The organism is Catenulispora sp. EB89 (assembly GCF_041261445.1).
Taxonomy (GTDB): domain Bacteria; phylum Actinomycetota; class Actinomycetes; order Streptomycetales; family Catenulisporaceae; genus Catenulispora.
The window spans coordinates 57672-173014 of record NZ_JBGCCU010000026.1 but is presented as its reverse complement, the minus strand read 5'-3'; the positions used below and the strand labels follow the sequence as shown (position 1 = coordinate 173014).

The following is a 115343-nucleotide window of genomic DNA, read 5'->3' as shown; positions in this document are numbered from 1 at the left end:
CGACGCGCGGTGGAGCCGGCGCCGCCACGCGGTCCGGATCCACGGCCGCCGACTCGGGCTCTGCCTCAGCCGGCCCGGGGTCGCCGGCCAGGATCTCCTGATGCAGCCGCCGCAGTTCGGGCCCGGGATCGATGCCCAACTGCTCGGCCAGCGCCGCTCTGGCCTTCCGGTACGTCTCCAACGCCTCGCCGGTGCGCCCGCTGCGGTACAGCGCCAGCATCAGCTGCGCCCACAGCCGCTCGCGCAACGGGTGCGCGGCGGTGAGGGCGACCAGCTCGGTGACCAGCTCGTGGTGGTGGCCCAGGCCCAGTTCCAGCTCCACCCGCCGTTCCTGCGCGGCCAGCCGTCGCTCGACCAGCCCGGGCAGCACCTCGCGCCGCAGCAGATCACTGGGCGCGTCCGTCAGCGCCTCCCCGTGCCACAGACCCGACGCCTCCTCCAGCAGCGAAGCCGCGAACCGCGGTTCCCCGGCCGATTCCGCGTCCCGGGCCCGGCGGAGCAGGGCGCCGAACCGGTGCACGTCGACCGCGTCGGCGTCCACGGCCAGCCGGTACCCGGCCGAGGAGGTCACCAGCGGGCTCGGCTCGTCGCCCGCGGTCAGGATGCGTCGCAGCCGTAACACATAGTTCTGCAACGTATTGCGGGCCGAGGCCGGAGGCTGTTCGTCCCAGAGCCCGGCGATCAGCCGGTCCACCGGCACGGGGTCGCCGGCCGCGAGCGCCAGCAGCGCGATCAGAACCCGCTGTTTGGGCGCGGCCACCGGCACCGCCCGGCCGTCGTGTCGAACCTCCAGCGGTCCCAGCAGGCGGAATCGCCATCCCTCAGCCACGAACGATCCCCTCGTGCGGTCAGGCCGTGATGAGCGCGGTGAATACGACCTCTGTCAACGGTCGCACGGGGTCCGAGCGACTGTCGAGCGACCGCGCGGCGACCACGGCGTCAGCGCCTGTCGGCACAGTGGGAGGCGGCCTGCCGTGTTCTGACAGTGCTGGCCACGCCGCTGGCCACCAGGCGGCACGTGGATGGAATGCGAGTTGAGGTTTGAGCATGTACACGGATGTCCGTCCCCATCCGACGAAGAGACGGCAGCACAGCGCGTCGCGGGTGCTGCTGACGGTGATGTCGTTGGTGTGTGCCCTGGTGACCGTCGCCGTGTCCAGAGCGGTGCCCGCCATCGCCAGCGGCAACCGGGACGCACCGCTGGCGTCGACCTTCATCGCCAGCAACAACATCCGGGGCGCCAGCACGCTTGTCAAAGGCACCTGGCAGTCCAACGGCACGACGGAAAGCAAGTGGAGTCATTCCGTCAGAGGGCTGATCCAGAGCAGCCACATCGTGTTCATTCAGGAGGCCGGAGCCTCGGGCCCGCCCTCGGCGCGGGCATTGGGGACCATCACCACCGATGACGGCGCCGTGATCCAGCACTTCGAGTGGAATGTCGGGACGGACAGGAACGGGGGGAGTGCCACCGGTACCGACGTCGCCCAGGTGTATTTTCTGCAGACCGACGACAACGGCGGCACCCAGGTCGGTGGCCGGGTCAACCTCGCGACTCTCACCCGCGACAGACCAGACGACTTCATGGTGGTGAGAAATCCCAACGCTCGCGGTCGGACGGCGTTGGGCGTTCGCTTCGGGCACAACTGGTACTTCAACGTCCACGGTCTGGCCTACGGCCCGAACCGTCCCAACGACTCGGCGGCTCTGCTGGGCGCGATCAACAGCGCGGTCGCCAACTACACCGCCCCCGGCATAACCGGCAGCTTCACCTACACCGTCGGCGGCGACTTCAACATGGATCCCGCAGACCTCGCCGCGCGGGGGATCCCCAACGGAGCTCGCATTCTCGATTCCGGGCAGGTCACCTACACGAACCTCGAAGACAGCGCCGAACTCGACTACTTCGTCACCAACGACCAATCCCGGCTCACGCCTCTGAGCAACGGGCGGTACGCCGAAGCGGAGGGCCTGGCTCTGTCGGACCACGCGCCGGTCAGGATCGGCCGGTTGGGGGCCGCCGCGGACCCGCCGGACCTGAAAGCCATGAACCAGACCGGGAAATGCGGGATCGGCTCTCCGTGCCTGTCAGACATCGGCGCCATGCAGATAGCCAAGGATTGGGCCTTGTCCTACCAGGCGTTGTCAATCTACAAACGGACGGTGCGACTCGTCGGCGACGACACCACCACCGCACCGGACGGCACACCGCAGGAGGGTTCGGTCGGGGAGTCGATCAGCGCTGACGCGTCGCTGGACGCGACGGCGATTCCGAAGTACATGCCGAATGTGGTGATGCTTCAGGCCGGTACCCATGAGTTGCTCAACGGTGGTGCGTCCAGCGCGCCCGGTCAGCTCTCGGCCCTGATCGACCAGATCCAGGCGGCCGACCCGATCGCGGTGGTGCTCGTCGCCCCCCTCGACCCGATGGCCGACCCGGCGAACGAGGCGCTGGTGACCGCGTTCAACACCGCGGTCCAGCAGTCGGTGGCGGCGAAAGCGGCGGCCGGACGGCGTGTGGTGTGGGCGAACCTGCTCAACATGACCACCGTCGATCTGAACGCCGACGGGGTGACACCGAACGCTTCGGGGCAGCAGAAGGTCGCCGACGCGTTCACCGGCGCGATGGTGCAGGCGGTGGAACTGGGGTGGATCTCGGAGCCGGTGGCGGCGTCGGCGCCGAGCGGGTCGGTGTGTGACATCTACGCGTACTACGGCACGCCGTGCGTGGGCGCCTACAGCATGACGCGCGCGATGTTCTCCGACTATGACGGTCCGCTGTACGAGGTCCAGCGGACCTCGGACGGCCAGTCGCAGGACATCGGCCTGCTGGCGCCGGGTGGTGACGTCGACGCCTCCCAGCAGGACTCGTTCTGTGCGAACACGACGTGCCAGATCACCGCGGTCTTCGACCAGTCGTACCAGCTCAACGACCTGCTCCTGGCGCCGGCCGGCGGCGGTGCGAACCCCAACCCGGGTCAGGCCGCCGACGCGGCCGCGCTGAAGATCACCGTCGGTGGCCACGAGGCGTACGGGTTGAAGGTCACTCCGGGTGTCGGCTACCGGGACAACTTCACGCGCGGCGTCGCGACGGACGACAAGTCCGCGGGGATCCACACGGCCGAGGGCATGTACATGGTGGCCAGCGGCATCAACGTCAACTCCGGGTGTTGTTTCGACTTCGGCAACGCCGAGACCAACAGCCAGGACAACGGCGAAGGCCACATGGACGCCGTCAACCTGAGCACGACGTGCTACTACCAATCCAGTCAGGGGCCGTGCACCGGGAACGGGCCTTGGGTAGAGGCGGACCTGGAGAACGGCCTGTTCCAGGGCAAGGACGGGACCAACACCGCCAACACCGGCAACAGCAGCGACTTCGTGACCGCCATGCTGAAGAACGACGGGGCCGACAAGTACGCGATCAAGGGCGGCGACGCGCAATCGGGGGGCTTGAGCACCTATTGGAGCGGTGGCCTGCCCAGTGTTCCCGGTCAGTACTCGTACACGCCGATGCAGAAGGAGGGCGCGATCATCCTCGGCACCGGCGGGGACAACAGCAACTCCGATGTCGGTTCGTTCTTCGAGGGCGTGATGACGGACGGCTATCCGTCCGACGCCGCTGATTCCGCGGTCCAGGCCGACATCACCGCTGCGAAGTACGCAGGAGATTCCGCGGGGAATCTCTCTGCGCCTTCTGCGGCCGGACCGGCTGTCCTGCACGACGGCTACTCCAGCATGTTCACGGTCGACTCGGCCAACGGGCACCTGGAGGAGTCCTACCTCGCGCAGATCGGCGGTGCGTGGGCGTCGCACGATCTGAACACGCTCGCCAAGACGCCGCCGGTGATGCCGGGCACGACGCCGGTCTCACTCGTCCACGGGGACACCAGCGTCTTCACGGTGGCGGCGGACAACGGCGATCTCTGGGAGACGTATCTGCCGAAACTCGGGGGTCCATGGTTCTCCCAGGACCTGTCAGCGAAATACCACACACCGAACACGAGTTGGACGCCGACAGCCGTGGTCCACGACGGATACACCAGCGTCTACACCGTGGACGCGGCGAACGGACACCTGCGGGAGACGTATCTGCCCAAGCTCGGGGACGACTGGGTCTCCCAGGACCTGTCGGACAAGTACCACACCCCGGCGGTGCAGGCCGGTACCTCGCCGGTGGCGATCGTGCACTCCGGATACACCAGCGTCTACACGATCGGCCCGGACCATCATCTGGAGGAGACCTATCTCATCCAGCTGGGCCAGGACTGGCACACGCAGGACCTGTCGGCGAAGTACCTCACGCCGCCCACCGCTGTGACTCCGACTGCGGTGGTGCACGGCGGCTACACGAGCGTTTACACGGTCGACGACGTGACCCGGGATCTGGAGGAGACCTACCTGCCGGCCATCGGCGACGACTGGAAGGCACAGGACCTGTCGGCGGAGTACCACACGCCGCCGGTGGCTCCGGGGACGCAGCCGGTGGCCCTGTTCCACACTGGTTTCACCAGCGTATACACGGTGGCCGAGGGCAGCCAGCACGTCTGGGAGTCCTACCTGCCCTACCTCGGTGACGGCTGGGGAGTCCAGGACTTCACCGCCAAGTACCAGACACCGGTCACCTCCGACACGCCGGCCGTGCTGCTGCACCCGGCCAGCGGCGGTGACCTGTGGTCCAGCGTGTTCACCGTCAACGAGTTCAACGACCACCTGAACGAGAGCTACCTGCCGAAGATCGGCGACGACTGGACCAGCCACGACCTGTCGGTCCTGGGCAACACTCCGGGCGTCGCGGTGACGGGTTCTTCCCAAGCCGATTCCTCGCTGGCCCACGACGGATACACCAGCGTGTTCACCCCTGACGGCAACGGTGGCTTGCGGGAGACCTACCTGAACGCGATGGGAGGACAGTGGGCCGTGCACGATCTGGCGTCGATGGCTCAGACCCCGAAGATAATGGCGGGCACGGGCCCGATCTCGCTGGAGCACCAGGGATACACCAGCGTGTTCACGATCGACGACGGCAGCGGCGATCTGGAGGAGACCTATCTGGCACAACTCGGCGGCTCCTGGGCCAGCCACGACCTGGCGTCGATCGCCCACACACCGCCGTCGGCCACCATTCCCACAGCCGTCTTCCACTCCGGGTACACCAGCGTGTACACGGTGGACCGCTCCAACGGCCACCTGGACGAGACGTACCTCCCGGCGCTCGGCGGCCCCTGGTACTTCCAGGACCTGACCGCGAAGTACAGCACCCCGCCGGTCGCGAAGAACTCCGAACCGGCCGCCATCCTGCATGACGGGTGGGTCAGCGTCTTCACCATCGACGGCAACGCCGGGGGGCAGTTCGGTGACGTCGAGGAGACCTACCTGAACGCCATCGGCGACGGCTGGGCCACCCACGACCTGACCCAGCTCTACAGCGTCCAGCAAGTCGCTCTGGGCAGTTCCCCCAGGGCGGTGTTCCACAACGGATTCACCAGTGTCTACACAGTCGGCCAGAACGGAGACATCCTGGAGAACTACCTCCCGGCCATCGGTGACAACTGGGTCCCCCAGGACCTGTCCTCGAAATACGGACTCCCGAAGATCGGCGCCGGCAACCGTCTCACGGCGCTGTATCACACCGGCTTCACCAGCCTTTACAGCATCCAGGCCAACGGCGACCTGAACGAGAGCTACCTGCCCGCGATCGGAGACGCCTGGGGCAGCCTGGATCTGACGACGAAGACCAACGCCCCGGCGCCGGATCCCGCCGTGGGCCTGACGGCGGTGCTGCACGCCGACACCAGCGGTGCTCTGACGTGGACCAGCGTCTTCACCGAGGACAAGGGCAGTGACCAGCTGCGGGAGACGTATCTGCCGGCGATCGGCGGCAACTGGGTCAGCCAGGTGATCTGACCGCGATGACTGGCGGTCGGCCTGTTTAGAGGGGGCTTTTCAGAAGGGAACTGATTCATCCGGGTACGGCCTCGTCCTCGCGCATTGTGGGGACGGGGCCGCACGGCCGGTGCGATCGATTCCTTCCGTTTGTCGACGACGAAAGGATCAATGATGACCCCAGTGCTTCCTCGAAGGCTGCGTAGACACGTCGCCCTCGTGCTGTTGCCGGCGCTGCTCGGCATGTTGTGTGCCGTGCTCGCCGCGCCCGCGGCTCCGGCGACCGCCGCCGCCACGACCGCCACCGCCACCGCCACCACCGCGACCGCCACCGCCACGACCACCATCGCCGTCAACGGTGCCGGCACCGGCCGCACCTTCGACGGGGTCGGCGCGATCAGCGGCGGCGGGGGCAACTCGCGGCTGCTCATCGACTACCCGGCGGCGCAGCGTCAGCAGATCCTCGACTACTTGTTCGAGCCCGGATACGGCGCGGATCTGCAGATCCTCAAGGTCGAGATCGGAGGCGACACCAACTCCACCGACGGGGCCGAGCCCTCGATCGAGCACACCGCCGGCAACGTCCAGTGCGGTACGGGCTATGAGTTCTGGCTCATGCAGCAGGCCAAGGCCCTGAATCCGAACATCAAGCTGTACGGCCTGGCCTGGGGCGCTCCCGGCTGGATCGGTGGCGGCAACTTCTGGTCCACCGACACGATCAACTACCTGGTGTCGTGGCTCGGCTGCGCCAAGGCGGACGGTCTGACGATCGACTACCTGGGCGGCTGGAACGAGCGCGGCTACAACATCCCCTGGTACGAGCAGCTGCGCTCGACCTTGAACGCGGACGGCTACTCCGGCGTGCAGATCGTCGGCGCCGACTCCGACTGGTCGGTCGCCAACGACATCGACACGAACTCCGCGTTCGCCAACGCGGTGCAGGTCATCGGATCGCACTATCCGTGCCAGGGCGACGGCGGGCCGGCCACCTCGTGCTCGACCACCAGCCAGGCGCTCTCCTCCGGCAAACCGCTGTGGGCCTCGGAGAACGGGTCGCAGGACATGAACACCGGCGCGCCGGCGCTGATCCGCTCCATCGTCCGCGGCTACACCGACGCCCGCATGACGGCGTACCTCAACTGGCCGCTGATCGCCGCGATCACCCCGAACCTGCCCTATCCGACCGACGGGATGATGACGGCGGGCCAGCCGTGGTCCGGCAACTACTCGATCGGCGAGAGCACCTGGGCCACCGCTCAGGTCACCCAGTTCACCGCGCCCGGCTGGCAGTTCCTGGACTCCGGCTCCGGGTACCTGGGCGGCGCCGAGTCCAACGGCTCGTACGTGTCGCTGAAATCCGGCAACGGCAGCGACTACTCCACCGTCATCGAGACCACCACGGCCACCGCCGCTCAAACGGTGAACCTCACCGTCTCCGGCGGCCTGTCGACCGGCACCGTGCACGTCTGGAGCACCGACGTGAACACGCCGAATCCGGCGACCGCGCTGATCCACAGCCAGGACATCACCCCGGTCAACGGCTCGTACTCGCTGACCGTCCAGCCGGGGTACATCTACACCCTGACCACCACCACGGGCCAGGGCAAGGGCACCGCGGTCAGCCCGGCCCCGGCGACGCTCGGCCTGCCGTACAACGACTCCTACGACCAGGACGCCACCGGTAGCGAGCCTCGGTATCTGCAGACGATGCAGGGCGCCTACCAGGTCGAGCCGTGCCTGGGCGGCCGTTCGGGGCAGTGCGTCCAGCAGACCGCGCCCACCAAGCCGATCGAATGGCAGAGCGACTCCGACGCGTACGGCCTGATCGGCGACACCACCTGGTCGAACTACACAGTCTCCTCTGACGTGTACCTGAACCAGGCCGGTACCGCCGAGCTGTACGGCCGCGCGAACAAGCAGGACCGGCCGCAGGCCGACCAGGCGGCCTACCTGTTTCGGGTCTCGGACTCCGGGGCCTGGTCGATCGACCGCAGCGACGCCGTCGGGACCGTCACCACCCTCGCCTCGGGCACGGTCAGCGCGCTGGGTACAGGCCGCTGGCACACCATCGCGCTGAGCATGTGGGGTACCGCGATCAGCGGTTCCGTCGACGGGACCACGGTCGGCAACGCCTCGGACGGCACCTACCAGACCGGCCAGGCAGGCCTCGGCGTCGTGGGATACCAGACCGACCAGTTCGACAACCTCGCCGTCACCCCGCTCCTCGGCGGCTACGGCACCTACAGCACGGGCCCGGTCTCCTCCGGCCTTGCCGGGCTGTGCCTGGACAACGCGAACGGCTCCATCACCAACGGGACCAAGGTCGACATCGCCACGTGCGACAACTCCGTCGGTCAGCAGTGGGAGCCCTCGAACGGCATCATGCGGAACAACGGCGACATGTGCCTGGAAGTCCACGGTTCCGGTTCCACCGCCAACGGAAGCCTCGTCGAAGTGTGGTTCTGCAACGGCGGCCCGAACCAGACCTGGATCCCCCAGGCGAACGGGGAACTGCTCAACCCGCAATCCGGCAGGTGTCTGGACGACCCGGCGCTGAGCACGACACCGGGCACCCAACTCGACATCTGGGACTGCAACGACGGCGCGAACCAGCGGTGGACGCTGCCTCCGATCGTCGGACCGGTAGTCTCCGCCGTCAACGCACTCTGCCTCGACGACGCCGGCGACGTCACCACCGACGGCAACAAGGTCGACGTCTACGGTTGCAACGACACCAACGCCCAACGCTGGCAGCGAATCGGGAACGCCCTGGTGAACAACGGCAAGTGCCTGGACATCACCGGCTCCGGCGGCACCGCCGACGGCACCGCCGTCGAGCTGTACACCTGCAACAACGGCGCCAACCAGGTCTGGATACCGCAGGCGAACGGCGAACTGCTCAACCCGCAATCCGGCAGATGCCTGGACGACCCGGGATTCAGCACGACGCCGGGCACCCAACTCGACATCTGGGACTGCAACGACGGCACCAATCAGCAGTGGGCGCTGCCCGCCGCCTGAAGGTCCACGCCCTGACACCGGCCCGCTCTGCTCCCCGCCGTTCGGCTGCGGGAGCAGGGCCCCGATCGATCACCACCACCTCACCCGGAATCGCGCAGCCCGGCTGTCTCAGCTGCGAACCGGTGTTCGTGCTCGACACGGGAGGTGCCTGCTCGCGGCCGCCGGCGCGGTTGGGCAGGCCGGACGGCAGCTCCGGGTACCCGGGTCTGTCCACCTGCCCGGAAGCGTGGCGCCGGGAAGCGTGGCGCCCGGAAGCGTGCGGCCGGGAAACGTGGCGCCGGGAAACGTGCCGCCCGGAAGCGTCCCGCCGGGAAACGTGCCGCCGGGAAGCGTCCCGCCGGGAAACGTCCCGCCCGGCTCGGGCTCACCGTTGCGGTGGGCGGGAGTCTTCCGTCCGGACCGCTCGCAGGATCCGGTCGCTGATCTCGTGCAATTGGCGGACCTGGGGTGCGGTGAGTTGGTCGAAGACGAGCCGGTTGACGGCGTCGATGTGGCCGGGGGTGGCGTCGGCGGCCTTGTCCCGGCCGGCGTCGGTGAGCACGGCCAGGGTGCAGCGCCCGTCGGCGGGGTCCGGGAGGCGGGTCATCCACCCGCGGCGCTCCAGGCGGGCGGCCGCTCGGGACAGTTTGGACAGCGAGGCGTTGGTCGCCCGGGCCAACTCGCTCATCCGTAGTGTGCGCTCATCGGCTTCGGACAACGTCCACAGGATGCCGTATTCGAAAAGTGTCAGCGCGGCGTCGCGCTCCAACTGATCGTCGAGGGCCGCTGGCAGCCAGACCAGAACGCTGGTGAACGCCTCCCACATCTGACGGTCTTCTCGATCGGGCATCACGGCCACCGCGTCGTCTCAGCCATGGCGCGATCTTACGCTCGCGGGGCCTGATCGGCGCGCACCGCGATTACTTGACTGGGAAACTCAATCGGTCTAGGTTTCAGTTACCCAGTCAAGTGAATCGGTCGGTTCCGGTCCAGGCCTGGGCGCTTCCTGTCCAGGCCCGCACGCCGATGGCCGCCCAGCTTGAGAGGCACGCATGGAATTCACCAAGTACGCCCACTCGACCGTCGCTCTCACCAAGGACGGGTTCACCGTCGTGATCGATCCCGGGGCGTACACCCCGAACGCCGCGGAACTCGTCGCCGGTGCCACGGCAGTGCTGATCACGCACAGCCATCCCGACCACTTCGACGCCGGCATCCTGAAGGCCGCGCTTGAAGCCCAGCCGTCGCTGCGCGTGTGGGCGCCGCCGGACGCGGCGGCCGAACTCGGCCCGCACGACGGCCGCGTCCTCGCGGTCCGCGCCGACGACAGCTTCGAGGCCGCCGGATTCGAAGTGACAGCCGTCGGCGAGCATCACGCGCCGATCCACGCCGACCTCCCGCTCATGAGCAACGTCGGCTACCTGATCGACGGCGACGTCTACCACCCCGGCGACTCATACGTCGTGCCCGGGGCCGCGGTCCAGACGCTGCTCGTACCGGCGGCGGGACCCTGGACCAAGCTCAGCGAGGGAATCGACTTCGTGCGGTCGGTCAAGCCGTCGCGTTCCGTCCAGATCCACGACCTCACACTGAGCGACGCTGAGGGCGCTTCGTTCGCGCAGTTCATCAGCGACCTGACCGGTGTGCCGTTGCTGGCGCTCGAGGTGGGTCAGAGCATCGTGGTCTGAGGGTGCCCAGGCGCGGGGGACGGGCAGGGCGAGGATCGGGCGGCCCCGCGTTGAAGCAGACCGGCTCCGGCGCGGGCTCTGTTCCAGGTCAGTGATCGTGGAACTGAGCCCGGCCGAAGCACCCGCTGCCGCCTTCGCGCGAGCGCTCCGGTTCTGCTTACGCGGTGCCGAGCGGGTTGAGCATGGTGAACCGCCAATCGCCGCCGGCGTCCTGCCGGGCGATATTGGCGGTGGTGCCGGTGGCGGTGATCCGCTCGCCTTCGGGGCCGTCGATTTCCATGGTCCAGTCGGTGACCAGGAGGGCGGTGTCCGCGCCGAGCAGCGTGTGACGCTGGACGTTGGTCAGCTTGCCGCCGGCGGCGACGGTTCCGCCGATCTCAGCGCGCAACGCGTCCTCGCCGGAGATGAACTCGCCGACCACGGTGCGCATGCCCGCCCCGGGCGCGAACAGTGCCAGGACATCCTCCACGGCGCCGGCGTTCAGAGCGTCCTGGAACAGGATCGGGAGCTTGGCAGGGTCGGTGACGGAAGTGAACATGGTGTAAGAATCCTTACTTTCGAAGTGGTTCTGGTGCTGACTCCACGATGCCGCCGACCCTGCATGGGAGACGAGGTGGAGTTCGGTCGCGCGATGGTCGAAAATGGACAACGTGATCATCGACATCGCTTTCGACAACCCGGACAGCCCGCACGCCGGCGTCGAAGTTCTGACCTTCGACGAGCTGAAGACCCGGTTGAAGAGCGAAGTCGCGCGTCGCCCGAGCCGTCTGGACTTCCACCAGATCATTCTGGTGCGTGACGGCGAGGGCACCGCGATGGTCGATTTCGTCGACTACGAGTGCACGCGGGGTACCCTGCTGCATCTGCGGCCCGGCCAGGTCCAGAGGCTGCCCTACGGCGCGGCCGGCCAACCGGCGGACCTCGACGCGGTCTTGCTGCTGTTCACCGCCGGTTTTCCGCCACCGCTGCCGGCGGCGGGCCCGGTGCTCGACGGGTTCGGCCCGGTGGCGTGGTCGCTGCCGCCGGACACCTTCGGTGCGTTCGATCGTGCCGTGGAGGAGCTTGTCGCGGTGTACCGGAGTTGGCACGGCGCTCCGGCCGCGCGCGTGGCCGGCCTCGACCTCACCGGCGCGCTGCTCCGCCAGCTCCTCGGCGCACTCCTCCTGCGTATGGCGGGCCTGTCGGATCCGGACGGGGACGGCGACGTGCACGCCACCACTGCCGACGTGTACCTCGCCTTCCGCCGCGAACTTGAACGCTCTTTCGCCACCACGCGATCCGTCGAGACCTACGCCGCACGCCTGGGTTACGCACCACGAACCCTGACACGCGCCTGCCAGGCCGCCGCCGGGCGTACCGCCAAACAGCTCCTCGATGCGCGCGTGAGCCTTGAAGCGCAACGACTTCTCGCACACACCGATCAGCCGGTATCTGCGATTGCTCACGCCCTCGGCTTCACCGAGGCCACCAATTTCGGCAAGTTCTTCGCCCGACAGACCGGCCTGGCCCCGGGAGACTTCCGGCATGCGCAGCGGTGACCAGCTGATCGCTCAGTTCGCGAAGAGATCGGCGCTCCAGCCGGCGGGATCGGTGCCGAGCCCTTGGATGTGACCGAGCAGGCCACTGATACCGCCGGGCAGTTCGGCGGCTGCCCGGGCCTCGGCCACGACGCAGATGTTCCAGCCGTTGGAGTCCTTGCACACCGACGCGCCCCAGGTCCAGGGGCCTTGAACCGTTCCAGCTGGTTTGACGAAAACGTTCAGGCCGTCGGTCGCCGTGTTCAGGCCGATGTTCAGGTCCGATGGACCGGTGCGCCCGGCAGCCGGGTGATTGAACACGGCTTGGTTGAGGTCGAGCGCAGCCGGTGTCAGACCCTTGATCTGGATCGGCAGCGGTAGGGATACCTGGCCTACCGCGACCGTGCGGGCGACGTGCTCCATCGTTGCGGCTGAGGTGGAGGCGTCCAGGTAGTCGCCGCTCAGGGTGAGCCACTTGCCCGAGGGGTCCTGCCACACCAGATCTGACTTACCGGGAACGGGGTTTTGGCCATCGGCCGCCGTCCAATAGGCGGTTGTGCCGATTCCCTGGACGGGAATTTTGGAAGACGTGTCCGGTGGTGCGGCATCGCCGACGGTGAGGAACACCCTGGGTTGTCCCGCCGTGCCCGTGGATGTGCCGGCGGCGGCCGAATACGTGGAGGCACCGGCGGACGGGCCTTCGCTGATGTTCGTCATTCCCTGAGGGAGCCAGCCGAAGCGAGCCGGCACGCGCACCCCGGTTCGCGCCATACCGGGGCCCGGGGTAGAGGAACCGGTCGACGGGCTGTGCGGTGCGCTGTTCGTGGTCGCGGTCGCGGGAGCCGTCTGAGCGCCGGGTGCGGTCTGCTGCCCGGCGGCGTGCCCGGCGGTGGAGTGGGTGATCGTGAGCACGGTGGCTGCGACGCCGAGCACCCCGACCGCGGCGGTGCCGGTCAGGACCCTGGTGGTGCGGCGCTTGCGGAGCCGCAGGCGGTAGCCGTCGTTGCAGGCCTTGTACAGGTCGATGGTGGTGTCCGGGGCCGGCGATTCGGTCAGGGCCGCCAGCCGGGAGCCGGGATCTTCGGGCATGCCTGTCATGGTGGATTCCGTGTCTTCTCTGAGGCTTGTGCAGGTCACAGGGATGGCTGAGCCTGAAGGATGCGGCGCAGCGTGGCCAGACCACGTGCCGTCTGGCTCTTCACCGTGCCCGGGGAGCAGTTCAGCTCGACGGCGGTCTGCTCGACCGACAGGTCGCAGTAGTACCGCAGGACGACCGCCGCACGCTGCCGGGCCGGCAGCTCGGCCAGGGCCGCGCGCAGATCCAGCTCGGTATCGCTGTCGTGCACACGGTCGGGCAGGTCGTGCAAGATCCCGGTGTCGGCGGTGACAAGCCGCCTCCACAAGGGGCGCCGGGTCTCGTTGATGTACGTGTTGACGAGGATCGTGCGCAGGTAGGCGTCGAGGTTGTCCGCGGAACGGGCCTTGGGCCAGACCGCGTACAGCTTCGTCAGCGCGGTCTGCGCCAGATCGTCCGCGTGATGCCAGTCCTGGCACAGCAGGAACGCGATCCGGCGGAGCCACAGGACACGCCCGGAGACGAACTCGACGAAGTCCCGGTCGGGTTGGTGTTCAGCCATGGGGATTCCGTCTCGCGAGCGCAGCGGTGAAGGTCACGCCGCTACTGACAAGATCCAGCCGGGATTGGTTGCATGGGAACTGGAGCGGATTTCTCGCCGGCAGCCCGGCACGGCTACGCGACCGTGCAGGAAGGTTGTGCGCGGGAGCTGGCGGGGGCAAGTAGGGATGCCCCGCCCGTGGCGTGAGCCTGCTCCGGCGCGCTACTCGACGCCCCCGGCACGCCAGCGCGACAGCGAATCAGAGCTCGAATAAGGTCACCGACGCACGGCGCGCCGTCACCGGATGCTCCCGGCCGACCGCGTCGCGTAACGGTCCCATCTCGGGTACAGAAGGGGTGCAAATGTCAGCAACCTCAAACAGCCTGCGTCGGGCGCTGGCCTTCCTCGGAATGCTGGTGCTGACGCTCGCCGCGACGGCGGCCGGCCCGGTCGCCAAAGCGCACGCGGCGGCGAACGTCTCTGTCGAGCTCGGCTACGCGGACAACCTGCGGCCGGCCGCGGATCACTTCCCGACTCCGTGGTCGGGCGGCCCGGGTGTCGTGTTCAACGGCTGTTCCGGCTCCTGCAGCTTCGACGGCGGCGCGATCCGCTTCATCAACAACACCGGGATCCAGGTACACGTCGACTATGTGAAGGTGCACTTCGGCACCTGCACGTTCGATCTCTGGAACAAGAACGTCCCGCTGGACGCGGGTGATTCGCTGATCGACACCCAGACGATCAGCGGCCCGTCCGGCGGGTGCCCCGCCGACGGCAGCTTCGACACCTCCGACGTCGGGCCGAACGGCGCCAACTGGTCCGGGAACTGCACTGAGTCCGGGGTGTTCCCGGTCGTGGAGTTCTCGATCGACGGCCAGGTGTCGAACCTGCAGGACAGCGGACAGATCCTGAACACCAAGGGCGTCGACGGCGCTTCCTGCGGAATGGGCAACGAGTCGCAGCAGTGGGCCCCGATCGGCAGTATCCCGTGCCCGGGCACGACGCTGAGCCTGGCGCCGCCGACCCAGACCGACGCGGTCGGCTCCACGGCCACCGTCACCGCGACGTTCGCGAACAGCTGCGGCGACCCGCTGCAGGGCGCACAGATCGACTTCGCGGTCGCCAGCGGCCCGGACGCCGGCGCGACCGGCAGCGCCGTGACCGATGTCGCCGGGCACGCGAACTTCAGCTATCCCGGCGCGGCCACCGGCACTGACGTCGTCGGCTCCTCGGCGACCAACCCGGCCGGCACGATCGCCTCGAACACCGTCAACGTGGTCTGGATCAAGCGCGTGGCCACGCTCACCATCAACCCGTCCGCGACCACCAGCGACTTCAACGATCCGGTCACGGTGTCCGGCACACTGACCGACAGCGCCGGCCCGATCGTCGGCGTCCCGGTGACGTTCACCCTGAACGGCGCCGAGACCTGCACCGGCACCACAGCGGCCAACGGATCAGCGTCCTGCTCCATCACGCCGCTGGAAGCCGCCGGTTCGTACACGCTCACGGCGAGTTTCGCCGGGTCGGCCAGCGACCAGCCGGCGAGCGCCGGCGCGCCGTTCACCGTCACCCGTGAGGAGACGACGCTGGTCTACACCGGCAGCGCGCACGCCGCGAACGGCCAGCCGTACACCCTGTCCGGGACGCTGAAGGAGGACGGCGTCACGCCGATCGCCGGCCGCACCGTCGCGTTCACGCTCGGCAGCGGCGCCTCGGCGCAGAGCTGCTCGGGGACGACCGACGCCGCCGGCAACGCCTCCTGCACCATCGCTTCGGTGAACCAGCCGAACGCCGCCACCGTCCCGGCCGGCGGGGTGTTCGCCGGTGACGCGTACTACCTCCCGGCCTCGGCCTCGATCAGCGGCGGCGTCGCCTTCACGGTGATGACCGGCCACGCCTTCGGCCTGTCGTCCTCGGGCCTGGTCGGCATCACCCCGACCCCGGAAGCCGGTCCGGTGTCGACCTCGGTTCCCAGCAGCAGCAACCCGCCGTGCGTGGTGACCATCAGCGGCCTGATCAGCGCCGGCACACTGTGTGCGAACGTGTCGACCGCGATCAGCCCGAACTCCTCGACGGCGAACGCCTCGGTGCAGCACGTCGGCATCGGACTGCTCGGCCTGCCGGCGATCCAGATCGGCGCGGTGACCTCCACCTCGCACACGCTGTGCAGCGGCAGCACCGGTGACGCGACCGTGGCGTCGATCACCGTCGGCGGCATCGCGGTTCCGATCAGCGTGCACCCGGGTCCGAACACCACGGTGAACGTGCTCGGGATCAAGCTGATCCTGAACGAGCAGGTCGCCACCAACAGCGCGACCGACCACTCGCTGACCGTCAACGCCGTGCACGTGATCGTGCCGGGGCTGCTGGACACGGTGGTGGCTTCGTCGACGAGCGACATCCACGCCTGCTTCTAGCTTCGAGAGATTCGCCGCTCGGGAAGGAGTGAGAACGTCGGACGGCCCGGCCGGGATGATCGCCGGCCGGGCCGTCGGCGAGTGCGGTGGTGTTACCGACGGCCCGGCGGTCCGGCGGTCTGAGGTGCCGGAGGATGCGCGGGATCTGGGCGCGATGTGCTGCGTTCCGATGCTTTGGTACATCGGGTGATCCGGTGCGCCGGTCAGATGCCGTAGTGCCAGGTGGTCAGCATGAACGCGCCGAACCAGCAGCCGAACAGTGTCGCGGGGACCGCCGCCGTGACGAGCGTGCGGTTGTCGGCCCGGGCCAGTGCGCGGGCGGGCGGCAGCAGGAAAATCAGCGCCAGGATCAGCAGCCGCAGTTTGCACTGGAAGTAGTTGGACTGCCCGAGACTCAGAACGAGGATTCCAGCGCCGTAGGCGAGCAGCGGCGGCCAGGTCCCACGACGGAAGGCTGCCGCGCTGAGCACGAGCAACGCCAGGGTCGCGACAGCGGTGCACACCGCCATGAACTCGTTGCTGCCTTCGAGGGTGCCGACAAGGTCGGTGAGGTACTGGTGGCCGTAGTCCCAGGCGGTGCCCCAGCCGGCGTTCTGGATGACGAACCAGCCGTCCAGCCGGCCGGTGCGCAGCCCGACCCAGCCGATGAACAGCGGCACCCCGGTACAGCCCAGGGCAAGCCCGGCGACGGCGCGTCCCGGCAGGCGGCGGCGCTCCCGTGCGTGGAGCGCGACCGCGACGGCCAGGGCCAGGGCGACCGCGACGCCGGCCGGGCGGGTCAAGCCGGCCAGTGCCGTCAGGGCACCGGCGGTCAGCCAGGCCCGGCGGTGCGCAGCCAGGAGGGCGCCGGCGGTCAGGGCCAGGAACAACGACTCGCTGTACGCCATGAAGAAGACCAGCGACATCGGCTGGGCGCCGGCGAGCAGCATGGTCGCGATGGTGGCGGTGCGCCGGTCGTACAGCCGGGTCAGGAGCACATGTAACACGATGAGCGCGGCGGCCAGCGACAGTTGGGCGGCGACTATCCCGGACACCGCCCAGCTGAGTCCGGATGCCGCGTGGACGATGCGGATCAGTTCCGGGAACAGCGGGAAGAACGCCAGGTTGCTGCCGTCGGCCGCGCCGGCCATGCCGTGGGGGTAGCCGTACTGGGCGATCTGGACGAAGCGCCGGCCGTCCCAGGCGGTGAGCCGGTCGGTCAGGCTCGGCCCGTCGGGCCGGATCATCGCCGACAGCACCAGCAGGTGCAGGGTCGTCGTCGCGGCGTATATGACGGTCGCCGGTCCCGCCATCGTGCGGAGGCGCACGGTCCAGGCCCGGGTGCCGGCCGCCAGTGCCGCGCCGGCGGAGTCGGGAGTTGTTCGGCGGGCTGGAGGGGCGGGCGCTTGGACTTCCCGGTTTCTCAACGTCGAGGACACGATCACTCCCTGCTCCGGTGGCGGACGCGGAACAGAATCTGCGAAGCGTGCTGAACCAACCCTGAAGTTCCTGAAGATCACTTCAGGACGGCCGGTCCGGAATCCATGCGATCATGAATCGATGGACGTGCTGGTGGTCGAGGACGACCCGGACATGGCCACGGCCGTGCGCCGGGGCCTGGAGTCGGAGGGCTGGACGGTCGACGTGGCCGGCGACGGCGCCACCGGGCTGCGGCTGGCCCGGCGCCACGACTACCAGGCGATCATCCTGGACATCATGCTCCCGGCTCTGAACGGCTACCGGGTCTGCGCCGAGCTGCGCCAGGCGGGCGTGCGGACGCCGATCCTGATGCTGACGGCCAAGGACGGGGAGTGGGACGAGGCCGAGGCGCTGGACACCGGCGCGGACGACTACCTGCGCAAACCCTTCGCCTACGTGGTCCTGCTGGCCCGGTTGCGCGCGCTGCTGCGCCGTGGCGGCGCCGAGGCCGACCGCGCGGTGCTGCGGGTCGGTGACCTGTGGATCGATCCGGCCGCCCGCCGAGCCGGGCGCGGGCAGGAGCCGGTCGGGCTCACCGCGCGCGAGTTCGACGTCCTGCTGTGCCTGGCCCGCTATCAGGGCCAGGCGTTGTCCCGCCGGGCGATCGTCGATGAGGTCTGGGACCTGGCCTACGACGGCGAGCCGACCATCGTCGAGGTCTACGTCAGTGCCCTGCGTCGCAAGATCGACGCCCCGTTCGGGCGGCGCAGCCTGGAAACCGTGCGGGGCATCGGATATCGGCTGACCGACGACGCCGATGCGTAGGCCCGCGACCCGAGCCCGCACCGCACTCGCCGCCGGGCTCGCGGCCTTGGCGCTACTCGGCATCGGCGCACTGTTTCTGCGCCAGCACGTCTACGACTCCCGCCTGGCTGCCGGGCGCACCACCGCACAGTTCCAGGCCCGCACCATCGCCAGCCGGCTCACCGCGCCGCACGGCCTGGACAAGATCCATGACGACACCGCCGGCCTGCCGTCGGTGGTGCTGAACCCCTCAGGCAACCCCGTGCGCCTCGGTGACCCGCTGGCGGACCAGCGGCCCGCCGTGGTGGGCCTTCCCTGGCCCGATCACGTCGACTGGGTGGACTGGAGCGGGTCCGGGACGGTCCACGTGACCCCCGCCGCCAAAGACCCGGCCTATGCCGGGCGGACCTTCGCCGCCGTCGGCGCCGCCGCCTACGTGACCGGATCCCAAGGCCCGGGCGAACCGGAGGGTGTCTACACCGTCTACGTGCTGGTCACCCCGTTCGATGCACAGGCCGCCCGCGCCGCAGTCGACCCGGCACTGTGGTTCGGCGTTCCCACCGCCGCACTGCTGGTCGGCGCCATCGCCTGGGCGGCCACCAGCCGCGCGCTGCGCCCGGTGGAGGCGATCCGAGCCCAGATGGCCGAGATCAGCGAACACCGCCTGGACCGCCGCGTCCCGGTCCCGCCGGCCCGGGACGAGATATCCCGCATGGCCGTCACCACCAACGCCACCCTGGACCGGCTTCAGCGCTCCGCCGAACAGCAGCGCCGCTTCGTCGCCGACGCCGCCCACGAGCTCCGCAGCCCGATCGCGGCCCTGCGCACCAACCTCGAAGTCTCGCTCGCCCACGCCGAGCACACCGACTGGCCGGCCGCGACCGGCGAAGCCCTGGCCGCGGTCCGCCGCCTGCAAACCCTCACCGAAGACCTGCTGTTCCTGGCCCGCCCCGGCGACCAGCCCCGCCGCACCGAACCGGTCGACCCCGCCGAGCTGGCCCACGATCTCGTCACCGAATACCGCCACACCCACGTTCGCGGCCCGCGCTACTCACTGACCGTCCACGCCACCAATCACGTGCGAGGCAACCGCGGCGAGCTGAACCGGCTGCTCCGCAACCTGCTCGACAACGCGACCCGCCACGCGGCCACCCGGGTAGGCGTCACCATCACCGCCGACGACCGGCAGGTCCAGCTCACCGTGGACAACGACGGATCGGACATCCCCACCGCCGCCCGCGAGCAGATCTTCGAACGCTTCACCCGGCTCGACGAGTCCCGAAGCCGCGACGCCGGCGGCACCGGCCTGGGCCTCCCCCTCGCCCGCGCGATCGCGGAGCACCACGGCGGCACCCTGACCCTCGCCCCGACAGGACCGGCGTTCACCATCAGGCTTCCGGTCTCGACCGCCGTCGAACCCGAGATCGGCTGAAGGACACGCTCGCGCCCGGACAAGCCGCGTGAACCGTGGTCGCTGAACAGTTTCTGTGGACCGAAAATCTACTGGATCAGACCTGGTAGTAAGGGCCCGTACATTTCATAGCGCCGAGTGGTAACGGGAGCGAAGACGACACCTCGGATCAGCCGGTTCATCGGGGCGGGCAGGCGAACAGTCGCTGCTGCGCGCCGGGGGCGGGAAAGACGCGGCCGAAGCCTCCGGAAGAGCGTTGGGGCGGCCTTTCCTTTGTGGCGGTATTCACCGTGATGAGTTGCGCACATGGTCAGGCCGTCGGCAATGCCTTTTGGGTATCGGTGCCGTACCCAGACGGTGTTGGTTCGCCGCCGAGCCGCCACCATGCTCGGCGGTATGAGCGAACAAACAATCGCGCTGGTCACCGGTGCGAATCAGGGAATCGGATTCGAGATCGCGGTCGGTCTCGGCGCGCTTGGTTGGAGTGTCGGGATCGGCGACCGCGATGCGGAGCGTCAGGAGGACGCGGTGGCCAGGCTGCGTGCCGATGGCGTCGAGGCGTTTCCGGTGCCTATCGACGTGACCGATGACGCGAGCGTGGCGGCTGCCGCCCGCCTGCTCGAAGAACGTGCCGGCCGTCTCGACGTGCTGGTCAATAATGCCGGTGCCACCGGTGGCTGGCCGCAGAATCCGACGACGCTGGATTTGGACAGTGTCCGGGTGGCGGTGGAGACGAATGTGTTCGGCATGATCCGGGTCACCAACGCGTTGTTGCCGTTGCTGCGTCGCTCGGCGCATCCGCGGATCGTCAACCAGTCCAGCCATGTCGGCTCCCTGACTTTGCAGACGAGGCCCGGGGTCGAGCTTGGGGAGCTGAGCGGGGCGTACGCGCCGACCAAGACCTACCTCAACGCCGTGACCGTCCAGTATGTCAAGGAACTGGCGGGCTCTGGCATCCTCATCAACAATGCGTGCCCCGGGTACGTGTCCACGGAGCTCACCGGCTTTCAGGGGCTTCGCACCCCGCGACAGGGTGCCGCGATCGCGATCAAGCTTGCGACCCTGCCGGACGACGGTCCTACCGGTCAGCTGTTCGACGACGACGGGGTCGTGCCGTGGTGACCGGCCCGGGCTCCGCCGATCCCGGCATCGATCGTTTCGTCCGGGAACTCGCGGCCATCGACGATCACGCTCACCCGCTTCCGCTGGAATGGGAGCCGCCGCCGGATCGTGACCGGCCGATCTTCCCGTACGAGCACCCCCTGCCGGTTCGCATGCGGCCGACCAATCCGGAGTACATCGATGCCTGGCGAGCACTCTGGGGTTACGAACACGACGACTTCGACGCCGGACACCTGCGCGCCTTGATCGACAAGAAGCAGCGGGTCCAGGCGGTCGAAGGGGACAACTACCACAGCTGGGTCCTGGACCGGATCGCCGTCGAGACGATGCTGGCGGTCGATTCCGTCCCCCAGCCGTCCTTCCCGGCACCCCGATTCCGCTGGCTGGCCTTCGACGACTGGCTCATGTGGCCGGTCCCCGCGGTCGATCAGAAACCGATCACCGGCCGATACGCCGAGCAGATGGCGCAGGCCTGTCGGCAGGCGGGTGTCGACTGCCCGCCGCCGACGCTCGACGACTACGTGCACGCCGTCCTCGTCCCCGTGCTCGAACGGCAGAAAGCTGACGGCGCGGTCGGTCTGAAGTTCCACACGCCCTACTACCGGCCCATCGACTTCGCCGAGGTGCCGGTATCGCAGGCGCGCGAGTTGTACCGACGTGCTTGCGACGGCGGCATCACGATTGCTGAACACCGCCATGTGGAGGACTACCTGTTCGCTGCGATCGCCGGTAAGGCCGCCGAGCTGGACCTGCCGATCCAGATGCACACCGGGCAGGGACCCCGGCATCGTTTCGAGAACAATGGCAGCAACCCGTTGCTGATGGAGGCCGCGGTGGTCGCCGCGCCGGACACCCGGTTCCTGATGCTGCACGCCGGCTGGCCGTTCGCCAAAGAGGCCGTTGCCTCCCTGTCACACCCGAACGTGTTCCTCGACATCTCGGGATCGTCCGTGCACCTCTACGCGCGCAACCTCGCCGGCATCGTACGAGACGCCCTTGAGTGGTTCCCCGAGAAGATCCTCTACGGCACCGACGCCTTTAGCGACACCGCACACGCCTTCATGTCCAGCACCGAACCGCGGTCGAATTTCCTCCACGGCTGGGAGGAAAAGGCCTGGTTGCTGGATCGCACCGCGCGAGAGGCCATCGCTTTGGCGCTCACCGACATGCTGCACGACCGAGTCATCCGCGCCGGCGACGTCGACCGGCTGGCCACGATGATCATGCGGGACAACGCGATCGATCTCTACCATCTGTGACCTGGTTGCGCGTCGTGCGAACAGCATGGCCGCGTAGCCGTTGCCTGTCAGGGGCCGCACGTGCGCGTCAGGTCAGTGATCGGTGGCGGGGTGGGCGGCTACGGCGCCTGCTGCGTCGGCGTCGTCCACGGTCAGCGCGGGTACGACGGCGACGGTGGCCAGGAGCGCCGCCACCAGGAAGGCGGCGTGGTAGGCGGTCAGGTTCGGGGTGGCGTGGCCTGCGGCGGAGTGTGTGGTGCCGACGGTGGTGAAGACGGTGGCGAGTAGGGCGATGCCGGTGGCGCTGCCGAGTTGGCGGGCCATGGCGAACAGTGATGAGGCGTGGCCGGTGTCGGCTGGTGAGATGGTGGCGAAGGTCGCTGCTTGTGTGGAGATGACGACCTGGCCCATTGCCAGTCCCAGCGTGAGCATGAGCAGCCGCATCCACCACAGCTCGGTGGGTGAGCTGATCAGCGCCATCGGCGCGACGCTGCCTGCTGCGCCGGCCAGGGCCAGGGCGATGAGTCGGCGAGGACCGAGGCGGCGGTAGAGGATCCGGGAACCGAGTTGGGCGCCGAGCATCACCCCGAGTGCCTCGGGCAGGGTGTTGAGCCCGGATTGCAGTGCGGACAGGCCCAGGCCGAGTTGGAAGAACAGTGGGATGACGAACAGCGTGCCGAGGAACGCGGCCATCCCGATGGCCATCGCGGTGGTCATGGTCCGGAACAGCCGGTTGCTGAGGAGGCGCAGCTTCAGCAGTGGCGCGTCGGAGTGCAGTTCGACCCGTATCAGCAGGGCCAGGACCGCGGTACCGGCGGTGATGCTGCCGGTGATCTGCGGCTGTGTCCAGCCCAGGCCGGGGCCTTGGCTGATGCCGTACATCACGGCGGCGAATCCCGCGCCGGACAGCACGAACCCGGCGACGTCGAAGCGGCCGGGTCGGGGTTGGTGCTGTTCGGCCAGGAAGAGCAGGCCGAAGGCGAAGGCGGCGGCGCCGATGAAGAGGTTGACGAAGAACACCCAGCGCCAGGACAGGCCGGTGACCAGTGCGCCGCCCAGGACCGGGCCGAGGGCCGGGGCTACCGCGGTGGGGATGGTCAGGATTGAGGCGGCGCGCAGTCGCTGGTGCGGTGGGAAGGCGCGGTAGAGCATGGTCATGCCGACCGGGGTCATCATGCCGCTGCCGGCGCCTTGTAGGACGCGGAAGGTCACGAGTTCGGCGAGGTTGTCGGCCAGGCCGCAGAGCACTGATGCCGTGGTGAACACGGCGATCGCGAGCAGCAGGATGCGTTTGGTTCCGAACCGGTCGCCGAGGTAGCCGGCGGCGGGGATGAACACGGCCAGGCTGACCAGGTAGCCGGTGGCGACCGCGTCTAGCGCGGCTTCGGTGACGTGGAACTGGCGGCCGATGGTCGGCAGTGCCACGTTGACGATGGTGATGTCCATGATGTTCATGAACATCGCCGCGACGAACACGACGCTGACGGCGGCCTTCTGGCTGATCCGCGGTCTGGGCCGGGGCGCTGCCGGGGCGGGGGCGAGCGGGGCGAGTTGCTCGATCATTCGATGCGCTCCTGGGGGGGCAAGACGGGATGGGACGGGGCCAGGGCCTTCCGCGCTGCGGACGGCCCCGGGCGGGCTTAGGTTCGGCTCGGTTCGGCTCGGACTAGCGAGGGCTTCCGCGCGCTACCGTGCCGCGGCGGCGGCGATGAGCTCCCGCATGGCGTCCGGGTAGTCCTCGCTGATCTGCGGGCCGAGGTTCGGCCCCACGGTCTCGGCGGCCGGGCCGCCGATGATGAGCTGGTGGCGGACGCGGGTGCCGCCGCCTTCGAGCGGGGTGAGTTCGTGGCGGTCGGTGAGGATCAGGCCGTTGCCTCGGGGATCGGGATTTCGTCGAGCTGGAAGATGCTGCCGGGCCCGCTGGTGCTCAGGTCGGGGATGGCGGAGATGAAGGCGTGGACGTGGTCGGTGTTCAGGTGCGTGGCGAACGCGGCGGAGTCGGCGTAGATCTCGTAGAGGTAGAACCGGCCGGGTATGTCGCGGGCTTCGTACCCGGTGAAGGTGACGCAGCCGGGCTCCTGGCGCACGGCGCGGATCAGTTCGACGATGTGTTCGCGGAAGGCGTCGGTCAGGCCGGGCTTGGCGTCCAGGACGGCGATCATCGGGCGGGGGTTCGGGTCGTTGGTGTCGACCTGCAGGTTGCCGTGGTGCAGGGTCGCGGTGAGGAAATCCTCGTTGTCGGTCACGGTGACGGTCATGGTCTACAGCTCGATTCGGATGCCGGGTTCGACGATGCGAACGGTGGTTTCGGGGGCCAGGTCGCGGGTCGCGTCCTGGTAGTGCTGGGGGTTCTTGTCGCTGTGGGTAATGAGCCGGTCGCCGAGGAAGCCCTTGGTGAAGGCGTAGTGGTGCGGCACGGCCAGTTCGGGTTTGAGGATCGCGGTGAGTTCGGCGGCCTCGGCGGCGTTCATGACGACCTGCCTGTTGTTGGCGGGGCGGATGTGCAGGCCGTTGGTGGGCAGCAGCGCGAGGGAGATGTGGCCGAGGCGCTTGGGAATCTCGGCGAGTTCGGGGATGTACATGGTGTCGCCGGCGAAGTACACCGCGTCGGACCCGGCGCGCAGGACGAAGGTGACTTCGTAGACGCCGTGCTTACCGGGGGCGGCGGTGATGCTGACGCCCCCGACCTCGGCCTGCTCCCACGGGGCAAGAGCGGTGACGTTCGTGAATCCGTGCGCGCGGGCCAGGGGCACGACGGTTTCGGCGACGAACAGCGGCACCGAGAGGTCGCGGTAGGCGGCGAAGGCTGCCAGGTCGCAGTGGTCGTAGTGTTCGTGGCTGATCAGCACGCCGTCGAGCCTGGGCAGGTCGGGGATGTCTATTGCGATCGGCTCGCCCTGGTAGTAGCCGGGACTGGTGCTGAACCAGGGGTCGGTCAGGAAGGTGCGGCCGCCGATCTCGATCAGGTGGCAGCTGTGGGTGATGCGGGTGACTGCGGTCTTGGGCATGGTCGTGGTGTCCTTAGTGCGGGAGGGCGGAGAAGTCAGCGTGCGAAGGCGGAGAAGTCGGTGTCCGCGCTGTCCCAGATCGCCGCGATGACCTGGTCGGGGGTCTCCAGCTGCGGGGAGTGGCCGGTGGCGGGCAGCAGCTGGAACTGGGCCAGTGGGATCGCGGCGGCGTAGGCGCGTCCGTAGTCGACGTCGACCATCCCGTCGGCCTCGCCCCACAGGACGAGGGTGGGGACCTCCAGCGTCCCGAGTCGCCCGATGAGAGCCGGATCGGCCATGCCGGAGCCGGCATAGGCGGCGATGGCGGCCCGGTTGCCGGCGGCGATCGCCTGCGCGGCCGGCGGCAGGGTCGCCGGGTCGATGCGGAACGGGGCCGGGTCGTGGAAGCTGCGGGTGAAGACCTCGTCCATGGTCAGGGCGAAGAAGTCGGTGACCGGATGCCCGGGCACCTCGATGCCGACGGCGTCGATCAGGACGATGCCGCTGACCCGCGGCGACTTCAGCAGCGCGATCTCCGCCGCGATCCAGCCGCCGAGCGAGTTGCCGACGACGGTGACGTCGGCCAGGCGCAGCTGGTCGACCAGGCCCTGGTAGAGCGCGGCCAGCCCGGGGATGGTGGCGAGGGCGTCCGGTCGCGCGGTGCCGCCGAATCCGGGATGCGTCGGCACGAGCACGCGCACCTGGTGCGCGGCGGCGAACTTCTCGGCGAAGCCGGTCACGGACTGCGGCCCGGCCCCGCCGTGCAGGAGAAGGAACGGCTGGCCGGAACCGTATTCGGCGACGGTCACCTCGACCGGGCCGATCCCGGCCAGGTCCACGGTGTGGGTGACGGCGTTCATGATGGTCTCCTTCGCTTCAAGATAGGTTGCTCTCGTTGTAAGAGTTCACTCTCACAAGAGTAGATCTGCCGAAGTCTTCGTGCAAGTGGACTCTCACGAAGGGGGTTGAGAGTCGCGGTGGAAATTTCCTAACCGGTTAGTTGAGAACCTAGGCACGGCGCTCGGCTTTGTCAACTAACCGTTTAGGAAATATGCTGGGGCGCATGCCGGTCTACGACGCCCAAGCCACCCGCCGCCGCCTGCTGGAGGCGGCCAGCATCGAGTTCGCCCAGTACGGGCTCGCCGGAGCCCGCGTCGAGCGGATCGGAGAGGCGGCCGAGTCGAACAAGGCGCAGATCTACCGCTACTTCGGAAGCAAGACCCAGCTGTTCGACACGGTCTGCGAACAGGCGATCCTGCGGATGGAGGCCGAAGTCCCCTTCGAACCCTGCGACCTGCCCGGCTACGCCGGCCGTCTGGTCCGGCTGCACGAACGCCGCCCCGAGATCATGCGCCTGTGCACCTGGCAGCGCCTGGAACGGGCCGACGGCGAGACCAACCCGGCCGGCGTTGCCTTCGCCCGCACCCGGATCGAGGCGATCGCCGAAGCTCAGAAGAACGGCGACCTGCCAGCGCACTTCCACCCGGGCTTCCTGCTCGGCCTGGTTCTGCACCTGGCCACCGGCTGGGTCTCGGTCAGTCCCGAATTCCAGGCCGCCATCGACGTGCCCGATTCCGAGGAGCGGGCCCGCCATGTCGAGGACGCCGTTCGCACTCTTCTTGCCGCGCCTTCGATGGCATGAGCAGGTCGGCGCCGGGACCGGAACCGGGACTGGGAAGGGAAGCGGGGCCAGGGCTAGGACCGGGAGCCCGGATGGTCGGGTCAGCCCAGGGCGCCGGTCTGGCGCAGCAGGCTCGCCCCGCCGGCGACGGCCCAGTGCTCGGCCCAGAGCCCGTCCTCGAACCGGACCAGGTCCATCACCCGGAACTCGACCGCGTTGCCTGAGGGCGGCAGGCCGAACCACGTCCCGGTGTGGCGGCCGCGGAACATCTTGTGGGTGGCCACGAGATCGCCGTTCCCGACGCAGTGCAGGATCCTGATCGTCAGATCGGAGAATGCCTGGTGCATGGCGGCCACGGTCTCGCCGATCCCGGCGCGGTCGGCGGCCTGACCCGGCTCGGCGGTGTGGTTGCGGAAGTCGGGACGGACGAGCCGGTCGATCAGCTCCAATCGGCCCTTCTGCTGCACCTGCTCGACGAAGTACCGCATGCGTTCGGCGTTGGATGCCTGAGTGTTCATGCCAGTGGCGCCTTCCGTGTCAGCTTTCGACGGCGTACAGGTTGGTCTGGCCGTCGGATGCGGTCAGGCCGCCGTCGACGGGGATGTGCACTCCGTTGAGATACGCGGCATCCGGACCGGCCAGGAACGCGATGACCCCGGCGACCTCGGCCGGCTCACCGGCCCGGCCCATCGGGACCCGGTCGGCGAACCGCCGGTGCAGCGGACTGCCCTCGGCCAGCGCGTCGCGGAGCATCTGCTTGCTGAGGGTGACTCCGGGATGGACGGCGTTGACCCGGATCTGGCGGCCGTGGTCCAGGGCCATCGAGTTGGTCAGGTTGGTCACCGCGCCCTTGGTCATGTTGTAGACCGCCTGGTTCCATTCGCCGCGCAGCCCGGCCACCGATCCGACATTGACGATGCAGCCGCCGACCGTCCGCAGATGGGGCAGCGCGGCACGCGAGGCGAAGAAGACGCCGTCGATGTTGGTGGCGACCATGGCGCGGTAGCTGTCCAGGTCGGTCCCATCGGCGGTGCCCGGGATCGCGATGCCGGCGTTGTTGACCAGCACGTCCAGACGTCCGAACCGCTCGGCTACGCCGTCCATCACCCCCGTGACGGCTGCCAGGTCCGAGACGTCCGCGACCCATGGATGCAGTTCTGCTCCGTCTGGAGCCGTCTGCGCGGTCTGTGCGGTCTGCTTCAGAGTGGCCTCGGTGCGGCCGACGAGCACCACGGTGTATCCGTCGGCGGCGAATCGGTGCGCGGTCGCGGCCCCGATCCCGGTGCCGGCGCCCGTGACGACGGCCACGCGGCCGGAGTTCTGCCGGTTCATGAAAGCTCCCGTCTGCCCTACACATCGGGCCTGAACTGGGGATTGCCCCCACGACCGAGCCTAGGAAGACTGGGGACGCGCGCGCTTGAACCACAGCGCCGTCCAAACAGAACATCGGCGCCACCGGATGCGGGCCCGGGGCGCGCCGCGAGAGGGATGCCGAGTGGATACGGACACCGTTGAGTCGCGGGCTTTCCATGACTTCCGTCGCGGCTGGGAAGCGGAGTTCGGCGACGGCGTCCCGTTGCCGACCTTCACCGCGGCCACGACCGCCGACTTCCGCGTCAAACACCGCGCCACCCGGGTCGACGACGTGGCGATCACCGACCTGCACGGCGCGTCGGTGATCCGGACCGACGGTCCCCTCACCAGCTCGGAGGACGTGGTGCGGCTGTACGTCGTGCAGCGCGGCGCCTGGACTCTGGGCGGTCCCCACGACCGCGGCGAGCGCACCATATCGGCCGGCCAGTTCCTGCTGAAGCACGTCGGACGGCCGTCGCACTTCCAGACGGTGCCCGACACGGCGGCGACTGTCCTGGTCCTGCCCGCGGCCCTACTCAAGCCGCTGCTCGGCGGCCGGATCCTCACCGGCCCGAGCACCGCGGCCGAACTACGCCTGCTGACGGCCCACACGAACATGGTCCGGCTGACGATGCCCGACCTCACCCCGGCCGGCGTGCAAGCGGCCCACAGCACACTCATCGAACTGACCAAAGCGGTGGCCCGGCGCCGGTTCGACGACGCCGAACCCGCACTCGCCCCAGCCCTGGCCCAAGCCGCGAAAGACCTCGCGGACCGCAGGCTCGCCGATCCCGACCTGTCGGCGGTGCTGCTGGCGCGCGAGCTCAACGTCTCGGTGCGCACCCTGCAGCGGGCGTTCACCGCCGCGGGGGAATCAGTGGTCTCCTACATCCGCGAGCGGCGCCTGGAGGAAGCCCGGCTCGCCCTGACCGCGCCGCCGGCCAGCCGGCTGAGCGTCTCAGAGCTCGCCGCGCACTGGCAGTTCGCTGACAGCAGCCACTTCATCCGGACTTTCAAGAAGCGCTACGGTCGCACCCCCACCGACTACGCCCGCTCGGTCACATCGGCTCGGGGCTGAACGGTCTGAACGGTCTTACCGGTCTGAACGGTCTTACCGGCGGCCAGCAGCCGTCAAGACCCCATCGTCGAATTGTGGCTGCCGGTCATCAGAGCAGCGAGATCCTCGGGGGCGAGGAAAGAAGGAGGCGGTGGCGGGCCCCAGTTGAACAGGCCCTTGGCTCCTTCGAGGACCTCCGGCGTCCACAGTTGGTCCTCGACGATGCAGTCCATGTCCGAGTAGTACTCGCTGAAGGTGCCGGCCGGGTCCTTGAGGTACCAGAAGAAGTTGGAGCCGGCGTGGTGGCGTCCCAGGCCCCAGACGTGCCGTTCGGGGTGGTCCTCGAGCATGGCGGCGGCGCCGCGGCCGATGTCGTCGACGTCGTCGACCTGCCACGAGGTGTGGTGCAGGTAGGTGACGGGGGCGGCGAGGACCAGGATGTTGTGGTGGTCGGTGGAGCAGCGCAGGAATGCTCCGTGGTCTTTGACGTAGTCGGAGGCTTTGAAGCCGAGTCCTTCGCGGAAGAAGGCCGTGGTGCCGTCGAGGTCGGGGGTCCCGACCACGGCGTGCCCGAGTTTGCGGGGCCTGACCTGGCCGGTGCGCAGCAGACCCGGGGCGCGGGTTCCGGTGCGCTCCGTCCGGCCGGGGCCGTTGTAGGCGGTGGCCGGTTGCGGGTCCTGAACCAGGCGCGGGGCGATCTCCAGGACGGCGCGGACGGCGGTGGCCTTGTCGTAGGCGGTCAACGCCGTGTCCCGTACGGCCGCGTCGACGCCCAGCCGCTTCAGCCGGGAGGCTGCCGCGGCCAGGTCGTCCGGGGTGTCGACGCCGATGCGGACCTCCACCAGGCGGCGGGTCGGGGCGTGGACGACGCGCAGTTGGCGGCCCGCGTCCTGGGTGGTGAACCATCCGTCCGCTTCCCCGGTCAGGCCGAAATCGGTGTAGTAGGACGCGGTCTGCGCGACGTTGGGGACCCCCATCGTGATGGAGGTCAGCCGGTGCAGTGCCATGAAGACTCCTTCGTGGAGGCGGGGCAGGGGTCAGGCGACGAAGGTCTGGCGCAGTTCCCCGATGCCCTCGATGGTGCTGACGAGCTCGTCGCCGACCGCCAGCCAGCGCTGCGGGTCGCGGCCGAGGCCGACGCCGGCCGGGGTGCCGGTGAAGATGGCGTCGCCCGGCAGCAGGGGCAGGACGGCGGACAGCCCGGCGATCAGGGCGGGCACGGAGAAGATCAGGTCGCGGGTGCGGCCCTTCTGCATCTGCTCGCCGTTGACGGTGCAGCGCAGCTCCAGATCGTCGGGGTTCTCGAACTCGTCGGGGCTGACCAGCCACGGCCCGATGGGAGCGAACCCGGGGAAGGACTTGCCCAGGCTGAACTGCGGAACCGGTCCTGCCAGCTGGGAGATCCGCTCGGAGATGTCCTGGCCCACCGCCAGCCCCGCGACGTGGTCCCAGGCCTGCGCCTCCGGGACGTTCTCGGCGCGGCGGCCGATGACGGCCACCAGCTCCACCTCCCAGTCGGTGTGCCCGCCCGCGGGCAGCCGCACCTCGGTGACCGGGCCGCTGATGCTGGTGGCGAACTTGGTGAAGACCGGCGGCAGGCCGTCGGGTGTGGCGAAGCCGGACTCGGCGGCGTGGTCGCGGTAGTTCAGGCCGATCCCCAGGACCTGCCGGGGAGCCGGGACCGGGGAGCCCAGGTCGGCCCGGTCGAACGCGGCGGCCTCGGGCAGGACGGCGGTCCCGGCCCAGGCGCGGAACTCCTCCCACCGCTCGTACACGGCCTGGGGGTCGGGGGCGAAGCGGCCGGCGCTGGCCCTTTCGACGTCGACAGCCTTGCCGTCGACGATGAGGACCAGACGGCCGGAGAGATTCGCGATGCGCACGGGGTGCCTCCAGAAGATCGGGGGAAGCGGGCGCCCGGAAGAGCGTGGGCGGAACCACTTGAAGCTTGAGCATTATGGATACCTTGATAGCAAGGCTCTGAGAGCCACGCCGTCAAGCGGCGGGAACCCAGGAGCCGTGGATGCCGCCGGGCACACGGCGCGGCAGCTGGATCGAGGCCGTCGTGCTGAGATCCTGCGCGTTGAGCACCAACAGCTGCGACGCGTCCGCCACCAGGTCGCTGACGATGGTCAGCAGGCAGCCGTCATCCTCCGCCGTCCCACCGAGCGCGGGCACGAAGACGGCCTCCCCGGCGTACCGCCCGCGGCCGGGGTGGAACAGGCGGCGCTCGCCGGTGGCCGTGTTCAGCTTGACGAGCGCGAACTCCTCCAGGCCGGCGCCGGGGAAGGCGACGTGGTAGCTGATGCTGGAGGGCCGGCCGACCAGCCGGTCGTCGACCGTCGGGAAGTCCGTGGCGAGGTCGTCGATCGGCTCCTCCACCGCGGTGCCGGCGGCCGGGTCCAGCACCCAGCGGGTGACGACGGCTCCGGACGTGGGCGCGTCCGGGTGGCCGGGCGCGCCGATCCACCACTTCCAGGACGTCCCCCAGGCCGCCTGGTCGTAAGCGGTGCCCTCGAGCAGCACCTTGCCATCAGGCAGGTCGCAGGCGTTGACGACGTGCAGCACCGTCTTCTGCGCGACCTCGATCCAGGTGACGCCGGAGCCGCCGAGCCGGTCGAGCACGCCGATCCGCGCGGGCCGGTCGTCGTGCCAGCGGTACGGGATGCCCGAAGTCTCAGCCGGATCGAAGACCACCGGCGGGTCGAGGAACACGGCCTTGCTCGCGGTGATGGCGAAGTCGTGCATCAGACCGGGACCGGCGCCGGGGACGACCTCGTTGCGCACGATGTGCCCGTCCGGTGAGGCCTCGAAGTACGTCAGGTGCGGTTCGACCGGCGAGTAGCTGAAGAAGTGCAGGAGGCCGGTTTCCGGGTCCTCCTTGGGATGCGCGGTCATCGCCGTGGTGAGCTTGCCGTGGAAGTCGAACGGGCCGAGCGTGTCGAGTTCGGGCGTCACGGCGAAGGGCAGGTTCGCCTCCTGCAGCGCCAGCAGCCGGCCGCCGTGCTCGATGATGTGCGTTCCCGCGACGCTGGCCGTCAGGTCGATCGACCCGTCGTCCCGGACGAGCGGGGCGCCGTCCAGGGCCGGAGTCTTGACCCAGCGGTTGCGGTACCACTGCGCCCGGCCGTCGGCGAGCCGGAGGCCGTGCAGCATGCCGGAGCCCCTGAACCAGTGGCTCGGGGTGATTCCAGGCTTGGGATTGTGGCCGTTGCGTACGTACAGGCCGCTGAGTTCGGGCGGGAGGCTTCCGGTGATCGAGAGGTCGACGGCGGTGACCTCGTCCGGGACGGGCGTGAAGTGGCCGGTGAGGTATGGCTTGTTCAACATGTCTGTTCTTCTCTCTTCGTCGATGGGTCCCGGCCGTGAGGGCTGCCAACCCGGCGACGAGGCTGCTACGGGTACCGGCCTTCGCGGCGATCCGAGGCGCGGACAATCCGCCCGCCGTGATCGCGGCGGCGATCGGCAGCTGGACGAGGCTGGTGCGGATCGGGCTCTGGTGCAGGACGAACTGCTGATACTGGGGAAGGAAATAGAAGGTGCCGACCGAGACCGCGCTGACGAGGAACATCACCGTGTTCGCCGTTACCAGGCGCGCTCGCGCGAACACCTTCAACGGCACCAGGGGATGGGCTGCCCTGTGCTCGATCGCGACGAACACGGCGAGCGAGGCGATGCCGACGGCGAATTCGGCCAGGGTCTGGCCACCGGTCCAGCCCTCGCGCGAGCCGCTGACGAACCCGTAGGCGAGCGCGGCCAGGCCCAGGGTGCAGGCCAGCGCGCCGCCGGCGTCGAACCGCCCGCCCCCGGCGGGGACCGGACGTACCGTCCACAGCGCCGCCAGCAGAACACCGACCCCTACCGGGACGTTGATCAGGAAGATCCACGACCAGCCGACGGTGTCGCTGAGCACACCGCCCAGGCCGACCCCCGCGATGCCGCCGGCGCCGGACACCCCGTCCCACACCCCGAGCGCTTTCGCACGTCCGGCCCGGTCCGGGAAGAGCGTCAGCACCAGGGAGAGCGCAGCCGGCGCCATCACCGCGCCGCCGCAGCCCTGGACGACCCGCGAGACGACCAGCATCGAGCCGTTCGCGGCCTGTCCGCAGGCCGCGGACGCCAGGACGAACACGGCCAGGCCCGCGGCGAACACCGCCCGGCGAGGGAAGACGTCCGCGAGGCGCCCGCCGAGCAGCAGCAGCCCGCCGAAGGCGACGAGATAGCCGTCGACGACCCAGGACATCTAACGCTGTCAGGTGCAGGCCACGGTGGATCGATGGCAGGGCGACATTCACGATCGAGGAGTCGAGCACCACCATGAACTGGGCGGTCGCCAGTGTGGCCAGGGCCAGACCGGCCCGCGAGGACGCCCAGGTCCGGTCGTCGTGCGAGGCGGCCTGCCCGCGTGTCAGTGTGGGTAGCTTGTCACTCACTGTTTCTCCTACAACCGCCGAGGAAACCTGCTCTTCTGTGAACCGGAGCCTGCGTCAGCTCCCTGATTCGGCTGATTCGCTGTCGCCGTGGGTGGCCGCCGAGCGGTAGTCGGTGTAGGTGTAGGGGTTGTCGAGGACCTTGGTCTGCGGGATGTCGGGGTTCATGTCCAGGTGCCAGGCCTGCTCACCCATCTCGGCGCGCAGGTAGTCGACCGTGGCCTCGGCCGCGCGGCGGGCTGCGGCCAGGTCGACGTCGACCAGGCGGTGGTGGCGCTTGACGATCCGGCCGCCGACCAGGACCGTGTCGACGTCACCGCGTTGAGCTTGCAGGACGACGTGTCCGTGCGGGTTCAGCAGCGGCGTCATGGCCGGTGAGTTCTCGTTGCGGATGAGCACGAGGTCTGCCAGCTTGCCGACTTCCACGCTGCCCAGGTCGCGCTCGCGCCCGATCGCCCGCGCGCCGCCGAGGGTGGCCCATTCGACGACTTGGTCGGCGTGCAGGGCGGCGTGGGTGACGGTCTCGCCGCGGGCGTGTGCGGTCAGGTGTTCGTAGGCGCGGTCGGCGCCCAGGGTGGTGCGCATCGCGGTGAACAGGTCGCCGCTGCACAGCACGCAGCTGTCGATCGACAACGACACCGGGATGCCGTGCGCGCGCAGGGCAGCGGTGGCGAGGTAGCCCTGCCCGGCGCTTTGCTCGCTTTCTGTGGACACCGATACTGAGCCGCCGGTCGCTGCGATGCGGTCGTAGGAGTCTGCTGAGAGTGTGGAGGCGTGTACGTATACCGTGCGGGCCTCGGCGTATCCGTGCTCGTGGATCAGTCGTATCGCGTCGTCGCCGGTGGCGCCCCAGACTCCGGCGTGGGTGGTGACCGCCATGTCGAGTTCGCGGGCGGCGTCGAAGGCCGGCTGTTCGGGGAAGCCGGGGTCGCCGGTGACGTCGAAGGCGATTTGGAAGCCTTCCAGATCACCGGCTCGGCGCTGGAAGAACGTGTGGAATTCCGGAGCGGTGGTCCAGGTGGCTGGGGCGTCCTGGATGTTGCCGTAGGCCAGGACGAATCGTCCCGGTACCGAGGCCAGCGCGTCGACCGCGGCGTCGGCGTGGTCGATGGTCTGCAGGCCGTGCGACCAGTCGACGGTGGTGGTGACGCCGGCGTCGATCGCCTCCAGCGCGCCGAGGACGTTGCCGGCGTGGATGTCCTCGGGCCGGAACTTCTTGCCCCAGTTCAGGTAGTACCAGACGAAGTACTGCGTCAGGGTCCAGTCCGCGCCGTAGCCGCGGGTCGTGGTCTGCCACATGTGCCGGTGGGTGTCGATCATGCCGGGCATGACCAGGCCGCCGCGGGCGTCGATCTCCTCGGTGCCGTCGGGGACGGCGAGGCCGGCGCCGATCGCGGCGATCCGGCCGTCGATCGAGAGCACGTCGTGGTCTTCCAGGACGGTGTGGGCGGAATCCACGGTGAGGACGGTGCCGCCGCGCAGGACGGTCGGTCGAGGGGTGGTTGGTCGGTGGGTGGTCGAGGACATCGGGTGGCTCCTGGTACGGCGGCGTTCGGCGGCGTTCGGTCCGGTGGGCCCGGTTGTTCGGGGACTGCGGGTGTGTGAGGGTCCTGCTATCCGCTACGCGCCGGGCTGCACGGCTGTGCCCTCGATGTGCGCCTTCAGCGCTTCCAATCCGGGCTGGATGCGCGCCGGGTCCTCGACCGGGTGCGGCCCGGCGGGCTCGGTGGGCGGTACCAGACGCTCGAAGAGCCGGCAGAACAGCGTCGTGCCGTCGCCGAGGTCGAAGGTGGTGAACGTGGCGATCGCGTGCATGCGGGCCGCCGGGGTGCCGTCGTCGAGCACGTCGCGGCCGACCACCGTCCACAGCTTGCCGGGGACCCGGGCCACGACCGTGTAGAGCTTCGGCTTCTCGTTCAGCTCCGGGAAGATGTGCTCCAGCAGCTCGTCGCCCAGTTCGGCCGGGGCGCCCGCGGTGCCGCGCAGCACCTCGGTGCCCGAGGCCATCGGCAGCCACTTCGGCAGATTCGCCCACGTCGTCACCCAGTCGTAGACGACCTGCGCCGGGCGCTTCACGACGATGCGGTTCTCCACGAACCGGATGTTCAGGTTGTCCGGAATCTGCGGCACGTAGAGGTCCGCGATGGCCGTGCCGTTCGTGTCTTCAATCATGTCTTCAATCTTGAAGACGAACGCCGCCGCTGTCAATCGGGGGAGCTCGGAAGGCTGCTACGGTTCGGGCGTGGCCACATTTGCACGCCCCGCGAGCCGGACGACAGCGAAGGTTCTGGACGCCGTCCGCGGCGCCATCCTCAGCGGCGAGCTGTCCCCGGGGGAGCAACTCCGCCAACAGGTCTGGGCCGAACGATGCGGCGTCTCCCGGCCGCCGGTACGCGAAGCCCTGGAGATCCTCAGCAACGAGGGGCTGCTCATCCACGGCCTGAACCAGGGCTACTTCGTCGCGAAGTTCAGCACCGAGGAGATCGAGCAGCTCTACACCCTGCGCGACCTGCTCGAGAACGAGGCGATCCGAACCATCCGCTGGCCCGGCCCAGAGGTACTGGCCGAACTGTCGGCGCACGTCGACCGCATCGAGTCCGACGCCCTCCTCGGCCGCCCGGACCTGGCCCGCGAGGCGATGGCCGACTTCTACCTGTCGATCTACCGGCTCTGCGACCGCGCCCTGATCATCGCCGAGATCGAACGCCTGTGGGCCCGCACCGCCGCGTACCGCGCTCGCAACTACGACATCCTGGCCGCACCGCAGGAATCGAAGGTGCAGTTCCGCCTGATCCTCGCCGCCGTGGCCGCGCAGGACCGGGAACGCCTCGCCGAACTGCTTCAGCGCCCGGTCACCGACATCCTGGCCCGGGCCCGGGCGGCGATGGCGCCGGCCGGCGGCTGACTTTTCGAAGGCTGAGCTGCTGCCTGTCAGAACTCTGGCCGCCGCCAGGGGCTTGAACCCGAACCTGCGGACTAACGGCTCAGGTATGCGTCGGTGCCGACAAGGTGACGCACAGGGTCGTCGGCGCCGGCTGGGCGGGCAACGAGACACTGACCGGGACGCAGACCGGCTGGCCTGAGTCGCCCGACGGAGGGCGGCCGATGATGGTGCCGCCACCGCTCTGCGAGAACGTCGGACCGTCCGGGTGATCTCCGGAGATTTCGAACTGCCGGCCGGGGATCGCGAACGAGATCTGGTCCTGTTCCGTGAGGACTTGATCAGCCGGCGGCGGTGTGATCGTGACCGGCCGGCCCCACTGGCTGAAATGCAGCTCGGTACGGCCAGGAGACTGCTTGTCCGCGGCGGACTGGAAGACGATCTCGACCGGGAGACCCGAGGCGTCGAGCCAGACGTCGACGTGGCCGGCGGCGGCGCTGGCGAGATCGCCGGTGGCGACGACCTGAGCGGCGGCGAACTGGATCGCCCCGTCGACGGACTTGTCCGACCGCGCCGCGGGCCCGTTCCTGCTGGCGCACCCCGCGACCCACCGCCACCGCGACTGCCACACCGGGCATCGGCAGTCCCCCCCCCGCATCGCTGAGCGCGCGATCTCTGACACGATCTCATCCCTGGCATATCGCCATGTGGACCCAGACTTGACTATCCCTCTGCTTCGCAGAACTCTGATGATGTCCGCGGCGGCCGGAGAGTCGCTCGGAACGGGGGAAGCCTCAGTCTGAGCACAGGAGGAATACCCCCATGGACGAAACGATACGACGAGCCCGTTTCCTCGGCCGGGGCGCCGTAACCCTCGCAATGCTGCTGACCGCCGGCATGGTCGGTTCCGCCGGCGCCGCACAGGCCAACGCCATCCCGTGCACTCTGACCGTCACGAACCCGGCGTACGCCGGAGGCAGCGTGTCATCCACCGCCATCATCCACTGTGCGTACCCGACGACCCTGTACCTGGAGGCCGACCTGTCCTACAACGGGGGCGCACCTGTGGCCAAGGGGCAGAACTTCGGCTCCACCTACAGCGCCAGCCTGACTGTCTCCGGGGGCGCCACGCCCGGCGACTACCAAGCCAGTGCCATCGCGATACTCGGCGACGGGGAGCAATACGGCTGGGTGTACAGCAGCACCGTTTACATCCCGCAGTAGGCGCCCCCGGGTGTGTCGGTGCTAGGGACGGCGCCGACACCGCGCTGGGGAGGGGGCCGATTCAAACTGCAGCGATCAACGACGAGGTCGTCCGGCAATACGGCCCGGGCGCGCGCCGGCCTGATCTGATCACTGGTCCTGGTCGTCCGGGCGTGCCTCGGTCTCCGGCGCGGGCGATGAATGGTTGGCGAAAGCTTCCTGGAGCCCCGGGCGGCCGTCGCCTTCGGCCAGAACGGGTTGCCGACGCCACGCGGCGAGATCGTCCAGGTCGTCCGGCGCGGTGGCGCAGATGACGTAGCGCGCTGGTGTCATGGCTGTGGGGCGCCACCGCAGCCCGGCCAGGCTGGTCAGGTGCGCCGAGCGCGGGGTAAGGGCGGGTTCGGCGAGGTAGCCGACGAGTTCGTCGCCGTCCAGGAAGGCCCGGCCGGTCGGGCCCAGGAGCTCGTTGACCGCGGTGCGCTGTACCTGGCAGCCGTCGATCTGCCACCACTGGCCGTTGCGGTCGGTCGGCGGTTCGGGCCGGGCCAGGGCGGTGTCGCCGGCGGCGGCGTCGATCAGCAGGTGCTCGACCTCGCGCAGCAGGTGCTCCGCGGTGTCCGCGGTGAAGAACTGCCCGTTCGCGTTGACGTCGAGTTCGAGTTCGCCGCAGGCTCGCAGCACCTGGAAGAAGAGCATCACCGGCAGCTGGGATTCGGCCGGCCTGCGGGTGACCCGGGTCGCCGGCCGCGCCTGGTCGACCAGTTCCAGCGGGGCCGGCTCGGTGTCCTGCCGTTCGGGTTCCACGGTGGCCGCGACGTCGTTGAAGACCCAGTCGCGGGTGAAGCCGACGCCGCGCCGGTCGAAGGTCTCGTCCATCGCCGCCCACACCGCCTTGGCGTCGAACTGGCTGTGCTTGAGCGCGGTCAGCTGGGCGGCGCGGGCCTGTTCCACGAGCGCGTCGAAGGTCGGGGCGGTCAGGTCCAGGCCGATCAGGGCGTCCTGCGCGAGTGCGCCGACGTAGCCGCGCAGCGTGCTGCTGAACCGGTTGGCGCTCAGCGAGGCGAGCAGGGTCGATCGTTCTCCCGTGTACCGGCCCAGCACGGCGGCCACCGCCGCCAGTACGACGCTGGAGTGCCCGACGTTGGTGCGCGCCACGATCCGGGTGACGGCCAGGGCCGCGGCCGGCGAGGTGATCCGCAGCTGCTGCGACTCGCCCGGCTCGGCCAGCGGCGGCACGGGCAGCCGCAGCGGGCCCCGCGCCAGCCGGGTGCGCCAGTACCGCAGCGAGTTCTGACTGCGCCGCAGGCCGCCGGGGCCCAGTTCGACGCGTGCCTGGTCCAGTGGCTGCAGGCCCGGGTCCGGCAGGTCGTCGGGGCTCTTGCCGCCGACCAGATCGGTCAGCTCCTCGGTCAGGATCACGCCGCTGCCCACGTCGATGGCCATGTGCGTGACGACCATGACGATCGTGGTCTGTGGCTCGTCCCGCCCCCCGCGCCGGGTGATGATCGCGGCCCGCACCGGCAGCTCGGCGGTCAGCTCGAAGGGCTTGGCGGACATCTGCCGAGCCAGCTTCGCCGGGAGCTGCGCGTCGCCGTCGGGGTCCTCGTGCACGTCCACGACCAGCTCTCCGGCTTCCCGGACGACCTGGATCGCCTCACCGGACTGGCGCAGATAGTTGGTCCGCAGCGAGTCGTGGCGTCCGATCACGACACCGATCGCCTCCGCCACCCGCTCGACGGACACGCTCCCGTCCACCGGATGGATGACCGGGATCACCGCCGACCACTCGTTCGAATCCTGACTCACCCAGCTGAGCACGTTGGCCTGCCCGAAGGTCAGCGGACCCGGCTCCCGACGGCGGCCGCGGTATGCCACACGCACCTGGACAGTTGACGACGTCGTAGTCATGCGCCGGTCCTTCCTGGCGGATCGCGAAATGTGTACTCGGGCCGGCATCGGAGGACTCGGCGCCGACGGCACCCCTCGGCCACGGCCTCGGCACGGGTCATGAAGCTCGAGGACCGCTGCGTCGGGTGGCGATCACACGGTCTCAAGGGGGAGGCAGGCTATTGCGATCGGCCCGCTTGTCGCAGGTTCGAGCGCTCTCAGAGCTCGCATGCGAACTCTCGGGAGGAGTCTGACGCAGTGCCCTGGGCCATGGCAAGACAGGCAGGACTTTCCCGCAATGATGCCTGTCAGTGCCTGCTCGGTGGCGGTGCGCATCATGTGCGTTCCGGGCGCCGACCAGCGGAGGGCTTCCTCGGTGTCGTGGTGGCTGCCGCGGGCCCCGCGAGTGCGTCCTCGCTCTCGGGCGCGTCGGTCATGACGAGTGACAGGACCCTGCCTCCCTCCTCGAAGACTCGAAGAGCGGGCGGCGCAAGGCCGTACCGCGGGCTGGGTCGGGTCAGGGGCTGATGGTCAGCGGTTCGCCGGGGTTGATGACTTTGACCGGGACGTCGGGGACGAGGCGGTGGACGGCATCCACGAAGAGGGCGGGATCCTTGTCGCTCTTGAGGAAGAGCGTGTCGCCGATGGTGCCGCCGGTGAAGGCGTAGTGCTGGGGGATGGCGAGCTTGGGGCGGAGGGTGGCCGTGAGTTCGGCGGCCTCCTCGGCGTTCATGACGACTTGCCTGCTGCGCGGAATCCGGGTGTGCAGGCCGTTGACGGGGAGCAGTGCGACGTCGAGCGGGCCGTAGCGGTCGGTGAGGGTGTGCAGCTCCGGGATGAGCAGGGTGTCGCCGGCGAAGTAGACGCTGCGGCCGCCGCCGCTGATCACGTAGGTGACCTCGTAGACGCCGTGTTTGCCGGGTGCCGCGGAGATGGTCAGGTCGCCGACCCGCGCGGATTGCCACGGCTCGAGCGCGCGGACGTTGCTGAATCCCGCTTTGCGAGCCTTCTCCACGACCGGTCCGGCGACCAGCAGCGGCACGTCCTTGCGGGGGTAGCGGCTGAAGGCGTGGAGGTCGCAGTGGTCGTAGTGCTCGTGGCTGATCGCGACCGCGTCGAGGTGCGGCAGTGCCTCGGGCTGCAGGGCGATCGGTTCGCCCGGGTGGTAGAAGGCGCGCTGCGAGAACCAGGGGTCGGTCAGCACGGTGCGGTCGCCGATCTGGATCAGGTGGCAGCTGTGCGTGATTCGGGTGATGACGAGTGGCTCGGTCATGGGGTCTTCCTCATAAGGTTCTCCGTTCGGATTGGTACTCAGTACCAAAATATACCCAGTACCTTCCGGGACGGCAACCGCCGAGATATGCTGCGCGCATGACCTCGACGCGGCCTCTTGTCGAACGCAAGCAGCGCCAGGCGCGGCAGCGCATCATCGAGGCCGCGCAGGAGCTGTTCCAGGAGCACGGCTTCGACGGCGTTTCGGTCGGCGACATCGCCGAACGCGCCGAGGTCGGACGCACCACGTTCTTCCGCCACTTCCGGGACAAGCAGGAGGTCGTGTTCGCCCGGGAGCAGGAGTTGCTCGACCTGGTCGCCGCGGCCGGCCAGGCGGACGACGCCCCGCCTCCGCGCAGCGTCACCGAGGGCGTCGAGCAACTGGGCCCGGTCCTGCTCGCCCTGTGCGCCTGGGCGACCGCCGACCCCGCGGGCTATACGCGCCACTTCGCGTTGATCGAGCAGCACCCGGAACTGCGCGACCGCGATGCCGTGAAGATGCAGCAGTTCGGGGACAAGCTGAGCGAACTGCTCATCCGGCGCGGATCCGATGAGGCAACCGCCGTCCTCGCCGGCCAAATCGCGCTCGCCTGCTTCCAGACCGCCAAACGCCTCGGCAACGATCCGCACACCCTGGCGGACGACACCCGCGCCGCACTCACCCGAGCACTGACCCTGGGGACCGGTGCCACCGGCACGGCGGCGGTCGGTGCGGAACCGCGTTAATCCTTTGAGAATGAACGCGGTGCCGCACTAGGGTTCCCGATCATGACCTCGAAGACGACCGATCATCCCGCCTGGGTCGCGCCCTACCTGGCCAAGCTCGGCGTCGAGGATCCGGAGATCCTCGGCACTCCGTCGCTCGACGCTCTGCGCCGACTTCACCGCGCGCACGTCGAGTTCGTCGCCTTCGAGAACTTCGACATCCAGCTCGGACGCCCGCAGGGTATCGACCCGGCCGAGTCCATCGCCCGCGTCCTGGCCGGCCGGGGCGGCTACTGCTTCAACCTGAACAACGCCTTCGCCGAGCTGCTGACCGTCCTGGGATACGACGTCACCATGCATCGCGGCCAGATCAACGGCTCCGCCGCGACCGCCAAGGCGACCGCCGACGAATACGACACGCACATGGCCCTCACCGTCGTGATCGAGGGCGAACGCTGGTCGGTCGACGTCGGCCTGGCCAACTCGCACCACGAGCCCATCCCGCTCCGGGAGGGCGTCCACGTCCAGGGCCCCTTCACCTTCGAGCTGCGGCGGCTGCCGGAGATCGGCCCGGACGCCTGGCGGTTCCACACCGATCCGGCGCAGACCACCTTCCACAGCATGGACTTCACCCTGGCGCCGGCCACGTGGGAGGACTTCAAGAGCATCCACATCCATCTGTCGACGTCGCCGGAGGCGCCCTACGTCAAGTGGTTCGAGCTCTTCCGCCGCGATGCCGACTGTGCCGAGTACGTGCTGGGTGACACGTACACGCGCGATGAAGGAGCCGGACAGCGCACGACTCGCATGCTCGAGTCCGCCGACGAGCTGTTCAAGATGGCGACGGACGTGTTCCACCTGGACCTCTCGGACGTCGACGACGCGGACCGTGAAGCCATGTGGGACCGCATCCAGATCGCGGAGGCGGAGTGGCGGGCGAAGCGTCAAGCGGCCGAGAACTAGCCAGTGCCCGGGACGAGTCCCGCGAGGGCTGATGCGGCCGGTTGCTCAGAGTTCGGTCATGGAGCGCTCCCGGGACGTGAGGAGCACCCGTTCCGGATTGCCGTGTAGAGACCAAGGCGTGGTCAGCGCGTAGGGGCCGATGGCGTCGAAGACGTGGGTGGCCGGCAGCCACTGCAAGCCGGCCCACAGTGCGTGCGCCAGGTGGTGAAGGTCTGGCAGTAATGCCCCGTGGCCGCCGTTCGGGGCGAACCATTCGAGGTAGCAGCGTTCTGTTTCCTGCTCCGCGTACGCGGTCGACCAGTTCCGGTGCGTCAGCAGGGTCTGGTTGAGGTTGTCGGGTCCCAGCTGCTGGCGGAACGCCTCGACGAGGGCTACCAGCGGCAGTACCAGCAGCGCTGACCTGGCTGGCGCGTGGCCGGCGATCCAGTGCGCGACCCCGGACACCGAGGACGCTGACCCGCCGCACTTGGGGCCGACCGCGGTCAGCAGGCGGTGGTGCGCCTCGCGGTTCCAGGGGTCGCGCTGCCACAGCTCGGCCATCGTCCGCCAGGGGCCGTTGATTCGCAGCTCCGGCGGGCCCAGAACGTTGTCGGGCGCCGCCGGTGCCAGGTGCAGCAGTGCGATCCACGGCAGGGGGTCCTCCGGGAACCGCTCGGCGGTCTCCAGGCACTGCGCCCCGGCCAGCTGGATGAGTTCCTCGGCCCGGGGGTGGTTTCCACGGTGCGCTTGCAGGGCCCTGATGACGTTGGCCCGCAGGCGCAGCAGCGCCGCCTCGGGACCGGCGGGCTCCTCGGCCAGCCACGCGGTGTCCACGCCGTTGGACGCGGCGATCTGGGCCAGGATCAAGTAGCGGTAGTCGCGCACGTCCTCGGGGACCTGCCGGTCGGCCAGCAGCTCAGCGGCCAGGGTGTAGCGGCCGGCGCGCAGCTCCTGGGTGATGGTCGCGAGCTTGCGGTCGTGCCCGGCGGGATCCCACACGAGCTTCACGTGGCCCTGTCCCGGCCCCTTCTTCTTCGCCCCCGCAGGACCCACACGTACTGCCACCGTCGCGTCGTTGGGGGCGCGCCGCAGTCTGGCGGGGTGCGTCGTCGCGACGGGGCCGGAGGTCGGCGGTACGGCTCGTACGGCTGGTACGGCTCCGTCGAAAGGGATCGCGCCGTTGTAGTCGATGATGCGCGTCAACTTGTCATAGGCATCCGCGGTTTGTGTCCGATCGGACGGGTCCTTTTCCATGAGACCGGACAGCAGCTGCTTGAACACGGGGCCGCGCCGGAGTTCGCCGACGGGCTCAAAAAGCACCGCCGCTGAACTCGTCACGAAGCTGTCGCGGCGGAAGGGTGAGTGGCCCTCGACGGCGAAGTACAGGGTCGCGCCGAGGGAGAACAGGTCGGAGGCGGCGGTCGCGGGGCGTCCCCGCATGCGCTCGGGTGCCATGTATTCCGGGGTGCCGACTGCGATTCCGTTGGGTGTCAGGGTTCCCATGGTGATGTCGTAGTGGCTGCCGCCGGCGGCGATGCCGAAGTCGGTGAGCAGTACCCGGCCGTCGTCGGCGAGCAGGATGTTGGAGGGTTTGACGTCCCGGTGGACGATGTCCTTCACGTGGCAGGCGGTCAGGGCCATGAGCACTCTTTTGCCGATGTGCGCGACGTGGACCGGTGGGAGTGGTCCGTGCTGGGCCACCGCTTGTGCCAGGGTTTTGCCGATGACGAGTTCCATGACGATCCACGGGCGGCCGTCCTCTTCGAAGACGTCCAGGATCTCGACGATGTTGGAGCTTTTGGCCACCGACAGCGCGTGCAGGGCCTCCAGCCAGGCTCTGCTCAGGTGCGATTTCCTGTCGGTCTGTCCGGTCACCGTGTCGAGGCGCACCTCTTTGAGGGCGACGTCGATGCCCGACCGCTCGTCGTGGGCGAGCCACACCCGTCCCATGCCGCCGGTGCCGAGAAGGCGGCGCACATGGTATTGCTTACCGACCACACGGCGGCTTTGGTGAGATTGGGTCGGTTCAGGCATCTTTCTCCCCCTGGTACTGCCGATGTTCGCAGGCCGCTGCAGGTCATCCGGATCGTGGGTGCAGCGAGCATCCGCTCGAAAAGTACTGACCAGTAGGCGGCCATCTATGTGGCGGCTACTCAGGCGGATCGCTGCTCAACCGGAATAAGTCTTGAACAAGACTTTGAGATAGCCCGCGTGTCGTCGCGGCCCGCGAACAATTGTTCGCGACTGTTCCGTTGAGGGTGCGTTGGCAGGCTGTTGTACTGCGAGAATGGGTACATCTTCGCGGTGACGGGAAATTGCCGCCGTGGCACTATTCCGCCATTTCAAGGAGTCGCTTCTTCTCGTACCTTCCACTCGGCCGCTGAGGTAAAGGTGGCGTTGGCCGCTAAATCATAACCCTGATCCGCTCGGCCTGGCAGGCGGACAATTGCCATGCGGGATCTCCCTGCCGATCGGGGAAGACCCGTCGTCATACTGGACCCGATCGGTTCGGCCAGCGCGGGGCCGCGTTCCGCCGCTCGCCACCGCTGCCGACCGCCGCGGCTGTCACAGATAGCATGCCGCGGTGAGTCTTACCGCACGTCTGGGCCGAGCAGCCCGAGCAGCCGTCTCGGACATCACGCCGCTGCGGGCGTCGCCGGCCTACCGCCGGCTGTTCGCCGGGCAGGCGGTGTCGTCGATCGGGACGCAGGTGACGCAGGTCGCCGTGCCGGTCCAGGTGTACTCGATCACGCACTCGTCGTTGCAGGTCGGGCTGGTGAGCCTGGCGGCGCTGGTGCCGCTGGTGTTCTTCGGCCTGTACGGCGGGGCGATCGCGGACGCGGTCGAGCGGCGCAAGCTGCTGCTGGTCACCTCGGTGGCGACGACCGCAGTCTGCGTCGCACTGCTGGCGCAGGCGGCCGCCGGGTTGCGGAGCGTGCCGCTGCTGTTCGTCTGTGTCGCGGTACAGGCGGGCTTCGCGGCCGTCGACAACCCGGCGCGGCGCTCGATCACGCCGCTGCTGGTCCGCCCCGAGAAACTGCCCGCGGCCAACACGCTGTCCTACGGCAGCATGACCTTCTCGGTGATCGTCGGGCCGGTGCTGGCCGGGGTCGCGGTCGGGGCCGGCGGCTTTGCGTGGGCCTACGGGATCGACGTGGCGACGTTCGTCGCGGCCTTCTACTCGGTCGCCCGCCTGCCCACGCTGCCCGCCGCCGAGGACGCGCCCCGGGCCGGGCTCGCCTCGGTGCTCCAGGGCCTGCGCTTCGTGCGCGGGCAGCGGATCATCATGGCCTCGTTCCTGGCGGACGTGAACGCGATGATCTTCGGTATGCCCAAGGCCCTGTACCCGGCGCTGGCCTTCGGTCAGTACCACGGCGGCGCGGGCACGGCCAGTCTCATGTACGCCGCCCCGGCCGCCGGCGCGCTGCTGATGACCGGCCTCGGCGGCCTCATCATCCGGGTCCGGCGCCAGGGGCTCGGCGTGATCCTGGCGATCGTGGTCTGGGGCGGCTCCATAGCGATGTTCGGCGCCACCTCCGTGCTCTGGTTCGGTCTGCTGATGCTCGCCCTGGCCGGTGCCGCGGACCAGGTCAGCGCCGTGTACCGGTCGACGATGATGCAGGTGGTGACGCCCCCGGGCCTGCAGGGCCGGCTGCAGGGCGTCTACATGGTCGTGGTCGCCGGCGGTCCACGCCTCGGCGACCTGGAATCCGGAGCGGTGGCAACGGCCTTCACGCCGCGGGTGTCGGTGGTCTCCGGCGGCCTGGCGTGCCTGGCCGGCATCGGGCTGCTGGCCGCCCTGGTTCCGTCGCTGCTGCGCTACGACTCGGAGAAGGCGCTGGGGGAGCGGGCGCGGCTCATCGGGGCGACGGCGAGTTGAAGCCAGCGAGCTGAAGCGGGGCAAGATCTCGTATATGAGATGCCAAAATCGTTGCAAGATCCCTTCAGGGACCTCCGACGGCTGGCTCACGCCCGCTTGCTCTTGTGGCTCTGAGCTGGGTTTTCAGAGGAGTAAGGTTTCTTAACCTTGCCGTATCATCTGATGTCATGTTCACTCAGGGTCGTGACATCATATATGATCGCCCCTCGAAGCAGGGGCAGACGACACCGCATCCTGCGTCTCGCAGCGGCTACGGCCGTGGCGGCGCTCGCCCTGGCGGGCGTCCAGGGCACCGCCCTCGCCGCGTCGGCCGCCGGCCCGTCCGCGGCTTCGGTCGCTTCGGCTGCACAGGCGGCTCCCGCCGCGCACGCCGCCGCGGTGTTCAACGTCAAGAACTACGGGGCCACCGGCAACGGCTCCACCAACGACTCCCCGGCCATCAACAAGGCCGTCACCGCCGCGAACGCTGCCGGCGGCGGCATCGTCGAGTTCCCGTCCGGCAGCTACAAGTCGGCGAACACGATCCACCTCAAGAGCAACGTCACCATCCAGCTCGACGCCGGCTCCAAGGTGCTCGGCTCCAGCGCCAAGACCTACGACGCCGCCGAGGCGAACCCCTACGACAAGTACCAGGACTACGGGCACAGCCACTTCCACGACGCCATGTTCTACGGCGACAAGCTCTCGAACATCGGCTTCACCGGCTCCGGCACCATCGACGGCAACGGAAGCCTGATCGCCGGCAACCCCGGCGCCGGCCAGGCCGACAAAATCATCTCCCTGACCCGGTGCACCAACCTCACGCTCAGCGGCATCACGCTGGCTCGCGGCGGGCACTTCGGGGCGCTGATCAACGGCTGTGACGGCGTGGTCTCCGACCACCTCACGATCAACACCTCCAGCGACCGCGACGGCTGGAACATCATCTCCACGACGCACGTCACCATCACCAACGCGAACATCTCCTCCAACGACGACGCGCTGGTGTTCAAGAGCGACTACGCGCTCGGGGCGACGCTGCCCAGCGGCCACGTGACCGTCACCGGCTCCACGCTGAAGGCCAAGTGCTGCAACGCCCTGATGTTCGGCTCGGAGACCTGCGGCTCCTTCACCGACTACCAGTTCCAGCAGATCACCATCCTCGGCGCCGGCAAGTCCGGCCTGGGCATGGTGAGCATGGACGGCGCCGACATCTCCGACGTGCACTACAAGGAGATCACCATGACCGGCGTGCACTCGCCGATCATGCAGAAGATCGGCACGAGGCTTCGATGCGGCGGCAAACCGACGGTCGGGCATATCAGTAACGTGACATACGACACGATCACCGGCACCGGCGCGTCCAGCCCGGACTACAGCCCGACGATCTGGGGTGCCGACGCCTCGCACCAGATCAGCAACGAGACCTTCACCAACGTCAACATCACGGTCCCCGGCGGCAAGGGCACCATGTCCACCGGCGTGCCCAGCAACAACGGCGACTACAACCCGAACAGCATCGGCACCCGGCCGGCCTACGGCTGGTACCTGCACAACGTCTCCGGGATCCACTTCACCGGCAGCGAGGTCAAGACCGGGGCGAGCGACGGCCGGCCGGCGATCCTGGCCAACGCCGGCAGCGACATCACCTTCGACGGCCTGACCGCGCAGACCAGCAGTTCCAGTCCGTTCGACATCGGCTTCCAGAACATCTCCGGGTACTGCGTCAGCAACAGCAAGAACACCTCCGGCGGCGCCTTGCGCGTGTCGGCAAGCGGTTCGACGAGCAGCTGCGGTACCGGCGCCCGAGATCTGGATGTCCCCGGCCTCGACGTTTCCGGCCTCGGCTGAGCGGGGCGACGGGATGTTCAGAGGGTTCAGACCCATTAGAGGGCTGATTCTGGTGGCCGGTGCCGCCGCGCTGGCGGTGGCGGGCATCGCGTCGGTGCCGGCGTCCGCCGCGCCGGCCCGCTGGTCGCCGTCGGCGGCAGTCGCGGCTCAGGCGGCTGCACCGAATCAGACCACTTCGACGCCCGCGGCCGCTCCGGCCGCCGATCCCTTGCTGTCGCTGAACAAACCGGCGACCGCTTCCTCCTCCGGCAGCTGCTGCGCCGCCGCGCTCGTCGACGACGGCAGCTCGACCACCCGCTGGGCCAGCGCCGCGGGCGCCGACCCGCAGTGGATCTACCTCGACCTCGGCGCGACCGCGCACGTCAGCCGCGTGCGGCTGCAGTGGGACACGTCCTGCGCGACCGCGTACGAGATCGACGTCTCAGCCGATCACACCTCCTGGACGAAGATCTACAGCACGACCGCCGGCAAGGGCGGCGTGGAGGACCTGACCACGCTCGACGGCACCGGCCGCTACGTCCGCATGTACGGAACGAAACGCTGCCGCAGTGACGCCAGTCACGGCTACTCGCTGCAGGAACTCGGCGTCTACGGCACGATCGGCGGCGACACCACGCCGCCGAGCCCGCCGGGGACCCCGACGCTGGTCTCCGACACGCCGAACAGCGTCACCATCGCCTGGGCGGCCTCGACCGACAACGTCGGCGTCAGCGGCTACGACATCTACCACGACGGTCAGCTGTGCGCGCAGGTGGGCGGCAGTACCCTGACAGCCACCTGCTCCTCGCTCAGTCCGAACGTCGCCTACGGGTTCTACGTCAACGCCCGTGACGCGGCCGGCAACGTCAGCCAGCCGTCCGGCACGCTGCACGTCACCACCCCGCCGTCCGGCGACACCACGCCGCCGACGGTACCCGGCAACGTGCACTCCACCGCGGTGACGAGTACCAGCGTCACTCTGGCGTGGACCGCCTCGACCGACAACGTCGCGGTGGCCGGATACCGCGTCTACAACGTGGTGAACGGCACGCGCACCCAGGTCGGCACCGCGGACGCCAACGCCACCGGCACGCAGGTGGACGGCCTCACGCCGAACACCGCCTACCACTTCCAGGTCACCGCCTACGACGGCAACGCCAACGAGAGCGCGGGCAGCACACCGCTCGTCGACGTCACCACGTCGGCGGCCGACGGCTGTCCGCCGTCGCAGGGTGTCTGCACCGTGACCCAGGTCGGCACTGACGACGACGTGGTGTGGGGCCTGGTCACGCTGCCGGACGGCACGATCCTGTTCAACGAGCGCGACGCCCACGACATCGTGCACCTGAACCCCAAGACGGGAGCCAAGAAGAGCATCGGCACGGTGCCGAACGTGCAGAGCACCGACGGCGAGGGCGGCCTGACCGGGCTGGAGATCAACCCGGTGAGCTTCGCCTCGGACCACTGGCTCTACATCATGCACACCTCGCCGACCGACAACCGCATCGTCCGGATCAAGTACGACCCGACCACCGACACGTTGCAGACCGCCACCGAGCAGATCCTGCTGACCGGCATCGAGCGCAACAAGTTCCACAACGGCGGACGGCTCCGATTCAGCCCGGACGGCAAGTACCTCTACGCCGGCACCGGCGACGCGCAGAACGGGGCGAACGCCCAGAACACCAGCAGCCTCAACGGCAAGGTGCTGCGCATCAACCCGGACGGGACCATCCCGGCCGACAACCCGTTCCACAACGCGGTCTGGAGCTACGGGCACCGGAACGTGCAGGGGCTCGCCTTCGACGCCGAGGGCCGCCTGTGGGAGCAGGAGTTCGGCAACAACATCATGGACGAGACCAACCTGATCGTGAAGGGCGGCAACTACGGCTGGCCGTCCTGCGAGGGCACGTCCGGCACCTGCGGCACAGCAGGATTCATCGCGCCGAAGCACACCTACCCGGTGGCCGAGGGCTCGTGCAGCGGAATCACCATCATCCGCGACTTCCTGTACGTGGCCTGCGAACGCGGGACGCGCCTGTACCGCGAGCAGATCAGCGGCAGCAGCCTGACCAACGTCCAGCAGTTCTTCGTCGGGACGTACGGCCGGCTGCGCACCGTCGAGCCGGCGCCGGACGGCGGGATGTGGATGGCCACGTCCAATGGCGGCGACAAGGACAGCATTCCCCACAACAGCAACAACCAGATCTTTCATGTGGCGCTGTCCTGAGCTGAGGTGATGGGACTGCGCGACTGAGGGAGCGACAGCCGGGTCAGGGGACGTCCCCTGACCCGGCTGTCTGCCGTCGCCGCGGTCCCGGCGTCAGCTCTCGTGGCCGCCGACGGCGTTGGCGATCTGATTCTCAGTGTTCTGACCGATCACGGTCTTGCCGCCGAAGATCTCGACGGCGGCCACCGACGAACGCCAGCCGTTGAGCGCGGCCAGCAGGCCCGGATCGGCCGTCGTGCTGCCGGTCAGGAGCAGGGGCTCGCCGGCGTTCGCAGCGAAGGCGCCTCCGGTCAGGGCGTCCGGGAAGTTGAACGCGTAGGCCACGCCGACCGCGGTCGGCGCGTGACCGGTGGTGCGTACGACGGCGGCGGCGACGTCTTCGGCGGTGGCGAAACGGTCGCCGCCGGCGAGGACGTTCACCGTCCTGCCGGTGCTGCCCAGCCGTGCCGCGGCCTTGCCCGCGGCACCGCCGACGGCATCGATCGTCTTGTGCGCGGCCAGGAACGAGGCCGTGGCCGGGTCGAGCGCCGTCCCGTTGGACAGCACGATCGGGGCGTTGCGGACCGCGCCCAACGGACCGGCGGCCAGCGCGTCGGGGAAGTCCAGGCCGGTCGCGACGATCGCCTCGGACGTCGGGCCGAACTGCTTGGCCACCGCCAGCGCCGTCCCGAAACGGTCCGCGCCCGACAGGCGGACGACGTTGTAGCCGGCCTTCTTCAGCGCGGTCTGGATCGCCGGTGAGATCGCGTTGTCGCCACCGAGTATGTAAATGCTCTTGCCCGACGCCGGTCCGCCCAGGACGCGGTCGATCTCGGCACGCGTGGCCGGGTCGAGTGTGGTGGGCTCGGTGAGGAGCAGGGGCCCGTGCAGGTGGGCCGCGAGCGGTCCGCCGGCCAGCGCGTCCGGTGCGGCGTCGCCGCGGGCCAGGACGACTGCGTTCGCGCTCCCGCTGCGCCACTGGGCTTGGGATACCTGACGGCCGGTGGCGTAGCGGTCGGTGCCTCCGAGCCGGGTGACGGCGGTCCCGGTTCCGGGTCCGGGTCCGGGTCCGGTCCCGGTGTACGACGTGACGGCCACCGCCGGGATGCCCGAGGCGGTCTCCAGTCCGGTGATGGTGTTGGTGACCTTCTCGGTCCGGGTGTCGATGACCGCGGCCGCGGCTTGGCCGTGGAAGCTCGGGCAGGAGGCGTAAGCCGTTGAGCCGTCGGCGCTGATGGCGATGCCGTAGGGGCCGTAGCCGGAGGTGACGCCGATGGTCTCGGCGACTGTCCCCTTCGCTGTGTCGATCACGGAGACGCTGTCGCCGGTACTGTTGGCCACGTAGGCGGTCGAGCCGTTGGGCGTGATCGCGACGCTGGTCGGGCTTTTGCCCACGGCGATGGTGCGCTTCGTGCCGGCCGCGAAGTCGAGCACTGAGACGGTGTTGTCGCCGGAGTTGGTGACGTAGACATCCGAACCGCCGGGGGCCACGGCGATGCCGTGCGGGATCGAGCCGACGGCGTAGAGGGCGGTGACGGTGTTCGTCGCGGTGTCGATGACCGAGACGGTGTTGTCGCCGGCATTGGCCACGTACGCGGTCGACCCGTCGGGACTGATCGCGATGCCTGAGGGGGCGCTGCCGACGGTGATCTCCGCGATCTGGGTCTTGGTCGCGGTGTTGACCGCCAGGACCGAGTTGCCGAAGGTGCTGGCGACGTAGGCGGTCGCGCCGTTGGGCGTCAAGGCGATCGCGTCGGCCGAGTTTGTCAGCGCGATGTTGGTCGTGATGGTGTTCGTCGCGGTGTTGATGACCGTGACGTGCCCATCGCTCAGGGCCACGTAGGCGGTCGATCCGTCTGGGCTGACCACAGCCTGGCTGGCTGGACCGGTGTTGAACGTGGCCGCGATGGAGTGCTTCGTCAGGTCGTAGGCGGTCACCGACTCGGTGTTGCTGTTGTCGCCCGGAATGTAGAGCATTGTGTCGCCGTGCGCCGCGGAGGCCGCGCTCGCCGTCGTCACCGACGGGCCGATCGACGCGGCCAGCACGCCGAGCGATGCCACAGCGATGCCGTATTTCCTGGTGATGGTCATGGATTCCCCCGGGAAGGCGAAGCGCGAGAGTTGGCATCGCCTTTGCTCGTGTATTGACTTGGCTGTGTTCAGCGTGGCGATGGTATCAGCTGAAGTGAATACGAGTAAGTCAATCGTGAGCTGAGATGAATCGAAGCAGGGCTACCGCGGTTCGTCCCCCGGGCCGTTCGTGCCCTCGGTCGCGCGGCGGACCTGGGCGCCGAGGTACTGGATCGGAGCTACGAGGGCGGCGGCGTAGGCGGCGCCGGCGCTGATCTCCACCATGGTGTCGCGGCCGACCGGGCTGACCAGGCACAGTTGCTCGGCTACGAAGCGTCCCCAGGCTCGCCGGTAGTTCACTGACTGGCGCGCGAAGGAGAAGGAGTAGGGCGCGACGATGTCGTCGGGGGCGAGCAGTCCCCAGCGGCCACTGACCACGAACCACGGCACGCCGCTTGCCTCGGCCTGGGCGCGTCGGCCGGCGAACAGTGGGCTGACATAGAGGTCGCGGGCTGCGGCGGGCTTGCTCAACTGCGCTGTTCCATCTCCGATGAGGAGGATGGACGCTGCGGTCGACGAGGCGGGCGAGGACGCGGGGGACGGTGTCGGAGATCCATCGTCGAGGGGCATTGGCATAGCACAGAGCTACACGATCGCAGCGGGGAGTGCCAAAAGGGGAGGCGTGAGGGTGACAGTGCGGAGCCCAGAAGTCGTCGCCTGCATCACAAGCCCAACCGCGCCTGCCTTCGTACATCCGTGCGTCTGATTGCGTTTGTCTCTGCGGCGCAGGGGCACCCGGAGCCGGCGGTGTCGAGCCGCGCCGATTCCGAGCAGGCCGCAGGGAAGGGAAACCCGGGATGAGTACCAGAGCCGCACCGCGGGCGCGTCGATCGAGTTCATGGGCCCGGCGTCGTGGTTCGACGGCCGTCGGGTCGCGCGAGCCGGTGCTGGACGCGTTGGGCCGCGCCGGTTTCGTCGCGCGCGGTGTGGTCTACCTGCTGATCGGTTGGATCGCGCTGTTGATCGCGCTTGATCACCGGACCGGGGAGGCTGACCGTTCCGGTGCCCTGGAGCTCATCGCGGGCAAGCCGTATGGGTTCGCTGTGTTGTGGTTCCTGGTCGTCGGCTTCGCCGGGATGGCGTTGTGGCGTCTGATGCTGGCGCTGCGGCCGCAGCGGGCCGACAAGAGTGGGGCCGCCTCCCGGCTCACGTCGGCGGGCAAGGCAGTGCTCTACATCGTCGCGGCGTACACGACGGCGCGGTTCACCGTCACCGGGCACGCGAGCGCGTCGTCGAACCAGCAGTCGGCGGACTTCACCACCGATCTGATGCGGCACGGCGGCGGCCGGTGGCTGGTCGGGGCGATCGGCATCGGGCTGGTGGTCGGGGGTGCCGTCATGATCAAGGGGGCGCTGGAGAAGCGCTTTGCGAAGGAGCTGCGGACCGGGTCGTTGTCCGCTGCGGCGCGTCGTCGGGTGTTGCTGCTGGGAGCCGTCGGCAAGACGGCGCGCGGGGTGATCGTCGTCGGCGCGGGCGGCTTCTTGGTCGACGCGGCCGTCAGGTTCGATCCCTCGCGGGCCCGCGGCGTGGACGGCACGCTGCGGGCTTTGGCCGCTGCCCCGTTCGGCTCGGCCGTCCTGATCGCGATGGCCGTGGGCCTGGCCGCGTTCGGTGCGTACTCGTTCTGCGAGGCACGGTGGCGGCGGCTTTAGGAGGCGTGGCGCCGGTCCGGCCCCGGAACCGTCCCAGAACCGCCTCGGGTCCGCCCGAGCGCCGGCTCCGGGTCCCGCTCCGGGTCCAGTTCCGGGTCCCGCTCCGGCTCCAGGCCCGGCTCCGGCTCCGCTCGCGAGCGCCCCTGTGGTGAGCCATGCTGTCGAGTCGTGCCGCCTTCCGTCCCCTGCAAGCCCGGCGTCCGCTTGGAGGTGCCGAGTGACCGTCGACCGCCGATGCCGCGCCCTGGCCCGGATCGCGGTGGTCTGCCTGTTCGTCGCGCTCGTCGCGTTGGTGATCGCCGTCGTCTTCTTCGACGGTCTGACCATGGTGGTCGCGGTCCTAGCAGCGCTGCTGCTGACCGGAGCCGGCGCCTGGTGGTTCGTCGCACGCCGCGGGGCGCTCAGGCGGTTCGGCGCGGTGCTGGCGGTGGCCGCACCGGTGACGCTGGTGGCGTTGTCCGTCGCGGTCGGCTTCTGGCGCGACGGTATCGCCGTCGCGCTCCCGGGGGCGGCCGGGCTGGTCTGTGCGCGCGCAGCGGTGCGCGGCCTGGACCACCCGCCGGAATTCGCGCGGCCCCGCTACCGGCGCTCGGCCCGCCCCCGCAGGCCGGTGCTGATCATGAACCCGGAGTCCGGCGGTGGCAAGGTCGGTGAGTTCGCCCTGGTGGACAAGGCCGAATCCCTCGGCGCCCGGGTGATCCTGCTGGACCCCGGAGCCGATCAAGACGTCGCACAACTGGCGCACCAGGCCGTGGCCGACGGCGCCGACCTGCTCGGAGTGGCCGGCGGCGACGGTACCCAGGCGCTGGTGGCGGCCGTCGCCGCCGAGCACGACCTGCCGTTCCTGGTGCTGTCCGCCGGCACCCGCAACCACTTCGCGATGGACCTGGGCCTGGACCGCGACGACCCGGCCGCCGGCCTGGACGCACTGCGCGACGGCGTGGAACTGCGCGTGGACCTCGGTACCGTGGCGGGCCGGCCGTTCGTCAACACGGCGTCCTTCGGGGCCTACGCCGAGATAGTCCAGGATCCGCGGTACCGGGACTCGAAGGCCGGAACGGCGCTGGACAGCCTGCCCGACCTGCTCCCCGGCGACGACGCGGCGCTCACCGTGGACGTGGACGGCGACCGCCTGCCGACGCCTCAGATGCTGCTGGTGAGCAACAACCCCTATCTGGAGTCCGGCACGCTCGGTGGCGGACGCCGTCCGCGCCTGGACCGCGGGGTCCTGGGCGTGGTGGCCGTCCGGGTGGACGGTGCGCTCAGCGCGGCCCAGATGGCGCTGCTGGGCGCCGGTTCCGGAGCCGTCACCGTGCGCGACGCCCGGGAGGTGCGCGTCGGGGCGGCCGAAGCGGCGATCCCGGTCGCCGTGGACGGCGAGGCCCTGAGCCTGGAGACCCCGGTGGTCTGCACGATCCGCCCCGGCGCACTGCGCGTCCAGGTGCCGCGCCGCCGGCCCGACACCTCGCCGCCCCGGCCCTTGCGGACCGAATGGCGCACCATCCTGGGCCTGGCCCTCGGCCGCCTCGGTACCGAAGCGCACCAGGGAGACGACCGATGACCAGCCATCCCCTGACGCGCAGGCTCGGGGACCTCGACGCGCGCGCGTACGCCGCGGTGGCTCGCACACCCACTCCCGACGCCGTCGACGTGGCCGTGCGCACGCTCTCGCGCCTCGCGAACCACTCGAAGATCTCGTTCACCATCGCCGCGGCGCTCGCCGTCCGGCCCGGACGGCCGCGGCTGGCCGCCGCGACCGGCCTCGGCGCCGTCGGTGTCGCCTCGGTGACCGCCAACCTGCTCGCGAAGCGGCTGGCACGCCGGCCCCGGCCCCCGCGCGCCGAACCGGGACTGTTCCCGAGGCGCTACGTCGTGATGCCGCACTCGGCGTCGTTCCCGTCCGGGCACACGGCATCGGCGGTGGCGTTCGCGGTCGCCGTCGGGAGGGTCCTGCCGGGCATGGCGGCCCCGCTCGGAGCGCTCGCCGCGATCGTCGGATACTCGCGGGTCCACACCGGCGTGCACTATCCCGGCGACGTGGCCGGCGGCGCGGTACTCGGCGCGGCCAGCGCGGCGTTGGTGCTCAAGGCCAGCCGGTCGATGCAGACCGGCGCCTCCCCGGCGCGCGGGTAGCGTATTCGAGTTCTGATTCACTGATTCACAGGGGGCTGCGGCGCCCTTGGTTCCGCACGGGGGTTGGACGGGGTCGGGACGACTCTTGCACCCCGGTCGAACGGCCAGTAGTTTCACCATCGCCCACAGTGAATTCGTACCCTGATTCACTGTGCGCGCGCCGTTCCACGCCACCGTCCCCGCCGTTCCAGGAGCCTTCGTGGAAACACCCCACCAGCACCGCGCGGTCAGAGCCCTGATCGCACTCGCCACCCTCACCGCCGCCGCGCTCTCCATCGGTACCGCCCAGAGCGCCCTCGCGGCGTCCGGGCCGGTCCCGGGCAGCGCGTCCTCAAGCGGGCACCAGGTCGCGGTCAAGCGCCTGTGTGCCGCGCCGAGCGACGGGCGGATGGCCTGTATGGCGTTGGCCCGTACCGACATCCAGGCGGTGAAGGCGGACGCCATCGTGCCGAACGCCACCCCGTCCGGATACGGCCCGACCGACCTGCGCTCGGCCTACAACCTCTCCGGGAGCGGCAGCGCCGGCGAGACGATAGCGATCGTCGACGCCTACGACGACCCGAACGCCGAGAGCGACCTCGCCGCCTACCGCAGCCAGTACGGCCTGAGCGCGTGCACCACCGCGAACGGCTGCTTCCGCAAGGTCAACCAGAGCGGCGGCACCAGCTACCCGACCGGTGACTCCGGCTGGGCCGGGGAGATCTCGCTGGACGTGGACATGGTCTCGGCCATCGCGCCGTCGGCCCACATCCTGCTGGTCGAGGCGAACTCCTCGACGATGGCCGACCTCGGCACCGCGGAGAACGAGGCCGTGGCGCTCGGCGCGCGGTTCGTCAGCAACAGCTGGGGCGGGGGCGACAGCGCCTCGGACGCCGGCTATGACAGCTCCTACTTCAACCACCCGGGCGTGGCCATCACCGTCTCCTCCGGCGACGGCGCGTACAGCGCGGGCGTCGAGTACCCGGCCGCGTCGCAGTACGTGACCGCGGTCGGCGGCACGAGCCTGACCCGGGCCTCGAACGCGCGCGGCTGGACCGAGAGCGTCTGGAAGACCAGCACCACCGAGGGCGCCGGCTCGGGCTGCTCCGGCTACGACGCCAAGCCCGCCTGGCAGACCGACTCCGGCTGCGCCAAGCGCATGGTCGCCGACGTGTCCGCGGTCGCCGACCCGGCGACCGGCGTCGCCGTCTACGACAGCTACGGCGCGGCCGGCTGGCAGGTCTACGGCGGCACCTCGGCGGCGTCGCCCATCATCGCGTCCGTCTACGCCCTGGCGGGTACGCCGGGCAGCGGCGATCGGCCGTCGCAGTACCCCTACCAGCACACCGCCGCCCTGAACGACGTGACCACCGGCAACAACGGCACGTGCAGCCCCGCCTACTTCTGCACCGCCGGACCCGGCTACGACGGCCCCACCGGCCTGGGCACGCCCAACGGCAGCACGGCGTTCGCCTCGGCCGGCGCGACCGGGGGCAACCTGCTCCAGTCGCCGTCCTTCGAGGGATCGGCAGCCGGCTGGCAGGCGTTTGTCCCGACCGGGGGCACCGTGAACATGGTCGACTACAACACGGCCGCCGGCGCCCCGGCCACGGCCCACGACGGCACCTGGTACCTGGCCTTCAACACCAACGCCTCCGGCGGCTCGGTCTACCAGGACGTCACCGTCAACTCGGCGGCCAACAGCTCGTGGACCGCGACGGCGTGGGTCGCCGCGCAGTCCGGCACCGCCAGCGGCACGTTCTGCGCCTGGGCCCTGGGACCGAACGTCAACAGCTGCCACAACTACACGGTCGGCACCGGCTACACCCAGCTCCAGGCGGTCCTCAGCCTGCCGTCGACGTACTCGTCGATCCGCTTCCAGGTCTACCCGGCCGTCAACGGCGGCACCACCGACCTGGACACCACCAGCCTGGTCGCGAACAAGCTGACCGCCGGCTCCTTCGAGCAGAACACCACCGGCTGGCAGCGCTTCGTCCCCACCGGCGGCACGGTGAACATGGTGAACTACAACACCTCCGCCGGCGCCCCGGCACCGGCCCAGGACGCGAGCGGCTACCTGGCGTTCAACACCAACGCTTCCGGCGGCTCGGTCTACCAGGACGTACCGGTCAGCGCCGCGGCGGGCACCTCTTACACGGCGACTGTGTGGCTCTCGTCCCAGGGTGGGACGACCAGCGGCACCTTCTGCTTGTGGGGTCTGGGCCCGAATACGAACGCCTGCACGAGCTATAGCGTGGCCGCGGGGAGCTACACGTTCTACAAGGTCGTCTACACCGTCCCGCAGGCGCTCTCGTCCCTGCGGTTCCAGGTGTACCCGGCCGTCAACGGCGGCACCACGGACATGGATACGGCGACGGTGGTTCCGAGCTGACCGCCTGAGGGAAAGCAGACGGCCCGGCGTGGTCATGCCGGGCCGTTTTCGCGGGACCGCTAGCCGATGGCCGTCGGCGACTCAGGCCTCGTCGATTCGTACCAGTGCGACGACCGCTCGGGTCGCCGTCGTGATCTCGAAGCGCTCGCCGCGTGCCATAACGGCGTCGAGTTCTCCGAGCCTGGTCGTGGTCGTGCCGCACCGCACATCGGCGTGGCCTTCGACCAGTACCGCGATCGCGACGCTTCGTGCGTCGTGGAGGGCCACGCGGATTTCGGCGTGGGGATCCGGCAGGTTGGCGAACGTCACGTCCGCCTTCGCCGCGCCGGCGCGCGTCATGACGTTGAAGTCGACGACGGGGCCGTCGATGAGGGCGCAGTCGGTCTGGCTGCCGCCGGAGAACGCGAGTGGTTCGAACCGATCGGCCACGCGGTGCTCGACCCCGTCGATCGTCAGCAGCATGCCCGCGCCGCGAACCAGCGTGATGAGGCGGTCGTAGCCGTCGAACGGCGAGAACGGACCGTTGGCGGCGATGTCCGCCAGGCTGATCCGCCAAAGGAAGTCACTGAGCGTGCCGCCTTCGCCGGGCTGCCCGGCGACGGCGACCTCCCTTGTCACGCCGCCGCCGTTCTTCCAAGGCGTCGCGCTGCGGTCGGCCGCGGGGAGCAGTGTCAGAGTCATCAAGATCCATGCTAGTGCGTCGGTGCGGGCAGCGGCTCGTGTCAGCGTTCGGTGAAGGCCGCGATGTGGTCGGCGATGAAGGTGCGCAGCGAGCGCGGCGCGGTGCCGGTGACCGCTGCGAACTCGTCCGACAGCCATGCGGCGTCGCCCTCGGCGATCAGTCCGAAGGCCTGGGCGTTGGAAGTCGCGACGGTTTCAGGGACGCCGGCCCGGACCATCGCCGTCTGGTGTTCGGCCGGTGTGGTCTGGCGGTATTCGACCGTGTATCCGAGCGCGGCGGACAGTTCCTTGGCGACATCGTGGTAGCTGAGCAGTTCCGGGCCGCTCAGCCAGTAGGCCCGGCCGGCGTGCGCCGTCGGCTCGACCGCCACCTTCGCGGCGGTGGCGGCGACGTCGCGGGCGTCGATCATGCCGACTTGGCCGTCGCCGGCGGACATCACGAAGGCGCGTGTCTGTTTGATGGTCGGCGCCAGGGCGAGGAGGTTCTGCATGTAGGCGTTGGCCCGCAGCAGGGTGTAGGAGAGGCCGGAGGTCTCCAGGTACGCCTCGATCTGCGCCTGCCCGCGCCGGCGCTCGACCGGGGAGTCGGCCGACGCCTTGCTCGTGATCTTGACGATGTGCCGCACCCCCTGCCGCGCGGCGCTGGCGATGACCGCGATCTCCTGCGCCGGAACGGCCGGGCTGACCAGGATGACGGTCTCGATGCCGCGCATCGCCGCGTCCAGCGTCTCCGGGCGGTCGAAGTCGCCGACGGCGATCTCGACGTCGGCCTGCGGCGCGCGGGCCGCGTCGCGCACCAGCGCTCGGGTGGGGTGGCGCTGTGCGCCGAGCAGGCGGGCGGCTTCGGAACCGACCTTTCCGGACGCGCCGGTTACCAGAATCATGATGTTCTCCCTCGTCGCCCAGATTGGATAGCTCAATCCAATCTAGAGCCGCTAAAATTGGATCGTCAAATCCAGTTTTGGGAGTGAGCGATGGCGACAGAGGCGGCGAGACAGGACGCGCCGAGTACCAGGAAGGGCCGTGCGACCCGCGACCGGATCATCGCGGCGGCCGCGGATCTCATGTACCGGTACGGAGCGGCCGGCACGAGCACCCCGGCGCTGCGGGACGCCGCCGGAGTGAGTTCCTCGCAGATCTACCACTACTTCGCCGACAAGGACGATCTGACCCGGGCCGTCATCGCCTTCCAGACGGAGGCGATCCTCGCGAATCAGGCCCCGCTGCTGGCTCGGCTCGACAGCGTCGACGCGCTGCGGGCCTGGCGTGACGTCGTCGTCGACGCCGCCCGGCGGCAGCACGGTGCCGGCGGCTGCCCGCTGGGCAACCTGTCCAGCGAGCTGTCCGACCACCACGCCTGGGCCCGCGACGCCCTGGCCTCGAGTTTCACCGCGTGGGCCGCGGTGATTCGCGAGGGTCTGCTCGGCATGGTCGCGGAGGGCACCTTGCGTCCGCAGGCTGACGCCGACCGGCTCGCCCTCGCACTCTTGGCGGCCGTGCAGGGCGGGCTTATTCTCGCGCAGGCCCAGCGCAGCACCGACGCGTTGGAGGCCGCCATCGACACCGTGATCGCGCAGATCGCGCAGATCCAGGATCAGGGCTGTTTACCGCCGGTGATGCCGTATGCTGACGGTAGTAACGATGCCTGACTAGTTCGCGAGGGGTGGCATGGACGACGGTCAACGGGTTGATCTAGGGGTGTCGCTGTTCATCCCCTACCGGTATACCGAGGACCGGCTCTTCCGGGCCCTGCGGGATGCCGGGTTCGACGACTGGACGCTCGCCCAGTGTCGGGTCTTCCAACGCGTCGGCCCTGACGGCTCGCGCCTCAAGGACCTCGCCGATCAGGCGCAGATGACCAAGCAGAGCGCCAGCGTGATGGTCGACCAGCTCGAGCACCTGGGGTACGTCCGCCGGGTCCCCGACCCCACGGACGGCCGGGCCCGGCTGATCGTGATCGAGGAGCGCGGCAAGCGGGCCGTCGAGGTGGCCATGGCCACGCTCGACGAGATCTACGCGGAGTGGAAGACCTACCTCGGTACCCGCAACTTCACGTTGCTGCAGCAGATTCTCGATCAGCTCCGCGAGATCACCGATCCCTACGCCTGACGGCCACGGCTCGGCCTGCCCTCATCAATGATCCTGACCATCTGCGGTCTTGGCGGGTGATTGCGGCGCGGTGCGGCGCGGTGCGTTGCGGTGCACCGCGGCGGTGATCGCTGTGCGACGGCCCGTCGTCCGTGGGTGTGGTGCGCTGCCCCGCGGTGCGATGTGGTGCGGCGCGGGTCGCGGAACTGTCAGCCGCGGATCGCGGTGGTTTCGCGGGTGAACTGGCGGTGGCCGATCAGCTTGTAGGCCAAGCGCGCCGGCGCCGGCACGACCTGCATGAACCGCTGCCGCTCCGCGTCACTGGCCTCCTCGGTGATGTGGCCGAGGATGACCAACCGCCGGGTGAGCGGAATCGCGCTCATGCCGTGCTTGGCGAGCGCGTCCCACTCGCTCTGCGTCACCGTGACCGCGACGATCGGGAGCAGCTTCTGCTCCTCCTCGGCCAGGTGGGCGATCAGCGTCGGCATCGTGGCTTCGACGCGGGCCGCCATCCGCTCGCCGGCGGCGGCGTCAGCGCTCGCGGTCCACGCCGGCAGGTCCGCTTCGAGGGCCCTGACAGCGTCGTCGACCTGCGCGTGCTGGGCGTCCATCCGGTCCATCAGCTCCGGGTCGAGCTCGGCTCGCGCACGCAGCAAGGGGAAGAGCAGTTCGTCTTCGCCGGTGTGGTGCGTGTGGAGGAAGTCCAGCATCTCGCGGGCGTGGGTGCCGACGACCTTGGACCGGGCCCGGTCGTCGGCGGCGGCGCGGAACAGTCGGGGGAGCTGACCGAACTCGCGTCGAAGGACGCGGTGGATCAGAACCATCTCGTGGGTGTCGACGGGGGTCCCGGCGGTGTTCATCGCGACTCCTCAGTGGGCGCGGGGAACTCCGCGCGGTGGGCCTTGGCCCAGTCGAGGAAGCTGCGTGCCGCGCGCCCGGTGACCTCGGCGACATCGCCTGTCGGCTCGGCGTTGTACGGCTCCATGGTCGAGCGGAACAGCTCGACGACGGCCTGCGCCTGTTCCTCGGGCACGCCGTAGGTCACCATCTGCGCGACCATGCCGGCCGGGTCGGCTTCGACGTAGCGCAGGTCGCGCCACAGCACCTCGCCCAGGAGTGCCACCTGCTCGGCGGGGCCGAGCGCTTCGGGGCCGGTGAGCTCGTAGACGCGGTGGTGGTGGCCGTCCTGAGTGAGGCAGGCCGCGGCGACCGCCGCGATGTCCGCCGGGTCGACGACGGCGGCCCGTCCGGCGGCGAACGGCGCGTACACGACCTGGTCGGCCGCGATCATTCCCGCCCAGTTGAGCGCGTTGGACATGAACGCGGTGGGGCGCAGGAAGGTCCATGCGACGCCGCTGTCCCGGATTGCCTCCTCGCCGGCCCGGTGCAGGGTGGTGATCGGGTCGGTGCCGTCGTGCCCGACGTTGCGCACGGAGAGCTTGACGATCCGCTCCACGCCCGCCTGCTGTGCCGCGGCCGCGAGCCGCTGGTCGTGTGCGGCGATGGTGAGCCCGTGGGTTATCGCGAACACGGCGTGCACGCCGTCCAGCACGGGTGTCAGATCGCTGTCTCCGAGATCGGCGACGACCTTCTGGACGCCGTCGGGGAAGACCGCGTCGGGATCGCGGGTGAGGACCCGCAGGCGACCGGCCTGGGCGGGAAGCAGCGCTTTGACGGCTTCCGAACCGACGGTGCCGGTGGCTCCGGTGATCAAGATCATGGGTGGTGGTCCTTTGCTCTCGGTCTGCCAACTGGTCAGCTTTCATGACTACCATAGTCATGCGTTCGAGCTGCTGGCAACAGCGGCAGGTGCAGGGAGTATCACGCGATTTGCGCACCTGGCAGGCGTTCGACGTCGGTTTGACTTCGTCAGCTAAGCTGACTACATTGTCAATAATCCTGACGGAATCCAGAGAGGGAAGTACCGTGAAGTTTCTTGTCCTTGGAGGGACCGGGCGCACTGGTGCCCTGTTCGTCAAGAAGGCGCTCGACGAGGGACACGAGGTCACCGCCGTCGTTCGGCGGGCCGGCTCGTCCGTCGACCCGCGCGCTCACCTCGTCACCGGTGACGTCACCGACGCCGCCGTGATCGCGAAGGCGGCCCACGGCCACGACGCGATCATCAGCACACTCGGAGTGAAGAGCGCCGGCGAGACCCCGACGCTGATCACCGACATGGTCCGCGCGGTCATCGAGTCCGCGAAGACCTCCGGCGTCGACCGTTTCGTCCTGCTGTCCGCGTTCGGAGTCGGCGACTCCCTCGCCAAGGCGTCATTTCTCGTGGGCCCGCTCTTCCGAACCATGCTCCGGAAGACCTATGCGGACAAGGCCGCCTCGGAAGTGCTCCTGAAGGCCAGCGGCCTGAAGTGGACCCTCGAATATCCCGGGGCGCTGAACAACGGCGACAGCACGCGCTACAGCACCGCCGTGCTGGAGGACGTCAAGAAGACGCCGATCTTCCCCTCGACCTCGCGCACGAACGTCGCCGAGTTCCTTCTCCGCGCTGCCGTGGGCGACGCTTTCATCCGTCAGATCGCAGTGGTCTTCGACGCCAAGTAGGTCGCCCGTGTCGGCGCGAGGAATGCTGTCCGCGAGCGCCTGTCAGGGTGAACCCTACCGGGATCGCGCCGCGCTCTGATCGAATGCCGGTCCGACCGCGCGTATGGTGTGTACGCGGGAGGATGGTGCCGAATGGGAATGCTTGATCGTGTCGAACGGCGACTGGACAACTTGATCAGCGGGGGCTTCGCTCGTGCCTTCAAGGCCGAGTTGGTGCCCGCGGACGTCGCCGCGGAGCTGCGGCGTGAGTGTGATGACACGGTCGTGGCCCGGGGGCACGGGCGTTCGGTGGCGGCCAACGACTATGTCGTGCAGGTGGCTCCCGAGGACTTCGCCCGGCTCGCCCCGCACGCCGCGGAGCTGGCGGCTCAGCTGAACGAAGCGGTTCGCGCCCACGCGCATGAGCAGCGCTACCTCCTGGTCGGGCCGCCCGCGGTGCGGCTTGAGCCGGCCGAGGACCTCGCCGTCGGGGTGTGCCGTGTCAGCAGCGCCGCCCTGCCGGCCGGCGAGTTCCCCGGCTCCACCGCGCGCCGGGCGACGGCTCCCTGGCTCGAGGTGAACGGGTCTCAGATCCCGTTGACCACGCGGCTGATCATCCTCGGGCGCGGCCCGGACGCGGACGTCAGACTGCAGGACCCGGGAGTCTCATCACGGCACGCCGCGATCCGCCTCGGCGGCTCGGCGAGCATCGAGGACCTCGGCTCCACGAACGGAACCTTCGTGGACGGCCGCCGCGTCGGCACAGCAGATCTGGCCGACGGAGCCGTGATCGGCCTCGGAGGCGTCCGCGTGACGTTCCACGCTGCCTGAACGAGTGTCCGCCTGGCGGCACGGTCGTTTTTGTGGCGGAGGGCCGCGTTGTCGGCGTGGCTTCCACGCGCCGCCGGCCCCGGTTCCCTGACGCCGCTGATGCTCCGAGCCGTCAGCAACGGCAGATCGTCACCACCGCCGATTGCTCCCGGCGCGCCGGGCGGCCAGATCGGCCTGGGGGTCCCACAGCGAATCCTCGGCCATCGCCTTGAGGATCCGGGCGACGAGTCGTACGCGCTCCAGCCAGCGCCACTCGGGGCCGATGCCTGCCGGGCGCCGGTAGCGGACCGAGCGTGGGAACAGGGCTGCGACCAGGGTCTCGGGGGTGGCTTTGACGCGGGAGGGGATCTCGTAGAGCGTGAAGGCCACGCCGGCGTGGGCGGCGAGTGCGGCGAGGTCGTCCTCGGTGAAGCCGACGACGGCGACGGTGGTCAGGCGGCGGGACCAGCGGTCGAGCAGGTGGACGCGGTCCAGGGGTAGGAGGCGGGGTTTGGTGACCACGAGTTCGGCGACGAGGAGGTCGCCGAGGTCGGGAGCGGGGGCGTAGGGGCGTAGGCGGGTTCCGCGCAGTACGCCGCCGCGGATGGTCGTCCACGTCAGTGTCGCGCCGCGGCGGTCGGTCAGGGTCAACGCGGTGCCGGTCCATGTCAGCTCGCTGCAGGTGCGCGAGTACTCGCCGGGCGCGACGTTGTAGACGACGGTCGGTCGGGCCGTGAACGGTGTCGCAGAGGGCTGCGTCGACGGGGCTTTTCGCAGCTGCTTCGGTTGTGAGTTCCCGCGCCGGAACAGCTTCCTGCACGACTTGGCGGCCTCGGCCTCGATGAAAGCCTGTCGTGCGCGCAGCCGCACCGGCGCGCGTCGCAGCCGGATGGTCGCCTGGCGCGTGATGCCGGGCCCGACCAAGGCGATGCCCAGCATCACCAACGGGGTCACCAGCCCGACCGTCGCAGTCGCCGTCGCCAGCAGCGCCAGCGCCGCGATCCCCAGTACTCGCCAGAACCACGTTCGTAGGAAGAACGCCACGTGCGGAAGCGTAGACGATCCCTGATCAGGGGCGCCTACACGCTCTCGGCGTCCACCTCGTCCACCTCGTCCAACTGGTCCACCTCCACCTCGTTGAGCCGAGCCTCGACCCACTCGATGATGAGCTCCGTCGCCTGCTCCGGCGTCGGCATCGTCGGCCCGATGACGTTGCGGCGCTGCCACAGCTCGAACGTCGGCCGGAGCTGCGGCTCCACCACGATGTGCCCCTCGTCGCGGAGCTGGGCCACGTGACGCCGGGTGGGCGGCTTCTCCCACATCACCTTGTTCATGTTCGGGAAGAACATCACCGGGCGCGGGCTGGACAGGATCGCGGTCTGGGCGGGGGTGCCCGCCAGGCCGAGTGCGGCGGCGGCGAGCATGTTCGCGGTGGCCGGCAGGACGACGACGCCCAGCGACCGGTGGGCGAGCTCGGCCGGGTTGAGAGTCGGGTCGTCGCTGGTGAACAGCTCGTCGGCGTAGAAACCCGCGAGTTGCCGGGGGATGAAGCGTTCGGCGCTGTGCGTGAGCAGGATTCGCAGCGGCACGTCCATCTCCTGGCGCAGCCAGATCAGGTAGGCCGGGATCGACGATCCGGATCCGCACACGATCACTGATAGTGCGTCATCTCGCATGGGGGTCAGCGTGGTCGGGCCCGCCGGCCGCGCGCATGGGGGATCAGCCCCCAGATTCGGTGGCGGGGCGCGGCGGAATCCGGGGGGTCGGGCCGGTGTCCGGCTTCCTCGTGCGGTGCGAGCGTCACATCGTGTCGCGGCAGTCCGCCGCACCGACCGTGAGGAGAACAGGAATGAAGAAGATCAGCGTGCGCAAGACCGGGTCCATCAAGCTCACGAGCTCCGCCCCGCTGTACTGCGGTAGCTGCTGCTGAGTTCACGCGCGCCGGCCGCCCTGCGCCAACGCCGGGGCGGCCCCGCGACCGTGGCGGAGGAAGACCGGCCGAGCGACCGGCTTGGGAGGAGGCGTTGATGTCCGAGCTGGAGTTCCATCCGCTCACCTACATCGCCGAGGGCGACGGTGTGACCGTCGGCCGCGTCGACAACGACTCGTACGTTCAGCTGCCGGCGGACGGCGCCGAACTGCTGCGTCGGCTCAGCCACGGCATGCGCGTCCCCGATGCCGCCGCCTGGTACGAGGGGGAGTACGGCGAGCAGTTGGACGTGGACGACTTCGTCGAGTCGATGCGCGAGGTCGGCTTCGTGCGCGCCGACGGCGAGCCGGTCGCGATCGCTCCCACGCCGCGCTGGCAGCGCCTGGGACGCCTCGCCTTCGGGCCGGCGGCGTGGGCGGTCTACGCGGCGGTGGCGGCCGCCGCCGGTTGGGCGCTGGCGACGCGGCCCACCCTGCGTCCGCATCCGGCGCAGCTGTTCTTCGTCCCGCACCTGATCGTCGTGCAACTGGTGATCGCGCTGTTGCAGTCCCCGGCCGTGCTGTGGCACGAGTGGTACCACGTCCTGGCCGCCCGCCGGCTCGGGCTGGCCTCCCGCATGTCCGTCGGCCGCCGGTACTTCTACGTGGTGGTCGAGACGTCTATGGACGGGCTGCTGGGGGTCCCGCCCCGGCGCCGGTATCTGCCGATGCTGGCCGGCATTCTGGCCGACCTCGTGCTGTACTCGCTGCTGGTGCTGGCCGCCGCGGCGCTCGGACAGTCGCTGTTCGGCAGGTTGGCAGTGGCCGTCGCCTATACGGTCCTGCTCCGCGTCGTGTGGCAGTTCTTCATCTTTCTGCGAACCGACTTGTACTTCGTGGCCGCCACCGCCCTGGGCTGCGTCGACCTCGCCAGCGCGTCGCGCGCGTACCTGCGGCACCGGCTGCACTCGCTGCACTGGCTGCACCGGCTCCGCTGGCTGCGTCGCCGCCCACAGCCAGCGGAGGCGGACTGGTCCGACGACGTGTGGAGCCCCCGCGACCGGCGGGGCGCGCCGGTGTTCCTGCTGCTCAGCGTCCTCGGCGGGGTCGCGCTCGTGGCCACGACGGTGCTCGGTGCGCTCCCGGTCCTGGTGCTGTTCCTGCGCCGCGCGGCGTCGGAGCTGTCCGGGCACGGCGGCGTGGTCGGCATCGGCGACTCGGCCGCCTCGGTGCTGATGCTGACCGCCGAACTCGTCGTCCTGCCGCTGCTGGCCGGATGGCGTTCCACCAGATCACGACAGGAGTAGCACATGACAGCCCATGAATGGCAGACCGGCGCCGGGCGGGCCCAGGATCCGGCCGGCGCGATCCGCGTCGACTGCCATCGCGGCCTGCGCGGCCCCTACACCGGGATGGGTTCGCTGCTGCGGGTCCTGGTGCCGCGGATCCAGGAGGCGAGACCGGATCTGGTCCGTGCGCATCTGACCGAGATCCTTTCAGCGGCCCCGGAACTCGCCGACCTCGTTGGGCCCGGTCCCGAGACGCTGACCTCGCTGGCGTCGCCGGCCGAGCGGACCCGGATCTATCCGGCGAACCGGACCCGGCGGCTGGCGCACGGTGCGGTCGAGCTGCTGACGGCGTTCGCCGCGGAGCAGCCGGATCCGTTGGCGGTGGCTTTCGACCGCGTCGAGGACGCCGACCACACCGACCAGGAGTTTCTCGCCATCCTGCTGCGGCGCTGCCCGGCCGACCGGATCCGCGTGGTGGTCGCCACCCGGGGTGAGGACCTGTCCGACGAGTTGGTCGCGAATCTGGGTCGCTACTCGCGACGCGTCGCCGTGCCCCCGTCTGTGCGCGACTCTGCGTCCGCGTCCGACTCAGAAGCCAGAGACCAGGACGCGCTGCTGCACGCCTTCATCGAAGCCGACGGCACCAGCACCGATCCCGCCGAACGCGCCGCCTACGACCGAGCGGACCCGGACCAAAGGGCACGGCTGCACGAGGAGCACGCGGCCGCACTGGACGCACGCGGCGAGCGCAGCCTGTGGTTCGGCGCGATCCCGTACCACCTGGAGCACGGCACCGACCCGGCAGGCGCCGGCGTCCAGGCGCTGTACGACGCGACCCGGCACTGCGGCGCCATGGGCTTCTACCGCATGGTCATCGAGCTGGGCCTGCGCGGCCGGGCCCTGGTCGATCCCGCGACCCGCATGGAAGAGTTCTGGCTTCTGAGCACCCGGGTCAGCTCGGCGCACGTGGCGCTCGGCGAAACCCTCGTCGGCGAGCCCACCTATCACGAGCTGCGCGCCCGCTTCGCCGACCCGGAACTGCACATGTCCATGAGCTACGCGCTGGCTATGCTCTACACCCGGCACCACCCTCCCGAGCTGCGGGACCACCGGGTCGCCCGGGCCCACATCAACAACGCGATCGCGATCGCCACGCTGCTGCCCGATCCCGCGGAACGGGCCTTCCAGACAGTGTTCCAGCAGAACGGGCTGGCGCTCATCGAGATGCACCAGGGCCACCTGGACGAGGCCCTGCGGCTGGTCGACGAGGGCGCGCACCGGCTGTCGGTGGAGCTGCCGGAGCGGGCCCACCAGCTGCACCGTTCCGTGCTCCTGCACAACCGGGCCAAGGTGTGCCTGGCCCTGGGCCGCAAGGAGGAAGCGCTCGGCGACTTCGACCAGATCGTCGAGGTGGACCCGAACTATCCCGACTACTACTTCGAGCGCGCCGAAGCCCGACGCCAACTCGGCGACGTCGCCGGTGCCCTGATCGACTGCGACACCGCGATCGCCATCTCGCCGCCGTTCTGGGAACTCCACTACAACCGCGGCGACATCCGGGCCGCGCTCGGCGACACGGCCGGGGCGATCGCGGACTTCGGCTACGTCGTCGAACTCGAACCGGATCAGATCCAGGCCCGGACCAACCTGATCTGCCTGCTCCTGGACGCCGAGCAGCCGGACCGGGCCCGGCGCGAGCTGGCCGCCGGGCTGGACCTCCAGCCCGACCAGCCGGAGCTGCTGTGCCTGCGCGGGCAGGAGCGGCTGACGGCCGGCGATCCGACGGCCGCGGCGGCGGACTTCGGCCGCGCGCTGGCCGCCGATCCGGAGCTGGTCCCGGCGCTGGCCGGCCGGGCCGAGGCGGCGTTCCAGCACGGCGACCGCGCCGCGGCCGCGGCCGATCTGCGCGCCGCGCTACGGTTCCAGGCGGACAACTCCGACCTGTGGTTCAACCTGGGTGCCGTGTTGGAGGCCGGCGGAGACCCGGACGCCGTTCGGGCCTACACCGAGGCGCTGAGCGTGGCACCGGACGAGGCGCGGGCCGAGATCCAGGCGGGCCTGGACCGGTGCCACGCCGCGGCCCCCGCGGGCGTGCGGTGACTTCCGGTGCGGCGGGCCCGGGCCGGTCCGGGCCCGGCCCCGGGCTCGCTGCGCCTGCCGCGCTCGCTTCCGTCGCCAACCCGGCCAACGCCGCCAACCCCGCCGCCACCGCCACCTTCGCCGCCATCACCGCCGCGCCCGTCGACGGCTGGGCGCTGCGGTGCTTCATGCGGCGGTGGGCGACCGGCGTCGCGGTCGTGACCGGGATGGCCGACCGGCCCGTGGGCTGCACGGTGACCGCGTTCACCTCGGTGTCGCTGGATCCGCCGCTGCTGCTGGTGTGCCTGGGCCGGGGCAGCCGCACCCGCGCCGCGATCGCGGAGCGGCCGGTCTTCGGCGTCAACGTGCTCAGTGCCCGTCAGCACGCTGTGGCCGAGGCCTTCGCCGCTGCCGACGCCGACCGGTTCCGAGACGTGCCGTTCCACGTCGTGCACGACGTGCCGGTGCTCGACGAGGCGCTCGTGGCGGTGGTCTGCGCCGTGCGGTCGGCTGTGCCGGCCGGCGACCACGATCTGCTGCTGGGCGCGCCCCTGTGGTACCGGGACGGCGTCGGGCCGATCGCGCCGCCACTCCTGCACTACGCCGGCGGCCTGGTGCGGACCGCGTCACTCTGACGTGCCTCACCCGGACCGCGCCAGCAGATCGGCCAGCTCGGCCCGATGCCGCTTCCCGGTCTTGGTCAGCAGGCTGGCCAGGTGCTTCTCCACGGTTCGCGGCGAGATGTGCAGGACCTCGGCGATCCGCCGGTTCCCGCCGCCGGCCTGGAGCACGGTCAGCACCTCGTACTCGCGGACGGTCACCCCGAGGGACCGCAGCCTGCTGGGAATCTCGGCGCGCCCGCTGCGCCACTGCGGAATCGGGGCGCCGGCGGCCCGCAGCAGGGTGCGGCACGCGTTGGACACGGCGACGTGGCAGTGCACCTGGAAGTACTCGCCTGCCTCCCGCAGCCACGCGGCGACCTCGCCCCAGCCGTCGCGCAGCGCGGCCTCGGAGACCAGCCGCAGCCCCAGATTCCAGGCCAGCCGGTACGGTGCGCCGATGGTCCGGGCGGCCGCAACGGTGGTGGCGGCGGCGCGTCCAGCGCCCCGGCGTCCCAGCTGTACGGCGCCCGCCAGCAGCAGGAACAGCCGGTTCCACAGCGGCGCCCGGGCGGCTCGGGCAAGGATCTCCTCGGCGGGCTCGCCGACCGGCTCGCCGTCGACCGCGGCCAGCAGCAGGTCGATCCCGACCCAGGCGGGCGGCAGCCCGAGGAACCCGGCCGGCTGGCCGACGGCGGCGGCCAGCGCGTCGCGGGCGGCGGGGCGGTCCTCGTCGATCAGTGCGCTGATTGCGCGGGCCAGTGCGAGGCCGTGGCCGGTCAGGCCGCTGTCGCCGCTGCTGCCGCCGCCGCCCTCGCTGCTGCCGCCGCTGTCGCCGCCGGTGCTGCTCCTGCCACCGCTGCCGTCACCGCCGGTGCCGCCACCTCCGCCGCTGCCGCCGCTACCGCCGCTGCTGCTGCCGCCGCCACTGCCACTGCCGCCGCCACTGCTGCTGCTGCCGCCGATGCCGCTGCCGCCACCGCCGCTGCCGGTCCCGCACGTCGTAAAGCGGCGCCAGGCCGCCTCCGCGTCCGTATCCATGTGAGCCGCCGACACCGCGTCCACCAGGGACAGCAGGCGCTGCTGCCCGACCAGCCCGGCCTGGACCGCGACGGCCTCGGCGGGCCCGATGAGCCCGGCCGCCGCGGCGTGATCGCCCCGCAGTACCCGGTCCAGCGCCAGGATCCCGGACGCCGTGCACTGCACCGCCGAGCACCGGCTGCGGCTCGCCTCGGCGGCGACGAGCTCGAGCCGGCCGGTCCCGGCGCCGATCAGCCATTCGTCGATGCCGAGTTCCAGCTGGGCCCGCAGCCGCAGGAACGCGAGCTGGTGCCGTTGCGCGGTGGCGCGCGCGGCACGGAAGGCGCCGGTCGACTCGACCAGGTCGTGCGGCCGGGCCAGCAGGCCGATGAGCAACCACGATTCGCAGGCCACTTCGGGCAGTTCGTGGATCGAGGCGGTGGCCATGGCGTGTCCGGCGAGCGCGCGGGGGCTCGCCGTGCCGTCGGCCGCCGGGCCGAGGCGGAGCAGTTCAGCGTGGACGAGATCGAGCCGCGAGCGCGTCGCCTCGTCCAGGGCGGAACCGATCATGATCGCCCGCGCCGCGTCGGCCTGCGCCAGGCCGGCAGCGCTGTCGCCTCCGAGGGCCGCCGCCTGGGACAGCAGGATCCGCAGGACGACCAGCTCGTCCGGATCCAGCCCGGCGACCTCGAGCTCGTCGACCCGCCGGGCCAGCGCCCCGGCCCGCCGTACCGAACCGCCCTCCACCAGAGCGGACAACAACCACCTCAGCTCCTGCGCGGCACCCCCGGTCAACCCGTAGGCGCGCTCCGCGAGCTCGATCGCCTGTCCGGCATCGCCGAGGCTCAACGCGAGCGCCGCCGCGGCATCGAGGAGCCGCGCGGCGTCCCGGAGCAGAGTGTCGGCATCGGCGTGGGCGCGGCGGATGTGATCGAGTACCCGGGATTTGGCGGTCACCGAGTCCGTATCCGGCGCCACGCGATCACACGCCATCGGGGCACGCTCGGAGGCGGCACGACGGCGCCGAGTCGGCGGCGGGGTGTCGGTGTCGGCGGCCGCCTCGCACGAGCCCGGCGCACCGACTTTGAAAGAATGCTGATATTCGATTCATACCCATACCTTCCTTCGGCATGGATAGCAGCCAAAGTCCTATAACGGTATGTTTTGGGTTTGAAGGCGGCTGTGAAGCTCGGCGTCTGCATCGACCGCTTTTCACCCGAGGATTGCTGAAAAACTCCACTTTTCACCGGTGCGCCGCATGATCGCGGATCAAGGATCATGGCAAGGTGGATCGCGGAAAGGTTCGCGAGCGGGTGGAGGCGCTGTGTCTTCGGAGCGGGACCGCCGTTCAACCGACGCGGACCACGTAGCGGCACCGCCGGCCCGGGTCCGGGACCCGGACGAGAAGTCCGACCCCGTCGAACTCCTCCTCGACATCACCTTCGTCTCCCTCCTCAACCAGACCAGCGGCCTCCTGCTCCACGACGGCGCGAAGGCCGGCACCCTGCACGCGGTGACCCTGCTCCTGGTCACCGTCCTGTTCTGGCAGATGGCGGCCGGCGCCACCGGCATCGTGCCCCTCGACGGCGTCCTGCGGGCGCTCTACCTGGCCAACACCGGCGCCTTCCTGCTCATGGCGGGCTCGGTCCACGAAGCCTTCACTCCCGCCCGCGGCCTGCTCCACGGCCCGCTCCTGTTCGGCTGCGCGACCACGGCCGCCGGCCTGTGTGCGCTCGGCATGTGGATCCACCTCGGCCTGGCCGACCGCCGCTGGCGCGGCAACGCAGGGCTTGTGGTCGCCCTCATGCTGACCATGACCGGCTTCACCTGGATCGCCGTCCTGCACGCGGGCTCCGGGGAGTCCGCCTGGCTCCTGGCCGGCTACGCCGTCGCCATGATCCTGTGCTCGCTGACCGCGATCCCCTTCCCGCGCCGCCTGGGCATCGGATCACGCGTCGACCACTGGGCCATCCACGGCGCCCGCGCCTACCGCGAGCGCTACACGACGGCCTACATCGTCGGCTGCTGCCTGTGCCTGGAGCTGCTGGAGATCGCGGCGCAGCGTGGCATCGGCGGACCAGGCCTGCCGGCCGGCATGCTGCTGCTGTTCGGCGCCTTCATCGTCGCCTGCCTGATGTACTGGCTGTACGAGCCGCTCGTCGACCCGGCGCGCCGCGTCGTGGACCCCCGCAACGTCGCGCTGAGTCAGTCCCGCAAGATGGCGCACAGCCTCGGCGACGTCTACGGCCACATGCTGATGTTCTGCGGGCTGGTCCTGGCCGCCGGAGGGATGCGCACGGCGTTCACGCAGACCGCGGGGCTGGAAGGCGCGCACAAGACCGCCGGGGTCTACGGGGTGTGGGGACCGGCCGTCGACGGTACGGCGCTGGCCTGCTTGTCCGGCGGCATCGCGATGTGCCTGCTGGGACAGGCCCTGTTCTCGGGGCTGACCGTCTGGCGTCCCGACGCGCCGCGGATCTGCGGCGCGTTGTGCGCCGCCGCGTTCTATCCGATGCTTCACGGCCGGCCGGTAGGCGTCGTGGTGTTGCTGCTTCTGGCTTTGGTGGCCGGTGTCTACCTCGTGGACCGACACCGTCGTGCGGCGGCCGCGCACGCGACCGGCCCCCAGCACTCGGTCTGCGGCTTCGAGCTCTTCTTCGACTTCATGACCGCTTTCACCTTCGCGCAGGTGGGAAGCCTGCTGCTTCGACATCCCGGCACCGGCGGCGCGTTGCGTGCGTTGCTCGTCCTGGCTGCCGTCTACTACTGCTGGACGGCGTTCTGCGCCGCCGCGAACGCCGGCCGTGCGGACCACGGACCGCTGCGGCGCCTGCACGTGGCCGCGCTGTTCGGACTGGTGCTGCTCGGTCTGGCGACGCCCGGCGCCTTCGCCGGCACGCATGTCGGCAGCCTGCTGTTGTTGTTCCTCGCGGCGTATCTCGTCGTCCGCCTCGGATCCGCCGCCACGCTGAGCCATCTGGGAGGCGCTGCCGCCACCCGCCGTGCGCTGCTCAGCGCGGGCTGCGGGCTGGGCGCCGCCGGATGCGTGGCCGCGGCGGTGCTGGTCGGCGGTCCGGCCGCGCCGGCGCTGTGGATCGGCGCCGCGGGCTGCGAAGCGGTGGCCGTCGGCGCCGCCGCGCGCGGCCGCAGTGCCGCGTCGGCCGGTCACCTCTCCGAGCGGTTCGCCTTCCTGGTCATCCTCGGGCTGGACATGTCCCTGAACGGTGTCGGCACCAGGTTCGCGGACACGCCGATCGGTCCGGTGCTCATCGCGGTGACGGCTATCGCCCTCGTCATCTGCGTCCTGATGTGGTGGCTGTACTTCGACACGCTGACGCACTACGCCGAGCACCGCCTGCACCACGCGGAGCCGCGTGTCCAGCACCGTTTCCGGCACCTGCACTACGACGGGCTGCATCTCGCGGTCGTGGCCGGCGTCGTGGCGTTCGGCGTCGGGCTGCGGTCCATCGCCGAGGACGTGGCCCGGGACGCGCACCCACCGTGGGGGCCGCGGCTGACCTCGGCCGAGGCGGCGGCGGTCGGGCTCGGGCTGGCCGCGTATCTCGCGGCGTCGTGCGCCATGTGGTTCGGGCTGAAGCGCCGGGCTGTGACGCCGTGGCTGTCGGTCGCCGCGACCGTGGCCGTGCTGCCGCTGGTGGTGGGACGTCCGGTGGTGCCGGCGCTGGCCGTGCTGGCCGGGGCCGCCGCGGTACCCGCGGTGGCGCACGCGATGACGCCGGCGAGCCGCGCGCACCGGCGGGCTGTGCACGAGGAGGTGCGGGCCGTGCATCCGGTCCGGGCACAGGCCGCGTAGCCGACCGCGTGTCGTTCATAAAGGGGACTTGTCAATAGGCGATGATGAAAGATGCCCGCATAGTCACGAGTCACGGGAGCCACCAGGCATGACCGGAATGACCGTCGCCACTCCGACCCGGCTCCGCCGCCTGCCGCAGCCCCCGGGGCTGCCGGGCACGCCGTCGCTGGGCTACGTCCTGTTCGCCACCCGCTGGTTGCAGGCCCCGCTGTACTTCGGCCTGGTGGTGGCGCAGGGCGTCTACGTCTTCCAGTTCTTCCACGAACTGCTTCCGCTGGTGCGGCAGGTGATCGAGGGAAAGCTGGAGGAGAGCGACGTCATGCTCACCGTCCTGAACCTGGTCGACGTGGTGATGATCGCCAACCTGCTGATCATGGTGATCGTCGGCGGCTACGAGACCTTCGTCTCCCGCATCGGCCTGGCTGGCCACCGCGACCAGCCGGAGTGGCTCTCGCACGTGAACTCCAACGTGCTGAAGGTCAAGCTGGCCACCGCGATCGTCGGCATCTCCTCGGTCCACCTGCTCCAGATGTTCGTCAACATCCAGCACACGACCTCGAAGGCGCTGCTCTGGGGCACCGTGGTCCACCTCGCCTTCGTCGTCTCGGCCCTGATCCTGGCGGTGATGGCGCACCTCATCGACCGCCACGACTACGACGACCACCCGGTGGCCGCGGCCGTCGAGCACGACGGCGCCGAAGAGGCACGGGCCTAGACGAGGCCTGGCTGCCGTGACGAGGTGGTCCGAATCCGGCCAGCCTTGGAATTAATAATTGATTAAATCTTGACCACCCCCACCCCCGGCGCAACACTCAGGACGCTGCCAATTCTCTTGCCAGCCTCCTGAGAAAGGCCGCCCCATGATCCGACAACGGCTCCGGCTGCTCGCCGCCGGCTGCGCCGCGTTCCTGGCCGCCGGCTTCCTGGCCGGCGGTGCGCTGGCCGCCCCCGTGCGCGCGGACTCCACCTCGATCACCGTCGACGGCACGCAGAGCGGGCGGACCTTCGACGGCGTCGGCGCGCTGAGCGCCGGCGCCAACTCGCGGCTGCTGTTCGACTACCCCGAACCGCAGCGTTCGCAGATCCTCGACTACCTGTTCAAGCCCGGTTACGGGGCGAGCCTGCAGATCCTCAAGGTCGAGGTCGGCGGCGACACCAACTCCACCGACGGCGCCGAGCCCAGCGCCCAGCACACGCCGAGCGACGCCGACTACAACCGCGGCTACGAGTGGTGGCTGATGGAGCAGGCCAAGGCGCGCAACCCGAACATCAAGTTCGTGGCGCTGGCTTGGGGAGCGCCGGGTTGGATCGGCGTCAACGATCCGGCCAACCCGCATCCCGGCCAGCCGTACTTCTGGTCCAGGGACATGATCGACTACTACGTGCACTGGATCGAGCACGCCAAATCAGACCACGGAATCACCATCGACAGCATCGGCGGCTGGAACGAGCGCGACTACGACAAGACCTGGTACGAGAACTTCCACGCCGCGCTGGTCGCCGCCGGGCTGAGCACCAAAATCATCGCCGCCGACAGCTTCACCTGGAACATAGCGAACGACCTGGCGTCCGACCCCGCCTTCTCCGCCGCGGTGGCCACGGTCGGCATGCACTACCCGTGCGGCTACCTGTCGGCCTACACCTCGTGTTCGAGCCCCGCGGCCGCGCAGAACCTGAAGCAGAATCTGTGGGCCAGCGAGAACGGCTCGGAGGACCTGAACGCCGGTCCGGCCGTGGCGCGGGCGATCAACCGGGACTACATCGACGGGAAGATGACGGCGTACATCAACTGGCCGCCGGTCGCCTCGATCTATCCCGACCAGACCTGGTCCCAGACCGGGCTGATGCTGGCGAACCAGCCGTGGGCCGGGTCGTACCAGCTGGGATCGGCGCTGTGGGCGACGGCCCAGACCACGCAGTTCACCGCGCCGGGCTGGCACTACATCGACAGCGCTTCGGGCTACTTGAGCGGGAGCGGTACCGGCGGCGACCCGCACAGCGGCAGCTACGACACCCTGGCCGCGCCGAACGGCACCGACTACTCGACCATCTTCGAGACGCTGGACGCTCCGGCCGCGCAGACCGTCACCATGACCGTGGCCGGCGGTCTGTCCACCGGGACCGTGCACATCTGGTCCAGCGACTTCACGACCGGTACCTACCTGACTCAGCAGGCTGACATCACCCCGAGCGGAGGCAGGTACACGCTGACCCTCCAGCCGGGCCGGGTGTACAGCGTCACGACCACGACCGGCCAGGGGCACGGCACCGCCGTCGGCAACGCCCGCGCGACCATGGCCCTGCCGTACAGCGACAGCTTCGACGAGTACGCCGCCGGCAAGGAAGCCCGCTACCTCGCCGACCAGCAGGGAGCGTTCGAGACGGTGCCGTGCGCGGGCCGTTCCGGCATGTGCGTGCGGCAGATGGCGACGTCCCAGCCGATCGAGTGGAACTCCGACAGCGACCCGTACGCGCTGCTCGGCGACGTGGACTGGTCCGACTACACGGTCGCCGCCGACGTGGACTTCGAGCAGGCCGGAAGCGCCGAGCTGATCGCCCGGGTCGATGCCCAGGGCGGTTCCCCGGCCCAGCTCGACGGCTACTACCTGGTCGTCGGCAGCGACGGCGGCTGGTCGATCGTGAAGAACAGCGTCAGGAACGGCCGCACGACGCTGGCCGGCGGCACCGTCGCCGCATCCGGCACCGGCGGCTGGCACCACCTGGCGCTCACCGTGCGGGGCTCGACGATCACCGCGGCGATGGACGGTACGACCCTGGGCACGGCCACCGACTCCTCCTACAGCCACGGCCAGATCGGCCTGGGCGCCGGCGGCTACCAGGCGGCGCAGTTCGACAACCTCTCGATCACCCCGACCGGCGGCGACTACGGCCAGATCTGGAACGGCGTGGCCAACGCCAACAGCGGCAAGCTGCTGGAGGTGCCCGGCGGCAGCGCGTCCGACGGCACGAACGTGGATCAGTGGGCTGACACCGGTGCGGGCTGGGAGCGGTGGGGGCTGGTCGGCGACGGCAGCGGCTACGTCAAGGTCGTCAACCAGAACGACGGCAAGGTGCTGGAGGACCCCGCCTTCGCCACCGCCGGCGGGACGATCCTGGATCAGTGGGCTGACAACGGCGGCGCGAACCAGCAGTGGCAGGCCCGGCAGAACGCCGACGGGACCGTCATGTTCGTCAACCGCACCAGCGCGCTGGTGGCCGCGGCCGCCGCCGCGGGGACGGCGAACGGCACGCCGGTGATCCAGTGGAGCGACCTCGGCACCTCCGAGCAGAAGTGGAACCTGGTCGCCGCGCCGGTCCCCGGCCGTACTTACGCCGTGGTCAACCGGGGCAGCGGCCTGGACCTGGAGGTCCCCGGCGGCAGCACGAGCGACGGCACCAAGGTCGACCAGTGGGCCGACCTCGGCGACCCGTGGGAGCGCTGGACGGTGCGATCGGTCGGCGGCGGCTATATCGAGCTGGTCAGCCCCAACAGCGGCAAGGTGCTCGACGACACCTACGGGTCCACGGCGTCCGGCAACCAGTTGGAGCAGTGGACTGACATCGGTGTCGGCAACGAGCACTGGGAACTGGTCCCGACCGGGGACGGCTACTACACGCTGCAGAACCAGACCAGCGGTCTGGTCGCCACCGTGTCGGGGAGCGGCGACGGGGCGATCGTCGTGCAGAGCGGACCGGCTGGGGCCGCCAGCGAATGGTCCTTCACAGTGTCCTGATGAAAAGCGGCCGGGTCCTGTTCGCGGACCCGGCCGACTACTTGACTACCTGTCTACCTGTCTACCTGTCTACCTGCATCTGTCTGACGATCTATCCGACCTTCTTCCAAGGCCCACCGGACGTACCCGGAGCCTGATTCCGTGTGTACCACTGCGCGCGATAGGTCCCGCCCTGGTAAGTGACCTGGTCACCGCTGTGGTAGACCGTGGTCGGGGTCCAGGGGGCGATGCCGTTCGGGCCCGGCGGGGCCTGCTCCTCCCACGGGCCGGTGACGTCGCCGGGGGTCTGGTCGCGGGTGTACCAGTCGGCCTTGAAGGTCTTGCCGTTGTAGACCGCCAGGTCGCCGGCGTTGAAGATGCGCGAGGGCGTCCACTGCGCCGTTCCGGCCTCCGTCAGGACGATCTCCTGCCAGGCGCCGGTCGGGCTGCCGGGGACCTCGTTCTTCGTGTAGTACGAGGCCACGTACTCGTTGCCCTTGTACGAGACCTTCGCCCCGGTGTTGTAGACCGCTGACGCGCTCCACGCCGGCGGCAGGCCGACCGTCACCACCAGCGTCTGGTACGCCGGGGTCAGCAGGTCGCTGCCGGAGTAGCCCACCGACAGCACGTGGTTCCCGGCGGCCAGGCCGACCGGCAGGGTGAACGTGGCCGTGCCGTCGGCCGCCAGGGTGGCGGTCCCGCGCGGCGTGGTGCCTTCCGTCAGGGTGACGGTGCCGGCGGCGGGCAGGCCCGGGGAGCTGACCGTCACCAACACCGCCGCGGCCGTGCCGTACTGCGGCGTGGTGGCCGTGGTGGTGATCGTCGGCGCGATCGGCGTGATGGCGGGGATCGTCAGGCGGCCGGTCGCCTCGACGTTGCCGGCCACGTCGGTCGAGCGGAAGGAGACGGTCTGGTCGGCGAATGTCGGCGGCACCGCGAACGGTGCCGCGTAGTCCGTCCAGGCGCCGCTCCCGACCTGGTACTGCGTCCCGGCCACTCCCGAGACGGCGTCGGTGGCCGTGAGGGTCACCGTCACCGGGGTGATGATGGTCGCCCCCGGCGCGAACGACGCCGTCGTGCTCGGCGCGGTCCGGTCGACCCGCACCGGCACCGAGACCGGGGCGGACGTCACCCCCGCGCCGTCCGTCGCACGGAACTGATACGTCCAGTTTCCGTCCGGTACGGCCAGCGGCGCGCTGTACGGCGTCCAGTCGCCGCCGCCACCCTTGCACTGGATGCTCGGCGCGGCGCCGGCGGTGTCGCCGGTCGCGGCGGCCGAGAGCGTCGGGCCCGAGATGTACCAGCCGTTCTTGCCGTCCGGCGCGCCGGGGCTGACCGAGGTGGTGACGACCGGCGGCGCGTCCGGCGCCGTGATGACGACGGTCGCCGACGCCGTCGCCGTGAACCCGTAGTCGTCCGTGCCGGTCACCGTCACCGGGTAGCTGCCGACCGTGCTCGCGTCGACCTTCGACAGGTCCGTGCCGACCACGCCGTGCACGTTGAGCGCCGCGACGAGGCCGTCGAGCACCGCCGCCTGGGTCAGACCGGGTCCGGCGACCGAGACGGAGGTGTGCGCCAGTGCGATCGTGATGACCGGCACCACCTGCACGGTCACCGCGACCGGGTCCGAGACGTAGCCGTTCTTGGACGCGGTCACCAGCACCGTGTAGTAGCCGACCGTGCCGAAGTCGACGTGGCTGGAGTCGACGGCGACGGCCGCGCCGACGGTGTCCGACGTGGCGCCGATGGCAGCGCTCAGGGCGTCGGCGCCGGGGCCGTGGCCCGCCTGGTACACCAGCGAGTTCTTGGCGACGCCGACCACCGGGGCCGGAGTCGTCGCCAGCGGCGTCCCGAGCGTGAACGTGGTGACGACCGCCTTGTGGTCGCTGGTCCATGCGTTCGCGTTGACGTCGGTCGCCGAAGGCCACCCCGCCACGAGCGTGTCGGACCCCAGCACGTGCAAATCAGCACCTGCATAGTCGACGTAGTCGATCCGGTCCTGCGGCTCGGCGGCGCCGGTGGCCGGGTTCGTCGCCACGATCGGCGACCACGTGTTGCCCGGAGCGGCTGCCGGATCGGCGTTGGCCGCCCGGAAGGAGTCCGTCAGGCCCGCTCCCGCCAGCGCGTCCGGCACCGGCCAGTCGACCGCGCCGACCGCGCAGTGCGAGGCGGCGGTGGCGGCGGTCCAGTCGGCGGCCGACGGCGAGGCGAGGTCGCCGAGGAACAGCACCGGAGTGGTCCCGGCCGCGGCGACGTCCGGCTTGATCTCGCCGGCGATCGCCTGGGCCTGTGCGTAGCGGGTGCTCGCCTGCTCCGCGGCCACGATCGCCGAAGCGGTGGTCCCGGGCGTCGCGCAGGCCTGCTCCGGACCGTAGGCGGTCTCGTCGAGCGCCGCGTCCCACACTCGGACGTTCCGCCCGCCGACGTCGACCGTCACGCCGACCGCGGGACTGGCGCTGCTCGCGGCCACGACACCGGAGGAGGAGATCGGATACGCCGAGACGATGCCGAGACCGCCGGCACCCTCGTAGTCGTACCAGCCGAGAGCCTGCGCGATCTGGTGCGCGACCTTGCCGCCGTCCTCCTGGACGCCGACGACGTCCAACCCGTTGGACGCGATGACCGTCAGGTCCTTCAGCAGCGAGTCGTCCACGTGCGTGCCGGCGTCCCAGAGGTTCCAGGTCGCCGCGGCCAGCTGCGGAGCGTCCCCGGCGGCCAGGACCGGTACCTCGACGGTGATCGACGACGTCACGGTCCCGTCGGTGGCCTGCACGGTGATCGTGCCAGGGTGCTGGGGCGCGGTGCCCGGCGCCGTGCCGCTCACCACACCGTGCGCGTCCACGGTCAGCCAGGAGTCACCGCCGGTCTTCGTGTACGAGGTGACGGCGTCGCCGTTCCACAGCCCGGCCAGCGGCTGCGACACCGCCGCGCTCACCCTGGCCTGCGGCGCGTGGAAGGTGTCGGTGACGAAGCCCGCGGCCACGGTCGGCACCGGCGGCTGCACGTCGACCGTCGACTCGTCGGGCAGCGCGCCGGCGGCCGGCTTGGTGGCGCTGTAGTCGTTGGCGATCTGCGCCGGCGTCAACGCCTGGTTGTAGAAGTCGAAGTCACTGACCAGGGCGTCCACGGACGCCGGGTAGGCGCCGGTGCCGTCCTGGCCGATGGTGAACGGCAGACCGGAGTTGAAATTGGTCGCCGAGGTGATCTGGCCGGCCGAGGACGTGGTGAACAGCGCGCCGTCGACGTAGTAGCTCATGGTCTGCGCGCCGCGGTCGACGACCACGGTGAGGTAGTGCCAGTTGCCCTGCAGGGTGGTCGGGCTCGTCGCGGAGTACTGACGCGTGACGTTGACCGGCTGGCCCCAGCAGGTGCGCGTCGTGGAGGTGCCGGAGATGTGGTAGAGCGAGATCCCCGCGTCGTAGCACGCGCCGGCGTCCTGGTTGCTCACCAGCGTGGTGTCGGAGGTCTCGCCGTACTCGCCCCACCAGGTGGAGAACGAGAAGCTGCCCGAGCCGTCGGTCAGACCGGCCACCTTCGGCAGCTGCACGAAGTTGCTGCCGCCGCTGACGTGCGCGACCAGGCCTGAGGAGAGCTTGCCGTACGTCGCAGTACCCTTCCACGCGCCGTCGTTGCCCTGCCCGGAGCTGTCGGTCACGACGCCGTTCTTGTCGGCGGCGAAGTCGTAGGAGACCACCGGGGCGACGGTGTCGCCGGGCGCGCGCAAGCGTCCCCAGACGGCGTAGAGCGTGACCGTTCCGCCGGCCGCCGGTGTCAGGTTGCTGACACTCTGGCCTCCGGTGTACGCCACCTTGCCGGCCGGCGTGGTCGCCCAGCCGAGGAAGCCGTAGCCGGTGCGGGCGAATCCGTTCGCGGTCAGGGCCGCGCTCCGGCCGTAGGTGAGCTGCTGCGCGGCGGTCGTCCCGCCGGTCGCGCCGTTGCCGTCGAAGGCGACAGAGTACTGATTCGGCGACGAGACGGCCTTGAGGACCACGTTCCCCGAGGGCATCGTGAAGGTGCCGTCGGCACCGACCGTCAGACCCGCGGGGGAGACGACCTGCCAGGCCGAGGAGTAGCCGGTCGCCGGGGTCGCGGTCAGGGTGACCGTGGAGCCGGGGGTGACCCAGCCGGCCGAAGCATCAGTGCTCGAACTCACGGCGACGTGGCTGTCGCCGGTCTCGGTCACCTGGAACGACCCGGCCGGAGCCCATCGGGCGTAGAGGGTGACGGTGCCGTTGGCGGCGGTGCTGAGGTTCTTGACGCTCGCCTGGTCGGCGTAGGTCAGCGCGCCGGTCGGCGTCGTGCTCCAGCCGATGAACTGCTTGCCGGTGAACGTGAACCCGTTCGCGCTCAACGGCGCGGCCTGGTCGTAGGTCATCGTCTGCGAGGCGGTCGCGCCGCCGTCCGCGCCGTTGCCGTTGTAGGCGACGGTGTAGGTGTTCGGCGTGAACGTGGCCTGGACGGTGACCGGGCTGCCCGGTGCGGTGAAGGTGCCGTCGGCGTTGACCGTCAGGGTGGGCGGCGTCACCGGGACCCACGCGTTGAACGTATAGCCGGCGGCCGGGGCCGCGGTCAGCGTGTCGGTCACGCCGGCGGCCGGGGCCAGGACGGCGGCGGTGCCGGAGCCGTGGCCGTCGTCGGTGACGGTCACCGGGAAGTGGGTCGCCGGGTTGGTCGCGGCGTAGTCGGCGGCGATCTGGTCGGCGCCGATGGCCTGGTTGTAGAAGGTGAAGTCGTCGACGAGCGCGTCGTCGGTGGCGCTGTAGGCACCGGTGCCGTCCTGGCCGATGCGGATCGGGTTGCCGGAGGCGAAGTTCGCGGCGACGGTTCCGGAGATCGTCGACGTGGACGAGGCCAGGACGCCGTCCACGTAGTAGCTGTAGGTGTGCGCCGTGCTGTCCTCGACCACCGCCAGGTAGTGCCAGCCGTTCTGGATCGAGGCGGTGCGGGTCGGGCTGTAGGTGCGGGTGCCGTTGACGCCGAAGCACGAGCGCTGCTGGTAGGTGCCGCTGAGGTGGTAGAAGGCGAAGCCGGCGTTGGTGCAGGCGGCGAAGTCCTGGTTGGCGACCAGCGGGGCGTCGGCCGTCTCGGCGGTGTCGTACCACCAGGTCTCGAAGGCGAAGCTGCCCGCGCCGTCGGTCTGGCCGGCGACCTTCGGCAGGGTCAGGAAGTTCTTGCCGGCGCTGATGTGCATCGCCTTGCCCGACACGCCGGCGGCGTAGGACGGGGTGCCGCTCCAGGTGCCGTCGTTGCCGTGGCCCGAGCGGTCCGGGACGGTGGTGCCGGTCGTGCCGGTCGTACCCGTCGGAGCGGCGTTGTCGAAGTCGTAGGACACCACCGGCAGGACGGCGTCGCGCGAGTCGTACGTCGGGTCGGCGGAAGCCGCGGGCGCCAGGCCCAGGGCCAGGCTGGCGACCGCGAGGGCGGTGGAGACGGCGGCGGCGGTGATGCGCCGTAACGCTTGTGGTGCACCTGTGGAGGTGCGTGGCCGAACGGCCATGAAGGGCTCCAAGAAAACGAGTCGGGTGGCGGAATCAGGCGGCGGTCTGCATCACAGGGCGGTCTGCGCGATGCGTCCCGCGTACCGGTGGTTCCAGCCGGTGCCGGTGTCGGCGGTCATGACGACGTCGTAGTAGCCGTCGGCGGTGGGCCAGGAGACCTTCGTGGACCCGCCCGGCGCGACCCAGAAGCTCTGGGTGCCGCCGACGTGGTCGTTGGCGGTCAGGGTGTAGTGGACCTGCTGGCGGCCGTCGTTGTGCAAGGTGATGGCCACGCTCGGGGCGGCGCCGGTGACCAGCGCGACGTCCACGCGCGGCACGCCGGCGTTGTTCTGCCCGGCCGGCAGCACGGTGCCGGCGTGGGAGCGGACGAAGCCGTCCGGACCGTAGATCGAGAAGGCGTAACGGCCCTGATACGCCGAGGCGTCCCAGGTGTAGGAGCGCGGCGCGGCGGCGGTGACGGTGAACGGCGTGTTGGCGAACGCCTTGTACTTGTCGGGGAAGACTTGCAGGCTCACGGCCTTGCCGGCCGGACCGCCGGCCAGGGTCATGGCCGCCGTGACCTTGCCGGTGGCGCGGTCCTCGGAGAACGTGCCGTGCGGGTGGAAGGACAGCGGACGCGGGCGCAGCGGCGGGTAGTCGTTCCACTGGTCGTCGGCGGGCACCTGGGTGGCGATCGTGCCGCCGGCCCGGGCGATCGCGACCAGCGCCGCGGTGTCCGGCAGCGAGGGCGTGCCCAGGACCGGGTGCGCGAAGTCGATCGCGCTGGTCAGGTCGCCGCTGATGGCCCGGCGCCAGCCCGTGATGGTGGTGCTCTGCGCGGGGGTGCCCATCGCGGCCGTCCACACTTCGAGGAAGCGGATGACCGAGGTGTGGTCGAAGACCTCGGAGTTCACCCAGCCGCCGCGGGTCCACGGCGAGACCAGCATCATCGGCACGCGCGCGCCGTAGCCGAGCGGGGTGCTCCCGGAGTACTCGCTCGCGGTACCGGGCTCCGGGAACGGCGGCAGGACGTGGTCGAAGTAGCCGTCGTTCTCGTCGAAGTTGAGGATCAGCAGCGTGTGGTTCCAGATGTCGGGGTTGCCCTGCAGGGCCTGGATCACGCGGTCGGTGTAGTGGGCGCCGTGCTCGGGGTTGGCCGAGGGGTGCTCGGACCACTCGTACGGCGCGACGATCCAAGAGACCTGCGGCAGCGGGTACTGCGCGCCGGGGGCGCAGGCGGCGATGAAGTCCTTCAGGACGCCGTTGAGGTTGGTGTCGCTGTCGTCGTTGGGCAGGCCGTCCGGCGCGTACGAGAAGGAGTTGGCGCGCCACACCAGGCCGGTGCCGGGGGCGGTCTTCACCGGGTCGGCGAGGTTCGCCGCGCTCGGGGTGAAGGTGGAGAAACCGCGGATCGGGCTGTCCTCGTAGTCGCCGCGCCAGCCGTCGCCGTTGTTGTTGTCGGTGTAGACGCGCCAGGAGACCCCGGCGTTCTGCAGCGCCTCGGGGTAGGTCTGCCAGCCGCGGTTGCCCGAGGTCTCGCCGCCGTTGGCGGTGACGCCGTTCGAGGTGCCGGTCCACAGGTAGAGGCGGTTCGGCGTGGTCGGGCCCATGATCGAGCAGTGGTAGTTGTCGCAGAGGGTGTAGTTGCTGGCCAGCGACCACTGCCAGGGGATCTCCTCGCCCGTGAGGTGGTTCATGGTGGCGCTGCCCTTGGCCGGGACCCAGTTGTTGTACCGGCCGCCGTTCCAGGCGGCGGTGCCCGAGCCGTAGCCGTGGTCCAGGCCGGTGGTGGTCTGGGCGACGGTGGTGACGTGGTTCGGCTTGACCACGCCGGAGCCGTTGGGCTGGGAGAAGACGTCGGTGCCGTTCGGGAAGCGCAGGGCCTGCTTGTCGTCGAAGCCGCGGACGCCGGGCATCGCGCCGTAGTAGTGGTCGAAGGCGCGGTTCTCCTGCATCAGGATCACGACGTGCTTGAGGTCGGCCATGGAGCCGGTGAAGCCTTCGGGGAGGACGTAGGTGGCGCCGGTCTTCCCGGCGGCGCTTCCCGCGACGCCGGTGGTGGTGGCGGCGCCGGCGCTGTCGGTGGCGGCCCAGGCGGCGCCGCCACCGGCCGCGGCGGTCGCGCCGCCGAGCAGCCCCATGGCTTTGAGCATCCCGCGTCGCGACAGACCCGATCGCAGAATCTGCTCCGGGACCTGGATTTCCTGGGGCTCGTGGTCGGTGGTCATCGAACACTCCTGGTGCGGGTGAGCTGGCACGGGCTTACAGGCGCCGATGAAAAGCGGATCGGGTGAATGCCCTGTGAACAGGGCCCGTCGCGTCGTGGACGCGGACCGCGCGCGGCCCGATCCGGTCGCCGACTGCGCGCACTGGGCCGCGCCCGGCGGCCGCGCCGCTACCTGCCGTGGTCAGTCGCGCGGCGAGAGCAACGTCCGCGTGGCGTCGCCGGCCCGGACGTCGAAGGCCACGGCGTCGGCGGCGTAGCGGTCGACCGCGACCTCGACGACCCGGCCGGCGGGCGTCACGCTCGTCCGGCTGACCTGCAGCAGCGGACTCGACCGGCGGACGTCCAGCAACCGCGCGTCGGCGCTGGAGGCGGCGATCGCCTCGATGCGGTGCTCGCCCAGCAGGACCGGGACGCCGGCGGCCTCGAGCGCGTCGAAGATGGAGGGGACGTCGTCGGGCAGCCCGGCCACCACCGAGGCCACCCACGGCGCCCACGTGGAGCGCTCGGCCATGGCGGGGCGCCCGTCGAGCGCGCGCACCCGGACGAAGCGCAGCACCTGCTCGCCCTGGCCGATGCCGAGCAGCCGCGCCTCCCGACCGGTCGCACCGCCGGTCTCCCGCCCCACGATCCGGCTGCCGAACCCGCGGCCCTGCTCGGTCGCCCACCGCGAGAACGAACGCAGCTCGCCCACGGTCTGCACCTGGTGTCCGGCATGCACGACCCACCCGGAATTCGGCCGCGACACCAGCACCCCGCGCCGGGCCAGCGCGGCCAAGGCGGTCCGCACCCGAGCGCGCGTGGTGCCGTACCCGTCGGCGAGCGCCTGCTCACTGGGCAGCCGCCGCCCGGCGGGGTACTCGCCGCCGGCGATGCGCCGTTCGAGATCGGCGGCGATCTCGGCGGGTTCCCTCCCCGGGCTCCCCGAAGCCGGACCGGTGGGCGTCACGAGGCACGTCCTGGTTGATGATCGGTTTTGCGTTCGTACGGGGGGAGGCTACCGGACGGGGGTTGCGGGGCGGGGCCGGAGACGTTCCGCGGGCCCCGGCCAGCAGCGTTGCGGCCTCAAGCCTCGGTGACGTCGTCCAGGCGGATCGAGGCCCCGCGCCTGCCGATCAGCGGGATCTTCCCGACCACGCCGTCGGCCTCGACCACCGCGCGCATGCTGAGCTCCGCGCCGATGGCCGTGGCCGCCGCCGGGAGGGTGAGCAGCAGGCGCAGCTGGCGGTCCAGGTGCAGGGGGCTTCCGTCGCGGGCGGTGAAGTCCCAGATCGCATAGGTCAGGTCGATGCCGGAGGACGTGACGGTGGGGTAGTACACGTCCTTCTCGGTGGTGTAGGTGCCGGCGGCGTCCGCCTTGATGGGCAGGTGCGTGGTGCTGAAGGACAGGCCGCCGTGGTAGGTGGTGGTGATCTTCACCGGATGGTCGCTGATCTTCTCGCGCGGCACCAGATCGCTGATTTTCGCGCCGGCGGTGCCGGAAAGGTCGATCGTGACGTGGACCCAGCGGAAGTGGCACGAAGGGTGCGCGTGGGCGACGCAGCGCAAGGGGACGTCGACGACGTCCAGCCCCTGGTGCGCGTCGGGGTGCCGGGTGGCCTTGTCCCGGACCAGCGCCAAGCGGTTCGCGCGCGCGAGCAGCCGCACCTGCTCGTCGACGGCGGCCGAGTCGGCGCGTTCGGTGACCGCGTCGTCGTCGACGTCCAGGGCCATGTCGGCCCAGACCGACTCGCCCGGTCCGGTCACGGAGTCGAACACTGATTCAGTCATGGTGGCTACCTCCACGAGCCGACGGGGACGAAACCGCCCCAGTGGTAAAGATGGTCCAGGCCGGGCCGGGACCGGATGTCGAGGACCGCGCCGCGCAGCGCGTCGGCCGGGCCGAGGCCCGCCGCTCCTGCCGCTCCCGCCGTTCTCGCCGTCCCTGCCGTTCCCGGCGTGCCGGTGCGCAGCCGGTGGAAGGCGGTGAGCAGCTCGCGGGTCGAGTCGTCGGCGACCCGCCACTGGCTGGCGAGGATCGTGGTCACCCCGCTGAGCAACAGGGCCCTGATGAACCCGGCGTGTTCCTCGCCGGGCAGCTGCTCGCTGACACCGGTCTGGCATCCGCTCAGCACCACCAGCCGCGCGGCGCTGCGCACCGGCAGCAGATCGGCGGCGCGCAGCGTGGCCCGGTCGGCGAGTTCCATGAACGAGTCGAATCCGTCGGCGGCCGAGACGCGGCCGTGCCCGGCGATGTGGACCACGGCGGCGGAGGCGAGCGCGGCCAGGACCGGTTCACGGCGGACGTCCGGCCCGAGCACAGGCTTCACGCCGAGCTGGCGTGCCACGTCCACGGCCTCCTGGCGCGCGCTGGGAAGCGTGCCGCGCGGGTCGCCGAAGACGGCTGCCGTCCGCTCCGGCCCACGGCCGCCGGTGAGGGTGTGCCGCAAGGCCGCGGCTGCCGGGATGTAGCACACGGGGTTGCGCACGATCAGTGGCACGTCGTCGATCGGAAGCGTGTGCAGCGGAAGGTCGTTCAACGCCCCGTGCGGGGCGAGGTAGACCACGTCGTCGGGCCGGGCGAAGGCCGCCAACGGTTCGACGAGCCCTGCGAAACGGTGCCATGCGGCCAGCCCGCCGTCCGCCAGGTCCTGCGCCATCATCCGCACGCCGCCGGGAACGCCGAACGTGACCCCCGCGAAGCTCCGCAGCGCGGCGTGGTCCAACGGCACGTCCACGACGTGTGGCCGGCTGTGCCGCGGCGAGGCGAGGAACATCAGGGTTCGTCGCGGCGTGCACAGGTACTGGGCCAGCACGATGCGGCGCCCGGTCGCGGCTTCCTCCGCTTCCAGCAGGGCCCTGATTTCGCCGAACTCCGCGGGCGCCGAGCGCTTCGCGGCGAGTCGGCGGGCTTCCGGAGTCGTCCGTGCGGCGTCGGCGTCATTGGTGTCCTCGGTGTCCTCGGTGGCATCGGCCCGCGGCGGCTCGCCGAGCGCGTCGAGCAGGGCGCGTCCCTTCGCCCGCTCCAGCCACAGCCACGCGGCGGCGCCGTCCCCACGCACGTCCCAGGCCAGCTGGAACGCCTGCTCGTAGAACGTCTGCTTGTCGGCCGCGAAGGACGACCAGACCTGCTGTCGGCGTCCGGCTGCGCCGTGTTCCGAGGAGCGGCGCAGATAGTCGATCTCCTCCGACACGGTCTCCAGCAGCTCCGATGCCCGGGCGACACGTTCCTCGAGGCTCGGCGACACTCCGTCCGGATGGGGCCAGCGCAGGGCCTCGATATCGCACAGCGCGCGATGGAACGTCACCTGCCACACGAAGGGACGCAACCCCGTCTGCCGGTAGAGGTCGAGGGACTTCTCCAGCCGGTCCGCAGCGATGTCGTACGTCTCGGGGCCGGCCCTTCTCGCCACGGTGATGAGCGTCAGACCCTGGTGGCACAGGATCGCCGCGAGCTGAGGGAGCAGACCGCAGGTCCGCGCGACGTGTTCGGCCCGGGTCAGCCAGTGGCCGCACTGGTCCCAGTCCGCGGCGAACATCGCCGCCTGACCGCGGAACTCGTACAGGTTGACGAGTTCGCTGCGTGCCGCCAGCGTGCGCTGAGCGGACAGGATCGCCTCGGCCTTGTCGAAGTCGCGCAGAACCGCGTCGTCGACGAGCGGCACGGCCCCGGCGGCGTGCCGGGCGACCACCCGGCCCCAGGCGGCCTGTGCCAGGTAGCGGCTCTGTTCGGCAAACGTCTCCGCGTCCTGGGCCAGGTCCGCCGCCTGCGCGAGCAACGCCGCGGCCCGGTCGGGGTCCTCGGTGGTCAGCAAAGTGGCCGCCACACTCAGCGCTTCGGTGAGGGCGAACGTCGCGCCGGTCTCGGCAAGTGTCGCCACGACCGTCTCCAGGCGTTCGAGCGCCTCGGCTTTCAGCCCCACCGAGCTCGCCGTCGTCGCGGCCAGGACCAGGCTCGCCAGCGGGAACGCCCCCGCACCGTCGCCACTCCCTGCGACGCGACCGCTGCTCTCCAACAGCGGCCCCGCGATCCCGGCTTCCCCGGCGCGCAGGGCGTCGTGCGCCTCGCCCAGGGCCCGCACCTCGATGCCGAGCGTGACCCCGCTGGCCAACGCCAGAATCCCCGCCCGCTCCGACGCACGCCGGGCCGCGTCGGGGTCGCCGCGCAGCGTGTGCCACGTGCTCAGCGCGGCCCACACCGGCTGCTCGCCCAAGGGATTGTCGGCCTCGGCGAAGCCCCGCGCCGCCGTCTCGGCGAACGCCAGCCCGTCCTCGGACCCGTAGGCCAGAAGCAGCAGCCCGACGGCCGAGGCGACCTTCGCCTCCCCGAACGCGTGCCCCGCCGCCGCGAAATCGGCCTCGGCCCCTTCGAACTCGGCGACCATCGGCGCGAAGTCGTACCCCGAGGGGTCGTCCAGGAAGTCGCGGAACGCGAGCGCGGCCACCGCGAGCCGAACTTCGGCCGCGGCGATTCGCAGCCCGTGCGTGCGCGCCAACGTCCCGGCCCTGTGCAGCAGCTCCAGAGCAGTCGCGCGTTCAGCGGCCCGACCGGCCGCACCGATCGCCGCCGCCCGGCGCAACGTGTCGGCCGCGTCCCGGACCAGACCGGTGGACCGGTAGACCTCGGCGGCGTGTGCCATCCGACGCATGCTCTCGACCCGCGAATCAGTACCCTTACCACCCCGCACCTGCCGCACGGTCCAGGCCCGGGCGCTCAAATCGACCGCCAGCGCCGCCACGGGGCCGTCAGGGCTCGCGGCGGCGCCGGCGCACAGCCGGTCGAACTCGTCGAGCCGCGCCATCACATCGGCATCCGGCTCGGCGTACAAGGCCAGGAACTCGCTCCACAACCCGAGACGGCAGCCGGGATCCGCATCCGAGAGCAGCCGTCGTGCCATCTCATGGGCGTCGCGGACGTAGCCCTGCTCGAACCGATTCCGCACGCACAACAGATCGACTTCACCCCGGGCCGCCGAGCCGGCCGCGACCTCCCCGACGACGACCTCCTCGGCCGCGCGCGCGAGTTCAGCGTGGCGTCCTTGCTCCGCCAGAACCCTGAGACGCTCCAGGTCGGTCACCCGCGTCATGGTACGCCGCCGGTGTCCGCATCGGCGGCGATGAGATCGACAAGAAGAAACACCTCACGAATTGTGCCGAATCGTCGGCGCCCTGACGGATGGCGGAAAAGGCTCCAGAAAGCCATAACCGAGCGGTTGCCCGCCAACCCGCACATAGGTCGGGGGCGCCAAGTTCTGCATCCTTTGGCCGGAAACAGCCAATAGCCATATGCGGAAGCCACGATAATCGTTATCAAGCGACACCTGGGTTCGAACGGCGCCCCGGAAGGCATAGCCGGGCATTCATTAGGGGTAATCCCTGCTGTTCTGCCATGGCGCCAACCTGGCGCTCCCGCCGCGTGCACCGGTCGCCGATCGCTGCGTACGGTCGATCATCCGCAGCTCAACCCGGGTGTATCTGGGGCCGTGCGGACGGCTCCGGGCAGCTCGGAGTCGCGGCGGTGATGTGCGGGTGCTGATGGAATCCGCACCCGGCCGTCCGTCAGATCCCTCAAGATCTGCTTTTTCGTACGGCCCGGCCCGTGGCATATTTCTTTTGACAATGATCGATTGGCGCGGCGGCTTCGGAACATGGATCTTGGCGCGCCTTGCGGGTATTGCCAGCGGTGGTATGGTCTCACTTCCGAGTTCGGTGTAACTTTCGGTGTGCCAAGTCTGGGCTGGGCTTATGGCATTCGGGTTGTAGGGGGTTGGATGCCGCTCTTTCGTGTTCTCCGGGCATTCGCTGCGGTGTTCGAAGGGATATTCTCGGGGCGTCCTGCCGATGATTCCCGGCATTCTCCGGCGCCTTCCGGGACGCGTGCTCCGCTGAGCAGGCTGACGGTTGTCGCCATCTTGATGCTCACGAGCCTCGTCGCCGTCGGGGCCGGTGCCGGCCCGGCGTCGGCGGCCGGCCGGCCGCGCTCCGACCCCGGGCCCACAGGCTCCGCCGCCGGCCTGGCGCCGGCGAACATCGTCATCGCGGTCGACGAGTCCGGCAGCATCACGCCGGACAAGATGGCGCAGGAGAAGGCCGCTGCCACCTCGATCCTCTACGACGAGTTCAACCAACAGTCCTCGGTGGAGGTGATCGGGTTCGGCGGGCGCGACGAATACGAGTCGGCCACCAACCCGCAGGCGCCGACGATCTGCCCGATGACGCCGCTGAGCACTCCGGTCCAGCGCGGTTCCGTGGCGACCTGCGTGTCCGGTCTGGCTCGCCGCAGCGACCAGGAAGGGAACAACACGGACTTCAACGCGGTGCTCGATCAGGCGGTCACCGATCTGCGGAACGCGCCCGCCAGCTACCAGCGTCTGGTGTTCCTGCTCACCGACGGCGTGATGCAGGTCTACAACCCCAACGCCGGTTCCGACGACGCCACCCGGCTGGCCCGGGCGATCCTGACCAACCAGACGATCCCCGACGCGCTCGCCGCGCACGTCTCCATCTGGGGGCTCGGCTTCGGCACGGACGCGAAGCTCGACGACCTGACGCCCATGGCCCAGCACAGCTATCAGGATCAGTGTGCTGCCAACCGTGCTCAACTGGTCCCCGACGTCTCCGAGACGCGGACGACGCTCCTGGCGCAGTTCTTCGCGTCCGCCCGGTGCGCGGTCTTCAAGAACGGGAACCTGGTACCGCTGTCCTCGGGCAGCACCGTCGACGTCCCCGTGGACATCCCGGTCATCGCCACCTCCGGGGCGATCGAGGTGCTCACCGGCGATCCGCAGGACAAGGTCGTCTTCGAGGATCCGCACCAGAATCCGGTCCCGACGACCGACACCGTCGGTGCGACCCACTACGAGCTCGAGGGTTCCGGCGGCGTCATCCAGACGCTGCAGATCACCAATCCGCCGCCCGGCACGTGGCATGTCGTCATCAGCGCACCGGCCGGCTCCCCCGTCCAGTCCGTGGCCGCCGACGTGCTGTGGCAGGGCCGTCTGACCTCCGACATCGTCGTCGACGGCGACGCCGTGCCCGGTCAGCCCGTCGCGGTGGACGTCGAGCTGATAGCCAGCCGGGACGGCGCGCTCACCGCCGACGCCCTGAAGGACGTCAAGGTCGTCGCGGGGATGAGCGGCACCGGGTTCGATCCGGTGTCCACGCCGTTGCAGGCCGACTCCGGCCGGCCGGGCCTGTACCACGGGAGCATCACGGTCCCGCCGAGCGCGACCGGCGGTCTGACGCTCACCGGCCTGGTGACCGGACCTGGCGTCGCGGCTCAGCAGAACGTCTCCTACCCGCAGCTGCGCGTACCCGGCGCGGGCAGCGTGAACGCCAACTTCATCATCGGGTCGACGACCGTGCATCCCGGCGACGACTTCACCGTCATGCTGCAGCTGGAGAACCAGTCCGGCCGAGCTCACACCGTGACCGTCGAGCTCCAGGACGCACAACCCGGCGTCACCCTCCGCCAGCCCACGGTGTCGTTGTCGTCGGACTCCGGCGTCCGCCCGCCGGTGCCGTTGACCATCCACGTCGACCGGGCCGTCCGTCCCGGCCGGATCTCCGGGGCGCTCACGGCGACCGACACCGACACCAAGCAGCAGTACACGTCCCGCTTCCTGCCGGTGGACATCGTGCCTCCGCCGTCGTTCGTACAGAAGTACGGCCTGTGGCTCGCCCTCGGCCTGGGGCTGCTCGTCGCAGTGGTCTTCGCTGTCGCCTGGGCGATCCGCAGCCGGCTGCGCGGAGGGGATGTCCGGGACATCACGATGACGCTGTTCGACCGCTACGGCGACATCTACGAACAGCTGCCCGCCCCCAGCGTCCCGGCGACCCGCTTCCCCTTCGGGCTGGTAGGAGTCGGCGACGAGGGCCAGGGCCGGCTGGTCCGGGTCGGCGGCGTGCAGTGGGTCGCCCGCCGCCGTCGCAACGGCCTGATGGTGAGCAGCGAGGGCCGGGATCCCGCGGTGCTCTACGTCGGCGACCGCATCGCCCTGAGCGAGGACATCAACCTGGGCTACGAAGACCGTCGCGTCCGTCAGGACCGGACGGGGCTGCTCGATCGGTTGCTCGGGGGCCGCGACCCGGGGACCGCCGCCGATCCGGGCGAGGATCCCCAGACGCCCGAAGTCGTCTGATCGCCCGCTCCGCTGTTCCGACGCTGTTCTGACGCTGTACCGACGCGATCCCGATGCGAGGGGGTACCCACCTTGAAGCTCACCACGCCGATGCTCTACGTCGGCCTCGGCGGCACCGGCTGCCTGATCGGCACTGAACTCGAACGACGGCTGCGGGACGAGCTGTGCGGCCCCGACGGGACCGCGCTGCTGCGCGACGACCAGACCATGCGCCCGTTCCAGCTGCCCGGTTTCCTGCAGTTCGTCTACGCCGACCTCAACGAGGCCGAGCTCAGCAAGGTCCGGAGCCGGAGCGTGCCGACCGAGGAACACCTCGTGGCGGCGAGCATGACCCAGCACTTCGCCAACAAGCTGGTGCCGCACCGCTTCCACAGCTACCCCGACGTGGCGCTGGCGCTGCGAACCGGTGCCGCGGCCGAGACCAAGGACTGGCTGCCGCCCCAGGTCGGCGAACCGCGGGTGGCGCCACTGGTCCGGGGCGCCGGACAGCTGCCCACGGTCGGGCGGGCCGCGTTGTTCGAGACCATCCGCTCCGGGATCAGCGCCATCCACGAGCCGCTGAACGAAGCGCTCATCGGCATCGCCCAGTCCGCCGGGGTCATCGACCGGGCCGGCGGCGAGGCGCGCGCGGTGGGCACCTGCGACGTGTTCGTCGGCTTCTCCATAGCCGGCGGCACCGGAGCGGGGATCTTTTACGACTTCCTGCACATCATCGGCGAGCGGTTCGCCGCCAACGGGTTCAAGGCGCAGATCCACCCGCTGGTGCTGATGCCCTCGGCCTTCCTCGCCGAGGAGGGCGGCGGCCGGCGCGCGCAGCTCAACGCCGCCACCTCGATGCTGGACTTGTTCCGGCTGGTCGACGACCAGAACTCGCCGGGTGCCTCGCACTGGCTGGGGGACCGGCGGATCACCGACGCCTCCGCCCTGAACAACGTCATCATGGTCGAGGGCCGCAACAGCCTGCGCGACGCCGCCAGCGAGCGGGTCTCGGTGGCGTATCCGGACGCGAAGATCACCCTGGACCCGGCCACGGTCCAGACCGCCTTCCTGTTCAGCCAGACCGTCGCCATCCAGCGCGACGACCTGCACCGCTCGATCGTCTCCTTCATCCTGTCGATGATCGGCACCGAGCACGAGCCGGCGAGCTCCGACGCGCCGGCTCCGGAGCAGGTCTACCAGTCGTTCGCCGCGGACTTCATCAACCAGGGCGTGGAGCGGCAGACCGCCTCCTACGCCGGCATCGGGCTGCGCCCGGTGTCCACCAGCCTGGTCGCCTCGATGACCGTGCCGGTCGACGACCTGGCCGACATCGTCAGCTCGCGGCTGCTGGCCCGAGCGGTCGACGAACTGTCCGGGGCGCCCGGCGGCGGGACCGAGCGCAACCGGGAACTGATCGAGGCCTTCTTCGCCTCCTGCGGTCTGGAGGAGCTCCGGGTCCGCGAGCCAGAACCCTTCCAGGAGCCCGCGCCGGTCCGCGGCACGCAGGCGGTGCTGCGGACGCTGCACACCCGGGTCAACACGATGGACAGCCGGCTGCCGGTGCTGGCCGGACGGCTGCGCGCGATCGCGCCGCGTCTGGCCCGCGACTTCGACTACCGGCGGGGCGTGCGCGAGGCCCTGACCGCCATGGACCCATTCCGGCTGCAGCGCGTGGCGCTGGGCGACCAGCAACTGCTCGAACCGGCCGACCGGGTCGGCTTCGTCGGCTCGCTGGAGGCCCGGCGGCAGGCGCCGGTCCCGCCGGCCGGCATAACCATGGCCCCGCCGCCGGTCGCCACGCCGACCCGGCGCCTGTTCCGCGGGCTGGACTGGACCGATCCGGACGTCCGCGCCCAGATGGCCAAGCAGGACAAGTGGTACAAGTGGCGGGCCGAGTCGCTGTGGAACAACGCCTGGGGCGACGTGTCGGTGATCTGGGATCCCCGGGTGCTCCGGCTGCGGGCCGAGGTCACGGGACTGGCCTCGGCGTTCCTGACGCACGCGCGGTCCGAGCCCGACGCGTTCCGCCAGCGCACCTCCGAGCTGTACCGCAGGCGGGGCGGGATCACCTACCTGCTGCCGCCGATCGGCGACCTCGACGTGTTCTACCGGTCGGTGGTGCGCCGCTTCCTGGCCCGGCCCGAACTCAACCTGCGGCCCACCTCGACCGAGGCCGAGATCGTCGCCGGGCTGCTCGGCAGCCAGGGCTGGCGCCACGCCTACGACCAGATCAGCCCGGACAGCACGGCCGAGAACCGCTACGACGCCGCGGTGCAGTACGTGCGCAACATCCTCAAGCAGCAGGTCAAGGTGCTGTTCGTGACCCGCGGGATGTCCGGCGAGGAACAGCCGCTGCTGCCGTCGCTGCGGGACCTGCTGGCCCGGTCGGCCGGCAAGGAGGGGCCGACGGTCGGCGAGGGCGACCTGACCACCTTCCAGCAGCAGCTGGCGAGCATGCTGCCGGCCTCCTTCGTCCCGGCCGGATCCGGCCAGCTGAAGGTCCTGGTCGCCTACCCGGCCGGCGCGAAGGACGCGCTCGTCGAGCAGCACATCCAGAAGAAGCTGAACTTCCCCGAAGAACCGAGCCAGGCGGTGCAGTTCCGCGCGGTGGACGCCGAATCGGTGACGATCGTGCTGTTCCGCACCTCGATGGGCCTGGCCGACGTGCCCGAGCTGCGCCAGATCCTGGCGCACTGGAACAAGGCCCTGCACAACGAGCAGAACCAGGACTTCCTGGCCTGGCGGCAGCGGCTGGGCTACAACTACCGGCACCTGGCCAGCACGCGCGCCGACCGGCAGCTGATCATGCACCACCTGCTGTGCGCGATGTGGAACGGCCAGGTCACCGTCGAGGGGCGCAGGAGCTCCCCGGACCACGTCATCATCTCCTTGCCGGGGGACCAGCCGGTGTCCGTGCGGCTGGCCGTGACCGGCTACGGCAACACCTCCTCCTGGGCCGATCTGATCTCGGCCTACGAACGGTGGATCTTCTCCAACGACGCCCAGGAAGAACAGATCCGGCCGGAGTTCTGCGAGCGCCTGATGCGGACCCTGCCGGCGAACCTGCACAGCCGTCCGAACCCGTCGGCCCTGTACACGTGGTTCATGACCCGGCTGAAGCCGCATCAGACCAAGGCGCTCGACGCCTGGCTGGCCATCGCCCCGGTCGGTTCCCGCACCTGGATCAAGGAGCTGCGGGAGTTCTGGACGGACACCGTCGAGCAGGCGGACGCGCTGGAGTTCCAGGAAGCCGCCAGCAGCCCGCTGAACAGCCTGCGCGCCATGTTCAAGGGCCACCGCGAGGGCTGGGGCGCCGGCCACCCGGCGGACGATCTGGAGTCCCTCGACGAGGACGAGGACGGCTGGGACGACGATCACTACGGCACGGATCCGGGGAGGTCCGACCGGTGACCGTGACCCAGGAAGTGGCGCTGATCGACCTGACCAGCACCGACATCCGAGCCCTGCTGGCCCGCCGGTTCTCCGACACCTTGGCGGACCTCGCCGGCGGCGCGCATTCCGGCACCGGCACCGCCCAGGTCCTGCTGCTGGTCGTGGACCGGGCCCGGGACCTGACGCAGCACGCGCCGGTGTACGAGCACATCTTCAGCGCCAACATCGACGTCCCGGTGGTGTGCGTGGCGCTCGGGCCGATGGGCGCCGACGGCATCCTGCACCGGCCGGACCTGCTGGGCCGGCACGAGAAGACCGCGACGCTGTGGCTGGCCGACGCGCAGGGTGTCGCGTGGGGCATGGAGACCAGCGTCGCCAGCGCCGTCCACGGCGGCGCCGGCTCCGGCCGGGTGGCGGCCACGCCGCCGGCCCTGCTGGACGCGCTGCGCCGCCCTGAGGTCTTCCGGGCGGTGATCGAGGCCGCCGGGGGCATGCCGGCGCGCGCGGCGAGTCCCGGGCTGCGGGCGGTGCGGGCCCAGATCAGCGCCGACCGTTTTCACAGCGGCGTGGCCGCGGCGCTGGCCCGGCTGACGCGCCAGGACGGCTCCTGGACGCGCAAACCGGTCGCGCTGCGGGTCGCCGATCCGGCCGTCGGCGGCGCGGCCGGACCCGCCGTGATCCGGATCGGGGGCCGGGTCGACAAGCACTACCAGGCGGCGCACGAGGCGGCATTGGAGGCGCGGGCCGTCGTCGATCAATGGCACGGCGACCTGCCGGCGACCATGCGCCGCGCCGCGCAGGCGCTGCGGGCGCTGAGCGCGGACGCCGAGGAGGTCATCGACCTCATCGATCCCCGGGACACCCCGGATCCCGAGTACCGGGCCGGCTTCGAGCTGCTGGGCCTGGAGACCGCCGCGGCCCCGCCGGCCGGGCCGAACCCCGCGCTGGAGGAGCTGGCGGCCGCCGGGTTCGCCTCGTTCGACGAGCGCGGGGCGCTGCCGGTGCTGGCCGACCGGCTGCGCGCGGTGGCCGACCGGTTCGGCGGCGACGCCCGGGAGCAGTACCGTCGCCGGCTGCGGCCCGAGGAGGTCGAAGCGACCGCCGCCCGCATGGAGAACGTCGGCCCGGTCTCGGTCGGCCGGTGGACTCCCGGGCTCTCCTACCTCCTGGCTCTGTGCGCGGCGTTGGCCGGGGTGCTGTGCATCGGCTCCACGGTCCCGGCCGCCGCCGTCACCTTGGCGGCCGGCTGGGGTGCGGCCGCCTGGTACGGAAGCCGGATGCGGCGGATCGGGCTCGGCGTGGTCGCGGTCCGGCAGACGGTGCTTCTGGGGGCGGCGGTGACGGTCGGCGCCGCGGCGGGGACCGGAGCGATGGTCGGCAGCGGCTGGTCCGGGCTGCCGGGCGCGCTCGGCATCGCCCTGGGCGTCGCCATCGACCTCCTACTCGTCGGGATCGTGTCGCAGACCTGGACCCGGCTGCTGATCGCGAACATGCGCCGGCACACGACGGTCGTCGGCCTGGGGGTCATGGTCGACCAGGTGCGCGCGGTCATCGAGGAAGTGGCGCGGGTCGGCCGGCGGGCCGCCGAGCGGCAGTACGAGGTCTGCGACTACGCCCGGGTGCTGGCCGCCGTCGTCGGCGACATCGGTAAGGAGCTGGAAGCCGGTCCCGAGCCGGACCCGCAGGACGGCTCCGCACCTCCGGCCGCGGATCTGGCCGGCATCGACGCCGTGACGTCCCAGCAGCTCCAGGCCCAGATATCAGAGGTCGACGAGATCGTGCTCGGCGACCTCAGCGACGCCGCGGCGGCGGCGTTCGCGGTGTTCGCCGACCCCGCGCGGCGCCGGCCGATCCGGATGCCGGCCGAGGGTGAGGCCGGCACGGCCATGGCGGAGCGGCTGGACGACTACCTGCGGCACGTGGAGCGCTCCGGCGTGCACCACCCGCCGCCGTGGTGCCGGGATCCCGAGGGCCGGGCTCGGCTGCTGGACCGGTTGTGGGGCCGCTCGGGCAACCTGGCCGAACTGACCCGGTCCGACGCGCGGGACGTGCGGCTCACCCAGTTCTGCGCCCCGGAGGACCTGCGCTGGCTGGAGTCCGACGCCGCCGCCGCCCGGCTGGTGCGCTTCGCGCCCCAGGCCGCCGAGTCGGTCGTCGCCTGGACCTCCGCGGGCGCCGAACGGCACCCGCCCACGACCGTGTGGACCGAGGACGGCAGGCTGCTCGGGGTGCTGCGGCTGGTCCCGCTGCGGGCCGGCGTGGTCGCCGACGACCTGCAGGCCGAAGGGCAGGCGCCGCCGTCCTGGGAGCCCGGCCGATGGGCCGCGGAGGACAGCGGGGCCCCGGACCTCGACGACGCCCTGCTCGACGACGATCCGCTCGACGAGGACCTGTTCGACGACGATCTGCCGGACGAAGAAGGTGAGTAGGGCATGACCGCGACCGGGTCCGCGTCGGGCCCTGTGGAGTTCACCGACGCCGAAGGGCGGACGCAGAGCCTTGACGCGGCCTGGGAGGCCGACGAGCCGTGGCCGCCGGGATCGCCGGTCCGGGTGCGCCGGCTCCGTCTGGCCGCGCGCTGGGCCGGCGTCGACGCGGACGGAGCGACCGGACTGCTCCAGAAGCGCGTGGTGCCGTCCACCGCGCGGAACGTGGACTGGGCCCCCTACGACGCGCTCGACCGCGAGATCTCGATCGGCCTGCACCTGGTGCGCGGCTGCGCGGCCGCCGGCCGGCCGTATCCGGCCGAGCTCTCCCGACTGGTCGGCTACGACGTCGACGCCGAAGAGCCGTTCGTTCTGTACCTGCCCTATCGCGGTCAGCCGGTCAGCCGGTTCGTGGGCCGGCTCCTTCTGCGCGAGCAGCGAGTCTTCGAGACCGGGGTGTTCAAGGCGCTGGGCTTGCTGGCGGCCATGGGCGTCACGCATCGCGCGATCGGACCGGACACAGTGCTCTGGGACAAGGAGACCCTCCAGGTCCAGGCCGTCGACTTCAGCAGCGCGGTGCTGTCCGGGACCAAGCACGTCCAGGCGGTGCGCGCCGCCTGGCTGCACGAACAGGACGCCGCCTCCTCCGATCCCCGGGTCGATGTGTGGAGCGCCGGCGCACTCGCCTTCTACTCCGCCACCGGCCGCCGGCTGGGGCCGGGGGACGACCCGGTGGCGGAGCCCGCGCTGCAGAGTTCCCGTCTGGCCGCCCAGCTGTCCCGGATCCTCTCGCCGTCCATCGAGAAGCGGCCGACGGCCGCCGCGGTGCTGCACAGCATCGGATACCCGGACCCGTGGCCCGAGCCGAACCGGACGGCGACGGCCGCGGACGAGCTGTTCGCGGAGGGCGGCCGCCGCTTCGACGTGCGTTTCCCCCCGGCCGGCGACCGGCTTTCCGGCATTGGCACCGGCGCTGGTATCGGCAACGGCACCGGCGCCACCGTGCCCGGCAAGCCGGTGGTCACGGCACCGGCGGCGAAGCGCCCCCGGCACTGGTGGTCGCGAAGGGAGGGGTCGTGAATCGGCACGGGCGCGCGTCGGTCGCCGCGCCGGTAGCCGCGCCGATTGCCGCGTCGTCCACCTCCGACCCGGTCAGAGTGTGCGGTGCACGGATGGGCCGGAGGTAGCTGTGGTGGGGGGACCTTTGGCGGGCGACTGCTTCTTCCAGATCGTGTACGAGCACACAGCCAGACGCGGCGTCGCGCCGGTTCGATACACCGTGCCCGAGGCCGACCTCGACCGGCTGGAACAGCGCTTGCACCTGTCGCGTCACATCCATGCCGATCGCGATCTGCCGACGGAGGGGAACCTGTACTTCCGACGGTTCGGGTCGGACGACCGCTGGGCGCTCCTCATCTTCCGGCAGAGCGAGGCCGCGCAGCGGTTCACCTCCCGAGCCCACGTGCTGATCGGCCCCAGCACCGTGCTGACCCCCGACGCGGCCCTGACGATGTGGCAGTGGCCCTGGTCGATGGGGAGTGCTGCGACGGGACCGGGCGGTGAGCAGCCGCTTCCGGAGGTGACCTTCGACGCTTTCCGGCGGACGGCGAGCGCGGTCACGGCGTCCTGGCAGCCCGCGCTCACGCCGGCCACGCACCGTCTGCTCGTGGAGCTGGTGTGCCACCAGCAGCCGTTGGCGGTCAAGGCGCACCCGAGGATGCGCAGGGATCTTCTGGCGGCGGTCGCGCAGCAGGCTCCCGCTCTCCTCGACGGATTCTCGGTCCACGAGACCCGCTATGACGAATCCCAGCGCGACCTTCCACGGTTGTGTTTCGTCACCGAAGAGCAGCCGCCGTCCGGCTTCGAGATCCGGCGCCGGCTGATCGATTTGGACCGGGCCGAGTCCGACCCGGATCTGTCGGCGAGTGTGTCCGGCGTCCTGGTGAACGCTTTCACTTCCGGCGGTCGGACCGCGGTCCTGGCGGCCCTGGACACCAGGCTCGGCCCGGATGCGCGAACCATTCGACATCTGCTCCAGAAATGGGATGTACCCATGACCAACGGTCCGTCTACCCCGCCCGCGGGCACCGATGATTCCCTGGTGCGGTGCCCCACGTGCCTCGACGAGTTCGTCTGGGATCGGCGCACAGTGGTGGTCGACCGCAACGGGCCGGGCGAGGCCACGGTGGACCTGGACGAGATCGGCAACCCGCTCAAACGCGCCGAAGCCCTCGTCGACGGCGAGGTCAAATGCACGAACCCGTCGGGTGACTTCCCCGAGGCGCACTACCTCCCCGTCGACTACGTACGCCTCGGAAAGCCGTTGGTGATCGGCTTCGTCGGCACGGCGGACACCGGTAAGTCGACGCTTCTGGCGGCGATGGTCCACGAGCTCACGCGGGACGGCCTGGCGCAACACCGGCTCGACGTGGAGATCCTCGACCGGGCGAAGCACCGGGCGTTCAAGCGGAGCCACATCGACCCGCTGTTCGAGGACTCCGTGGCGCTGGACGCCACCAAGGCGACCGAGGCCGGGGTCGAGTTCGTCGCCGCCTTCCGCATCGGCCGCGGAGACGAATGGCGGCCCGTCGTCTTCTTCGACGTCGGAGGCGAGAGCCTCAAGGAGCCGAAGGGCAAGGACGCACGGTTCCTGCTGGCCGTCGAGGCGCTCATCTTCGTCGTCGATCCCCGGCATATCGAGCGCAACCGGATCAATGCCGGCCGCCCGGAGGCCGACGAGACCTACGCCGGGGTGCTCGACCGGATCACCCCGATCCGCCGGGAGCAGGGACTGGAGGCCATCACCGCGGCGGTGGTCGTGGCCAAGGCCGACGAGCTGCGCTTCGACCCGGTCGTCGGCAAATGGCTGGGCCGCGGGGGATCGGGTCCGCTGGACCCCGATCTGGCTCGGGAGGAGAGCCGGGACGTGTACTCCTACCTCTTCCAGCAGGGCGCGGAACCCTGGCTGGGGCCGGTCGACAGGAGCGCGCGGTGCACGCTGCACTTCCTCTCCGCGACCGGGTCCAAGGCCGGCGACACGGATCGGCGGTACCCCCGGGGGCTCAGGCCGCGCCGCGTGCTGGAGCCGCTGGCCGCGATCTTGGCCATGGCCGGGGTCATCACCACGCCGGGCGCCGAACGGATCGGGAGGTAGACGGCCATGCCGGGTGACGGGATCACCGAGGCCGAGAGCCTCATCCAGCAGATCGTCTACGAACACCGGCCTGGCAAGGGCGTCGTCCCCGTCAGGTACACCATGCCGGATGAAGAGCTCGACATCTTGGTCGGAGCCCTCTACCTGGGCAGCCATGTCGCAGCCAGCCCGGACCTGCCCAACGGCGGGAACCTCTTCTACCGGCGGTTCGGCACGGATCACCAATGGGCGATGCTCGCCTATCGGGAGACGGCGCCGCTCCAACGGCTGACATCGCGCGCACATATCCTCATCGCCCCCTGCAACGTCCTGACTCCGGACGCGGCTGTCGCGATGTGGGACTGGCCGTGGCTGGGCGAAGCGGAGGGGGGAAAACTGCCTGAGCTGACCGACACGGAGTTCCGGGGACGGGTCGAGGAGACCAAGCGTTCTTGGCAGGTCACTTCGACGCCCGCGATGCGGCGGCTGATCGTCGAGCTGGTCTGCCACGATCAGAACCTGGTCGTCAAAGCGCGTCCGGAGCTTCGCAGGGACCTGCTGATCGAGGTCGCGAACCAGGCGCCCGCATCGCTTCGCAAGGGCTTCTCCGTGCACGAGACGAGGTACGACGAGTCACAGAAGAGCCTTCCACGGTTGTGTTTCATCTCCGAAGAGCAGGCGAAGACCGGCTACGAGATCCGGCGCCGGCTGATCGATCTGGATGTCCCGGAGCCCGATCAGAGCCCGATGTCCGAAATCGCCTCGGTCCTCGCCGACTACTACCGGCGCGACGGCTCGGACGGCGTGGCGGCGGTCCTCGACCACAGAATCGAAGGCCATCAGGAGACGATCCGCGGTCATCTGACCAGGTGGGGCGTACCGACCCATTCTCCGGTGGTGCCGCAAGTAGGACCGCCGGACCGGCGGGTGGACCCCGTCGCGGACCGGGAAGAGGACCGGCACGAGGACCTGGACCTGAACCTGGACCCGGACCCGGACCCGGACTCGGACTCGGACCTCGGCCCAGACCAGGACCAGGACCAGGACCTGAGCTCGGGCCTCGGTCCAGACCAGGATCTGGACTCGGGCTCGGGCTCGGACTCGGACCTCGGCCCAAACCAGGACCTTGACTCGGGCTCTGCTGACCCGGCGACAGGGCACCGGAGTCCGGACCCGGCAGAAGAAGATCAGAAGCAGCCCACCCCGGCAGGTGACAACAAGGAGCCGTCCGGTATGGCGACGGCGGCACCTCCGGCGCTCGGCCCGACATCGCCGGCCCCAACGGTTCCGCCGGTCGGTGCCGACCGTAGCTACCAGCGCTCATCGTCTGACCAGCAGCATTCCAGTTCCGGTCCCATCACCAGCGCGGTCGGCACAACGCGTCCGCCCGAGTCGCCAGTCGTTCACGTGCCAACGGTCGAACCCCCCGAAGCCCGCCGGAAACCCATGCCGCCGCTCACCGCGCCATCAGTCGACGAACAATCCGGCCCGGACCGGGGCCTGACTCTTGTCATCTATGCCTACGTGATGGCGTTCGCGATGGTCCTCGCCGCCCTGACCCTGATTCTGGGCAGCCCGCGGTGAGCTCTCCGGATCTGTCGCCCGCCACGGTCCGCGAGCTCGCGATGGCCGGCGTCGTCACCGTGGGCCTGGCGGCGACGGCACTCGTCGTGGCCACGGTGGTCGAGCTCAGCGGGAACCACGTCACCAGCGGCCCGACCTCCAGCGTTCTTTGCGCGCTCTACCTCGTGATGTGCGTGTACTGCCTGCTCCAGTGCTTCGCCTCCGCGAGGTCCGCGGACTACCGGATGCTCGCGCCCCTCGGCGTGCTCAGCGTCGCTGCCGTTCTGGCGACCTTCGGGATCCTGTCCCGGATGGCGCTCGGCGGGACCGAGGCCCACGCGGCCGCCCAGCAGGTCGTCGTGGCGCTCGGTCTGATCACGACCCTCGTGGCGGCCTCGGTGACGTCCGCTGTCGGCAGCGCGACCCGCGCCGGGAAGTCCAAAGCCGCCGCCATAGTGCTGGCGCTGCCACTGCCGGTGCTCATCGGGGCGGAGATCGCGGCGCGTCCCACCGGACATCTCGCCGGGCCCGGCAGCACCACGTCCGCCACGAACTGGGCCGAGCCGTTCCTGTACGTCGTCCTGCTCGGCTGGCTGGCGCGCCTCCTCAGCACCCCGCGCATCGGCCGGTTGGCCATCAGCGCGTCGGCGCGCTTGGCACTGGCGCCGGCCGTCTGGGTCCTGGCCTTCGCCTTCACCCGCGACCTGGCGTCCGTGGCGATGCTCGTCGGCGGGGTCACGGCTTGGCGCGCTGCGGAGTTCAAGGAGTCCCGACCTGTAGCGGAGGGCTCTTGGCCGCTTCTGGTCGGCACGGTCGTCGTCTGCGTCGGCTGGATTCTGGTCTGGGGAACGGCATCCCACGACTTCGCGAGCGCACGTGAGCCCTTCCTGGGGACGGATCCCTCGGCGACCGTGCGCCTTCGATTGGCGCACCTGGCCGACGCCTCACCGGGGTCAGCGGTGCGGCAGCTGGTGCCACTGGGCACGGGCATCGTCGTCGGGCTGCTCTTCGGGCTCGCCGTGGCGTTCGCCGTCATCGTCGGCCTGTTGTGGTGGATCGCGCGCGGCATCGAGAACCGTTGGGCCGCCGTGTGGGCGAGAGGGCTCACCGCGTTCCTGGCCGCGCAGTGCGTGCTCGCTTTCGTCGGCCTGCTGCCGGGTCCGGCGGAGGGATTCCCAGCGCCGTTCCTGTCGGAGTCAGTGGTCTGGGGCGGAGCAGACGCGCTCGCGGTCGCCATCGTCATCGGTCTTGCCTTGGTTCGCTCGCCTCACCGGAACGGACCCGAGCGCAAGAGTCACGCAGAGAGATCGCTACTGGAGGGGAACGGTGGCTGACACCACAGGGGAAGCAGCGGTGCCGACCGAGAGCACGGCATCCGCCGCCGAGGGGACGACGTCTCGGGAGCGTTCGGCCGCGGCGGGCGGGGGTCGCAAACCGGCGGACACGGTCCGCTCAGCCCGCTACGCGGCAGCCTTCGTCCTGGTCTTCTACCTCGGCATGGTGGCGTTCATGATGATCAAGCGCGCCGACGCGCAGTGGGATCACATGAACAGCCTCCTCGGTGGTCTGCAGGCGATCGTCTTCGGCGCCGCCGGAGTGCTGTTCGGCACGTCGATCCAGCGCGACTCGGTGGCGCGCGCCACGACGGCGGCGGACCACGCCCACAACGAGGCCGAGCAGGAGCGGAGCAAGTCCCGTGCCGCGGAGCGGCGCGCCGCCGGCGGCGAGGCGATGGCTGCTGTTGCTCGGAGCACCGGGAAGAAGGCCCAGCAGCGAGCGAGTTTGTGGAATGAGTACCGGGGTGAGGACGACGCCGCCGGGGATCCCGACGCCGAGAACGCCGAGGCAGAGCTGCGGGCTTCCCACGCGAGCCTGGTGGCTCTGGCCGACGAGTACTTCCCGCTGGCCGGCAAGGCCGGTGACGGGAACTAGCGATGCACTCGGCACGCATCAGGGTCGACGGTCTCGATCAGAGCCGCGGCGGCTACCCGGTCTTCGTCCACCAGTGGGGCAACGGCGACGAACCCGATCCGTCTCCGACAGGAGGCTTGCTGCTTGCGGCAAGCCTCCCGCCACCGGGTGCTCCGAATCACACTCTGGATCAGTGGATGCAGGGGCAGCTGTGGACCCGCCAGCTGCGGATCAAAAACGCTGAGCAGATCGGGGACATTCTGGGGAAGCTGCTCGTCGAAGTCGTGCCGGAGGCGACCCGGTCGCTCCTCGTCTGTCCGCGCTGTGCGGGGGAAGGCGGACAGCCGCACTCCCGGGTCTATCTCGACGTCAAAGGGGATCTCAGCAGGCTTCCATGGGAGCTGACGCGGATCGACGACGAGTTCGTGTTCGGCCGTCGCGGCCATATCTTCCTGCGAGAGAAGCAGTTGGGCTCGCCGGATGCACACGTTCCGCCCCGCATGCACCCCTTGAAGGTGCTGATCGTCGTCGGCGAGACGGACAAAGAGGACCGGATTCGCGCAGAGAGCGAGATAGACGCCGTCTATCGCGCCGTGAACAAACGTGCTGCTCTGTGGCGTGTGAAGGTCATGCGCGTGCCGGCCTGGAGCGATCTCACGAGAGAACTAGACCACTTCCCTCCGGACATCGTGCACCTGATCGGCCACTCCGCGCCGTACGATGACGAGACGGCGATGGTTGTGCGCTCTGATGAACATCAGGGGCGCTATCCGTTGGGCGCGGACCAACTCAACAGGCTGTTTCCCGCGCTGGGGAGTTCGCACGGGCCCCGCCTGTTCATTCTCAACACGTGCAATTCCATGGACATGGTGGCGCGCATGGACCTGAGCGGGCGGCGCGCGTGCACGGTCGTGGCCATGCAGACCCGCATCGAGGGCAGCGCGGCGACAGAATTCGCGCAGACGTTCTACGCGCAGCTGGTCGACGGCTCGGACGTGGATGTCGCGGCGCACGTCGCCCGGCACGAGCTCAAGCGACGCGTTGTGGTGGACGACCACGCGTGGGCCGTCCCGGTCTTCATCGTCAGCTCGCGGGACCACGTCCTGCTCCCCGGCTACTCCGCGATGCTCGCCGACAGCCGAGAACACGTGAACCGTGTGAACGTCCTGTGGCGCACATCGTTGCTCGACCGGGTGGACGAGTACCGGAAGCTGCTCGACGACCACCCGCTGACCGGCGTGACGGGGATCCCCGGGGCGGGCAAGAGCCATCTGGTCTGCTCCTATCTCCTGAGCTGCCACCAGACCGGCCAGCTCGCCGTCTACGTCGACTTCGCCGCAAACCAGGCGCGGCGCGCGCCGAGAGACGCCATAGCGCAGCTGGCGGATGAAGCCTTCCGGCAGCTCGCGCCCGAGCTTCCGAACACGGATTTCGGGGAACTGATACGGCATGGGCGCCAGGGGGCGGAGCTCGCCGAAACCGCCGCACTGACCGTTCCCGAACACTTCGAGACCGTTCTGCACTGCCTGGATCTGATCGCCGACAAGATGGAGCGGGACATGGTGATCGCGCTCGACAGCTTCGATCAGATCGTGGACGAGAACCAGGAGGACTTCGCCGTCCAGATCCGTAACGTGGCCGTCAGTGCGTCGCGGTCCGGGAGCCGGGTCCGGGTGATCGTCTCCTGCCGGCCGACCGGCGGCGATTCCGCCAAGTCGCTGGCCGACCGCTGGCGGGATCCCGGCGTGCCGATCATCAAGGTCGACGGCTACCCGCTCCAGGACCTGTGGTCCTTGTACCGTGAGGCGTGCGCCAGATATGGGTACGAATGGGACGCGGACCTGGGCGCCTTTCTGCTGAAGAAAAGCCAGGTCACCGGTGCGCCCTGGCTCCACGAGAATTTCTTGGCCTGGCTCACGGCCTTCCAGAATTCCGCAGGGGGGTGACACGGGAGATGGATTCGGATGGGGACGCCGAGCCAGACCGCTGGTCTCGATTGCGGCAGGCCACCGCGGACGCCGTGATCAAGATGCTCGACGGTCCATCCCTGGACGTGCTGGCACGGTGCGCGATCGCCGGGACCTTCGACGAGGACGTGTTCTCATCGCTTCTGCAGACCAACGACCTCACTCTCGAGAGTCTCGCGACCCGTTTCCTGGTCGCACCGGCCGCGCCGTCGGCCGGAGCCGATGGAACGCCGACGCGTTACCGTCTCACCGGCACCCTCGCGGACGCGTTCTGGGAGCATTGGCAAGAGACCGTCGAGCCGGACTATGTGCGTGAACTGTCGTTGGCTCTTTCCACCTATTACGCCGGTCTCGACGGGCCCGGCCAGGCCGGCCACGAACAGCTCCGACACCTTCTTCTGGCGGACGGCGAGCGGGCCCACTCGGTGTTCGTCGGCCTGTTCCGGGCCGCGGATCAGCGCTTCGACCTGTCGGAGTGCTGGAACCTGCTCGACATCCTCGACGATCCACCGCGATCGCGGCGGCTGCCCGACGTCCTGGTCGCGGAGCGGGAGCGCTGCCGTAGCCGGGCCCGGATCCGCGCCGCGTGGGCCGACGACTTCCGGGTGACCAGGCCGAGCGTGTATCTCGAGCGCGCCTCGCTCCAGCAGGCGCTCGGCGATGTGCTGGGCGACGTCCCGGACGCGCCGTGGCTGGTTCGCCTCAAGGGGGTCGGCGGCACCGGAAAGACGACCCTCGTCCGGTGGTTCACCTCCCGGCGCTGTGTCGCCGCCGACCTGGACGGCCCGCTGCCGATCCCCTGCGCCTGGATCGACGGTGCGACGACCAGCACGGTCGAACTGCTCGAACGTCCGTGGCTGCTTCTGGTCGCGGCCGCGGCCCGGTTGGGCAGGCTGTTGGACGACCGCCGCTTCGAGGGGTTCCTCGACGAGTACGACCGCTATCGGGACCTGCTTATCCCGGCTGGGGACGGCGGTGCGTCGATCGTGACCGGCACCGGGGTCGACGCGGCGGAGGTGGAGCACCGGTTCGCCGACGAGACGGAAAGCCTCGGGCCCTTCGTCCTCATCCTGGACAACCTCGACGACCTGTACCAGTTGGGCAGTCTGGACAGGCAGCGGCTCGAAGCCCTGTTCGCGATGCTCGAACGTGTCCACCGGGCCACGCACGGCAGGCTGCGCGTCGTGATCGCCTGCCGGTACGACTTCCGCGACCTGCTGCCCGACGCCGAGATCCTCCGCCGGGGCGCCATCGAAGCGGTCCGGTTCGAGGAACAGGAGGTCCGCGAACTCCTGCACCGCCACGGCATCGACGACCCGGCCGTGGTCCAGGCGGTGACGGAGCGCAGCGACCGGCTGCCCGTCCTCGTCACCGGATACGCCGCGATCCTGCCGCGGGGCGTCACGGCGGCCGCGGCCAAGGAGATCGTCGAGGCTCCGGGGCCGGTGATCGCCTATATCGCCGAGCGCATCATCGGTCAGACCCCTGATCTGGTGGTGCGCTGGGCGCTGCAGTACAGCAGCGTGGCCGTGATCTTCGACCGGGAGTTCTTCTCCCAGGTGATGCTGCCGGTGCTCCGGGCCAGCGAGCCGGACGGCGAGGTGCGCTGCCAGATGAACCGGGCGAGCAAGGCCAAGCTTCCGCGGAACCCCGAATGGGAGGTGCCGGATCCGTCGGACCACGAGCGGATAGTGGCTCTGTGGGAACAGATCAACGTGGTCAGCCGTGGTCTTCCCTGGTTCAAGGTGGTGGACGGCGGGAGCCACGCCATCGTCGAAGCCGACCGGCGCGCCGAGCTGAGTGCGGACGTCGCGCTCCACGACGCGACCCGCCGCATTCACGAGCGGGCCGTGGCGTACTACGGCGAGCTGGGCGAGTTCGACGCCTCGCCCGGCGACACGTGGCCGCAATGGCAGCGGAGAAGGGTCTACCACGCTGTCCACCTCGATCCGGACCGGGGACTCGACGACTGGCGTCAGGCCACCGGCACGGCCCGGGCACAGGGCCGGCTGGACTGGGCCCGGGCACTGACCGCGAACGTGCTCGCGGACTTCGGCTTCCGCGTGCTGCCGGCCGGTGACGGGGACGCCGCGGCGGCGAGCGAGCGCGGGCTGCTCGGACCGGCCGCCGCCTATGAGATGTACGTCGACCTGGCCAGGACGGATGTCCAGACAGTCGGTCTGCTCCCCGGTTCGAGCCGGCCGACCCCGGCCGCCGCCTGGCCCGCGCGGGCGTCCTACGCGGTGAGAGCGGCAGAGGAGGCGCGCGCGGAGTGCGTCGCTGACGGGCACCAAGTGCCGTCGAACCCGTACTGGGAAATCCTCACATTCCTCGAGTGTGTGTTACAGGACTCCGAGTCGGCGGCCGGGCGCGACCGTGACTGGGTGGAGCGGGTCGCGATCACGGACAGCCAGACACGTGACGCCTTCCTGGTACTGGCACGCCATCTGCGCCGCGCCGGCTGGGACGACGAGGCGCCCGGCGAGGACGCGTACGCCGACGCGTTCGCGCGGGCCCGGGCGGCCGGGGAGGGCGAGCCGTGGGTGGCGGCCGAGGCGGCTTCGTGGCATCTGGACGCGGAGCGCGCCGAGGCGGCGCTGCGGTGGTGCGAGCGGGGCGTCGCAGTGCCCGAACGGCCCTACGGCCCCGACGCCGCCGCGACCGCGCTGCTGCGGGTGCTGCACGCGTCCGCACTGCTCCAGCTGGGCCGGCCGGCCGACGTCCTGGACGTCCTGGCGGAACACGCGGGATACCAGCCGCTCGGACTGGAGCTCGGCACCGTCGCCGCGCGCGCATTCATGGCGCTGCGCCGGCCGTTGCAGGCGGTCTCGCAGCTGCGGGAGCCCGACCGGAACGCCGAGAGTCTGCCCGCCGCCGTCCGCCTCGACGCCGCGCTTCTCGAAGCGGACGTCAACGGTCAGCTGCTCGACCGCGACGCGGTGGACGTCTGCCTGGACCGTGCGGAGTCGCTGGCCGGGCTGACGATGTCGCCCACGCACCGGGCCCTTATCGTGACCGCGCGGGCGCGCGCCGCCCTGGACGCGTTCGGCGATCTGACGCAGGCCGGCGAGGTGCTGGACCGTCCCCTCCCGGGAACGCTGCTGGACGCCGCCGCGCGCGTCGATGTCGAACTCGTACGCGCCGCGGTGATCCACCGGTCCCAAGCCCTCGATCCAGAGCTCGGTCTGGCCCGGCTGAGTATGTGTCTTGACACCGTGTGGGAGGCGGCCGACGGTGCCCATGGCAGTCGTGGCATGCGGGTGAAGGCGCTCGCTGCCGAACTGGACTACGGGAGCCTGCTCGCCGCCGGGCGCGCCGAACGTGCCCTTGACCGACTTCTCGACGAGCTCGGGGAGGAGCCGGCGGCGAGCCGTTTCCGGCTGCTGGAGCCGTTGGCACGATGCCGGGCGCTCGAGCTCGGTGAAGCCGCGCTGGCCTCGGCGCGGCACACGGTCTCGACCCTGTTCCCGGTGGCCGAACGGCCGGAGCCGGCGGAGGCCGGCGAGCGGGCGGCCGCCGAGAACGACGCGTGGCGGCGCTTGACACTCGCGGAGCTGTACCGGGTCATCGGGGCCAAGGATCCGATGGTCAAGATGCGGGACCAGGCAGTCTCCGTTCTGGGCGAGCGCCATTACTTCGTCCGGTGGCAGGGGCTCGACGCGGTGCGGCGGGTCGGAGCCCCCCGGGCGATCCGGCCGTTGGAGCTGGAGGACTTCGCTCTGCAGTTTCGCGCCTATCCGGCGCTGGTCTCCGCGGCCTTCACGGTTTGGGTCGAGGCGTATGACGCGGACCTGACCTCACCGGAGAGCGAGGATCTGCTGCGGCGTGCGCGCGAGCTTTCGGACAGCACACCGAACGTCTCGCAGTACTCGGTGGGGTTGGTCGCCTTACTGGAGAAACAGGCCCGGGCCGACGGCCGGGAGGTCGACGCCGACCAGCTCGGCGACGAGGTCGCACGGCTCCGGGACCGGCTGGGCGTCCAGCGGCGCGCGCCGTGGCGGCCGCGGACGGCCGACGCCGGACAGATCGTCGTCCGGGACACCGGCGGCGGTATCCGGATCTCGACCGCGGGTTACGCGGCGGAGGAGGTGGACATCCCCGCCGAAGCGCTGGTGTGGGACGACGAGGGCGCCCTCGTGGCGAGGTCGCGGCTGTCCCGGTCGCTGGAGGAGCAGCTGGCGGCCCGCGGCGACGTCCCGACGGCGGTGGGCTTCTCCTGGTCGGCCGCGGCCCTCGCCGCGCAGCCGTGGGAGGTGTTGCAGCTGCGCGGCGGGCCGTTGTTCCGTGCTCCCGGTGTCTCCGACGTCGTGCGGCACGAAGCCAAGCGCGGTCCGGACCGGTACCGGATCAGGCTTCTGCGACGGGTGATGGCGGCGTACTGGTCTGTCCGGGAGGGGAACGAAGCCGGGGCCGCGACCGGGACCGGGACCGGAGCCGGGAACGGAGATGCCGGCGAGCCCACGAGGCACGATCCGAGCGCCTTCGACGCCAGGTCCAGCAAGCGGTTCGAACGGGCGCTTCGTGACTTCGCCGGTGAACTGGGCCTGAGCTGGGCGTCCGCAGGTCCCGACCGCGAGCGGATCGAGTCCGCCGCGTTCGCCGAAGCGGTCGAGTTCTTCCGCCAGAGGCGCGCCACCGCCCCCGGGCCGCTGCGAGTGCGCGTCGTGGTACCGGCGGTCGGGGGCAGCATGTCAGCGCTCTCCGTCATCGAACAGCGTGTCCGGCAGGTCGACTCGGCCTACCGGGGAGCGCCGGCGGCGGGCGGCGAGCCGGGCGCGCGTCGGGCGCGGGTGAAGGTCGACTTCGGTGCGGAGGCCTTCGCCGCGGGACCCGGGGACAAGCGCCCTTGCGACATCCTGCACCTGTGCGGACCGCTCCGAGCGGCCGAGGGCCTGCCGCTGATCGGCGTGCCGCGCGATGGCTCCACCATGAGCGAGCGGGAGCTGGACTCGCTCGTCGAAGCGTGCACGGACATCGTCCCACCGCTGGTGGTCCTGGACCTCCTCGCCCCCAAGAGCTCGTCGCCGGACGAGGTCCGCAGGCAGCTGGAACAACGCAACATGTTCGCCCACCGCCTGCTGGCGCTCGGCGGCGTCGACACGGTGATCGCCACCGGCTTCGAACGCCCCGGAGCGGGTCGTCAGCCCAAGGCCCTCGCCGCTGCGTTCACCCGCCACGCCACGCCCTCCGCCGCGTGCCGCACGATCCGCGCGACCACGTCGAGCGCCTCGGGCTCCCTGGCGTACGAGACCACGGCGCTGTTCAGCGGCCTGCGACCGCAGCTGATTTTCGAGCCGGGGTTGTTCGTCGGGGGATGAGATGCCTGCGTTAGTTCGGTGTTAGGCACTGCTGCGAGCCTGACGGTACGGCGCCGCGAGCGCAAGGCCGCCCTCTCGGACCGCACCTGCACCCGCTGACGATCTCAGGAGTCGTAGATGCTTGGAAAGAGAATCAAGAGGCTGATTGCCGGCCTCGCCTCAGTCGCGCTCAGTGCCGGGCTCGGTGCCGGTCTGACCGCCGGCCCGGCGCAGGCCGCCGCTCCGCAGACGGCGGCAGCCGCTGGTGTCAAGGTGCTGATGGACGGTTACGACTCCGGCACGGGGCTCATCGGCGGGGGCTGGTGGACCTCGGCGGTCGCGTTGAGCACGGTGATGACGTACCAGCAGATCACCGGGGACACCAGCTACAACTATGCGATCTCCGGGGCGTTCACCGCGAATAAGGGCTCGAACTTCGAGAACTCCTACCTGGACGACACCGGCTGGTGGGCCCTGGCCTGGGTGCAGGCGTACGACATCACCGGCGACGCCGACTACCTGCACATGGCCGAGACCGATGCCGCGTACATCCACAGCTACTGGGACTCCACCTGTGGCGGCGGGGTGTGGTGGAGCACTGCGAAGACGTACAAGAACGCCATCCCGAACGAGCTCTTCCTGGAGCTCACCGCCGCGCTCCACAACCGGGTCTCCGGCGACACCACGTACCTGGGGTG

Annotated in this window: 78 protein-coding genes and 2 pseudogenes (2 of these 80 cut by a window edge); 44 read left to right on the top strand and 36 right to left on the bottom strand. The window is 70.2% G+C overall.

The window, feature by feature from the left end:
• Positions 1-829: the 5' end (the start) of a BTAD domain-containing putative transcriptional regulator gene (locus tag ABH920_RS39535; RefSeq protein WP_370354433.1), read on the bottom strand. 2021 nt of this gene lie to the left of the window's left edge; the window shows 829 of its 2850 coding nt (coding positions 1-829); it begins with the start codon at positions 827-829; its stop codon lies beyond the left edge, outside the window.
• 218 nt (positions 830-1047) lie between these two features.
• Here ABH920_RS39535 and ABH920_RS39530 point away from each other — a divergent pair, with 218 nt between their 5' ends.
• From ABH920_RS39530 to ABH920_RS39520, 3 genes and pseudogenes are all read left to right on the top strand, one after another.
• Positions 1048-5904 (top strand): arabinofuranosidase catalytic domain-containing protein, encoded by a 4857-nt coding sequence (locus tag ABH920_RS39530; RefSeq protein WP_370354432.1) that lies wholly within the window; start codon positions 1048-1050, stop codon positions 5902-5904.
• A gap of 222 nt (positions 5905-6126) precedes the next feature.
• Positions 6127-8505, top strand: a pseudogene (locus tag ABH920_RS39525) (ricin-type beta-trefoil lectin domain protein); the annotation flags it as partial.
• A complete protein-coding gene (locus tag ABH920_RS39520; RefSeq protein ID WP_370354444.1) occupies positions 8506-8904 on the top strand; it encodes a ricin-type beta-trefoil lectin domain protein in 399 nt (132 codons plus the stop codon). It abuts the pseudogene before it with no gap.
• Positions 8905-9268: 364 nt separating this feature from the next.
• Here ABH920_RS39520 and ABH920_RS39515 read toward each other — a convergent pair whose 3' ends face one another.
• Positions 9269-9733, bottom strand: coding sequence for a MarR family winged helix-turn-helix transcriptional regulator (locus tag ABH920_RS39515; RefSeq protein ID WP_370354431.1), 465 nt, complete (start codon positions 9731-9733; stop codon positions 9269-9271).
• A gap of 202 nt (positions 9734-9935) precedes the next feature.
• On the opposite strand from ABH920_RS39515, the gene ABH920_RS39510 reads away from it, so the two are divergent.
• Complete coding sequence (locus ABH920_RS39510; protein WP_370354430.1) at positions 9936-10571, top strand: MBL fold metallo-hydrolase; 636 nt, start codon at positions 9936-9938, stop codon at positions 10569-10571.
• A gap of 157 nt (positions 10572-10728) precedes the next feature.
• On the opposite strand, the gene ABH920_RS39505 is transcribed toward ABH920_RS39510, so the two are convergent.
• Positions 10729-11109 (bottom strand): nuclear transport factor 2 family protein, encoded by a 381-nt coding sequence (locus tag ABH920_RS39505; protein WP_370354429.1) that lies wholly within the window; start codon positions 11107-11109, stop codon positions 10729-10731.
• A 112-nt stretch (positions 11110-11221) separates the two neighbouring features.
• Between ABH920_RS39505 and ABH920_RS39500 the strand changes: the two genes are divergently transcribed.
• Complete coding sequence (locus ABH920_RS39500; protein WP_370354428.1) at positions 11222-12109, top strand: helix-turn-helix domain-containing protein; 888 nt, start codon at positions 11222-11224, stop codon at positions 12107-12109.
• A 12-nt stretch (positions 12110-12121) separates the two neighbouring features.
• Here the strand turns inward: ABH920_RS39500 and ABH920_RS39495 are convergent, their stop codons facing one another.
• Together ABH920_RS39495 and ABH920_RS39490 are read right to left on the bottom strand one after the other, a co-directional pair.
• Positions 12122-13177, bottom strand: coding sequence for a hypothetical protein (locus tag ABH920_RS39495; RefSeq protein WP_370354427.1), 1056 nt, complete (start codon positions 13175-13177; stop codon positions 12122-12124).
• A 44-nt stretch (positions 13178-13221) separates the two neighbouring features.
• Positions 13222-13725, bottom strand: coding sequence for a SigE family RNA polymerase sigma factor (locus ABH920_RS39490; RefSeq protein ID WP_370354426.1), 504 nt, complete (start codon positions 13723-13725; stop codon positions 13222-13224).
• A 341-nt stretch (positions 13726-14066) separates the two neighbouring features.
• Here ABH920_RS39490 and ABH920_RS39485 point away from each other — a divergent pair, with 341 nt between their 5' ends.
• Positions 14067-16124 carry a choice-of-anchor P family protein gene (locus tag ABH920_RS39485; RefSeq protein WP_370354425.1) on the top strand — a complete coding sequence of 686 codons (2058 nt, stop codon included), beginning with the start codon at positions 14067-14069 and terminating at the stop codon, positions 16122-16124.
• 203 nt (positions 16125-16327) lie between these two features.
• On the opposite strand, the gene ABH920_RS39480 is transcribed toward ABH920_RS39485, so the two are convergent.
• Complete coding sequence (locus tag ABH920_RS39480) at positions 16328-17416, bottom strand: hypothetical protein (RefSeq protein WP_370354424.1); 1089 nt, start codon at positions 17414-17416, stop codon at positions 16328-16330.
• Between the two features lie 247 nt (positions 17417-17663).
• Between ABH920_RS39480 and ABH920_RS39475 the strand changes: the two genes are divergently transcribed.
• The 4 genes from ABH920_RS39475 to ABH920_RS39460 all read left to right on the top strand — a co-directional run bounded on the left by ABH920_RS39475 (position 17664) and on the right by ABH920_RS39460 (position 22118).
• Positions 17664-18347, top strand: coding sequence for a response regulator transcription factor (locus ABH920_RS39475; protein WP_370354423.1), 684 nt, complete (start codon positions 17664-17666; stop codon positions 18345-18347).
• Positions 18340-19758, top strand: coding sequence for a sensor histidine kinase (locus ABH920_RS39470; RefSeq protein WP_370354422.1), 1419 nt, complete (start codon positions 18340-18342; stop codon positions 19756-19758). Before ABH920_RS39475 ends, ABH920_RS39470 begins: the two co-directional genes overlap by 8 nt.
• A gap of 375 nt (positions 19759-20133) precedes the next feature.
• Positions 20134-20859 (top strand): SDR family NAD(P)-dependent oxidoreductase, encoded by a 726-nt coding sequence (locus ABH920_RS39465; RefSeq protein ID WP_370354421.1) that lies wholly within the window; start codon positions 20134-20136, stop codon positions 20857-20859.
• Positions 20853-22118 (top strand): amidohydrolase family protein, encoded by a 1266-nt coding sequence (locus tag ABH920_RS39460; RefSeq protein ID WP_370354420.1) that lies wholly within the window; start codon positions 20853-20855, stop codon positions 22116-22118. Before ABH920_RS39465 ends, ABH920_RS39460 begins: the two co-directional genes overlap by 7 nt.
• 72 nt (positions 22119-22190) lie before the next feature.
• Here ABH920_RS39460 and ABH920_RS39455 read toward each other — a convergent pair whose 3' ends face one another.
• The 4 genes from ABH920_RS39455 to ABH920_RS39440 form a co-directional block, all read right to left on the bottom strand.
• On the bottom strand, positions 22191-23660 hold the full coding sequence (locus ABH920_RS39455) for an MDR family MFS transporter (protein ID WP_370354419.1): 1470 nt from the start codon (positions 23658-23660) through the stop codon (positions 22191-22193).
• A gap of 299 nt (positions 23661-23959) precedes the next feature.
• On the bottom strand, positions 23960-24355 hold the full coding sequence (locus ABH920_RS39450; RefSeq protein ID WP_370354418.1) for a putative quinol monooxygenase: 396 nt from the start codon (positions 24353-24355) through the stop codon (positions 23960-23962).
• A gap of 3 nt (positions 24356-24358) precedes the next feature.
• Positions 24359-25105, bottom strand: coding sequence for an MBL fold metallo-hydrolase (locus ABH920_RS39445; protein ID WP_370354417.1), 747 nt, complete (start codon positions 25103-25105; stop codon positions 24359-24361).
• Positions 25106-25140: 35 nt separating this feature from the next.
• A complete protein-coding gene (locus ABH920_RS39440) occupies positions 25141-25944 on the bottom strand; it encodes an alpha/beta fold hydrolase (RefSeq protein ID WP_370354416.1) in 804 nt (267 codons plus the stop codon).
• Between the two features lie 203 nt (positions 25945-26147).
• Between ABH920_RS39440 and ABH920_RS39435 the strand changes: the two genes are divergently transcribed.
• Positions 26148-26726, top strand: coding sequence for a TetR family transcriptional regulator (locus tag ABH920_RS39435; RefSeq protein WP_370354415.1), 579 nt, complete (start codon positions 26148-26150; stop codon positions 26724-26726).
• Between the two features lie 80 nt (positions 26727-26806).
• On the opposite strand, the gene ABH920_RS39430 is transcribed toward ABH920_RS39435, so the two are convergent.
• Entirely contained in the window at positions 26807-27223 is a 417-nt protein-coding gene (locus tag ABH920_RS39430) for an ester cyclase (RefSeq protein ID WP_370354414.1), read from the bottom strand.
• A 19-nt stretch (positions 27224-27242) separates the two neighbouring features.
• Positions 27243-28037: an SDR family NAD(P)-dependent oxidoreductase gene (locus ABH920_RS39425; RefSeq protein ID WP_370354413.1), complete on the bottom strand. Its 795-nt coding sequence runs from the start codon at positions 28035-28037 to the stop codon at positions 27243-27245.
• Between the two features lie 163 nt (positions 28038-28200).
• Between ABH920_RS39425 and ABH920_RS39420 the strand changes: the two genes are divergently transcribed.
• Entirely contained in the window at positions 28201-29136 is a 936-nt protein-coding gene (locus ABH920_RS39420; RefSeq protein WP_370354412.1) for a helix-turn-helix domain-containing protein, read from the top strand.
• Between the two features lie 53 nt (positions 29137-29189).
• Here ABH920_RS39420 and ABH920_RS39415 read toward each other — a convergent pair whose 3' ends face one another.
• From ABH920_RS39415 to ABH920_RS39390, 6 genes and pseudogenes are all read right to left on the bottom strand, one after another.
• Positions 29190-30122, bottom strand: a complete 933-nt coding sequence (locus tag ABH920_RS39415; protein WP_370354411.1) for a VOC family protein — start codon at positions 30120-30122, stop codon at positions 29190-29192.
• Positions 30123-30152: 30 nt separating this feature from the next.
• A complete protein-coding gene (locus tag ABH920_RS39410; RefSeq protein ID WP_370354410.1) occupies positions 30153-30995 on the bottom strand; it encodes a fumarylacetoacetate hydrolase family protein in 843 nt (280 codons plus the stop codon).
• A 112-nt stretch (positions 30996-31107) separates the two neighbouring features.
• On the bottom strand, positions 31108-32442 hold the full coding sequence (locus ABH920_RS39405; RefSeq protein ID WP_370354409.1) for a carotenoid oxygenase family protein: 1335 nt from the start codon (positions 32440-32442) through the stop codon (positions 31108-31110).
• Positions 32443-32530: 88 nt separating this feature from the next.
• Positions 32531-33355: pseudogene (locus ABH920_RS39400) on the bottom strand (MFS transporter); the annotation flags it as partial.
• A 244-nt stretch (positions 33356-33599) separates the two neighbouring features.
• On the bottom strand, positions 33600-35069 hold the full coding sequence (locus tag ABH920_RS39395) for an amidohydrolase family protein (RefSeq protein ID WP_370354408.1): 1470 nt from the start codon (positions 35067-35069) through the stop codon (positions 33600-33602).
• A gap of 93 nt (positions 35070-35162) precedes the next feature.
• Positions 35163-35714 (bottom strand): SRPBCC family protein, encoded by a 552-nt coding sequence (locus tag ABH920_RS39390; RefSeq protein ID WP_370354407.1) that lies wholly within the window; start codon positions 35712-35714, stop codon positions 35163-35165.
• A 70-nt stretch (positions 35715-35784) separates the two neighbouring features.
• Between ABH920_RS39390 and ABH920_RS39385 the strand changes: the two genes are divergently transcribed.
• The gene (locus tag ABH920_RS39385) at positions 35785-36447 is read left to right on the top strand and encodes a GntR family transcriptional regulator (RefSeq protein WP_370354406.1); all 663 of its coding nucleotides are present in this window, start codon (positions 35785-35787) and stop codon (positions 36445-36447) included.
• Between the two features lie 79 nt (positions 36448-36526).
• Here the strand turns inward: ABH920_RS39385 and ABH920_RS39380 are convergent, their stop codons facing one another.
• The gene (locus ABH920_RS39380; protein ID WP_370354405.1) at positions 36527-37054 is read right to left on the bottom strand and encodes a hypothetical protein; all 528 of its coding nucleotides are present in this window, start codon (positions 37052-37054) and stop codon (positions 36527-36529) included.
• A 191-nt stretch (positions 37055-37245) separates the two neighbouring features.
• Here ABH920_RS39380 and ABH920_RS39375 point away from each other — a divergent pair, with 191 nt between their 5' ends.
• Positions 37246-37647 carry a hypothetical protein gene (locus ABH920_RS39375; RefSeq protein WP_370354404.1) on the top strand — a complete coding sequence of 134 codons (402 nt, stop codon included), beginning with the start codon at positions 37246-37248 and terminating at the stop codon, positions 37645-37647.
• Positions 37648-37776: 129 nt separating this feature from the next.
• Here ABH920_RS39375 and ABH920_RS39370 read toward each other — a convergent pair whose 3' ends face one another.
• Together ABH920_RS39370 and ABH920_RS39365 are read right to left on the bottom strand one after the other, a co-directional pair.
• Positions 37777-39534: a condensation domain-containing protein gene (locus tag ABH920_RS39370; protein ID WP_370354403.1), complete on the bottom strand. Its 1758-nt coding sequence runs from the start codon at positions 39532-39534 to the stop codon at positions 37777-37779.
• Between the two features lie 496 nt (positions 39535-40030).
• The gene (locus ABH920_RS39365; protein WP_370354402.1) at positions 40031-40786 is read right to left on the bottom strand and encodes an MBL fold metallo-hydrolase; all 756 of its coding nucleotides are present in this window, start codon (positions 40784-40786) and stop codon (positions 40031-40033) included.
• 98 nt (positions 40787-40884) lie between these two features.
• Here ABH920_RS39365 and ABH920_RS39360 point away from each other — a divergent pair, with 98 nt between their 5' ends.
• Both ABH920_RS39360 and ABH920_RS39355 read left to right on the top strand, forming a co-directional pair.
• The gene (locus ABH920_RS39360) at positions 40885-41511 is read left to right on the top strand and encodes a TetR/AcrR family transcriptional regulator (protein ID WP_370354401.1); all 627 of its coding nucleotides are present in this window, start codon (positions 40885-40887) and stop codon (positions 41509-41511) included.
• A 42-nt stretch (positions 41512-41553) separates the two neighbouring features.
• Entirely contained in the window at positions 41554-42453 is a 900-nt protein-coding gene (locus tag ABH920_RS39355) for an arylamine N-acetyltransferase (RefSeq protein ID WP_370354400.1), read from the top strand.
• 45 nt (positions 42454-42498) lie between these two features.
• Here ABH920_RS39355 and ABH920_RS39350 read toward each other — a convergent pair whose 3' ends face one another.
• Positions 42499-44409: a serine/threonine-protein kinase gene (locus tag ABH920_RS39350; protein WP_370354399.1), complete on the bottom strand. Its 1911-nt coding sequence runs from the start codon at positions 44407-44409 to the stop codon at positions 42499-42501.
• A 607-nt stretch (positions 44410-45016) separates the two neighbouring features.
• On the opposite strand from ABH920_RS39350, the gene ABH920_RS39345 reads away from it, so the two are divergent.
• The 3 genes from ABH920_RS39345 (at position 45017) to ABH920_RS39335 (ending at position 50351) form a co-directional block, all read left to right on the top strand.
• Positions 45017-46312: an MFS transporter gene (locus ABH920_RS39345; RefSeq protein WP_370354398.1), complete on the top strand. Its 1296-nt coding sequence runs from the start codon at positions 45017-45019 to the stop codon at positions 46310-46312.
• A 258-nt stretch (positions 46313-46570) separates the two neighbouring features.
• Complete coding sequence (locus tag ABH920_RS39340) at positions 46571-48142, top strand: glycoside hydrolase family 28 protein (RefSeq protein WP_370354397.1); 1572 nt, start codon at positions 46571-46573, stop codon at positions 48140-48142.
• Between the two features lie 94 nt (positions 48143-48236).
• Positions 48237-50351 (top strand): PQQ-dependent sugar dehydrogenase, encoded by a 2115-nt coding sequence (locus ABH920_RS39335; protein WP_370354443.1) that lies wholly within the window; start codon positions 48237-48239, stop codon positions 50349-50351.
• A gap of 93 nt (positions 50352-50444) precedes the next feature.
• On the opposite strand, the gene ABH920_RS39330 is transcribed toward ABH920_RS39335, so the two are convergent.
• Positions 50445-52421: a cell wall-binding repeat-containing protein gene (locus tag ABH920_RS39330; protein WP_370354396.1), complete on the bottom strand. Its 1977-nt coding sequence runs from the start codon at positions 52419-52421 to the stop codon at positions 50445-50447.
• Between the two features lie 141 nt (positions 52422-52562).
• Complete coding sequence (locus ABH920_RS39325; protein ID WP_370354395.1) at positions 52563-53030, bottom strand: DUF6884 domain-containing protein; 468 nt, start codon at positions 53028-53030, stop codon at positions 52563-52565.
• A 227-nt stretch (positions 53031-53257) separates the two neighbouring features.
• Here ABH920_RS39325 and ABH920_RS39320 point away from each other — a divergent pair, with 227 nt between their 5' ends.
• From ABH920_RS39320 to ABH920_RS39305, 4 genes are all read left to right on the top strand, one after another.
• Positions 53258-54112 (top strand): DUF1206 domain-containing protein, encoded by an 855-nt coding sequence (locus tag ABH920_RS39320; protein WP_370354394.1) that lies wholly within the window; start codon positions 53258-53260, stop codon positions 54110-54112.
• Positions 54113-54329: 217 nt separating this feature from the next.
• On the top strand, positions 54330-55673 hold the full coding sequence (locus ABH920_RS39315; protein ID WP_370354393.1) for a diacylglycerol kinase family protein: 1344 nt from the start codon (positions 54330-54332) through the stop codon (positions 55671-55673).
• On the top strand, positions 55670-56245 hold the full coding sequence (locus tag ABH920_RS39310) for a phosphatase PAP2 family protein (protein ID WP_370354392.1): 576 nt from the start codon (positions 55670-55672) through the stop codon (positions 56243-56245). Before ABH920_RS39315 ends, ABH920_RS39310 begins: the two co-directional genes overlap by 4 nt.
• A gap of 199 nt (positions 56246-56444) precedes the next feature.
• A complete protein-coding gene (locus ABH920_RS39305) occupies positions 56445-58616 on the top strand; it encodes a hypothetical protein (RefSeq protein WP_370354391.1) in 2172 nt (723 codons plus the stop codon).
• 81 nt (positions 58617-58697) lie between these two features.
• Here the strand turns inward: ABH920_RS39305 and ABH920_RS39300 are convergent, their stop codons facing one another.
• A complete protein-coding gene (locus ABH920_RS39300) occupies positions 58698-59297 on the bottom strand; it encodes a HutD family protein (protein ID WP_370354390.1) in 600 nt (199 codons plus the stop codon).
• A gap of 41 nt (positions 59298-59338) precedes the next feature.
• Entirely contained in the window at positions 59339-60181 is an 843-nt protein-coding gene (locus ABH920_RS39295; RefSeq protein ID WP_370354389.1) for an NmrA family NAD(P)-binding protein, read from the bottom strand.
• A gap of 90 nt (positions 60182-60271) precedes the next feature.
• On the opposite strand from ABH920_RS39295, the gene ABH920_RS39290 reads away from it, so the two are divergent.
• Positions 60272-60946 (top strand): TetR/AcrR family transcriptional regulator, encoded by a 675-nt coding sequence (locus ABH920_RS39290; protein ID WP_370354388.1) that lies wholly within the window; start codon positions 60272-60274, stop codon positions 60944-60946.
• Positions 60947-60965: 19 nt separating this feature from the next.
• Positions 60966-61406 (top strand): MarR family winged helix-turn-helix transcriptional regulator, encoded by a 441-nt coding sequence (locus ABH920_RS39285; RefSeq protein ID WP_370354387.1) that lies wholly within the window; start codon positions 60966-60968, stop codon positions 61404-61406.
• A 188-nt stretch (positions 61407-61594) separates the two neighbouring features.
• Here the strand turns inward: ABH920_RS39285 and ABH920_RS39280 are convergent, their stop codons facing one another.
• Both ABH920_RS39280 and ABH920_RS39275 read right to left on the bottom strand, forming a co-directional pair.
• Positions 61595-62245: a hemerythrin domain-containing protein gene (locus ABH920_RS39280; RefSeq protein ID WP_370354386.1), complete on the bottom strand. Its 651-nt coding sequence runs from the start codon at positions 62243-62245 to the stop codon at positions 61595-61597.
• Positions 62242-63105, bottom strand: coding sequence for an NAD(P)H-binding protein (locus ABH920_RS39275; protein ID WP_370354385.1), 864 nt, complete (start codon positions 63103-63105; stop codon positions 62242-62244). The genes ABH920_RS39280 and ABH920_RS39275 overlap by 4 nt, the downstream gene beginning before the upstream one ends.
• 206 nt (positions 63106-63311) lie before the next feature.
• Between ABH920_RS39275 and ABH920_RS39270 the strand changes: the two genes are divergently transcribed.
• Entirely contained in the window at positions 63312-63944 is a 633-nt protein-coding gene (locus ABH920_RS39270; protein WP_370354384.1) for an NAD(P)-dependent oxidoreductase, read from the top strand.
• 132 nt (positions 63945-64076) lie between these two features.
• Positions 64077-64754: an FhaA domain-containing protein gene (locus ABH920_RS39265; RefSeq protein WP_370354383.1), complete on the top strand. Its 678-nt coding sequence runs from the start codon at positions 64077-64079 to the stop codon at positions 64752-64754.
• Positions 64755-64883: 129 nt separating this feature from the next.
• Here ABH920_RS39265 and ABH920_RS39260 read toward each other — a convergent pair whose 3' ends face one another.
• Both ABH920_RS39260 and ABH920_RS39255 read right to left on the bottom strand, forming a co-directional pair.
• Positions 64884-65777: a hypothetical protein gene (locus ABH920_RS39260; RefSeq protein WP_370354382.1), complete on the bottom strand. Its 894-nt coding sequence runs from the start codon at positions 65775-65777 to the stop codon at positions 64884-64886.
• 35 nt (positions 65778-65812) lie between these two features.
• Entirely contained in the window at positions 65813-66409 is a 597-nt protein-coding gene (locus ABH920_RS39255; protein WP_370354381.1) for a flavoprotein, read from the bottom strand.
• A gap of 351 nt (positions 66410-66760) precedes the next feature.
• Here ABH920_RS39255 and ABH920_RS39250 point away from each other — a divergent pair, with 351 nt between their 5' ends.
• The 3 genes from ABH920_RS39250 to ABH920_RS39240 are packed head-to-tail and all read left to right on the top strand — an operon-like array spanning position 66761 to position 70644.
• On the top strand, positions 66761-67948 hold the full coding sequence (locus ABH920_RS39250; protein ID WP_370354380.1) for a hypothetical protein: 1188 nt from the start codon (positions 66761-66763) through the stop codon (positions 67946-67948).
• Between the two features lie 3 nt (positions 67949-67951).
• Entirely contained in the window at positions 67952-70030 is a 2079-nt protein-coding gene (locus tag ABH920_RS39245) for a tetratricopeptide repeat protein (protein ID WP_370354379.1), read from the top strand.
• Positions 70027-70644 (top strand): flavin reductase family protein, encoded by a 618-nt coding sequence (locus ABH920_RS39240; RefSeq protein WP_370354378.1) that lies wholly within the window; start codon positions 70027-70029, stop codon positions 70642-70644. Before ABH920_RS39245 ends, ABH920_RS39240 begins: the two co-directional genes overlap by 4 nt.
• Positions 70645-70650: 6 nt before the next feature.
• Here the strand turns inward: ABH920_RS39240 and ABH920_RS39235 are convergent, their stop codons facing one another.
• Positions 70651-72585 (bottom strand): LuxR C-terminal-related transcriptional regulator, encoded by a 1935-nt coding sequence (locus ABH920_RS39235; protein WP_370354377.1) that lies wholly within the window; start codon positions 72583-72585, stop codon positions 70651-70653.
• 367 nt (positions 72586-72952) lie between these two features.
• Between ABH920_RS39235 and ABH920_RS39230 the strand changes: the two genes are divergently transcribed.
• The 3 genes from ABH920_RS39230 (at position 72953) to ABH920_RS39220 (ending at position 79176) form a co-directional block, all read left to right on the top strand.
• Positions 72953-75442 carry a low temperature requirement protein A gene (locus tag ABH920_RS39230; protein ID WP_370354376.1) on the top strand — a complete coding sequence of 830 codons (2490 nt, stop codon included), beginning with the start codon at positions 72953-72955 and terminating at the stop codon, positions 75440-75442.
• Between the two features lie 88 nt (positions 75443-75530).
• Positions 75531-76157 (top strand): TIGR00645 family protein, encoded by a 627-nt coding sequence (locus ABH920_RS39225; RefSeq protein WP_370354375.1) that lies wholly within the window; start codon positions 75531-75533, stop codon positions 76155-76157.
• Between the two features lie 145 nt (positions 76158-76302).
• On the top strand, positions 76303-79176 hold the full coding sequence (locus tag ABH920_RS39220; RefSeq protein ID WP_370354374.1) for an RICIN domain-containing protein: 2874 nt from the start codon (positions 76303-76305) through the stop codon (positions 79174-79176).
• Positions 79177-79267: 91 nt separating this feature from the next.
• On the opposite strand, the gene ABH920_RS39215 is transcribed toward ABH920_RS39220, so the two are convergent.
• The 5 genes from ABH920_RS39215 to ABH920_RS39195 form a co-directional block, all read right to left on the bottom strand.
• Positions 79268-84652: a carbohydrate-binding protein gene (locus ABH920_RS39215; protein WP_370354373.1), complete on the bottom strand. Its 5385-nt coding sequence runs from the start codon at positions 84650-84652 to the stop codon at positions 79268-79270.
• A gap of 51 nt (positions 84653-84703) precedes the next feature.
• Complete coding sequence (locus ABH920_RS39210) at positions 84704-86860, bottom strand: alkaline phosphatase family protein (RefSeq protein ID WP_370354372.1); 2157 nt, start codon at positions 86858-86860, stop codon at positions 84704-84706.
• A gap of 180 nt (positions 86861-87040) precedes the next feature.
• Positions 87041-87805, bottom strand: a complete 765-nt coding sequence (locus ABH920_RS39205; RefSeq protein WP_370354371.1) for a GntR family transcriptional regulator — start codon at positions 87803-87805, stop codon at positions 87041-87043.
• Between the two features lie 116 nt (positions 87806-87921).
• Positions 87922-88626 (bottom strand): hypothetical protein, encoded by a 705-nt coding sequence (locus ABH920_RS39200; protein ID WP_370354370.1) that lies wholly within the window; start codon positions 88624-88626, stop codon positions 87922-87924.
• Between the two features lie 5 nt (positions 88627-88631).
• A complete protein-coding gene (locus ABH920_RS39195) occupies positions 88632-91913 on the bottom strand; it encodes a CHAT domain-containing protein (protein ID WP_370354369.1) in 3282 nt (1093 codons plus the stop codon).
• 837 nt (positions 91914-92750) lie between these two features.
• On the opposite strand from ABH920_RS39195, the gene ABH920_RS39190 reads away from it, so the two are divergent.
• From ABH920_RS39190 to ABH920_RS39140, 11 genes are all read left to right on the top strand, one after another.
• The gene (locus ABH920_RS39190) at positions 92751-94976 is read left to right on the top strand and encodes a VWA domain-containing protein (RefSeq protein WP_370354368.1); all 2226 of its coding nucleotides are present in this window, start codon (positions 92751-92753) and stop codon (positions 94974-94976) included.
• A gap of 72 nt (positions 94977-95048) precedes the next feature.
• On the top strand, positions 95049-98366 hold the full coding sequence (locus tag ABH920_RS39185) for a tubulin-like doman-containing protein (RefSeq protein ID WP_370354367.1): 3318 nt from the start codon (positions 95049-95051) through the stop codon (positions 98364-98366).
• Entirely contained in the window at positions 98363-100777 is a 2415-nt protein-coding gene (locus ABH920_RS39180; RefSeq protein ID WP_370354366.1) for a hypothetical protein, read from the top strand. Before ABH920_RS39185 ends, ABH920_RS39180 begins: the two co-directional genes overlap by 4 nt.
• 3 nt (positions 100778-100780) lie before the next feature.
• Positions 100781-101854: a hypothetical protein gene (locus tag ABH920_RS39175; RefSeq protein WP_370354365.1), complete on the top strand. Its 1074-nt coding sequence runs from the start codon at positions 100781-100783 to the stop codon at positions 101852-101854.
• 112 nt (positions 101855-101966) lie between these two features.
• Positions 101967-103928 carry a hypothetical protein gene (locus tag ABH920_RS39170; RefSeq protein WP_370354364.1) on the top strand — a complete coding sequence of 654 codons (1962 nt, stop codon included), beginning with the start codon at positions 101967-101969 and terminating at the stop codon, positions 103926-103928.
• Positions 103929-103934: 6 nt separating this feature from the next.
• Positions 103935-105491 (top strand): hypothetical protein, encoded by a 1557-nt coding sequence (locus ABH920_RS39165; RefSeq protein WP_370354363.1) that lies wholly within the window; start codon positions 103935-103937, stop codon positions 105489-105491.
• Positions 105488-106804: a hypothetical protein gene (locus ABH920_RS39160; RefSeq protein ID WP_370354362.1), complete on the top strand. Its 1317-nt coding sequence runs from the start codon at positions 105488-105490 to the stop codon at positions 106802-106804. Before ABH920_RS39165 ends, ABH920_RS39160 begins: the two co-directional genes overlap by 4 nt.
• A complete protein-coding gene (locus ABH920_RS39155) occupies positions 106797-107402 on the top strand; it encodes a hypothetical protein (protein WP_370354361.1) in 606 nt (201 codons plus the stop codon). The genes ABH920_RS39160 and ABH920_RS39155 overlap by 8 nt, the downstream gene beginning before the upstream one ends.
• A gap of 2 nt (positions 107403-107404) precedes the next feature.
• Entirely contained in the window at positions 107405-109327 is a 1923-nt protein-coding gene (locus tag ABH920_RS39150) for a CHAT domain-containing protein (RefSeq protein ID WP_370354360.1), read from the top strand.
• Between the two features lie 8 nt (positions 109328-109335).
• Entirely contained in the window at positions 109336-114666 is a 5331-nt protein-coding gene (locus ABH920_RS39145; RefSeq protein ID WP_370354359.1) for a hypothetical protein, read from the top strand.
• A gap of 117 nt (positions 114667-114783) precedes the next feature.
• A protein-coding gene (locus ABH920_RS39140) for a glycoside hydrolase family 76 protein (RefSeq protein WP_370354358.1) crosses the window boundary here: on the top strand, positions 114784-115343 show its 5' portion. The gene runs 1456 nt beyond the window's last position; only the first 560 of its 2016 coding nucleotides appear in the window; it begins with the start codon at positions 114784-114786; the stop codon falls past the right edge of the window.

Coding starts and splice junctions, on each gene's coding strand:
- ABH920_RS39530 (WP_370354432.1), top strand. CDS start 1,048: ATGTACACGGATGTCCGTCCCCATCCGACGAAGAGACGGCAGCACAGC.
- ABH920_RS39515 (WP_370354431.1), bottom strand. CDS start 9,733: ATGCCCGATCGAGAAGACCGTCAGATGTGGGAGGCGTTCACCAGCGTT.
- ABH920_RS39510 (WP_370354430.1), top strand. CDS start 9,936: ATGGAATTCACCAAGTACGCCCACTCGACCGTCGCTCTCACCAAGGAC.
- ABH920_RS39505 (WP_370354429.1), bottom strand. CDS start 11,109: ATGTTCACTTCCGTCACCGACCCTGCCAAGCTCCCGATCCTGTTCCAG.
- ABH920_RS39495 (WP_370354427.1), bottom strand. CDS start 13,177: ATGCCCGAAGATCCCGGCTCCCGGCTGGCGGCCCTGACCGAATCGCCG.
- ABH920_RS39490 (WP_370354426.1), bottom strand. CDS start 13,725: ATGGCTGAACACCAACCCGACCGGGACTTCGTCGAGTTCGTCTCCGGG.
- ABH920_RS39485 (WP_370354425.1), top strand. CDS start 14,067: ATGTCAGCAACCTCAAACAGCCTGCGTCGGGCGCTGGCCTTCCTCGGA.
- ABH920_RS39480 (WP_370354424.1), bottom strand. CDS start 17,416: ATGGCGGGACCGGCGACCGTCATATACGCCGCGACGACGACCCTGCAC.
- ABH920_RS39475 (WP_370354423.1), top strand. CDS start 17,664: ATGGACGTGCTGGTGGTCGAGGACGACCCGGACATGGCCACGGCCGTG.
- ABH920_RS39470 (WP_370354422.1), top strand. CDS start 18,340: ATGCGTAGGCCCGCGACCCGAGCCCGCACCGCACTCGCCGCCGGGCTC.
- ABH920_RS39465 (WP_370354421.1), top strand. CDS start 20,134: ATGAGCGAACAAACAATCGCGCTGGTCACCGGTGCGAATCAGGGAATC.
- ABH920_RS39455 (WP_370354419.1), bottom strand. CDS start 23,660: ATGATCGAGCAACTCGCCCCGCTCGCCCCCGCCCCGGCAGCGCCCCGG.
- ABH920_RS39450 (WP_370354418.1), bottom strand. CDS start 24,355: ATGACCGTCACCGTGACCGACAACGAGGATTTCCTCACCGCGACCCTG.
- ABH920_RS39445 (WP_370354417.1), bottom strand. CDS start 25,105: ATGCCCAAGACCGCAGTCACCCGCATCACCCACAGCTGCCACCTGATC.
- ABH920_RS39440 (WP_370354416.1), bottom strand. CDS start 25,944: ATGAACGCCGTCACCCACACCGTGGACCTGGCCGGGATCGGCCCGGTC.
- ABH920_RS39435 (WP_370354415.1), top strand. CDS start 26,148: ATGCCGGTCTACGACGCCCAAGCCACCCGCCGCCGCCTGCTGGAGGCG.
- ABH920_RS39430 (WP_370354414.1), bottom strand. CDS start 27,223: ATGAACACTCAGGCATCCAACGCCGAACGCATGCGGTACTTCGTCGAG.
- ABH920_RS39425 (WP_370354413.1), bottom strand. CDS start 28,037: ATGAACCGGCAGAACTCCGGCCGCGTGGCCGTCGTCACGGGCGCCGGC.
- ABH920_RS39415 (WP_370354411.1), bottom strand. CDS start 30,122: ATGGCACTGCACCGGCTGACCTCCATCACGATGGGGGTCCCCAACGTC.
- ABH920_RS39405 (WP_370354409.1), bottom strand. CDS start 32,442: ATGTTGAACAAGCCATACCTCACCGGCCACTTCACGCCCGTCCCGGAC.
- ABH920_RS39395 (WP_370354408.1), bottom strand. CDS start 35,069: ATGTCCTCGACCACCCACCGACCAACCACCCCTCGACCGACCGTCCTG.
- ABH920_RS39390 (WP_370354407.1), bottom strand. CDS start 35,714: ATGATTGAAGACACGAACGGCACGGCCATCGCGGACCTCTACGTGCCG.
- ABH920_RS39375 (WP_370354404.1), top strand. CDS start 37,246: ATGGACGAAACGATACGACGAGCCCGTTTCCTCGGCCGGGGCGCCGTA.
- ABH920_RS39370 (WP_370354403.1), bottom strand. CDS start 39,534: ATGACTACGACGTCGTCAACTGTCCAGGTGCGTGTGGCATACCGCGGC.
- ABH920_RS39365 (WP_370354402.1), bottom strand. CDS start 40,786: ATGACCGAGCCACTCGTCATCACCCGAATCACGCACAGCTGCCACCTG.
- ABH920_RS39360 (WP_370354401.1), top strand. CDS start 40,885: ATGACCTCGACGCGGCCTCTTGTCGAACGCAAGCAGCGCCAGGCGCGG.
- ABH920_RS39355 (WP_370354400.1), top strand. CDS start 41,554: ATGACCTCGAAGACGACCGATCATCCCGCCTGGGTCGCGCCCTACCTG.
- ABH920_RS39330 (WP_370354396.1), bottom strand. CDS start 52,421: ATGACCATCACCAGGAAATACGGCATCGCTGTGGCATCGCTCGGCGTG.
- ABH920_RS39325 (WP_370354395.1), bottom strand. CDS start 53,030: ATGCCCCTCGACGATGGATCTCCGACACCGTCCCCCGCGTCCTCGCCC.
- ABH920_RS39320 (WP_370354394.1), top strand. CDS start 53,258: ATGAGTACCAGAGCCGCACCGCGGGCGCGTCGATCGAGTTCATGGGCC.
- ABH920_RS39310 (WP_370354392.1), top strand. CDS start 55,670: ATGACCAGCCATCCCCTGACGCGCAGGCTCGGGGACCTCGACGCGCGC.
- ABH920_RS39300 (WP_370354390.1), bottom strand. CDS start 59,297: ATGACTCTGACACTGCTCCCCGCGGCCGACCGCAGCGCGACGCCTTGG.
- ABH920_RS39295 (WP_370354389.1), bottom strand. CDS start 60,181: ATGATTCTGGTAACCGGCGCGTCCGGAAAGGTCGGTTCCGAAGCCGCC.
- ABH920_RS39290 (WP_370354388.1), top strand. CDS start 60,272: ATGGCGACAGAGGCGGCGAGACAGGACGCGCCGAGTACCAGGAAGGGC.
- ABH920_RS39285 (WP_370354387.1), top strand. CDS start 60,966: ATGGACGACGGTCAACGGGTTGATCTAGGGGTGTCGCTGTTCATCCCC.
- ABH920_RS39280 (WP_370354386.1), bottom strand. CDS start 62,245: ATGAACACCGCCGGGACCCCCGTCGACACCCACGAGATGGTTCTGATC.
- ABH920_RS39275 (WP_370354385.1), bottom strand. CDS start 63,105: ATGATCTTGATCACCGGAGCCACCGGCACCGTCGGTTCGGAAGCCGTC.
- ABH920_RS39265 (WP_370354383.1), top strand. CDS start 64,077: ATGGGAATGCTTGATCGTGTCGAACGGCGACTGGACAACTTGATCAGC.
- ABH920_RS39255 (WP_370354381.1), bottom strand. CDS start 66,409: ATGCGAGATGACGCACTATCAGTGATCGTGTGCGGATCCGGATCGTCG.
- ABH920_RS39250 (WP_370354380.1), top strand. CDS start 66,761: ATGTCCGAGCTGGAGTTCCATCCGCTCACCTACATCGCCGAGGGCGAC.
- ABH920_RS39245 (WP_370354379.1), top strand. CDS start 67,952: ATGACAGCCCATGAATGGCAGACCGGCGCCGGGCGGGCCCAGGATCCG.
- ABH920_RS39225 (WP_370354375.1), top strand. CDS start 75,531: ATGACCGGAATGACCGTCGCCACTCCGACCCGGCTCCGCCGCCTGCCG.
- ABH920_RS39220 (WP_370354374.1), top strand. CDS start 76,303: ATGATCCGACAACGGCTCCGGCTGCTCGCCGCCGGCTGCGCCGCGTTC.
- ABH920_RS39215 (WP_370354373.1), bottom strand. CDS start 84,652: ATGGCCGTTCGGCCACGCACCTCCACAGGTGCACCACAAGCGTTACGG.
- ABH920_RS39210 (WP_370354372.1), bottom strand. CDS start 86,860: ATGACCACCGACCACGAGCCCCAGGAAATCCAGGTCCCGGAGCAGATT.
- ABH920_RS39200 (WP_370354370.1), bottom strand. CDS start 88,626: ATGACTGAATCAGTGTTCGACTCCGTGACCGGACCGGGCGAGTCGGTC.
- ABH920_RS39190 (WP_370354368.1), top strand. CDS start 92,751: ATGCTCACGAGCCTCGTCGCCGTCGGGGCCGGTGCCGGCCCGGCGTCG.
- ABH920_RS39175 (WP_370354365.1), top strand. CDS start 100,781: ATGACCGCGACCGGGTCCGCGTCGGGCCCTGTGGAGTTCACCGACGCC.
- ABH920_RS39165 (WP_370354363.1), top strand. CDS start 103,935: ATGCCGGGTGACGGGATCACCGAGGCCGAGAGCCTCATCCAGCAGATC.
- ABH920_RS39150 (WP_370354360.1), top strand. CDS start 107,405: ATGCACTCGGCACGCATCAGGGTCGACGGTCTCGATCAGAGCCGCGGC.
- ABH920_RS39145 (WP_370354359.1), top strand. CDS start 109,336: ATGGATTCGGATGGGGACGCCGAGCCAGACCGCTGGTCTCGATTGCGG.